This is a genomic window from Streptomyces sp. NBC_00727 (assembly GCF_045161745.1).
In the GTDB taxonomy this organism is placed as follows: Bacteria; Actinomycetota; Actinomycetes; order Streptomycetales; family Streptomycetaceae; genus Streptomyces.
Genome location: NZ_CP108981.1, coordinates 4,280,425 through 4,391,099, shown reverse-complemented (window position 1 = coordinate 4,391,099; position 110,675 = coordinate 4,280,425). Strand labels below are relative to the sequence as shown.

Annotated in this window: 121 protein-coding genes and 1 pseudogene (1 of these 122 running past the window's edge); 30 read left to right on the top strand and 92 right to left on the bottom strand. The window is 70.9% G+C overall.

Going from position 1 to position 110,675, the window contains the following annotated elements:
- A protein-coding gene (locus OG242_RS19965; RefSeq protein WP_405899449.1) for a hypothetical protein crosses the window boundary here: on the bottom strand, nt 1–270 show its 5' portion. It extends 84 nt beyond the left edge of the window; only the first 270 of its 354 coding nucleotides appear in the window; the start codon lies at nt 268–270; its stop codon lies off the left edge, out of view.
- A 310-nt stretch (nt 271–580) separates the two neighbouring features.
- On the opposite strand from OG242_RS19965, the gene OG242_RS19960 reads away from it, so the two are divergent.
- Nucleotides 581–1,627, top strand: a complete 1,047-nt coding sequence (locus OG242_RS19960; protein WP_405899448.1) for an NlpC/P60 family protein — start codon at nt 581–583, stop codon at nt 1,625–1,627.
- Between the two features lie 48 nt (nt 1,628–1,675).
- Nucleotides 1,676–2,443 carry a GNAT family N-acetyltransferase gene (locus OG242_RS19955; protein WP_405899447.1) on the top strand — a complete coding sequence of 256 codons (768 nt, stop codon included), beginning with the start codon at nt 1,676–1,678 and terminating at the stop codon, nt 2,441–2,443.
- Between the two features lie 197 nt (nt 2,444–2,640).
- On the opposite strand, the gene OG242_RS19950 is transcribed toward OG242_RS19955, so the two are convergent.
- Both OG242_RS19950 and OG242_RS19945 read right to left on the bottom strand, forming a co-directional pair.
- On the bottom strand, nt 2,641–3,345 hold the full coding sequence (locus OG242_RS19950) for a response regulator transcription factor (protein ID WP_093707014.1): 705 nt from the start codon (nt 3,343–3,345) through the stop codon (nt 2,641–2,643).
- Nucleotides 3,329–4,627 (bottom strand): PspC domain-containing protein, encoded by a 1,299-nt coding sequence (locus OG242_RS19945; protein ID WP_405899446.1) that lies wholly within the window; start codon nt 4,625–4,627, stop codon nt 3,329–3,331. The genes OG242_RS19950 and OG242_RS19945 overlap by 17 nt, the downstream gene beginning before the upstream one ends.
- 196 nt (nt 4,628–4,823) lie before the next feature.
- On the opposite strand from OG242_RS19945, the gene OG242_RS19940 reads away from it, so the two are divergent.
- The gene (locus tag OG242_RS19940) at nt 4,824–6,134 is read left to right on the top strand and encodes a PspC domain-containing protein (protein ID WP_405899445.1); all 1,311 of its coding nucleotides are present in this window, start codon (nt 4,824–4,826) and stop codon (nt 6,132–6,134) included.
- 156 nt (nt 6,135–6,290) lie between these two features.
- On the opposite strand, the gene OG242_RS19935 is transcribed toward OG242_RS19940, so the two are convergent.
- The 4 genes from OG242_RS19935 to guaA form a co-directional block, all read right to left on the bottom strand.
- Nucleotides 6,291–6,803 carry a DoxX family protein gene (locus tag OG242_RS19935; RefSeq protein ID WP_405899444.1) on the bottom strand — a complete coding sequence of 171 codons (513 nt, stop codon included), beginning with the start codon at nt 6,801–6,803 and terminating at the stop codon, nt 6,291–6,293.
- 319 nt (nt 6,804–7,122) lie between these two features.
- Entirely contained in the window at nt 7,123–8,388 is a 1,266-nt protein-coding gene (locus OG242_RS19930; protein WP_405899443.1) for a hypothetical protein, read from the bottom strand.
- Between the two features lie 166 nt (nt 8,389–8,554).
- The gene (locus OG242_RS19925; protein ID WP_405899442.1) at nt 8,555–9,310 is read right to left on the bottom strand and encodes an SAM-dependent methyltransferase; all 756 of its coding nucleotides are present in this window, start codon (nt 9,308–9,310) and stop codon (nt 8,555–8,557) included.
- Nucleotides 9,311–9,438: 128 nt separating this feature from the next.
- Complete coding sequence (gene guaA / locus OG242_RS19920) at nt 9,439–11,025, bottom strand: glutamine-hydrolyzing GMP synthase (protein WP_405899441.1); 1,587 nt, start codon at nt 11,023–11,025, stop codon at nt 9,439–9,441.
- A gap of 337 nt (nt 11,026–11,362) precedes the next feature.
- Here guaA and OG242_RS19915 point away from each other — a divergent pair, with 337 nt between their 5' ends.
- Nucleotides 11,363–11,653, top strand: a complete 291-nt coding sequence (locus OG242_RS19915; protein ID WP_405899440.1) for a chorismate mutase — start codon at nt 11,363–11,365, stop codon at nt 11,651–11,653.
- A gap of 311 nt (nt 11,654–11,964) precedes the next feature.
- Here the strand turns inward: OG242_RS19915 and OG242_RS19910 are convergent, their stop codons facing one another.
- From OG242_RS19910 to OG242_RS19890, 5 genes are all read right to left on the bottom strand, one after another.
- On the bottom strand, nt 11,965–13,662 hold the full coding sequence (locus OG242_RS19910) for a peptidase (RefSeq protein WP_405901665.1): 1,698 nt from the start codon (nt 13,660–13,662) through the stop codon (nt 11,965–11,967).
- Between the two features lie 318 nt (nt 13,663–13,980).
- Complete coding sequence (locus OG242_RS19905; protein WP_405899439.1) at nt 13,981–15,807, bottom strand: GMC oxidoreductase; 1,827 nt, start codon at nt 15,805–15,807, stop codon at nt 13,981–13,983.
- 50 nt (nt 15,808–15,857) lie between these two features.
- Entirely contained in the window at nt 15,858–17,483 is a 1,626-nt protein-coding gene (locus OG242_RS19900; protein ID WP_405899438.1) for a succinic semialdehyde dehydrogenase, read from the bottom strand.
- 171 nt (nt 17,484–17,654) lie between these two features.
- Nucleotides 17,655–19,307: a serine/threonine-protein kinase gene (locus tag OG242_RS19895; RefSeq protein WP_405899437.1), complete on the bottom strand. Its 1,653-nt coding sequence runs from the start codon at nt 19,305–19,307 to the stop codon at nt 17,655–17,657.
- A gap of 106 nt (nt 19,308–19,413) precedes the next feature.
- Nucleotides 19,414–22,548, bottom strand: coding sequence for a protein kinase (locus tag OG242_RS19890; RefSeq protein WP_405899436.1), 3,135 nt, complete (start codon nt 22,546–22,548; stop codon nt 19,414–19,416).
- Nucleotides 22,549–22,788: 240 nt separating this feature from the next.
- Between OG242_RS19890 and OG242_RS19885 the strand changes: the two genes are divergently transcribed.
- Together OG242_RS19885 and OG242_RS19880 are read left to right on the top strand one after the other, a co-directional pair.
- Nucleotides 22,789–23,262 (top strand): hypothetical protein, encoded by a 474-nt coding sequence (locus OG242_RS19885; RefSeq protein WP_405899435.1) that lies wholly within the window; start codon nt 22,789–22,791, stop codon nt 23,260–23,262.
- A 114-nt stretch (nt 23,263–23,376) separates the two neighbouring features.
- Nucleotides 23,377–24,321: a hypothetical protein gene (locus tag OG242_RS19880; protein WP_405899434.1), complete on the top strand. Its 945-nt coding sequence runs from the start codon at nt 23,377–23,379 to the stop codon at nt 24,319–24,321.
- Nucleotides 24,322–24,386: 65 nt separating this feature from the next.
- On the opposite strand, the gene OG242_RS19875 is transcribed toward OG242_RS19880, so the two are convergent.
- A complete protein-coding gene (locus tag OG242_RS19875) occupies nt 24,387–26,291 on the bottom strand; it encodes a protein kinase domain-containing protein (RefSeq protein ID WP_405899433.1) in 1,905 nt (634 codons plus the stop codon).
- A 135-nt stretch (nt 26,292–26,426) separates the two neighbouring features.
- Nucleotides 26,427–28,133 carry a glycerol-3-phosphate dehydrogenase/oxidase gene (locus OG242_RS19870; protein WP_405899432.1) on the bottom strand — a complete coding sequence of 569 codons (1,707 nt, stop codon included), beginning with the start codon at nt 28,131–28,133 and terminating at the stop codon, nt 26,427–26,429.
- 247 nt (nt 28,134–28,380) lie between these two features.
- Between OG242_RS19870 and OG242_RS19865 the strand changes: the two genes are divergently transcribed.
- Both OG242_RS19865 and OG242_RS19860 read left to right on the top strand, forming a co-directional pair.
- Nucleotides 28,381–29,643, top strand: coding sequence for a nucleotide sugar dehydrogenase (locus OG242_RS19865; protein ID WP_405899431.1), 1,263 nt, complete (start codon nt 28,381–28,383; stop codon nt 29,641–29,643).
- Nucleotides 29,644–29,765: 122 nt separating this feature from the next.
- Complete coding sequence (locus OG242_RS19860) at nt 29,766–30,296, top strand: hypothetical protein (RefSeq protein ID WP_405899430.1); 531 nt, start codon at nt 29,766–29,768, stop codon at nt 30,294–30,296.
- A gap of 82 nt (nt 30,297–30,378) precedes the next feature.
- Here the strand turns inward: OG242_RS19860 and OG242_RS19855 are convergent, their stop codons facing one another.
- The 4 genes from OG242_RS19855 to OG242_RS19840 all read right to left on the bottom strand — a co-directional run bounded on the left by OG242_RS19855 (nt 30,379) and on the right by OG242_RS19840 (nt 34,696).
- The gene (locus OG242_RS19855) at nt 30,379–31,503 is read right to left on the bottom strand and encodes a GuaB3 family IMP dehydrogenase-related protein (RefSeq protein WP_405899429.1); all 1,125 of its coding nucleotides are present in this window, start codon (nt 31,501–31,503) and stop codon (nt 30,379–30,381) included.
- 105 nt (nt 31,504–31,608) lie between these two features.
- Nucleotides 31,609–33,111, bottom strand: a complete 1,503-nt coding sequence (guaB, locus tag OG242_RS19850) for an IMP dehydrogenase (protein ID WP_405899428.1) — start codon at nt 33,109–33,111, stop codon at nt 31,609–31,611.
- A 150-nt stretch (nt 33,112–33,261) separates the two neighbouring features.
- Nucleotides 33,262–33,837: a sigma-70 family RNA polymerase sigma factor gene (locus tag OG242_RS19845; RefSeq protein WP_405899427.1), complete on the bottom strand. Its 576-nt coding sequence runs from the start codon at nt 33,835–33,837 to the stop codon at nt 33,262–33,264.
- Nucleotides 33,838–34,084: 247 nt separating this feature from the next.
- A complete protein-coding gene (locus tag OG242_RS19840) occupies nt 34,085–34,696 on the bottom strand; it encodes a response regulator transcription factor (RefSeq protein ID WP_003948568.1) in 612 nt (203 codons plus the stop codon).
- A 460-nt stretch (nt 34,697–35,156) separates the two neighbouring features.
- On the opposite strand from OG242_RS19840, the gene OG242_RS19835 reads away from it, so the two are divergent.
- On the top strand, nt 35,157–35,483 hold the full coding sequence (locus OG242_RS19835) for a WhiB family transcriptional regulator (protein ID WP_164402905.1): 327 nt from the start codon (nt 35,157–35,159) through the stop codon (nt 35,481–35,483).
- A gap of 124 nt (nt 35,484–35,607) precedes the next feature.
- On the opposite strand, the gene OG242_RS19830 is transcribed toward OG242_RS19835, so the two are convergent.
- On the bottom strand, nt 35,608–36,498 hold the full coding sequence (locus tag OG242_RS19830) for a LysR family transcriptional regulator (RefSeq protein ID WP_405899426.1): 891 nt from the start codon (nt 36,496–36,498) through the stop codon (nt 35,608–35,610).
- Between the two features lie 100 nt (nt 36,499–36,598).
- On the opposite strand from OG242_RS19830, the gene OG242_RS19825 reads away from it, so the two are divergent.
- Nucleotides 36,599–37,372 carry an SDR family NAD(P)-dependent oxidoreductase gene (locus OG242_RS19825; RefSeq protein ID WP_405899425.1) on the top strand — a complete coding sequence of 258 codons (774 nt, stop codon included), beginning with the start codon at nt 36,599–36,601 and terminating at the stop codon, nt 37,370–37,372.
- A 179-nt stretch (nt 37,373–37,551) separates the two neighbouring features.
- Complete coding sequence (locus OG242_RS19820) at nt 37,552–38,592, top strand: hydroxyacid dehydrogenase (protein WP_405899424.1); 1,041 nt, start codon at nt 37,552–37,554, stop codon at nt 38,590–38,592.
- Between the two features lie 28 nt (nt 38,593–38,620).
- Here the strand turns inward: OG242_RS19820 and OG242_RS19815 are convergent, their stop codons facing one another.
- The 5 genes from OG242_RS19815 to groES form a co-directional block, all read right to left on the bottom strand.
- A complete protein-coding gene (locus OG242_RS19815) occupies nt 38,621–39,100 on the bottom strand; it encodes a hypothetical protein (protein WP_405899423.1) in 480 nt (159 codons plus the stop codon).
- A gap of 12 nt (nt 39,101–39,112) precedes the next feature.
- Nucleotides 39,113–39,481, bottom strand: a complete 369-nt coding sequence (locus OG242_RS19810) for an ArsR/SmtB family transcription factor (protein ID WP_405899422.1) — start codon at nt 39,479–39,481, stop codon at nt 39,113–39,115.
- Nucleotides 39,478–39,924 (bottom strand): SRPBCC domain-containing protein, encoded by a 447-nt coding sequence (locus tag OG242_RS19805; protein ID WP_405899421.1) that lies wholly within the window; start codon nt 39,922–39,924, stop codon nt 39,478–39,480. Before OG242_RS19805 ends, OG242_RS19810 begins: the two co-directional genes overlap by 4 nt.
- Before the next feature lie 182 nt (nt 39,925–40,106).
- Complete coding sequence (groL, locus tag OG242_RS19800; protein ID WP_405899420.1) at nt 40,107–41,732, bottom strand: chaperonin GroEL; 1,626 nt, start codon at nt 41,730–41,732, stop codon at nt 40,107–40,109.
- Between the two features lie 103 nt (nt 41,733–41,835).
- The gene (gene groES / locus OG242_RS19795) at nt 41,836–42,144 is read right to left on the bottom strand and encodes a co-chaperone GroES (protein ID WP_018101172.1); all 309 of its coding nucleotides are present in this window, start codon (nt 42,142–42,144) and stop codon (nt 41,836–41,838) included.
- A gap of 301 nt (nt 42,145–42,445) precedes the next feature.
- On the opposite strand from groES, the gene OG242_RS19790 reads away from it, so the two are divergent.
- Entirely contained in the window at nt 42,446–42,862 is a 417-nt protein-coding gene (locus OG242_RS19790; protein ID WP_405899419.1) for a DUF6234 family protein, read from the top strand.
- Here OG242_RS19790 and OG242_RS19785 read toward each other — a convergent pair.
- The 7 genes from OG242_RS19785 to tsaB form a co-directional block, all read right to left on the bottom strand.
- Nucleotides 42,853–43,815 carry a polysaccharide deacetylase family protein gene (locus OG242_RS19785; protein WP_405901664.1) on the bottom strand — a complete coding sequence of 321 codons (963 nt, stop codon included), beginning with the start codon at nt 43,813–43,815 and terminating at the stop codon, nt 42,853–42,855. The genes OG242_RS19790 and OG242_RS19785 overlap by 10 nt on opposite strands.
- A gap of 169 nt (nt 43,816–43,984) precedes the next feature.
- Nucleotides 43,985–44,650: a hypothetical protein gene (locus OG242_RS19780; protein WP_405899418.1), complete on the bottom strand. Its 666-nt coding sequence runs from the start codon at nt 44,648–44,650 to the stop codon at nt 43,985–43,987.
- A gap of 46 nt (nt 44,651–44,696) precedes the next feature.
- Complete coding sequence (locus tag OG242_RS19775; RefSeq protein ID WP_405899417.1) at nt 44,697–45,167, bottom strand: VOC family protein; 471 nt, start codon at nt 45,165–45,167, stop codon at nt 44,697–44,699.
- Nucleotides 45,168–45,249: 82 nt separating this feature from the next.
- Nucleotides 45,250–45,522 carry a hypothetical protein gene (locus OG242_RS19770; RefSeq protein ID WP_405899416.1) on the bottom strand — a complete coding sequence of 91 codons (273 nt, stop codon included), beginning with the start codon at nt 45,520–45,522 and terminating at the stop codon, nt 45,250–45,252.
- Nucleotides 45,519–46,619, bottom strand: coding sequence for a tRNA (adenosine(37)-N6)-threonylcarbamoyltransferase complex transferase subunit TsaD (gene tsaD / locus OG242_RS19765; RefSeq protein WP_405899415.1), 1,101 nt, complete (start codon nt 46,617–46,619; stop codon nt 45,519–45,521). Before tsaD ends, OG242_RS19770 begins: the two co-directional genes overlap by 4 nt.
- Complete coding sequence (gene rimI / locus OG242_RS19760) at nt 46,619–47,122, bottom strand: ribosomal protein S18-alanine N-acetyltransferase (protein WP_018519258.1); 504 nt, start codon at nt 47,120–47,122, stop codon at nt 46,619–46,621. The genes tsaD and rimI overlap by 1 nt, the downstream gene beginning before the upstream one ends.
- Nucleotides 47,119–47,766: a tRNA (adenosine(37)-N6)-threonylcarbamoyltransferase complex dimerization subunit type 1 TsaB gene (gene tsaB, locus OG242_RS19755; RefSeq protein ID WP_405901663.1), complete on the bottom strand. Its 648-nt coding sequence runs from the start codon at nt 47,764–47,766 to the stop codon at nt 47,119–47,121. Before tsaB ends, rimI begins: the two co-directional genes overlap by 4 nt.
- A 206-nt stretch (nt 47,767–47,972) precedes the next feature.
- Between tsaB and OG242_RS19750 the strand changes: the two genes are divergently transcribed.
- The gene (locus OG242_RS19750) at nt 47,973–48,518 is read left to right on the top strand and encodes a hypothetical protein (RefSeq protein ID WP_405901662.1); all 546 of its coding nucleotides are present in this window, start codon (nt 47,973–47,975) and stop codon (nt 48,516–48,518) included.
- 537 nt (nt 48,519–49,055) lie between these two features.
- Here OG242_RS19750 and tsaE read toward each other — a convergent pair.
- The 8 genes from tsaE to OG242_RS19710 form a co-directional block, all read right to left on the bottom strand.
- Nucleotides 49,056–49,607 (bottom strand): tRNA (adenosine(37)-N6)-threonylcarbamoyltransferase complex ATPase subunit type 1 TsaE, encoded by a 552-nt coding sequence (gene tsaE / locus OG242_RS19745; protein WP_405899414.1) that lies wholly within the window; start codon nt 49,605–49,607, stop codon nt 49,056–49,058.
- Nucleotides 49,576–50,808 carry an alpha/beta fold hydrolase gene (locus OG242_RS19740; RefSeq protein WP_405899413.1) on the bottom strand — a complete coding sequence of 411 codons (1,233 nt, stop codon included), beginning with the start codon at nt 50,806–50,808 and terminating at the stop codon, nt 49,576–49,578. Before OG242_RS19740 ends, tsaE begins: the two co-directional genes overlap by 32 nt.
- Nucleotides 50,809–50,907: 99 nt before the next feature.
- Nucleotides 50,908–52,074, bottom strand: coding sequence for an alanine racemase (gene alr, locus OG242_RS19735; protein ID WP_405899412.1), 1,167 nt, complete (start codon nt 52,072–52,074; stop codon nt 50,908–50,910).
- Between the two features lie 52 nt (nt 52,075–52,126).
- Complete coding sequence (locus OG242_RS19730; protein WP_405899411.1) at nt 52,127–52,513, bottom strand: DUF488 domain-containing protein; 387 nt, start codon at nt 52,511–52,513, stop codon at nt 52,127–52,129.
- A gap of 43 nt (nt 52,514–52,556) precedes the next feature.
- A complete protein-coding gene (locus OG242_RS19725) occupies nt 52,557–54,023 on the bottom strand; it encodes an NAD(P)H-hydrate dehydratase (RefSeq protein WP_405899410.1) in 1,467 nt (488 codons plus the stop codon).
- Nucleotides 54,024–54,195: 172 nt separating this feature from the next.
- Nucleotides 54,196–54,564 carry a holo-ACP synthase gene (locus tag OG242_RS19720; protein WP_405899409.1) on the bottom strand — a complete coding sequence of 123 codons (369 nt, stop codon included), beginning with the start codon at nt 54,562–54,564 and terminating at the stop codon, nt 54,196–54,198.
- A 28-nt stretch (nt 54,565–54,592) separates the two neighbouring features.
- Nucleotides 54,593–56,440 carry a glutamine--fructose-6-phosphate transaminase (isomerizing) gene (gene glmS / locus OG242_RS19715; RefSeq protein WP_405899408.1) on the bottom strand — a complete coding sequence of 616 codons (1,848 nt, stop codon included), beginning with the start codon at nt 56,438–56,440 and terminating at the stop codon, nt 54,593–54,595.
- Nucleotides 56,441–56,533: 93 nt separating this feature from the next.
- On the bottom strand, nt 56,534–58,030 hold the full coding sequence (locus tag OG242_RS19710; protein ID WP_405899407.1) for an MFS transporter: 1,497 nt from the start codon (nt 58,028–58,030) through the stop codon (nt 56,534–56,536).
- A gap of 136 nt (nt 58,031–58,166) precedes the next feature.
- Here OG242_RS19710 and OG242_RS19705 point away from each other — a divergent pair, with 136 nt between their 5' ends.
- From OG242_RS19705 to argG, 4 genes are all read left to right on the top strand, one after another.
- Nucleotides 58,167–59,150 (top strand): Lrp/AsnC family transcriptional regulator, encoded by a 984-nt coding sequence (locus OG242_RS19705; protein ID WP_405899406.1) that lies wholly within the window; start codon nt 58,167–58,169, stop codon nt 59,148–59,150.
- Nucleotides 59,151–59,574: 424 nt separating this feature from the next.
- A complete protein-coding gene (locus OG242_RS19700; RefSeq protein WP_405899405.1) occupies nt 59,575–60,009 on the top strand; it encodes a zinc-binding dehydrogenase in 435 nt (144 codons plus the stop codon).
- A gap of 87 nt (nt 60,010–60,096) precedes the next feature.
- Entirely contained in the window at nt 60,097–60,741 is a 645-nt protein-coding gene (locus tag OG242_RS19695) for a dihydrofolate reductase family protein (RefSeq protein ID WP_405899404.1), read from the top strand.
- Between the two features lie 64 nt (nt 60,742–60,805).
- The gene (gene argG / locus OG242_RS19690; protein WP_405899403.1) at nt 60,806–62,251 is read left to right on the top strand and encodes an argininosuccinate synthase; all 1,446 of its coding nucleotides are present in this window, start codon (nt 60,806–60,808) and stop codon (nt 62,249–62,251) included.
- 132 nt (nt 62,252–62,383) lie between these two features.
- Here argG and OG242_RS19685 read toward each other — a convergent pair whose 3' ends face one another.
- On the bottom strand, nt 62,384–62,551 hold the full coding sequence (locus tag OG242_RS19685) for a hypothetical protein (protein ID WP_405899402.1): 168 nt from the start codon (nt 62,549–62,551) through the stop codon (nt 62,384–62,386).
- A gap of 132 nt (nt 62,552–62,683) precedes the next feature.
- Between OG242_RS19685 and OG242_RS19680 the strand changes: the two genes are divergently transcribed.
- Entirely contained in the window at nt 62,684–63,433 is a 750-nt protein-coding gene (locus tag OG242_RS19680) for a transposase family protein (protein ID WP_405899401.1), read from the top strand.
- A gap of 449 nt (nt 63,434–63,882) precedes the next feature.
- On the opposite strand, the gene OG242_RS19675 is transcribed toward OG242_RS19680, so the two are convergent.
- The 3 genes from OG242_RS19675 to OG242_RS19665 all read right to left on the bottom strand — a co-directional run bounded on the left by OG242_RS19675 (nt 63,883) and on the right by OG242_RS19665 (nt 66,065).
- A complete protein-coding gene (locus tag OG242_RS19675) occupies nt 63,883–64,629 on the bottom strand; it encodes a hypothetical protein (protein ID WP_405899400.1) in 747 nt (248 codons plus the stop codon).
- Between the two features lie 249 nt (nt 64,630–64,878).
- Nucleotides 64,879–65,763: an IS3 family transposase gene (locus tag OG242_RS19670; protein ID WP_405898614.1), complete on the bottom strand. Its 885-nt coding sequence runs from the start codon at nt 65,761–65,763 to the stop codon at nt 64,879–64,881.
- Complete coding sequence (locus OG242_RS19665) at nt 65,760–66,065, bottom strand: transposase (RefSeq protein ID WP_405898613.1); 306 nt, start codon at nt 66,063–66,065, stop codon at nt 65,760–65,762. The genes OG242_RS19670 and OG242_RS19665 overlap by 4 nt, the downstream gene beginning before the upstream one ends.
- 202 nt (nt 66,066–66,267) lie before the next feature.
- On the opposite strand from OG242_RS19665, the gene coaA reads away from it, so the two are divergent.
- Nucleotides 66,268–67,263: a type I pantothenate kinase gene (gene coaA, locus OG242_RS19660; protein WP_405899399.1), complete on the top strand. Its 996-nt coding sequence runs from the start codon at nt 66,268–66,270 to the stop codon at nt 67,261–67,263.
- 16 nt (nt 67,264–67,279) lie between these two features.
- Nucleotides 67,280–68,248 (top strand): DUF389 domain-containing protein, encoded by a 969-nt coding sequence (locus OG242_RS19655; RefSeq protein ID WP_405899398.1) that lies wholly within the window; start codon nt 67,280–67,282, stop codon nt 68,246–68,248.
- A gap of 22 nt (nt 68,249–68,270) precedes the next feature.
- On the opposite strand, the gene glmM is transcribed toward OG242_RS19655, so the two are convergent.
- The 4 genes from glmM to OG242_RS19635 all read right to left on the bottom strand — a co-directional run bounded on the left by glmM (nt 68,271) and on the right by OG242_RS19635 (nt 72,663).
- Complete coding sequence (glmM, locus tag OG242_RS19650; protein ID WP_405899397.1) at nt 68,271–69,629, bottom strand: phosphoglucosamine mutase; 1,359 nt, start codon at nt 69,627–69,629, stop codon at nt 68,271–68,273.
- A 164-nt stretch (nt 69,630–69,793) separates the two neighbouring features.
- The gene (gene rpsI / locus OG242_RS19645; protein WP_018519279.1) at nt 69,794–70,318 is read right to left on the bottom strand and encodes a 30S ribosomal protein S9; all 525 of its coding nucleotides are present in this window, start codon (nt 70,316–70,318) and stop codon (nt 69,794–69,796) included.
- A gap of 45 nt (nt 70,319–70,363) precedes the next feature.
- Complete coding sequence (gene rplM, locus OG242_RS19640; protein ID WP_405899396.1) at nt 70,364–70,807, bottom strand: 50S ribosomal protein L13; 444 nt, start codon at nt 70,805–70,807, stop codon at nt 70,364–70,366.
- 227 nt (nt 70,808–71,034) lie between these two features.
- The gene (locus tag OG242_RS19635; protein ID WP_405901661.1) at nt 71,035–72,663 is read right to left on the bottom strand and encodes an ABC-F family ATP-binding cassette domain-containing protein; all 1,629 of its coding nucleotides are present in this window, start codon (nt 72,661–72,663) and stop codon (nt 71,035–71,037) included.
- Between the two features lie 58 nt (nt 72,664–72,721).
- Here OG242_RS19635 and OG242_RS19630 point away from each other — a divergent pair, with 58 nt between their 5' ends.
- Nucleotides 72,722–73,585, top strand: coding sequence for a hypothetical protein (locus OG242_RS19630; protein WP_405899395.1), 864 nt, complete (start codon nt 72,722–72,724; stop codon nt 73,583–73,585).
- 3 nt (nt 73,586–73,588) lie between these two features.
- Here OG242_RS19630 and truA read toward each other — a convergent pair whose 3' ends face one another.
- The 32 genes from truA to OG242_RS19470 form a co-directional block, all read right to left on the bottom strand.
- Nucleotides 73,589–74,443 (bottom strand): tRNA pseudouridine(38-40) synthase TruA, encoded by an 855-nt coding sequence (gene truA, locus OG242_RS19625; RefSeq protein ID WP_405899394.1) that lies wholly within the window; start codon nt 74,441–74,443, stop codon nt 73,589–73,591.
- Nucleotides 74,444–74,531: 88 nt separating this feature from the next.
- Nucleotides 74,532–75,008 carry a 50S ribosomal protein L17 gene (gene rplQ, locus OG242_RS19620; protein WP_328901794.1) on the bottom strand — a complete coding sequence of 159 codons (477 nt, stop codon included), beginning with the start codon at nt 75,006–75,008 and terminating at the stop codon, nt 74,532–74,534.
- Nucleotides 75,009–75,322: 314 nt separating this feature from the next.
- Nucleotides 75,323–76,345: a DNA-directed RNA polymerase subunit alpha gene (locus OG242_RS19615; protein ID WP_003966937.1), complete on the bottom strand. Its 1,023-nt coding sequence runs from the start codon at nt 76,343–76,345 to the stop codon at nt 75,323–75,325.
- A gap of 137 nt (nt 76,346–76,482) precedes the next feature.
- Nucleotides 76,483–76,887, bottom strand: a complete 405-nt coding sequence (rpsK, locus tag OG242_RS19610) for a 30S ribosomal protein S11 (protein WP_003948617.1) — start codon at nt 76,885–76,887, stop codon at nt 76,483–76,485.
- 105 nt (nt 76,888–76,992) lie between these two features.
- Entirely contained in the window at nt 76,993–77,373 is a 381-nt protein-coding gene (gene rpsM, locus OG242_RS19605) for a 30S ribosomal protein S13 (RefSeq protein WP_018490826.1), read from the bottom strand.
- A gap of 194 nt (nt 77,374–77,567) precedes the next feature.
- Nucleotides 77,568–77,681, bottom strand: coding sequence for a 50S ribosomal protein L36 (gene rpmJ, locus OG242_RS19600; RefSeq protein ID WP_003956441.1), 114 nt, complete (start codon nt 77,679–77,681; stop codon nt 77,568–77,570).
- A 59-nt stretch (nt 77,682–77,740) separates the two neighbouring features.
- Complete coding sequence (gene infA / locus OG242_RS19595) at nt 77,741–77,962, bottom strand: translation initiation factor IF-1 (protein ID WP_014047798.1); 222 nt, start codon at nt 77,960–77,962, stop codon at nt 77,741–77,743.
- A gap of 290 nt (nt 77,963–78,252) precedes the next feature.
- The gene (map, locus tag OG242_RS19590) at nt 78,253–79,089 is read right to left on the bottom strand and encodes a type I methionyl aminopeptidase (RefSeq protein ID WP_164399962.1); all 837 of its coding nucleotides are present in this window, start codon (nt 79,087–79,089) and stop codon (nt 78,253–78,255) included.
- 133 nt (nt 79,090–79,222) lie between these two features.
- On the bottom strand, nt 79,223–79,882 hold the full coding sequence (locus OG242_RS19585) for an adenylate kinase (RefSeq protein WP_405899393.1): 660 nt from the start codon (nt 79,880–79,882) through the stop codon (nt 79,223–79,225).
- Nucleotides 79,882–81,204 (bottom strand): preprotein translocase subunit SecY, encoded by a 1,323-nt coding sequence (secY, locus tag OG242_RS19580; protein ID WP_405899392.1) that lies wholly within the window; start codon nt 81,202–81,204, stop codon nt 79,882–79,884. Before secY ends, OG242_RS19585 begins: the two co-directional genes overlap by 1 nt.
- A gap of 225 nt (nt 81,205–81,429) precedes the next feature.
- On the bottom strand, nt 81,430–81,885 hold the full coding sequence (rplO, locus tag OG242_RS19575) for a 50S ribosomal protein L15 (protein WP_018519290.1): 456 nt from the start codon (nt 81,883–81,885) through the stop codon (nt 81,430–81,432).
- 1 nt (nt 81,886) lies between these two features.
- Nucleotides 81,887–82,069: a 50S ribosomal protein L30 gene (rpmD, locus tag OG242_RS19570; protein WP_003966943.1), complete on the bottom strand. Its 183-nt coding sequence runs from the start codon at nt 82,067–82,069 to the stop codon at nt 81,887–81,889.
- Nucleotides 82,069–82,674, bottom strand: coding sequence for a 30S ribosomal protein S5 (gene rpsE, locus OG242_RS19565; RefSeq protein WP_405899391.1), 606 nt, complete (start codon nt 82,672–82,674; stop codon nt 82,069–82,071). The genes rpmD and rpsE overlap by 1 nt, the downstream gene beginning before the upstream one ends.
- A 46-nt stretch (nt 82,675–82,720) precedes the next feature.
- Nucleotides 82,721–83,104 carry a 50S ribosomal protein L18 gene (gene rplR / locus OG242_RS19560; protein ID WP_405899390.1) on the bottom strand — a complete coding sequence of 128 codons (384 nt, stop codon included), beginning with the start codon at nt 83,102–83,104 and terminating at the stop codon, nt 82,721–82,723.
- Nucleotides 83,105–83,106: 2 nt separating this feature from the next.
- Nucleotides 83,107–83,646, bottom strand: coding sequence for a 50S ribosomal protein L6 (gene rplF / locus OG242_RS19555; protein ID WP_018101218.1), 540 nt, complete (start codon nt 83,644–83,646; stop codon nt 83,107–83,109).
- A 21-nt stretch (nt 83,647–83,667) separates the two neighbouring features.
- Entirely contained in the window at nt 83,668–84,066 is a 399-nt protein-coding gene (gene rpsH, locus OG242_RS19550; protein ID WP_028439249.1) for a 30S ribosomal protein S8, read from the bottom strand.
- Nucleotides 84,067–84,290: 224 nt separating this feature from the next.
- Nucleotides 84,291–84,476, bottom strand: a complete 186-nt coding sequence (locus OG242_RS19545; RefSeq protein WP_003948630.1) for a type Z 30S ribosomal protein S14 — start codon at nt 84,474–84,476, stop codon at nt 84,291–84,293.
- 2 nt (nt 84,477–84,478) lie between these two features.
- On the bottom strand, nt 84,479–85,036 hold the full coding sequence (gene rplE / locus OG242_RS19540; protein ID WP_018101220.1) for a 50S ribosomal protein L5: 558 nt from the start codon (nt 85,034–85,036) through the stop codon (nt 84,479–84,481).
- Nucleotides 85,036–85,359 carry a 50S ribosomal protein L24 gene (gene rplX / locus OG242_RS19535; protein WP_018550616.1) on the bottom strand — a complete coding sequence of 108 codons (324 nt, stop codon included), beginning with the start codon at nt 85,357–85,359 and terminating at the stop codon, nt 85,036–85,038. The genes rplE and rplX overlap by 1 nt, the downstream gene beginning before the upstream one ends.
- 2 nt (nt 85,360–85,361) lie before the next feature.
- A complete protein-coding gene (gene rplN / locus OG242_RS19530; protein WP_003966950.1) occupies nt 85,362–85,730 on the bottom strand; it encodes a 50S ribosomal protein L14 in 369 nt (122 codons plus the stop codon).
- Nucleotides 85,731–85,830: 100 nt separating this feature from the next.
- Entirely contained in the window at nt 85,831–86,118 is a 288-nt protein-coding gene (gene rpsQ / locus OG242_RS19525) for a 30S ribosomal protein S17 (protein WP_405899389.1), read from the bottom strand.
- Entirely contained in the window at nt 86,118–86,342 is a 225-nt protein-coding gene (rpmC, locus tag OG242_RS19520) for a 50S ribosomal protein L29 (protein WP_014047786.1), read from the bottom strand. Before rpmC ends, rpsQ begins: the two co-directional genes overlap by 1 nt.
- Nucleotides 86,342–86,761 carry a 50S ribosomal protein L16 gene (gene rplP, locus OG242_RS19515; RefSeq protein WP_018101222.1) on the bottom strand — a complete coding sequence of 140 codons (420 nt, stop codon included), beginning with the start codon at nt 86,759–86,761 and terminating at the stop codon, nt 86,342–86,344. The genes rpmC and rplP overlap by 1 nt, the downstream gene beginning before the upstream one ends.
- Nucleotides 86,762–86,766: 5 nt before the next feature.
- Nucleotides 86,767–87,603: a 30S ribosomal protein S3 gene (rpsC, locus tag OG242_RS19510; RefSeq protein WP_018519293.1), complete on the bottom strand. Its 837-nt coding sequence runs from the start codon at nt 87,601–87,603 to the stop codon at nt 86,767–86,769.
- Nucleotides 87,603–87,950, bottom strand: coding sequence for a 50S ribosomal protein L22 (gene rplV / locus OG242_RS19505; protein ID WP_004571827.1), 348 nt, complete (start codon nt 87,948–87,950; stop codon nt 87,603–87,605). The genes rpsC and rplV overlap by 1 nt, the downstream gene beginning before the upstream one ends.
- 40 nt (nt 87,951–87,990) lie before the next feature.
- Complete coding sequence (gene rpsS / locus OG242_RS19500) at nt 87,991–88,272, bottom strand: 30S ribosomal protein S19 (RefSeq protein WP_405899388.1); 282 nt, start codon at nt 88,270–88,272, stop codon at nt 87,991–87,993.
- Nucleotides 88,273–88,284: 12 nt separating this feature from the next.
- The gene (gene rplB / locus OG242_RS19495; RefSeq protein WP_405899387.1) at nt 88,285–89,121 is read right to left on the bottom strand and encodes a 50S ribosomal protein L2; all 837 of its coding nucleotides are present in this window, start codon (nt 89,119–89,121) and stop codon (nt 88,285–88,287) included.
- 38 nt (nt 89,122–89,159) lie between these two features.
- Complete coding sequence (gene rplW, locus OG242_RS19490; RefSeq protein WP_018101226.1) at nt 89,160–89,483, bottom strand: 50S ribosomal protein L23; 324 nt, start codon at nt 89,481–89,483, stop codon at nt 89,160–89,162.
- Entirely contained in the window at nt 89,483–90,133 is a 651-nt protein-coding gene (rplD, locus tag OG242_RS19485; protein ID WP_405899386.1) for a 50S ribosomal protein L4, read from the bottom strand. The genes rplW and rplD overlap by 1 nt, the downstream gene beginning before the upstream one ends.
- 4 nt (nt 90,134–90,137) lie before the next feature.
- On the bottom strand, nt 90,138–90,782 hold the full coding sequence (rplC, locus tag OG242_RS19480) for a 50S ribosomal protein L3 (protein WP_405899385.1): 645 nt from the start codon (nt 90,780–90,782) through the stop codon (nt 90,138–90,140).
- A 13-nt stretch (nt 90,783–90,795) separates the two neighbouring features.
- On the bottom strand, nt 90,796–91,104 hold the full coding sequence (gene rpsJ / locus OG242_RS19475) for a 30S ribosomal protein S10 (RefSeq protein ID WP_003948644.1): 309 nt from the start codon (nt 91,102–91,104) through the stop codon (nt 90,796–90,798).
- A 424-nt stretch (nt 91,105–91,528) separates the two neighbouring features.
- Nucleotides 91,529–92,743, bottom strand: coding sequence for a hypothetical protein (locus OG242_RS19470; protein WP_405899384.1), 1,215 nt, complete (start codon nt 92,741–92,743; stop codon nt 91,529–91,531).
- Nucleotides 92,744–92,929: 186 nt separating this feature from the next.
- On the opposite strand from OG242_RS19470, the gene OG242_RS19465 reads away from it, so the two are divergent.
- Nucleotides 92,930–93,733 carry a hypothetical protein gene (locus tag OG242_RS19465; RefSeq protein ID WP_405899383.1) on the top strand — a complete coding sequence of 268 codons (804 nt, stop codon included), beginning with the start codon at nt 92,930–92,932 and terminating at the stop codon, nt 93,731–93,733.
- Between the two features lie 524 nt (nt 93,734–94,257).
- On the opposite strand, the gene OG242_RS19460 is transcribed toward OG242_RS19465, so the two are convergent.
- The 9 genes and pseudogenes from OG242_RS19460 to OG242_RS19420 form a co-directional block, all read right to left on the bottom strand.
- Complete coding sequence (locus tag OG242_RS19460) at nt 94,258–94,884, bottom strand: hypothetical protein (protein WP_405899382.1); 627 nt, start codon at nt 94,882–94,884, stop codon at nt 94,258–94,260.
- 55 nt (nt 94,885–94,939) lie between these two features.
- Nucleotides 94,940–95,455 (bottom strand): SMI1/KNR4 family protein, encoded by a 516-nt coding sequence (locus OG242_RS19455; RefSeq protein ID WP_405899381.1) that lies wholly within the window; start codon nt 95,453–95,455, stop codon nt 94,940–94,942.
- Between the two features lie 65 nt (nt 95,456–95,520).
- A complete protein-coding gene (locus OG242_RS19450) occupies nt 95,521–95,772 on the bottom strand; it encodes a DUF5959 family protein (protein ID WP_405899380.1) in 252 nt (83 codons plus the stop codon).
- A 25-nt stretch (nt 95,773–95,797) separates the two neighbouring features.
- Nucleotides 95,798–96,148 carry a hypothetical protein gene (locus tag OG242_RS19445; RefSeq protein WP_405899379.1) on the bottom strand — a complete coding sequence of 117 codons (351 nt, stop codon included), beginning with the start codon at nt 96,146–96,148 and terminating at the stop codon, nt 95,798–95,800.
- Nucleotides 96,149–96,285: 137 nt separating this feature from the next.
- The gene (locus OG242_RS19440) at nt 96,286–96,600 is read right to left on the bottom strand and encodes a hypothetical protein (protein ID WP_405899378.1); all 315 of its coding nucleotides are present in this window, start codon (nt 96,598–96,600) and stop codon (nt 96,286–96,288) included.
- A 200-nt stretch (nt 96,601–96,800) separates the two neighbouring features.
- Nucleotides 96,801–97,307 carry a hypothetical protein gene (locus tag OG242_RS19435; RefSeq protein ID WP_405899377.1) on the bottom strand — a complete coding sequence of 169 codons (507 nt, stop codon included), beginning with the start codon at nt 97,305–97,307 and terminating at the stop codon, nt 96,801–96,803.
- A gap of 461 nt (nt 97,308–97,768) precedes the next feature.
- Entirely contained in the window at nt 97,769–98,359 is a 591-nt protein-coding gene (locus tag OG242_RS19430; protein WP_405899376.1) for an SMI1/KNR4 family protein, read from the bottom strand.
- A 205-nt stretch (nt 98,360–98,564) separates the two neighbouring features.
- A pseudogene (locus tag OG242_RS19425) lies at nt 98,565–99,199 on the bottom strand (transposase family protein); the annotation flags it as partial.
- Nucleotides 99,196–99,648, bottom strand: a complete 453-nt coding sequence (locus OG242_RS19420; RefSeq protein ID WP_405899375.1) for a DUF5959 family protein — start codon at nt 99,646–99,648, stop codon at nt 99,196–99,198. The pseudogene OG242_RS19425 and the gene OG242_RS19420, both read right to left, overlap by 4 nt.
- Before the next feature lie 256 nt (nt 99,649–99,904).
- On the opposite strand from OG242_RS19420, the gene OG242_RS19415 reads away from it, so the two are divergent.
- The 3 genes from OG242_RS19415 to OG242_RS19405 all read left to right on the top strand — a co-directional run bounded on the left by OG242_RS19415 (nt 99,905) and on the right by OG242_RS19405 (nt 104,505).
- Nucleotides 99,905–100,339 (top strand): DUF5959 family protein, encoded by a 435-nt coding sequence (locus OG242_RS19415; protein WP_405899374.1) that lies wholly within the window; start codon nt 99,905–99,907, stop codon nt 100,337–100,339.
- Between the two features lie 360 nt (nt 100,340–100,699).
- Nucleotides 100,700–102,364 carry an RNA ligase family protein gene (locus OG242_RS19410; RefSeq protein WP_405899373.1) on the top strand — a complete coding sequence of 555 codons (1,665 nt, stop codon included), beginning with the start codon at nt 100,700–100,702 and terminating at the stop codon, nt 102,362–102,364.
- Nucleotides 102,364–104,505, top strand: a complete 2,142-nt coding sequence (locus OG242_RS19405) for an RNA repair domain-containing protein (protein ID WP_405899372.1) — start codon at nt 102,364–102,366, stop codon at nt 104,503–104,505. Before OG242_RS19410 ends, OG242_RS19405 begins: the two co-directional genes overlap by 1 nt.
- A gap of 34 nt (nt 104,506–104,539) precedes the next feature.
- Here OG242_RS19405 and OG242_RS19400 read toward each other — a convergent pair whose 3' ends face one another.
- From OG242_RS19400 to OG242_RS19390, 3 genes are read right to left on the bottom strand one after another with little or no spacing between them, the layout of a single operon-like run.
- Nucleotides 104,540–104,725, bottom strand: a complete 186-nt coding sequence (locus OG242_RS19400; protein ID WP_405899371.1) for a DUF397 domain-containing protein — start codon at nt 104,723–104,725, stop codon at nt 104,540–104,542.
- A 24-nt stretch (nt 104,726–104,749) separates the two neighbouring features.
- Entirely contained in the window at nt 104,750–104,959 is a 210-nt protein-coding gene (locus tag OG242_RS19395) for a DUF397 domain-containing protein (RefSeq protein WP_405899370.1), read from the bottom strand.
- The gene (locus OG242_RS19390; RefSeq protein ID WP_405899369.1) at nt 104,956–105,837 is read right to left on the bottom strand and encodes a helix-turn-helix domain-containing protein; all 882 of its coding nucleotides are present in this window, start codon (nt 105,835–105,837) and stop codon (nt 104,956–104,958) included. The genes OG242_RS19395 and OG242_RS19390 overlap by 4 nt, the downstream gene beginning before the upstream one ends.
- 163 nt (nt 105,838–106,000) lie before the next feature.
- Here OG242_RS19390 and OG242_RS19385 point away from each other — a divergent pair, with 163 nt between their 5' ends.
- From OG242_RS19385 to OG242_RS19365, 5 genes are all read left to right on the top strand, one after another.
- On the top strand, nt 106,001–106,426 hold the full coding sequence (locus tag OG242_RS19385) for an ATP-binding protein (RefSeq protein ID WP_405899368.1): 426 nt from the start codon (nt 106,001–106,003) through the stop codon (nt 106,424–106,426).
- Between the two features lie 284 nt (nt 106,427–106,710).
- Nucleotides 106,711–107,604 carry a helix-turn-helix domain-containing protein gene (locus OG242_RS19380; RefSeq protein ID WP_405899367.1) on the top strand — a complete coding sequence of 298 codons (894 nt, stop codon included), beginning with the start codon at nt 106,711–106,713 and terminating at the stop codon, nt 107,602–107,604.
- A 155-nt stretch (nt 107,605–107,759) separates the two neighbouring features.
- Nucleotides 107,760–108,344, top strand: a complete 585-nt coding sequence (locus tag OG242_RS19375) for a hypothetical protein (protein ID WP_405899366.1) — start codon at nt 107,760–107,762, stop codon at nt 108,342–108,344.
- A 111-nt stretch (nt 108,345–108,455) separates the two neighbouring features.
- Nucleotides 108,456–108,689, top strand: a complete 234-nt coding sequence (locus tag OG242_RS19370) for a hypothetical protein (protein ID WP_405899365.1) — start codon at nt 108,456–108,458, stop codon at nt 108,687–108,689.
- Between the two features lie 42 nt (nt 108,690–108,731).
- A complete protein-coding gene (locus tag OG242_RS19365; protein WP_405899364.1) occupies nt 108,732–109,079 on the top strand; it encodes a hypothetical protein in 348 nt (115 codons plus the stop codon).
- 40 nt (nt 109,080–109,119) lie between these two features.
- On the opposite strand, the gene OG242_RS19360 is transcribed toward OG242_RS19365, so the two are convergent.
- Nucleotides 109,120–110,526: a penicillin-binding transpeptidase domain-containing protein gene (locus OG242_RS19360; RefSeq protein WP_405899363.1), complete on the bottom strand. Its 1,407-nt coding sequence runs from the start codon at nt 110,524–110,526 to the stop codon at nt 109,120–109,122.
- Nucleotides 110,527–110,675 lie beyond the last annotated feature (149 nt).

Sequence of the window (110,675 nt, the reverse complement as noted above, 5' to 3'; positions counted from 1 at the left end):
GTCCCGCTTGACGTAGACGAGCCCGAGGATGACGACCAGGATCAGCAGCTTGATCCCGATCTTTACGTTGTTCACGGGGTGGTCGTCGGCCTGGTCGAGTCCCACGAGGGCGACTCCGGTGACCAGCATGGTCAGCGCGCCGTGCAGCATGCCGGGGACGAACCGGGCGGTGCCGGCCTTCATCGCCTTCATCTGGCCGAGGAAGCCGCCGAGCAGGGCGGCGATGCCGATGATGTGCAGGGCGACGACGAAATCGATGAGTACGCGCATGGTTCCGCACCCTAGCCCCGGGGGTTCCGGCCCCTCGTGGGCAGGGTGGCCCCCTACGGGCCGCTTGAATGATGAATGCACTCTTTGCCGGTATGTGCGGCAATTTTTCCTGTCACTCACGCCTCACACGCGGTCGTTCAGTGACAATGCCACGCCAAGAGCGGGCAATAACCGCCATAACGACACCTTTCCGTGACCTCGGATTAGCGTCCCTTCCCGGTGGCCGGCCCAGGCGCCGTCCTCTCCGGACCACCGAAGGAGCCCGCCGGTAGACCCCGCCGGGCAGTCGCACGGAAGGACGCCCGCCCTCGTGGCAGCGCATCGCAAACCCAGGCAGCGCCTCACCACCGGCTCCGCGGCCCGCACCGCGGCGACCCTCGCCTTCGCCGGGGCCGCGACCGCCGCCGTGCTGCCGGGAGCCGCGCACGCCGACCCCGCGCCGACCGCCGCGCAGGTCAAGGCCCAGGTGGACCGGCTGTACCGGGAGGCGGAGGCCGCCGGCGAGAAGTACAACGGCGCGAAGACCGAGGCGGCTGCCGCCGCCAAGTCGGTCGACGCCCTGCGCGACGAGGCCGCCCGCAGGACCGAGCGCCTCAACGCCGCCCGCGACGTGCTCGGCTCGTACGCCGCCGCGCAGTACCGTTCCGGCGGGCTCGACCCGTCCGTGCAGCTGGCGCTCTCCTCCGACCCCGACCAGTACCTGCGCCGCGCCACCTACGCGGAGCAGGCCGGTGAGCGCCGGGCCACCGAGGTGCGCGCGGTGCGGCGCCAGGTCGCGGAGATCGCCCAGGTACGCGCCGAGGCGTCCGGGAAGCTCACCGAGCTGGCCGCCCGGCAGGCCGCCCTGAAGGAGCACCGGGCGACCGTCCGGACCAAGCTCACCGAGGCCCGCCGCCTGCTCGCCCGCCTCACCCCGGCCGAGCGCGCCGCCTACGACGCCTCCGAGGACGGGCGCGGGGCCGGTCACGCCGACCGCGGCGCCCCGCGCTCCACCGTCGCCGCGCCGAACCCGCGCGCCGCCCAGGCCGTCGCCTTCGCGTACGGCGCGCTGGGCAAGCCGTACGTCTGGGGCGCCACCGGGCCCGACTCCTTCGACTGCTCCGGCCTCACGCAGGCCGCCTGGCGCTCCGCGGGCGTCTCCCTCCCCCGGACCACGTACACCCAGATCAACGCGGGCCAGCGGGTGCCCCGGTCCCAACTGGCTCCGGGCGACCTGGTGTTCTTCTACTCGGGCGTCAGCCATGTCGGCCTGTACATCGGGAACGGGAAGATGATCCACGCCCCGCGCCCCGGAGCCCCGGTCCGCGTCGCACCGATCGACGAAATGCCTTTCGCGGGGGCGACCCGGGTGGCATAGGCTCCGGCCTCCGAGCCATGGACCCGACCGCGAAGGACACACCCGCACATGCCGATGGACACCGACGTCCAGACCCATGCCCGTACGCTCACGCTGCGCTCCCCGGACCACGTCCGCGTCGGGCCGTTCGTGATCCGCTACAACCCGAACTGGTCGCTGAAGTACGCCAACTACGCGATCCCGGACCGGGACGCGGAGCCGACCCCCGGCGAACTCGACGCGCTCGTCGCCGCCTTCCGGGAGCGGGACCGGATGCCCCGCCTGGAGTTCCTGCCCGGCTGGGCGCCCGCCGTCGAACCGGCGCTGCTCGCCGCCGGGTTCACCGTGGAGAACCGCGCCCCGATCATGGCCTGCGCCCCCGGCGACCTGGCGGCCCCGGAACCGGTCGCGGACCTGGCCGTCGTGGAGCCTTCCACGGACGCGGAGTTCGCGGCCGCCGCGCTCGTCCAGCACCTCGGCTACGGCGGGGAGGGCGAGCCCGAGGACGGCACGGTCGAGTGGCTGCGGAACGCGGCGGCCGGCGGCGGGGTCGCCGCGCTCGCGACCGTCGGCGGAGCACCGGCGGGCGCGGGCGGCTGCTCGGTACCGGTCGACGGACTCAGCGAGCTCGCCGGTCTCGCGGTCGGCGCGGACTTCCGCCGCCGGGGCATCGGCGCCGCGCTCTCCGTCCACCTGACGCGCACCGCGTTCGAGCGGGGCTGCCGGGTGGTCTGGCTGGAGCCGGGCGACGCCGACGTGGAGCGGATCTACGCGTCGATCGGCTACCGCAGGATCGGCGAGAAGCTCAACATCTCGCTGGACCCGGACCGCGCCTAGGGCCTTTCGTTTGGATCAGGCCGGGTCAGGGAGCGGGCTTCGGTGCCGTGCATCGCAAGGCGGAGGATTGAACCAGATGGGGTCTCCCCAGTTCGAGCGGAGCCGAGAACCTGGGGAAGGAGCGTTGGTGCTGGACGACAACGCCGCGAGGTGCGGTGCCGGAGCCCGCGAGCCCGGCCTGATCCAAACGAAAGGCCCTAGACCAGCCGGCGGGCCGTCGCCCAGCGGGTCAGTTCGTGGCGGTTGGAGAGCTGGAGCTTGCGCAGCACCGCCGAGACGTGGGACTCGACCGTCTTCACCGAGATGAACAGCTGCTTGGCGATCTCCTTGTACGCGTAGCCCCGGGCGATCAGCCGCAGCACCTCGCGCTCGCGCTGGGTCAGCCGGTCGAGGTCCTCGTCGACCGGGGGCGCGTCCGTGGAGGCGAAGGCGTCGAGGACGAAGCCGGCCAGCCGGGGCGAGAACACCGCGTCGCCGTCCTGGACCCGGAAGACCGAGTCGACCAGGTCGGTGCCGGTGATCGTCTTGGTGACGTAGCCCCGGGCGCCGCCACGGATGACCCCGATGACGTCCTCCGCCGCGTCCGAGACGGACAGCGCGAGGAAGCGCACCGGGTTCTCCGCGGCGCCCATCAGGGACGCGCAGCGGCGGAGCACCTCGACACCGCCGCCGCCGGGGAGGTGGACGTCGAGGAGGACGACCTCGGGGCGGGTCGCCGTGATGACGGTGACCGCCTGGTCGACGTCGGCCGCCTCGCCGACGACCTCGACGCCGGTCTCCTCGGTGCGGCCGATCTCTGCCTGTACGCCGGTGCGGAACATCCGGTGGTCGTCGACGAGCACGACTCGTACCCGGCGCTCCGGGCCCTCGTGGCCCCCGGTCGCCTCACTGGTCCCGTTCATCGCTCGTCCTCTCCATCTCAAGCTCGACCTCGGTGCCCACGCCGGGCACCGAACGCAGCCGGGCCGTACCGCCGTTGCGCTGCATCCGACCGATGATCGATTCTCGTACGCCCATTCTGTCCCCCGGTACGGAGTCCAGGTCGAACCCCGGGCCCCGGTCGCGCACGGAGACGAAGACCGTGCGGCCCTCGACCTCCGCGTAGACCTGGACGGCGCCGCCCTCGCCACCGTACTTGGCGGCGTTGACCATCGCCTCGCGTGCGGCCTGCATCTGCGCGGCCAGCTTCTCGTCCAGCGGGCAGTCGCCGACGACGACGACCTCCAGCGGGACGCCGTGCTTGTCCTCGACCTCGGCCGCGGCCCGTTTGACGGCCTCGGCCAGGGTTTCCGGCTCGTCGTCCTCGTCCTTGCCGGTGCCCTCGGGGTTGTACAGCCAGTTGCGCAGCTCGCGCTCCTGGGCGCGGGCCAGCCGCCGGACCTCGCCGGCGTCGTCGGCGTTGCGCTGGATCAGGGTGAGGGTGTGCAGCACGGAGTCGTGGACGTGGGCGGCGACCTCGGCACGCTCCTGGGCCCGGATGCGCATGAGCCGTTCCTCGGAGAGGTCCTGGGTCATGCGGACGAGGTAGGGGCCGGCGAGGAGGGCGATGCCGGTGAGCACGGCGATGGCGGCGGTGATGACGTTGCCCAGCTGGGCGGCGGAGCCGCGTACGACCATGAAGACGGCGAGGCCGAGGCCGACGAGGGCCACTCCGGCGAGGGCCCGGGCCAGCTGCAGGACGCGGCGGCGGCGGCCGACCTCCATCCAGCGGGCGCGGCGGGCGTTGTCCGCCTGGCGCCAGACGAGGACGGAGCCGGCGCCGATGAGGAGGCTGGGCCAGATGTAGCGGTCGGCCTTGCTGCCCATGTCGACGTTGCCGACGAAGACGGCGGCGCCGAAGAGCAGCGCGATGAGGGCGAAGACCTGGCCCTTGTCGGGCTTGCGGAGCCTGCGGGTGCCGTCGGGGGCGGTCTCGAAGACGGACTTCGGCCCGTCCACGCCGCCGACGCCGAGCGGGACCACGATCCAGAACACCGCGTACAGCAGGGCGCCCAGGCCGTCCGCGAAGAACAGGCCGAGGAAGACGAACCGCACCCAGGCGACCGGCAGCCCGAGGTGCCCGGCGAGCCCGCGCGCCACTCCGCCCAGCAGCCGGCCGTCCGCGCTGCGGTACAGCTTGCGCAGTGGGGACTCCTCCGGGTCGGGGGCGTGAGAGCTTGCGGCTCGGGCGGTGGCGGCTGGCATGGACCGATCGTCACATGCCTGCCCGGGCGAGGGCATCAGGGTCGGCCCCCAGTTCGACCCTGAGACCCCCGGGGCGGTGTGGGGGCGGGAGGGCGGGACGGGCCACTCGTCCCTGAGTCCAGGGTCGGCCAATATCAGGGACCGGCCAGGGTCGGGGCGGGTGCCGGAGGGGCGCGGGGCCCGTCACCATGGAGCCATGACCGTTCCTCAGGACGCGCCGCCCGGCGCCACACCGCCCTCCGCCCCTGCTCCGCGCCTGCACCGCAGCCCGCGGCACAAGGTCGTGGCCGGGGTGTGCGGCGGTCTCGGCCGGTACTGCGAAGTCGATCCGGTGATCTTCCGGATCGTGCTCGGAGTCCTCTCCGTGACCGGTGGCTTCGGGCTGATCTTCTACGGCTTCGCCTGGCTGCTGATACCGGTGGAGGGCGAGGAGGAGAACGAGGCGCGCCGGCTGCTGTCGGGGCGCGTCGAGCTGGCGTCGCTGAGCGCGGTGCTGTGCGCGCTGATCGGCTGCGGTCTGTTCCTGTCGATGCTGGGCAACGGCGGCACGCTCGCCTTCTCCGCGATGTTGTCGGTCGCGGTCCTCGGCTTCCTCATGTGGACCCAGGCCCGCAGGAAGGCCGGTCCCGAGGACCCGCTGCACCAGGCGGCCGCGCAGGCCGCGTCGGAGGCGCCGCCCGAGGTCATGGCGCCGCCGACGCTGTCGTGGCCGTCCTGGTGGCGCGACCCGATCATCAAGGACGGGTCGACGGGCAAGGTGGCGATCGGCTATCTGTGGGGGCCGCCGGACGCGACGGTCGGCGGGGAGCCGCGCGGGGCGACGCCCGACGCGCCGTTCCGCCCGCCGCCGCCCCGGTCCCGGGAGGTGCGCGGCCCGCGGTCCATAGCCGGCCCGGCGTTCCTGGTGGCCCTGCTGGCGGGCGGCCTCGGGACGGGGCTGAGCTGGGACTCGCAGCCGCTGGGGACGAGCCTGGAGATCGGGCTCGCCGCCGCGCTGGCGGTGTTCGGCCTCGCGATGCTGGTCAGCGCGTTCGTCGGGCGGACCGGTTTCGGCACGCTGCTGATGGCGGTGATCACGGCGGGGCTGCTGGCGGGCGCCGCCGCGCTGCCCAAGGACATCAGCACGCACTGGGTGCGCGAGGAGTGGCGCCCGGCGTCCGTCGCCGCGGTCCAGCCGCGCTACGCGGTCGGCTCCGGGCAGGCCGAGCTGGACCTGACCCGGGTCACCGTGCCGAAGGGCGACACCGTGCGGACCCGGGTCGAGGCCCGGGCGGGCCGGGTGCTGGTGCACGTCCCGCCGGAGGTCACCGTCCGGGTGCACGCGCGGACCCGGGTGGGCGCGCTCGTGCTGGTGGACGGGCGCCACAAGGGGGACCTGGACATCCGCACCTCGCAGGACGAGCGCCGGACGCTGACGCCGACCGGGGACGGCGCCCCGGGCGGCACGATCGTGCTCGATCTGGAAGTGGACTACGGACAGGTGGAGGTCAACCGTGCCGCGTCATGAGTTCCGGCCCGGGCGGGCTGTGACGGGTCTGGTGATGCTGGCCCTGGCCGGCGGGTACGCGGCGGACGCGGGGGGCCTGTGGGACGCGCCGCCGCAGTTCTTCGTCGCGCTGTTCGCCGGCGGTCTGTGGACCGCCGCCTGGGTCACCTGGATCAGCTACCGGATCCGTCGCCGGCGCGCCGCGAGGAGCGCGTCGAGGGAGAGCGAGGCGCCGCCGCCCAGCAGCAGCGGGAGCCACGCCATGAGATAGATCAGGTCGTTGCCGAGGTAGTACGGGGAGACCTGCCAGCTGACGGTCAGCCACAGGCTCAGCGAGATCAGGGCACCGCCGAGCGCGGCGATCCGGGTCCACAGGCCGAGGAGGGTGCCGATGCCGACGGCCAACTCGCCGAGGGCGATGGCGTACCCGAAGCCGGACGGGCTGTTGAGCGCCAGGTCGACGAGGCCGGGGATCGCGGCGGAGTCGCGGACGGCGTGCATCTGCTCGCCGATCGATCCGGGTCCGGAGGTGTGGAAGAAGGCGCTGTCGGTGAGCTTGTCGAGTCCCGCGTAGAGGAAGGTGACGCCGAGGAAGACCCGCAGCGGCAGCAGGGCGTGCTCCCGCCCCAGGTCCCGCAGGCTCCTGGCCTCGCCGAGGCCCCGCCCGTTACCGCCGCCGTACCCGTACATGCTGCTCCCGCCTTCCGCGGCCGTGCCTCGCCGTGCCGTGTCTCGCCCTGCCGTGCCGTGCCTACCGTGCCGTGACACGCCGTGCTGAGCCGTGCCGTGACACGCCGTGCTGAGCCGTGCCGTGCCGTGCCGTGCCGTGCCGTCGTGCGGCCGCCCGGCCGCTGTCACCGGACCGTACGGCCCGTCACCCGACCTTACGTACGAACCCGGCGGAAGGGACCGGCGCGGTCGGGTTCACAGGGGGAGGAGGCACCCGCGCGGTCCGGGTTCGCGGGGGGAGGGGGACTCGACGTGGCCCGCCTGCGAAGGGCGCGCCCCGTCAGTCGGTGACGTCGATCTCGACGCGGTTGGACTCCGTGCCCGCGGCCGTCACGACCTGCACCTCGACCACGCCGGGCTCGACCTCCACCGGCACCGGCACGGTGAGCAGCGTGTCGGAGGGGTTCGCGAAGCCGCCGGTGACCGGCACCAGGGGCACGTGGACGTGGACGGAGCCGATCCGTACGACAACCCGGGCCAGCCGGTCCGGGGCCCCGGCGCCGGGCGGCACGAACCCGGCGCCCCGGATCTCGACGTCGTCGCCGGTGCGGATCGGCGCGTCCAGGTCGCCCGCCTCCCGGGACCGGACGACCGAGAGCACGACGGGCCGGCCGCCCTCGCCGTACTTGCCGGTGAAGTAGACGGCCGCGGACACGGCGACGAGGAGGGCGAGGCCCCAGGGCAGGTCGGGGAGCTGCTCGGGCCTGCGGGCCAGGCGGACCGCGGCGAACACCACGGCGACCGTGGACACCAGGACGTACTGCACATCGGTGAAGCCGCCGCGCCCGGAGTCGTCGGTGAGGAGGTCCGCCGCGCGCGGCCGGTCGGCCCGCAGCTTCTGGAGCCGCCCGGACAGCACCCGTACGCTCACCACCCGGCGTACGGCCACCGCGACGGCGCACACCAGCGCCAGTACGGACACCACGCCCGCGCCGCGCGCCAGGTCGAGGCCCTCGATCAGCTCGTCGCGCCGGGCGTGCCCGGAGGCGGCGGCCAGTTCGAGGGCGAGGACGAGGACGGAGAAGACGGCGAGCAGCACCCAGGACGCGGCGACGGCGCGTGAGGTGGAGAGCCGGTTGTCCTCGCCGATCAGTGGCGCGAGGAGGCCGCCGCGCGCCCGGTGGACATGGGCGGCGGCGGTCAGCAGCGCGGCGGTGACCAGGCCGGCGAGCAGTCCGGCGGTACGGGCGTGGGTCCAGCCCGCCCCGATCGCGGTGGCCGCCTCGGCGAGGGCCAGCACGGCGAGGCCGCCCCAGACGATCAGCAGGGTGCGCTGCCACACCCGGTACAGCCAGGCGTCCCCGGCCTCGCGGCCCCGGTCGGCCACCTCGCGGGCGGACTCGGTGAGTTCGTCGGAGACCCACTGCCGGGTCGCGGAGGCGGACTGCGCCACCCCGGCGGGCAGCCCCTGGCCCGCCGCGAACTCGTCCCGCTTGGCCAGGAAGGCGGCCACCGCGCGCCGGTGTCCCTGGCGCGCCCCGTGCGGGCAGTCGCCGCAGGTGCAACCACCGCCGTGCGCGCCCTGTCGTGCCTCGTCCAACGCCACGGAGAACGCCGCCCCTTCCCGCCCCTGTTGTTGCCGTCGCCCGGCCAACTCGTCCTCGAACGCAGCGAATTGTGCCGTACGGGGTCGGCGGTTGCCGCATCGGGGCGCACCGGAGGGGCATCTTCGCCAGCGCGTTCGAAATTCGCTCAGGCGCCGAGGGCTTCGCTCAGGCGCTGAGGACGAGGTAGGCGAGGCCGAAGGTGCCCCGGTAGCCGCCGTAGTAGTCGGTGCGGCGCTCGTCGACGGCGGCGACGACCCCGTCGCGCAGGGGGTGGTCCGGGTGGGCCAGCGCCCAGCGCTCGCCCCGGCCGATGTTGGCGTGCGACTCGAAGAGGTCCCATTCGCGCTGGTCGGCGGCGGTCACCTGGAGCGGCCGCAGTCCCGCCGTCTCGGCCTGCCGGATCAGGTCGAGCAGTGAGCCGAAGTCGCCGGGTCCGGCGCCGAGCCCGGCCAGCGCCGCCGCGTCCGGCTCCCGTTCCCAGAAGCCCTCGCCGAACAGCACCCGGCCCCCGGGCCGTACGGACGCCCGCAGCGCGGCGAGCGCCTCGGTGGTCCCGCCGGGCCAGGCGTGCGAGGCCCCGATGGACACGGCCAGGTCGTAGTCCTTCTCCGGCCACTCGGCGGCCGGCACCTCGTGGAACCGTACGCGCTCCGCGAGCCCCCGCTCCCCCGCGAGCGCCCGGCCGCGCGCGACGGCCTCCGCATCGGTCTCGACGCCGTCGCCCGTGCTGCTGGGCGCCGACTCCACGAGGCGCATCAGCAGCTCGCCCCAGCCGCTGCCGAGGTCCACGATCCGCGCGCCGGGCCTGGGGGCGCAGGCGGCGACGAGCCGGGCGGCGTGCTCGTCGGAGAGCGGGGTGTTCCAGGTCAGGCGGCCGTTGTGGGCTGCGGACATCAGGGCGCGGATCTCTGCGGACGACATGGGAGCGGAGCCTGCCACGGGCGACCGGCGCCCGCCACGCGTTTTCCGGCGGCCGCGAAGCCGGGGAAACGACGCTGCCGCCGCCCGGTACGCCGGGCGGCGGCAGCGGTCACTTAAAGCGGGAACGGTCACTCCCACTCGATGGTCCCCGGCGGCTTGCTCGTCACGTCGAGCACCACGCGGTTGACGTCGGCGACCTCGTTGGTGATGCGGGTGGAGATCTTGGCGAGGGTCTCGTAGGGCAGCCGCGACCAGTCGGCGGTCATGGCGTCCTCGGAGGAGACCGGGCGCAGCACGATCGGGTGGCCGTAGGTGCGGCCGTCGCCCTGGACGCCGACGCTGCGGACGTCCGCGAGCAGGACCACCGGGCACTGCCAGATGTCGCGGTCCAGGCCGGCGGCGGTCAGTTCCTCGCGGGCGATGGCGTCGGCCTCGCGCAGCAGGTCGAGCCGGTCCTTGGTGACCTCGCCGACGATGCGGATACCGAGGCCGGGGCCGGGGAAGGGCTGGCGCTGGACGATCTCGTCGGGCAGGCCGAGCTCCTGGCCGACCATCCGGACCTCGTCCTTGAACAGCTGGCGCAGCGGCTCGACGAGCTGGAACTCGATGTCCTCGGGGAGGCCGCCCACGTTGTGGTGGGACTTGATGTTGGCGGTGCCGGTGCCGCCGCCGGACTCCACGACGTCCGGGTAGAGCGTGCCCTGGACGAGGAAGGCGACCTCGGGGCCGTCCTCCTGGAGGATCTCCAGCTGGGCCTGCTCGAAGACGCGGATGAACTCGCGGCCGATGATCTTCCGCTTCTGCTCCGGGTCGGACACGCCGGCCAGGGCGTCGAGGAAGCGCTTCTCGGCGTCGACGACCTTCAGCTTCGCGCCGGTCGCGGCGACGAAGTCCTTCTCGACCTGCTCGGTCTCGCCCTGGCGCATCAGGCCGTGGTCGACGTACACGCAGGTGAGCTGGGAGCCGATGGCCTTCTGGACGAGGGCGGCGGCCACGGCGGAGTCCACGCCGCCGGAGAGCCCGCAGATGGCGCGCTTGTCGCCGACCTGGGCGCGGATCGCGGCGACCTGCTCCTCGATCACGTTGCCCGTGGTCCAGGTGGGCTCGATGCCCGCGCCCCTGTACAGGAAGTGCTCCAGGACCAGCTGGCCGTGCGTGGAGTGCATGACCTCGGGGTGGTACTGGACGCCGTAGAGCTTCTTCTCGTCGTTCTCGAAGGCGGCGACCGGGACGACATCCGTGGACGCGGTGACGGTGAAGCCCTCGGGGGCGGCGGAGCAGGCGTCGCCGTGCGACATCCACACCGACTGCTCGTCCGGGGTGCCCTCGAAGAGGGTGGAGCCGGACTTGGAGACGGTGAGCGGGGTGCGGCCGTACTCGCGGGCGCCGTTGTCGTCGACGGTGCCGCCCAGCGTGGTCGCCATCAGCTGGAAGCCGTAGCACATGCCGAAGACGGGGACCCCGGCCTCGAACAGTGCGCGGTCCAGCGAGGGCGCGCCCTCGGCGTAGACGGACGAGGGGCCGCCGGACAGGATGATCGCCCGGGGGTTCTTGGCCAGCATCTCGGCCACCGGCATCGTGGACGGCACGATCTCGCTGTAGACCCGGGCCTCACGGACGCGGCGGGCGATGAGCTGGGCGTACTGCGCGCCGAAGTCGACTACCAGGACCACGTCGGTGGTGGTGTCGGGGGCGGCGGGGGGTGCTGCTGGCACGGGAGCGGCCTTCCGGCGGTGGAGAGGGGTCGGTCCTCCAATTCTACCGGTGGCCGGAAGTGACCTGCCCCGGTCCGGGCGGCCACCGGCGGACGTGGGCCGTCTCACGATCCGGGCCCGTGGTGGGCCCGGGGCCGGGGTGGGGCCATACTGTCCCCATGCGTCAGCACACGACCTTCGTCTTTACCTATGGCATCCGGCCCGCCGGCTGCCATGGTCGTGCTGCTTGAGCAACTGACAAGCAACGTTCCAGGCGCCCCGGGCCGACAGGCCCGGGGCGTTCTGCGTTCCGGGCCCGTCCGGCCCCCGGGGTGCCGCATCTCACCGGGAGACCGTCATGAGCAGCACCACCAGCACCGAGACCACCGGCGCCCGCACCGACGAGGCCGCGTCCCTGATCGGTGACGCCCGCACCCGCATCGACACCCTCGACGACCGGATCATCGGTCTCGTCCAGGAGCGGATGGCCGTCTCCGCGGTGATCCAGGAGGCCCGGATGACCTCGGGCGGCCGCCGGGTCAACCTGTCCCGCGAGATGGAGATCCTGGGCCGCTACCGGGACGCGCTGGGCAAGCCGGGCACCTCGCTGGCGATGACGCTGCTGGAGCTGTGCCGCGGCCGGGTCTGAGTCCGGCGCTCCCCCGCCGTATCCCAGTTCGGGCGGAGTCTCACCCGTACGGCGCGTGACCGGGCCCGGCGCGGCTTCGTTGGTCCCGGTGTCCGTGCCAGCCAGGGGCGGGCTCTCGATGGGAACCACATGTGGCTCCGCCGGGGTGCGTGGCGTACCGCGTGGTACGCCGTGGGACCGCGCACCGGCGTGCGTGACCGGTCGGCAGGGGACAGCAGCCCGGTCACTCGGAGGGACCGTCCAACCGGTCGCTCCAGGAAACGGCCGGCTCCGGGGACGCCCGGGGCCGGCCGCTTCTGTGTGTACGGACCTCAGCGCGTCGCGCGCCGCCGCGACACCGTGAACAGCACGCCACCCGCGAGCAGCGCGACGAGCGCCGCGCCGGACGCCGCGAGCGCGACGGTCCCCGTCGAGGCCAGCGCGCCGCCGGAGCCGCCGGAACCGGAACCGGACCCCGTCGTACCGCTCGTGCCGGACGAGGAGGACGAGCCGCCCGAACCCGAGCCGGATCCGGTCGTGGCGCCGGTGGAGCCGGAACCGCCGGTGGACCCGCCGCCCGTGGCCGTGGAGCCGCCGGAGCCGGAGCCGCCCGTCGTGGTGTGCCCGTCCTCGGCGTTGAGCACCACGGACGCCTTGTTGTTGCCGGGCTCGGGGTCGAAGGGCAGCGACGGGGCCTGGAGGTGGGTGTTGCGGACGACGACGTCGCCGGTCGCCCCGGCCTCCGCCGTGACGATCTTCAGCCGGAACGGCAGGGCGAAGTCCGCGTCCTCGCGTACGGACATGGGCGTGGAGCAGAAGTAGCGCCGGGCCTTCTTCTGGTCCTCCAGGTAGTCGCCGTCCTCGGTCACACCCCGGCAGATGTCCGGCTTGCCGGCGACGGAGGTGCCGTCGGGAAGGGTGAAGTCGACGGTGGCGACGGACTCGCCGGAGCGGATGTAGCCGATCCAGGCGGGCCCCTTGTTGCGGAAGCCCAGGGTGACGTCGACGATGTCGCCCTCCTTGCCCTCGGCCCGGTCGCCGTAGGCCGCGAAGTCGGCGGTGTTCGTGGTCTGGAAGTCGGCTTCCTGCTGGTTGTCGGCCGGGTCGAGGTCGGCCGAGCGGACGGCCGGAGCCTTGCGCAGGGCCAGCTGCGCGCCCTTGCCGGGGCTGAAGCGGGCGCCGGCCCGCTGCGCGGCGCGGGCGTCGGTGCCGTCCTCGTTGATCCGGTAGATGAAGCTGTCGTAGAACGCGCGCTCGGTGGCCCGCAGGACGGGCGGCTCCGCCAGCGTGTACGTGGCGCCGGGCTCGTAGCTGCCGGGGAACGTGCAGAGCGCGGTGGTCCAGGCGCCGGGGCTGCCCATGCCCAGGTCGTCCTCGCTGTACTCGCAGTTCTGGTAGCGCTCGGTGAACTCCAGGCCGCGCGTGTTGAGCAGCGTGAGCAGGACGCCCCGGGCGGCCCGTGTGCCGTTGTTCGTGAAGGTGACGGGCACCGGCTGGCTGTCGCCGGGCTTCAGCTTCGTCTTCAGCGGCAGCCGCTTCATCGACAGGTCGGGACCGCCGACGGAGACGCGCGCGGTGAACGGCCGGAAGGTGGCGCCCTCCGCCTCCGCGGTGACCGCGATGGTGCCGGAGTCTCCGTCCTTGCTGCCCTTGGCGGCGCTGACCTCGAGCTCGGCCAGGGTGCTCAGGCCGGGCCAGATCCCGTAGTCGTGGCAGACGGCGGTGGTTCCGGTCCGCTCGCAGTCCAGGCTGCCGTCCTCGCCGAAGGCCACGTCCGCGACACCGGCCAGCTTCCCGAAGTCGAAGCGCACGGTGTACTCGCCCTGGTAGGCGCCGTTCTCCTCGTCCTCGGACGGGTTGGTGAGCGTGAGGTCGAGGCTCGCCTTCTGCGGGGAGCCCGCGGCCGGGTACGGGTGCAGGGCCGTCTCGGCGGGGCCGCCGATCGTGAACTCGGGGCCGGCGGCCTGGGCGGGGCCGGCCGTGGTGAGCGTTCCGGCGGCCAGCAGACCGGCCGAGGCCAGGACGCCCATCGCACGGCGGAACGGGATCGTGCTTCTCATCTCGGGGCCTTCGGGGTCGTCGGGAACTGTGTGACCGCTGGGGCGGCGACAGGGGGTACGACCAGGGGCGCCCGGGAAAAGTTGCCCGGAATCAGATCACGGATCGAGCACGACGGGTGAAGTGATCCAGCTCACATAAGGATTTCGTCAGTACGAGGACAACCATCGGGGCGTCCGGCAGGTCATGCATGCGGAACACCGGTTGTCGGTTGTTGTGCGACGGACCGGTTACAGCCTGAGGGGCTGCACTGGGAGGGGGGTGCAGCCCCTTCTGCTGTTCCCGGGCTGTTACGCCTTCTCCTTCGGCGGCACCGCCGGTATCCCCAGGAACGGCAGCCTCAGCGCGCCGAACGCCTCCTTCGGGACCGCCGGAGCCTGCGGTTCCACCGCCGCCAGCCGCTCGTACGCCTCACCCTGCGCCGGGCGCGGGTCCGGCTCGCCCTTGTTGGGCCAGAACGACATGGCCCGCTCCGCCTGGGCGGTGATCGTCAGAGACGGGTTGACGCCGAGGTTCGCGGAGACCGCCGAGCCGTCCACGACGGAGATGCCCGGGTGCCCGAACAGCCGGTGGTACGGGTCGATGACCCCCTCCTCCGCGTCGGCACCGATGGGGCAGCCGCCGAGGAAGTGGGCGGTGAGCGGGGTGCCCATCAGCTCGCCGATGTTGGACCCGGGGAAGCCGTTGATCTCGTCCGCGAGCAGCGAGGCGCTCTGGGTCGCCTCGGCTATCTGCGTCGGGTTGGGCGCGCCGTGGCCCTGGCGGGCGGTGAGCAGGCCCTTGCCGATGCCGCTCGGCTTGCGGTACGCGGTCAGGGAGTTGTCGAGCGACTGCATGACGAGCCCGATGATGGTCCGCTCCGACCAGCGCCGGTTGGAGAGCGAGCGGGCGGCGAGCGTGGGGTGCTTGGCCAGGTTCCCGAACCAGGCGAGGACCCGGTGGGTGCTGAAGGGCACCTGGAGAATCGTCATGCCGCCCATGGCGTTGGAGCCCTTGCCGTAGCGGACGGGCTCGATGTGGGTGTTCTCGTCGGGGTGGATCGACGAGGTGATGGCGACGCCCTTGGTGAAGTCGGGCTTCGTCCCGTGCTTCTTGCGGTAGCGCCGGTCGGACGTCTGCGCGCCGACGAGGCCCTCGGAGTTGGTACGGGTCAGCTCGCCGAGCCTCGTGGAGAGCCGGGGCAGCAGTCCCTTGTCCTTCATGGTGTGCAGCAGGGTCTGGGTGCCGTACGTGCCCGCCGCGACGACCACCTTGCGGGCGCGCAGCACCGTGGGCTTCGCCTTCCTCCGGCGGCCGGTGGGCACGGTGGCGACGCGGTGGCCGCCGTCGGGGTGCTCGGTGACACCGATGACGGAGGTCATGGGGTGGATGACCGCGCCGGCCTTCTCGGCGAGGTGGAGGTAGTTCTCGTTGAGGGTGTTCTTCGCGCCGTGGCGGCAGCCCGTCATGCACTCGCCGCACTCGGTGCACGCCTTGCGGGCCGGGCCCGCACCGCCGAAGTACGGGTCCGCCACCGTCCCGCCGGGCTCGGCGCGCGCCGTGCCGTCCGCGTCCTCGCCGTCGCCGAAGAAGACGCCGACCGGGGCGAGGTGGAAGGTGTCGCCGACGCCCATGGCCTCGGCGGTCGCCTTGAGGTGGACGTCGGACGGGGTCGTCGTGGGGTTGAGCCGGACCCCGAGCATCCGCTTGGCCTGGTCGTAGTACGGCTTCAGCTCGTCCTGCCAGTCCGTGATGTGCGCCCACTGGCGGTCCTCGAAGAACGGCGCGGGCGGCACGTACAGCGTGTTGGCGTAGTTCAGCGAGCCGCCGCCCACCCCGGCGCCGGCCAGCACCATCACCTTGCCGAGCAGGTGCACGCGCTGGATGCCGAAGAGGCCGAGGGCGGGCGCCCAGAGGTAGTTCTTCAGGTCCCAGGAGTTCTTCGGCAGGGTGCCCGGGGTGAAGCGGCGGCCCGCCTCCAGGACGCCGACCCGGTACCCCTTCTCGCTCAGCCGCAGCGCCGAGACCGCACCGCCGAAGCCGGAACCGACGACGATCACGTCGTAGTCGTACGCGGCGTCGTCGTCGGCCGCCCCGGCCGGCCGGTCCTGATTCTGGGCATGGCTGTCCTGGGACATGGCACTCCTCGGTACGGAAAGGACAGAAGTGGTGCGGGGGTGCGGGGGCGTCAGCGCAGGCGGAAGGCCTTCATCGCCTTCAGGCTGCGGCTCATGAACGCCGCGTACTTCTCGTCGTCCATCCCGAAGGACGGGGCGAGCGGGATCAGCCGCTGCTGGGCGACGGTCTGGGCCTCCGTGTACTTGAGGATGCCCTCCGAGCCGTGGCGGCGGCCGAGACCGGAGTCCTTCATGCCGCCCATCGGTGACTGCACGCTGCCGTACGCGGGGGCGTACCCCTCGTTGATGTTGACCGTGCCGGTGCGCAGCCGGGCGGCGACGCGGTGGCCGCGTTTGGAGTCCTTGGTCCAGACGCTGGAGTTCAGGCCGTACGGGGTCGCGTTGGCCAGCTCCACGACCTCGTCCTCGTCGCGGAAGCGGTAGAGGGAGACGACCGGGCCGAAGGTCTCCTCGGTGCAGACGGCCATGGGCGCCTCGACGCCGTCCAGGATCGTCGGCTCGTAGAAGAGCGGGCCGATGTCGGGGCGGGCGACCCCGCCGGCCACCAGCTTGGCGCCCTTCTCGACGGCCTCGGCGACATGGCGGCTGACGGTCTCCAGCTGGCGTTCGCCGACCAGTGAGCCCATGTCCGCGCCGTACGCGAGGGAGTTGCCGAGCCGCATCGCCTTCGTACGGGCGGCGAACCGCTCCACGAAGTCGTCGGCGACCGACTCGTGGACGTACAGCCGCTCGATGGAGATGCAGAGCTGGCCGGCCGAGGAGAAGCAGGCGCGGACGGCGCCGGCGGCGGCCTTCTCCACGTCGGCGTCCGCCAGCACCAGCATGGCGTTCTTGCCGCCGAGCTCCAGCGAGACGCCGACGAGCCGGGCCGCCGCGCCCTGGGCGACCTCGCGGCCGGTGCGGGTGGAGCCGGTGAACGAGACGTAGTCGGCGTGGCTGACGACCTCGGGGCCGACGACGGGTCCGTCACCGAGGACGACCTGGAAGACCTCCGGCGGCAGCCCCGCCTCGATCAGGAGGTCGCGGGCCCACAGGGCGGTCAGCGCGGTCTCGGTGTCGGGCTTCATCACCACGGCGTTGCCGGAGACGAAGGCGGGCAGCGCGTCGCCGACGGACAGCTCGAAGGGGTAGTTCCAGGGGGCGATCTGGCCGATGACACCGCGCGGCTGGCGCAGCTCGGTGACCTTGGTGAGGGTCGGTACGACACCGGTGTGCCGCTTCGGCTTCAGGTACGCGACCGCCTTGCGGCCGTAGTGCCGGGCGGCGACGGCGACCGCCTGGACCTCCTCGTGGGCGTGCAGCCTGGCCTTGCCGGTCTCCAGCTGGATGAGGTCGAGGACCTCGGACTGGCGGCCGATGACCAGGTCGTGGAAGCGCAGGAGCACGGCGGCCCTGGTCCGGACGGGCAGAGCGGCCCAGGCGGGCTGGGCGGCGCGGGCCCGCTCGAAGGCGGTGGCCACGTCCTCGGGCGTGGACTCGGGCAGGTCGGCCAGCTTCTCGCCGGTGAACGGCGTGTGGTTGGCGGTCCGGCCGGAGCCGACGACGCCGCGCGTCAGCTGGGCGATCACCTCGGGCGTCACGACATCGGCGGCCGTACGCACGCCCGCGGGGGCGGCGGCCACGGGGTTGGTGCCGACAGTGGCGGCGGGGGACGTGAGGGCCTGCGAGTCCGTCATGAGGGCGAGAGTACGTCGGCCGGAAGGCTTTGGGTACCCGTGGGTAACAGCTTTTCACCGTCTCTCCCGGAGTCCCGCCACCCGCCCGCCGACTCAGCCAGCGATCACTGGCGGCATAAGCCCTGATCAGGGGCGTTCGCTCGGCTCAGGGTCTACCGCTCGGCTCAGGGTCTACTGCTCGGCCGGGGGGCGCCAGCTGCGGAGGATCGCGTTGAACCGGTCGCGGGTCTCGTCCCAGTCGTCCGCCGGGCCCGTCATGTAGAGCGCGTACTCCGGGCCGCCGTCCTGCGCGAGGTACATCTGGTCGATCGCGTGCCGCGCCTCGCCGTTCTTCTCGGTCCAGGTGAACTCCCAGACGGACCCGACGTGGTCGCGGTAGACGTTGCTGTTCAGCTCCAACCGTCGGTAGTCCGGCAGCCGGGTGCTCAGCTGCTCCTCCAGCCCGATCATGTGGTCGTAGGGGTGGTCGTAGTCGGGGGCCGGGTCGGCGCTGATCCGGAGGTAGTGCACGCCGCCGTCGGGGGTGTAGTCGATGTTGTTCTCGTTGACCACGCGCTTCCAGCCCTCCGGCAGCAGCACGCTGAACCCGGACGGGTCCACGACGCGCCGCCAGCCGTCCGGCACGTCCTGCGTCGCGAGGTCCCCCGTGGGGCTCGGCGTGGGCGTCGGGGTCGGCGTCGGCGTCGACCTGGCCGGATCCGGGGTCCGGGTCCCGTGCGAGGCCGTGCCGCCGGTCGTGGAACCGGCCGCCTCCGTGCGGTGCGCGTACAGCATCGCGGCTGTCCCCGCGCCGCCGCCGAGCAGCGCGGCCAGGGCGATGACCAGGACGGTCGTACGCCACCGGCTGCGGCGGGCGGCCGGGGCCGGTGCCGGCGCGGGCGCGGGCAGTACGGCGGGGCCGGGCCGGGGCAGTACGGCGGTGCCCCCGCGCAGCATCTCCTCGGAGACCTGCTGCGTCGGGACGAACGCCTGGGCGGCCCGGGGTGCACGGCCCTCCATGGCCTCCAGGAGCATCCGCTCGGTCTCCGCCGCCGACGGGCGGTCCTCCGGCTCCTTGCGCAGCAGCGCGGTGATGACGGGGGCGAGCGCCCCGGCCCTGGTGGGCGGCGGAGGTTCCTCGGTGACGACGGCCTGCATCGTCGATATGGGGGACGTCCGGCGGAACGGCGAACGCCCCTCGACGGCCGTGTACAGCGTGGCGCCCAGCGACCAGAGGTCGGACGCGGGGCCCGGGTCGCCGCCGCGTACCCGCTCGGGCGCCAGGTAGTCGATGGAGCCGACGAGTTCACCGGTCCTGGTGATGGTGGAGTCGCCCTCGATCGCGGCGATCCCGAAGTCGGTGAGCAGGACCCGGCCGTCCCGGGCGAGCAGCACGTTGCCCGGCTTCACGTCGCGGTGCAGCACCCCGGCCCCGTGCGCGGCGCGCAGGGCGCCCAGCACGTGCAGCCCGATGCGGGCGGCCTCGCGCGCGTCGATCTCGCCGCCGGACTCCTTGGCCCGGTCGGCGAGCGACGGGCCGTCGACGTACTGCATGACGATCCACGGCCGGTTGTCGTACTCGACGACGTCGTGGACGGTGACGACGCCGGGGTGGGTGATCCGGGCCGCCGCGCGGGCTTCCTTCTGCGTCCGCTGGTGCAGCACGATCCGGTCCGACTCGGCCACGTACAGGCCGGCGGTCAGCTCCTTGACGGCCACCGTGCGGTGCAGCACCTCGTCGTGGGCACGCCACACCTTGCCCATACCGCCGCGTCCGAGTACGTCGCCCAGCCGGTACCTCCCGGCCAGCAACAGCCCCGCTTCCGTGCCCTGTGATCGATCCACCTGTGTCCCCGCCCCCGTTGCTCCGGAAGACAGGTTACGGAGGGGACGCGCGGCCACGGAACCTCGCATCGCCCACGAGACCGCACTGTGACGCAGATCCCGCGATTCAGCCCGTCACCCGGTAGGAAAGACTGGCCTGTTGGTAGATCTCGGTGATCCGGTCGCGCTCGTCCTCCGGGCCGATGACCTGGAGGACGTGGTAGCGCCCGCCGACGAGCATCACGAGGTTGCGCACGTACACCTCGCGGCCGTTGGCGTCCTGCCAGGTGAACTGACCCTCCGCCATGGCCTGTCGGCCCACGTCCGTACGGCGCAGCCCGCTCGCCGAGGACCAGCTGGAGTCCCGGAACGGCTTCAACTCCGGCTCCTTGTCCCGCTGGTAGTCGAGCGGATCGCTGCCGTTGGCCTTGGCGGTGTCGCGGCCGGGGACGATGAGCACGCTGAAGCCGTCGCTGCCGTAGCGGACCTGCTGCTCCGCGTTGGCCGGGCTGCGCTGCCAGCCCTTGGGCAGCCCGACCTCGAATCCCTCGGCGTCCTCGCGCAGTGTGTACCCGGGCGCGAGCGCGGCGGCGGACCGGCTGGTCTGCGGCTTCTGCGCCCCGGAGGACTTGGCGGGTGACGGCTTCTTCGACGCGCCGGTCGTGGGCTCGGGCGTCGCGGAGACCGGTGGTGCGGAGGCTGTACGGGAGGGGGTGGCGCCGGTCCCCTTGTCCTCGCCGTCCTCGCCGGACCTGGGCATGAACAGCACCGCGTACGCGATCGCCCCGACGAGCACCAGCAGGATCAGGACGAGCAGGGTCCGGCCGAGGCGGCGCGGCTGCTCGCCCTGCCGCAGCGCGCGGGGCTCGCGCGGCTCACGGGGCTCCCGGGGCCGGCGGGGCTCCTTCAGCCGTGGCTCGTGGTGCGTGACGGCGGTCCGGTCCACGGCGTCCCGGGTCTGCCGGTGCCGGGCGTGCGTCCCGCCGCCGCGACGGGCGCGCCGCTTGCGGACGAGCTCGCCGCGCCGGCGTACGACGGGCAGCCGTGTGGCGTCCTCGGCGGGCATCATCACGACGTCGAGCCCGGCCTCCGGTTCCGGCGCCGACCGTACGAGGGAGCGCAGCCAGCCGCTCAGCTCCTCCACGTCGGGCCGCTCGGTCGGGTCCTGGCGCAGCAGCGACTCGACGACCGGGCGCAGCGCCCCGCACTCCTCGGCGAAGGCGGGCGGCTCGCCGCAGACCATCTGGACCAGCTCGGCCGCGCTGTCCTCCGGGTAGGGCGCGTGCCCCTGCACGGCACGGAACAGCAGCGCGCCCAGGGCCCACAGATCGGTGGCGGGCCCGATGGGCGGCGCCAGCTGCCAGTTCCCGTGCACGGGCCCGGCCTGCTCGGGCGCCCAGCGCTCGGTGACGGCCCCGACCACGGCGATCCGCGCCTGCCGGGCCCGCTCGGCGGCGAGCGCGGTGGCGGGACCGTGGTACCCGGACCCGCCCGGGGCCTCGGAGTCGTCGTCCCACCGCGAGGAGGGGGCCTCGCGCCCTGCGGTGTCGGGGGCGTGGGCGTCGCGGCCGCGCGGCTCGGTGCCGTACGGATCGCGGCCGGCCGGCGGCAGTTCGGCGCGCCGGGCGTCCCCGCGACCGGCCGTCTGACGGCCGGAGGCGTCGCGGCCGTACGCGTCGCGGCCGGCCGGCGGCAGTTCGGCGCGCCCGCCGGGGGCCGCACCCCTGCGCGCCGCGTCGGCGCGCAGCGCGTCCTCGCGGGAGCCGCCCGCCGGGACGGGGCGCCCGGCAGCGGGGCCGTCGTCCCACGTACCGGTCAGGTGCAGCCGTCGCGGCGGGGGCCCGCCGTCGTCGTCCTCGTCGTCCTCGTCGTCGTAGGGGTCGGCGTCGTAGGGCGGCACTTGGCCGTAAGGCCCAGGCGCGTCGGGGTCCCGCACCCAGCCGCCGGGCAGCTGAGGCAGTTCGGGGCGGGGGTGCGGCGGGGTGCTCCGGGAGCGAGCCGGCTCCGACGCGTCGTCCCGCTCGTCGCCGTACTCGTCGTCCCGCGCCGGCGGAAGGGCACTCCAGGGCCCGGGGCCGGACGCCGCGTCCGGGTCGTCCCCGTCCTCGTCGTCCCGCGCCTGCGGGCCGTCCCACCACGGGCGGCCGGGGCCGTCCACGGCATCCGGGTCCTCGTCCCATTGCGGCGGGCCGACACTCCAGGCACCCGACGGCGCACCCGAGTCATCCCCGTACGCTTCGTCCGCCCCCTGCGAACCCGCACCCCAGGGCCCCACCCCAAAGGCCGAATCCGGACCGCCCCCATACGCCTCGTCCGCCCCCTGCGAACCCGCACCCCAGGGCCCCACCCCAAAGGCCGAATCCGGACCGTCCCCGTACGCCTCGTCCGCCCCCTGCGGACCCCCGCGCCCCGGCGCGCCCTCGCGCGTCCCCGGCGGCAGCGCCGCCCCCGCCGCGCGGGTGCCCGCGCGGTACGCGGCGATCGCGGCGGCCCGGGCGCGGGCCGCGCTGTCCGTGGCGGCGGCGGGCGCCGCCCCGCCGTACGGGCCCGACTCGATCGCGGCGGGGCCGCGCGACGCCGGCAGCCGGCCGGCGTCGGGGGCGGGCGGTACGTAGGGCCCGGTGGGGCCGGTCTCGACGGCGGGGCCGCCGTGGCCGTCCTCGTCCGGCTCCCCGTCCTCGGGGCGCGGCACCGGGCTGTAGCCGCACAGCGCCTCCTCGGCCGCCCCGGCGGCGAGGCCGGTGAGGACGACGCGGCCGTCGTCGCAGACGAGCACCGTGCGTACGGTGATGTTGCGGTGGGTCCAGCCGTGCGCGTGCAGCACGCGGAGCGCGGTGAGCACGTCGGAGCCGATCTCCGCGGCCCGGTACGGGTTGAGCGGGCGTTCCGCGAGCATGGCCGCCAGTGGGCGGGACGCGACGAGTTCGCTCACTATCCAGAGCGATCCCGCTTCCGCGAAGACGTCGAAGACCTGGTCGAGGCGCGGATGGTCGGGTACCTGGGCCGCCGCCTGGGCGGCCTCGATGGCGCGCCGCACGGCCGGGTCCGCGGGCCGCCGGACGGCGCTCGGCGCGGCGGACGCTCGCCCGTCGCCCTCGACGAACTCCGCGTCCACCACCTCGGGCAGCGGCACCTGGCGGACCAGGACTTCCTGCCCGCTGTACGTGTCGAAGGCTCGCGTCTCGACGAGGTCGTACGCGTCGGACGGGGGCAGCGGAAGGCGGTAGCGGTCGGCAAGCACCCGACCCGCGTAGTCGTCCACGCCACCTCCCCAGAGCGCGCTGTCCCCCGGTCACGAAGACCGGCATCCGATCACCCGTCACGTGCGCCCGAAATGCGGTGCCGGAACAGCGACCACACCGGCCCGCCTTCAGCGTACGTGCCTGTGCCGCTCCTCGCCGACCGGACAGTGCAACTGATGGACGGGACCGAGCGTTTGTCCCGGGGCGCCGTTACGATCTTCGGCGTATCGACCGACATGACGAATCGTCAAGGAGTGACCATGTCCGCAGCAAAACGCCTGACCGCCGTCGCCGGCGCCCTCTCCCTCGCGGCCGGAGCGGCCCTGATCGGTGCGGCTCCCGCATCCGCCGCCACCACGGGGACGTGCTACACCGACCGTCCGTGCCTGCTGCTCTTCTACAACAGCGAGAACAAGGGCACTAACTTCAAGATCTCGGCCAGCATCTCCAACCTGGCCGGGTACAGATACCCTTCCGGCTCCTCGGCGGGCAGCGGGCAGCTCGTCAAGAACAACGCCGCGTCGGCCCAGTTCCGAGCAGACAACAGCTTCTACCCGTCCTCCGGCACCGTGTACTACAACAGCGGTTACGCCGGCCCGTGCGACACCTTCCTCAGTAACGAACTGCAGTGGAAGATCGGCCCGAAGCTCATACGCACCTACAACGAGAACGCCTCGGTGAAGATGGTGGCGGGGCTGTGGGCAGATCATCCGTCCAACTGCTTCGAGTGGTGACGAGCACGCGCCCCCTGCCCGGGTGACCGGTGCCGGAGCCGCCCTGCGCCGTTCCGGCACCTCCGGCCGCCCGGCCACTTCGGCATGCGCGCCGGAACACAAGAGAGGAAAGTCTTGAGCCGTACGCTCACCGTCTCCGCCGCCGGCCTGGGGGTCCTCCTTGCGCTGACCGGCGTGAGTGCCTGCGACGACACGTCCACGGCCTCCCGCCCCGCCGACGACGGCCGCCCCTCGGCGTCCGCGCGCCCCGGGGAGCCCACAGGCACGAAGCCGGCCGACCTCGACATCGCCGCCTCGCTCCCCCTGGCGAAGTACTCGGTGACGGTCGAGGAGAAGGCCGTCCTGAACAAGGCGGAAAGCAAGGTGCGCAACTCCTGCCTCCAGGACTTCGGCGAGCCTCCGATGCCATCCCCCGGCGTCGCCCCTCCCAACGACCGCGACACCGGCGGCAATCGGCGCTACGGCCTTCTCGATCCTGTATCGGCCCAGAGGTACGGGTATCAGCTGCCGCCCGGGACGACGGCCGGTCCGGCCGGCCTCCCGCAGCCCAGCCCACGTCAGGCCGCCCTGCTCTCGGGCGTCGCCGCTGACGGAGAGAAGCTCACGGCCTACCGGGGGCGGCCCGTACCGCTGGGCGGCTGTTCCGCGGATGCCAGGCGCAGGATCTACGCCGAGCACCAGGCGAACGCGGGACGTGAAGCGGCTCAGAGCATCGACATGGAAAGCTACAAGAGCTCCCTGAAGGACCCAGGCGTCGTCGCGTCGTTCGCGGCGTGGTCCCGGTGCATGCACTCCCGGGGTTTCACCTACGCGTCACCACTCGCCGTGACCGACGACCCCCAATTCGCGGACGCCGAGGCAGACGCGGAGGAACGCGCGGTGGCAACAGCGGACGTGGAGTGCAAGCAGCGCGTCGGACTTACGGAAACGTGGCTGGCCGCCGAGTCCACCGTGCAGCGGAAAATGATCGAGGGCAAGAAGACAGAGCTCGCTTCGCTGCTGGCCAGCCGGCAGAAAATGCTTGCGGATGCCGCAGCCATACTCCGGAACGACAGCTGAGGCGGCTTCACCGGGTGGGGGCGGGCTTCCGTGCCCCCACCCGGTGCGACGTCACTGGGCGGGCGTCACTTCTTCGGCTGGAACGTACTGAAGAACGTGGCCAGCACCTGCCGCGTCTCCACCGAGTCCCAGTCCCCGTCGTTTGCCATGAACATGATTCCGTATCCCAACCGGGGGCCGACCACGAATCCGCGGTCCACGGCATGGCGAGCCACACCGTTCTCGGTGTACGTGAACTCCCAGTCCGCCGTTTTCCAGCCGCGGTAGTCGACCGCGTCGATCTTGACGCGATGGTAGTTGGACCGTCGCATCCCCCGCTCCTGCGCGGTCCAGTCCGCGACCGGCGAACCCTTGGGGGTCGAAGTCCAGCCGATCAGCAGCCGTTGCGAGTGCGGTCCGGTGAACCGGGCCCCCGCCCCGTCCGTGGACCGGTACTTCCACCCGCTCGGCAAGCCGATGGAAAAGCCCTGCTCGTGCTGGTACGGCGTGGACCGAGGACGCTTGTTCCCCGCCTTGTCGTCGCCGTCCTCGCCTTTCGTTCCGTCCTCGCCTTTCGTTCCGTCGTCGCCTTTCGTTCCGTCGTCGCCGGAACCCGACGCGGCCGGACTGTCACCGTCACCGGGCGCGTCGGACGCCTTGCCGCCCTCCTTCCCGTCGTGGGACGAAGCGGTCTTCCCGGTCGCTGGGGAAGCGGCGGAAGGCGTTCCACCCCGGGCCGCGTCGTCCTCACCCCCGCCGAGCGTGAGGGCCAGCACCGTGCCGAGGACGGCGAGCACGATGACGGCCGCGATGATCGCGAGGGTGCGGCGCGGCACCACGTCCGTGAGGGACGCCCGGGGCGCGGTGACCGGCGAGGAGGCCGGGCGCTGCGGCGGCACCGCCCCGGAGGGGGACGCGGCGCCGGGGGCCGGGGTCGGCCGGGCCGGTACGGGCGGCGCGGTGACGGGCGCGGCGGCCGCACCGGCGGCGGGCGTGGTCCGGGCGCTCCGCACGGAGCGCAGCGCCCCGCGCAGCCGGTCGCGGGTGCCCTCGCCCGCCTCCGCGCCGGCGACGCTTCTGGGCAGCGCCATCACCTGCGTGGCGTCGGCCGGGGGCGGGGCCGGGCGCTCCGGCTGCTCGAAGGAGCTGATGACGTCGTCGAGGAGGGCGCGTGCCCCCGCGTCGTCGAGTCGCTGCTCGGGGTCGCGGGTGAGCAGCCCGTAGATGACCTCCTCCAGCGGACCCGCGTTCTTCGGCGGGTCCAGCGGTTCGGTCATCACGGCGGTCAGGGTCGCGATGGCGGAGCCCTTGTCGTACGGCGGGGAGCCCTCGACGCTCGCGTACAGCAGGCCACCGAGCGACCAGAGGTCGGCGGGCGGTCCCGGCTTGTGCCCGCGCGCCCGCTCCGGCGAGATGTACGAGGGGGCGCCGACGAGCATGCCGGTGGAGGTGACCGACGGGTCGCCCTCGACCTGGGCGATGCCGAAGTCGGTCAGCACGACCCGGCCGTCCTCGGCGATCAGCACGTTGGACGGCTTCACGTCGCGGTGCAGGATGCCCTCGCGGTGCGCGGAGCGCAGCACGTCGAGGAGGGCGAGGCCGATCTCGGCGGCCCGCTTCGGCGTCAGGACACCGTCCTCGCGGACCGCCTCGGCCAGCGACTTGCCCTCGATGAGCTCCATGACGATCCACGGCCGGTCGTCCTCGTCGACCACGTCGTAGACCGTGACCGCGCCGTTGTTCCGGATGCGCGCGATCGCCTTGGCCTCGCGCAGCGTACGCGTGATGAGCCGGCGCTTCTCGTCCTCGTCGATGGCCGACGGGAATCGCAGTTCCTTGACCGCGACCGTGCGGCCCAGTGTCTCGTCGACGGCACGCCAGACCGTGCCCATACCGCCCCGGCCGAGCACCTCCCCCAGCCGGTACCGCCCCGCAAGGAGCCGTCCGTCCTTGTCCCGTTGGGGCTCCCGTGCCTGCTCCGCCTCCGACATGCGTCCCCTCTGCGATCAACCCGCCCTGGCAGAGCTGTCATTGTCCCTCACCCCGGGACCGGCCCCGGTGCCGGGTCCTGGGCTCGGCGATGGCGGGGCCCGGGACGCTGTCCGTTGAGCCCCGCTGAACGCCCGTCAGAGCGGCACGATGTCCGGCGCGCCCAGTCGCGCCGCGTCCGCCGTCAGGTCGTCCGGCTGGCGCTGCGACTCGCGTTCGGCCTCGACCCGCTTCTCGTAGTGCGCGACCTCGCGGTCGATCTGGCCGGCGTCCCAGCCGAGGACCGGCGCCATCAGCTCGGCGCAGACCCTGGCCGAGCGGGTGCCCCGGTCGAAGGTCTCGATGGAGATCCGGGTGCGCCGGGTCAGTACGTCGTCCAGGTGACGCGCTCCCTCGTGCGAGGCGGCGTACACGATCTCGGCCTTGAGATAGTCGTCGGCGGCCGGCAGCGGCTCGCCCAGGGCCGGGTCGGCGACGACCAGCTCCAGGATCTCCTCGGTCATCGAGCCGTACCGGTTGAGCAGATGCTCCACCCGGGCGACGTGCAGTCCGGTGCGGGCGGCGATCCTGGCGCGCGCGTTCCACAGCGCGCGGTAGCCCTCGGCGCCCATCAGCGGGACGTCCTCGGTGACGCAGTCCGCGACCCGCTGGTCCAGGCCGTGCACCGCCTCGTCGACGGCGTCCTTCGCCATCACCCGGTACGTCGTGTACTTGCCGCCCGCGACGACGACGAGTCCGGGCAGCGGGTGGGCCACGGTGTGCTCGCGGGAGAGCTTGCTGGTGGCGTCCGACTCACCGGCCAGCAGGGGCCGCAGGCCGGCGTAGACGCCCTCGACGTCGTCCCTGGTCAGGGGCGTCGACAGGACCGAGTTCACATGTTCCAGCAGGTAGTCGATGTCGGCGCTGGACGCGGCCGGGTGCGCCTTGTCCAGGTCCCAGTCGGTGTCCGTGGTGCCCACGATCCAGTGCCGGCCCCAGGGGATGACGAAGAGCACGGACTTCTCGGTGCGCAGGATCAGGCCGGTCGAGGAGTGGATGCGGTCCTTGGGGACGACCAGGTGGATGCCCTTGGAGGCGCGGACGTGGAACTGGCCGCGCTCCCCGATCAGCGACTGGGTGTCGTCCGTCCAGACCCCGGTCGCGTTGACCACCTGTTTGGCCCTGATCTCGTACGTGCCGCCCGCCTCGGCGTCCTCCACGCGGGCGCCGACGACGCGTTCGCCCTCCCGGAGGAAGCCGGTCACCCGCGCCCGGTTCGCCACCCGCGCGCCGTACGCGGCGGCGGTGCGCACCAGCGTGGCCACATAGCGGGCGTCGTCCATCTGGGCGTCGTAGTACTGCAGGGCCCCCACCAGGGCGTCCCGCTTCAGGGCCGGCGCGACGCGCAGGGCCCGGCGGCGGGAGAGATGGCGGTGCACCGGCAGGCCCCGGCCGTGCCCGGAGGAGACCGACATCGCGTCGTACAGCGCGACGCCGGAACCGGCGTACAGCCGCTCCCAGCCCTTGTGCTGCAAGGGGTAGAGGAAGGGCACCGGCTTCACCAGGTGCGGGGCCAGACGTTCGAGGAGCAGCCCGCGCTCCTTCAGTGCCTCCCGTACGAGGGCGAAGTCGAGCATCTCCAGATAGCGCAGGCCGCCGTGGATCAGCTTGCTCGACCTGCTCGACGTGCCGGACGCCCAGTCGCGCGCCTCGACCAGGCCGGTCGAGAGCCCTCTGGTGACCGCGTCCAGCGCGGTGCCGGCGCCGACCACGCCGGCCCCGACGACCAGCACGTCCAGTTCGCGCTCGGCCATGGCGGCGAGCGCCTCGGCGCGCTCCGCGGGTCCCAGTGTCGCTGTCCTCACTGCTGCCTCCCGGTGGATCGGGGTGGTCCGGCACGGAAAACGGCCCCGATCGTGCGTTCGGTGCCCGTGCCCACAGATCGATTCTGTCCGCGCTCGGCGACTTCAGCCACCGCCTGTGGACAACACCCGGACGACAACGCCCCGACAATGCGACATACAGGTCATATTTACGCCTAACCTGACATAGCGCTGTCCACAGCGGTTGCGCTTTCTGTCTCCTGGTCTTAAGGGAAGGACGGCCACCCACGTGCCTGCAGACCTCGCCGTCATCGGACTCGGTCACCTCGGCCTGCCCCTCGCCCAGGCCGCCGTCCACGCCGGAATCCAGACCATCGGCTACGACACCGACCCCCGCGCCTTCGCGGAGGTCGCGGCCGGCCGCACCCCGGTCGAGGGATCGCTCCCGGCGTCCGACATCCGCCGCATGCTGTCACTGGGCTTCCGGCCCACCACCGACCAGGCCGAGCTGGGCCGGGTCCGCACCGCCGTGATCTGCGCGCCGACCCCGCTCGGCCCCGACCGCACCCTCGACCTGAGCGCCGTCGCCGACGCGGCCCGCGCCCTGGCCGCACGGCTGCGCCCGCACACCACGGTCCTCCTGGAATCGTCCGTACCCCCGGGCACCACGGAGAACTTCCTGCTCCCGATCCTGGAGCAGGGCTCGGGGCTGCGCGGCGGGCGCGACTTCCACCTCGCGCACTCCCCCAGCCGGCTCGACCCCGGCAACCGCACCCACGTGTACACCAACACCCCCAAGGTCATCGGCGGCCTCACCCCCGCCTGCACCGAGTCGGCCGCCGCCTTCTACGGCCGGCTCACCGACAAGGTGGTCCGCGCCAAGGGGCCGCGCGAGGCCGAGATGACGAAGGTCCTGGAGACCAACTTCCGGCACGTCAACATCGCCCTGGTCAACGAGATGGCGGTGCTCTGCCACGACCTCGGCGTCGACCTCTGGGACGTCATCAGGTGCGCCGAGACCAAGCCGTTCGGCTTCCAGCCGTTCCGCCCGGGCCCCGGCGTCGGCGGCCACGGCGCCCCGGTCGACCCGGGCCACCTCCCGTACAACAGCCGCACCCCCGGACCGCCGCTGCGAATGGTCTCGCTGGCGCAGGAGATCAACGACCGGATGCCGCAGTACGTGATCCAGCGCTGCGCCACCCTCCTCAACGAACACGGGAAAGCGGTGCGCGGCGCGAAAATTCTTCTCCTCGGCGTCACCTACAAGCCCGACCTCGCCGACCAGGAGGCCTCCCCCGCCCGCGAGATCGCCACCCGGCTGATGGACATGGGCGCCCAGATCGGCTTCCACGACCCGCACGTCCTGGACTGGCGCGTCCGCCAACTCCCCGTCCCCCGCGCCGATTCGCTCTACGAGGCCGCCGCCGGCGCGGACCTCACGGTGCTGCTCCAGCACCACCGTACGTACGACCTCCAGGGCCTCGCCGTGAAGGCGCAACTCCTCCTCGACACGCGTGGCGCGACCCCCGCCGGAGCCGCCCACCGACTCTGATGACGGGTCCTCAGCCCAGCTCCCCCACGGATTTCGGTGGGCCGATGTCGGAACCGGCTGCTAGCCTGCGGCGTCACTCATCGCACAGCAGTGCGTAGACGTCCCCAGGGGGAGAACTCACCATGAGCCAGCCCGTACCACCGCCGAACCAGCCCTACGACGCCCAGCCCCAGGGCGGCAACCCGTTCGCCGGCCAGCAGCCCGGGGCGCCGTTCGGCGCCCCCGCCCCGTTCGTCCCGGCCCCGCCGGCGCGCAACAACGTCGCGCTCGGTGCCGTCGTCGCGCTCGTCGCGGCCCTCGTCGCGGCCGGGATCTACGGCGCGATCATCGGCGCCACGGAGCACGAGATCGGCTACGCGGCCGTGGGTGTCGGTGCCATCGTCGGCTTCGCGGCCGGCAAGCTCGGCGGCCGCAACCCCGCCCTGCCGGTCATCAGCGGCGCCTTCGCGCTGCTCGGTGTCTACCTCGGCCAGATGCTGGGCGCCGCGATCATGATCAACAAGCAGTTCGGGATGTCGGTCACGGAGGTCCTGTTCGACCACTTCGGCGACCTGAACACCGCGTGGAAGGAAGCTGCCGACGCCATGAGCTTCCTCTTCTTCGCGATCGCCGCCGTGGTGGCGTTCTCCACCGCCCGCAAGATGGCCGACTAGTCCCGGCCCGCCCAGCCGGAACACGCCGGAGGGCCCGGACCGCGACTGCGGTCCGGGCCCTCCGGCGTACGTACGAATGGACTCAGCGGCGGTGCTGCGAGTCCGCCACCGTCACCTCGACGCGCTGGAACTCCTTGAGGTCGGTGTAGCCCGTGGTGGCCATCGCGCGGCGCAGGGCGCCGAAGATGTTCATCGAGCCGTCCGGGGTGTGCGAGGGGCCCGTCAGGACCTCCTCCGTCGTCCCGACCGAGCCGAGGTCCACCAGCTTGCCGCGCGGCACGTCCTCGTGGACGGCCTCCATGCCCCAGTGCCGGCCGCGGCCCGGGGCGTCCGTCGCGCGGGCCAGCGGGGAGCCCATCATCACGGCGTCCGCGCCGCAGGCGATGGCCTTCGGCAGGTCGCCGGACCAGCCGACGCCGCCGTCCGCGATGACGTGCACGTACCGGCCGCCGGACTCGTCCATGTAGTCGCGGCGGGCACCGGCCACGTCGGCGACGGCGGTCGCCATCGGGACCTGGATGCCGAACACGTTGCGCGTGGTGTGCGCGGCGCCGCCGCCGAAGCCGACGAGGACACCGGCCGCGCCCGTACGCATCAGGTGCAGGGCCGCGGTGTACGTGGCGCAGCCGCCGACGATCACCGGGACGTCCAGCTCGTAGATGAACTGCTTCAGGTTCAGCGGCTCGGCCGCGCCGGAGACGTGCTCGGCGGAGACCGTGGTGCCGCGGATGACGAAGATGTCGACGCCCGCGTCGACGACCGCCTTGGAGAACTGGGCGGTGCGCTGCGGGGAGAGCGCGGCGGCGGTGACGACGCCGGAGTCGCGCACCTCCTTGATGCGCTGGCCGATCAGCTCCTCCTGGATGGGGGCGGAGTAGATCTCCTGGAGCCGGCGGGTCGCGGTCTCGACGGGCATCTCGGCGATCTCGTCGAGCAGCGGCTGCGGGTCGGCGTGCCGGGTCCACAGCCCTTCCAGGTTGAGGACGCCGAGGCCGCCGAGCTCGCCGATGCGGATGGCGTGCTGCGGGGACACCACGGAGTCCATGGGGGCGGCCAGGAACGGCAGCTCGAAGCGGTAGGCGTCGATCTGCCAGGCGATCGAGACCTCCTTCGGGTCGCGGGTCCGGCGGCTCGGGACGACGGCGATGTCGTCGAATGCGTATGCCCGGCGGCCGCGCTTGCCGCGCCCGATCTCGATCTCAGTCACGATGTTGTGGCCTTTCCCTCTGCGTCTGCGCTGTCCAGTATCCCCGACACATGGGTGAGGGGCGGTCCCGGGAACCCCGGTCCGCCCCTCACCTGCGTCGTCGCGTTACTTCCTGCTGTAGTTCGGTGCTTCGACCGTCATCTGGATGTCGTGCGGGTGGCTCTCCTTGAGGCCCGCCGAGGTGATCCGCACGAAGCGGCCCTTGCTCTCCATCTCGTCCACCGACGCGGCGCCCACGTAGCCCATCGTCTGGCGGAGGCCGCCGACGAGCTGGTGCAGCACGTTGGCGAGGGGGCCGCGGTAGGGGACCTGGCCCTCGATGCCCTCGGGGACGAGCTTGTCGTCCGAGGCGACCTCGGCCTGGAAGTACCGGTCCTTGGAGTAGGAGCGGCCCTGGCCGCGGGACTGCATCGCGCCCAGCGAGCCCATGCCGCGGTACGACTTGAACTGCTTGCCGTTGATGAAGAGGAGCTCGCCCGGCGACTCCTCGCAGCCCGCGAGGAGCGAGCCCAGCATCACGCTGTCGGCGCCGGCGGCGAGCGCCTTGCCGATGTCGCCCGAGTACTGCAGGCCGCCGTCGCCGATGACCGGGACGCCCGCCGCGCGGGCGGCCAGGGCGGCCTCGTAGATCGCGGTGACCTGCGGGACGCCGATGCCGGCGACGACACGGGTGGTACAGATGGAGCCGGGGCCGACGCCGACCTTGACGCCGTCCACGCCGGCGTCGATCAGGGCCTGGGCGCCGTCGCGGGTCGCGACGTTGCCGCCGATCACGTCGACGTTCACGGCCGACTTGATCTTGGACATCCAGTTGAGCGCGTTGCTGTTGTGGCCGTGCGAGGTGTCCACGATCAGGAAGTCCACGCCCGCCTCGGCCAGCGCCTGGGCGCGGTCCAGCGCCTCGGGGCTGGCGCCCACGGCGGCACCGACGAGCAGCCGGCCCTCGGCGTCCTTGGCCGCGTTCGGGTACTGCTCGGCCTTCTTGAAGTCCTTGACCGTGATGAGGCCCTTGAGGATGCCCGCCTCGTCCACCAGCGGCAGCTTCTCGATCTTGTGGCGGCGCAGCAGCTCCATGGCGTCCACGCCGGAGATGCCGACCTTGCCCGTGACCAGCGGCATCGGCGTCATGACCTCGCGCACCTGGCGCGAGCGGTCCGACTCGAAGGCCATGTCGCGGTTGGTGACGATGCCGAGCAGCTTGCCCGCCTGGTCGGTGACCGGGACACCGCTGATGCGGAACTTCGCGCAGAGCGCGTCGGCCTCCGCGAGCGTGGCGTCCGGGCCGACCGTGATCGGGTCGGTGACCATGCCGGACTCGGACCGCTTCACCAGGTCCACCTGGTTGACCTGGTCCTCGACCGAGAGGTTGCGGTGCAGCACGCCGACGCCGCCCTGCCGCGCCATGGCGATGGCCATGCGGGCCTCGGTCACCTTGTCCATGGCGGCGGACAGCAGCGGGATGTTGACGCGCACGTTGCGCGAGATGAGCGTCGAGGTGTCGACCGCGTTGGGCAGCACTTCGGATGCGCCCGGCAGCAGCAGCACGTCGTCGTATGTCAGCCCGAGCGTCGCGAATTTCTCGGGCACTCCGTCGACGTTTGCAGTCATGACACCTTCCCCAAATGGCCTTGATCGGTGCGGATGTCCATGCTAACGGCCTCGGAAGGCGTCTCATTCCACGAGCAAGATCACCCGCAGGTTCTGTAGCTTCCTACGGCAGTGGTGTACGGCTCCGAGGGGCCTGGCCCACCGCTCGGCTCACTGTTCCGCGAGGGCCCGCAGCCGGCTCAGCGCCCGGTGCTGGGCGACCCGGACGGCGCCCGGGGACATGCCCAGCATCTGCCCGGTCTCCTCGGCGGTCAGCCCGACGGCGACGCGCAGCACGAGCAGCTCGCGCTGGTTCTCCGGCAGGTTGGCCAGGAGCTTCTTGGCCCAGGCGGCATCGCTGCTGAGCAGCGCGCGCTCCTCGGGACCGAGCGAGTCGTCGGGCCGCTCCGGCATCTCGTCGGAGGGCACGGCGGTCGACCCCGGGTGCCGCATCGCGGCGCGCTGGAGATCGGCCACCTTGTGACCGGCGATGGCGAAGACGAAGGCTTCGAAGGGTCTGCCGGTGTCCTTGTAGCGCGGCAGCGCCATGAGCACCGCGACGCATACCTCCTGCGCCAGGTCCTCGACGAAGTGGCGCGCGTCACCGGGCAGCCGGTTCAGCCGGGACCTGCAGTAGCGCAGGGCCAGTGGGTGGACGTGGGCCAGCAGATCGTGGGTGGCCTGCGCGTCGCCCTCGACGGCGCGGTGCACCAGGGCACCGATCACCGTCGTTCCGTCGTCGCCCATCGAACCATGGTGCCCCGGTCCCACTTCATCCGCGGCACCGCGTCCGTAGTTGTGCACCGAAGCGTTATGAGCGGGTGCGCCGGAAGTCATGTCCTGCGCCCTCCCCTTCCGCTCGACCGAATCGTTCCCGAGGAACTCCACGTCTCAAGGATGCGGCATCGGCCGGGAAGCGTCACATACCGCCGGAGCGCGGGGCTCCGTCGGGCGGGGTACGGCTCGCGCCGCACCCCCCGCCGGGACCTGGGCCCTAGCGGACCAGGCCCCACCGGAAGCCGAGGGCCACCGCGTGCGCCCGGTCCGATGCGCCGAGCTTCTTGAACAGCCGCCGGGCGTGCGTCTTCACCGTGTCCTCGGAGAGGAACAGCTCACGGCCGATCTCCGCGTTGGAGCGGCCGTGGCTCATCCCTTCGAGGACCTGGATCTCGCGCGCCGTGAGCGTGGGCGCCGCACCCATCTCGGCCGACCGCAGCCGGCGCGGGGCGAGCCGCCACGTCGGGTCGGCCAGGGCCTGGGTGACGGTCGCCCGGAGCTCGGCCCGGGAGGCGTCCTTGTGCAGATAGCCGCGGGCGCCGGCGGCGACCGCGAGCGCGACGCCGTCCAGGTCCTCGGCGACGGTCAGCATGATGATCCGGGCGCCGGGATCGGCGGAGAGCAGCCGGCGGACCGTCTCCACCCCCCCGAGACCGGGCATGCGTACGTCCATGAGAATGAGATCCGAACGGTCGGCACCCCAGCGGCGGAGGACTTCCTCGCCGTTGGCGGCCGTCGTCACACGCTCGACGCCGGGCACGGTCGCGACCGCGCGACGGAGCGCTTCTCGGGCAAGCGGGGAGTCGTCGCAGACGAGGACGGATGTCATGACCGCCCTCCGCAGCTGATGCGCGTCACCTTGAGCCTCCAGGCTGTTACAAGTCGTCACCTGTGCGGTTGACGCTCTCGGACATCTGCCCGATCGCTCTTTCTGCCAACCGCCTCCGCACTCTCAACGATGGTCACTCGAAAGAGTTACGGGTTGGAAGACCGAGTTCGGCACTCTACGTGAGGAGTCGCTCACGGAGGAGAGCGCCACGGGTCGTCCAGCCGTCAACTGAAACTTTTGATGCACCCATGCCCCATTTAGCGGGATTTCTTCCCTTTTGCTGGTGTCTGTGGCTAGATTCGCAATCAGTCATATTTACATCTACTAACACCGTAGATGTACGGTCTTGTACACGGTCATCGACGAGCACCCACCCACGACGCACACGGTCACGACGAACACGGTCCACGACCAACGACGACGACGTTTCCGACCCAGCACGGTTTCGAGGGGACAAGCAATGGCCGATTTCTCCCGCCTTCCCGGACCCAACGCCGATCTGTGGGACTGGCAGCTGCTGGCAGCCTGCCGCGGGGTCGACAGCTCACTCTTCTTCCATCCCGAGGGGGAACGCGGAGCCGCCCGGAGCGCCCGCGAGACCTCCGCGAAGGAGGTGTGCATGCGCTGCCCCGTACGCGCCGAGTGCGCCGCCCACGCCCTGGCCGTCCGTGAGCCCTACGGCGTCTGGGGCGGTCTGACCGAGGACGAGCGCGAGGAGCTGATGGGGCGCGCCCGCAACCGGCTGATCACGGCGACGGCGCCGGCGTCCCCGCCGGGTCACGGCTGACCGTCGCCGCGCGCGTCAAAGGGAGAAACGTTTCTTCACCCCGCCCCGCCCCTTCCCGAAACCGGGGCTCCGCCCCGGACCCCGCTCCTCAAACGCCGGAGGGGCTGGGAATGCGGGACTGGGCTCAGCGGGAAGCGGCCCGGGCCAGCTCGTCCAGGGTGGCCGCCACGGCCGGGACCCGTGCCAGGTCGGGCAGGGTCAGCGCGACGATCTCACGCTCGATGGCCGGTTCCACCGTGACGGTCCTGGCCCCTCGCGGGCGTACCGACTCGATGGCCAGCGCCGGCAGCACGGCCACGCCCAGGCCCGCGCCGACCAGGCCGATCACCGCCGGGTAGTCGTCGGTGGCGAAGTCGATGCGCGGGGTGAAGCCGGACTCCTCGCACACCTCCACGAGCTGCCTGCGGCACCGGGGGCACCCGGCGATCCAGGACTCACCGGCGAGTTCCGCGATGCCCACCGCGTCCCGGTCCGCCAGCGCGTGGCCCTCGGGGACGAGCCCCGTGAGCCGGTCGGTGAGCAGCGGGCGCACCACCAGGTCGTCCCATTCGGCGCCCGGGTCCCCGTACCGGAAGGCGAGCGCGATGTCGCAGTCGCCGTCGCGCAGCATCTCCACGGACCGGGGCGGCTCGGCCTCCACGAGGGACACCTGCGTGCCCGGGTGGGCGGCGCGCAGTGCGGCGAGGGCGCCGGGGACCAGGGACGAGCTGCCGCTGGGGAACGAGACGAGGCGGACCCGGCCGGCCCGCAGCCCGGCGATCGCGGCGACCTCCTCCTCGGCGGCGGTGAGCCCGGCGAGGATGCCGGAGGCGTGCCGTACGAGCGCCTCGCCCGCCTGTGTCAGCCGCATCTCGCGGCCGGTCCGGATCAGCAGCGTGGTCCCCGCGGAGGACTCCAGGGCCTTCATCTGCTGGCTGACCGCGGGCTGGGTGCAGCCCAGTTCGCGGGCGGCGGCGGAGAAGGAGCCGGTGGCGGACACGGCGCGCAGGACGCGGAGGTGGCGGGCTTCGATCACCGGTCCAGCATAAGCGGGTCTTGGGGTGACGGCGAGTTCCCGCGTACGGACTTTGAGGGCAGGCCGTCCGGCTTCCCGGGCGTGGCACTACGGTGCGCGTATGACGACTGCACTGATCACGGGCGCGACGGCGGGCATCGGTGCCGCCTTCGCCCGGCGGCTCGCCGCCGACGGGTACGACCTGGTCCTGGTGGCCCGGGACACGGAGCGGCTGCGCGAGCAGGCGACCGAGCTGCACGACCGGCACGGCATCGAGGCCGAGGTGCTGAGGGCCGACCTGTCCGACGACAAGGGCATCCGCGCGGTCGAGGAGCGCCTCGGGGACGCCCGGCGGCCGGTCGACCTGCTGGTGAACAACGCGGGCTTCGGGAACAAGGGCCGTTATCTGGACGTCCCGATGGCCGACGAGCTGGCGATGCTGAAGGTGCACTGCGAGGCGGTGCTGCGGCTGACCTCGGCGGCGGCGGCCGGGATGAAGGAGCGCGGCCGGGGCGGCATCGTCAACGTGGCCTCGGTGGCGGCGTTCGTGCCGCGCGGCACGTACGGGGCGTCCAAGGCGTGGGTCGTGCAGTTCAGCCAGGGCGCGGCGAAGGACCTGGCCGGGTCCGGGGTGCGGCTGATGGCGCTGTGCCCCGGCTTCGTACGTACGGAGTTCCACCAGCGGGCCGGGATGGGCACGGGCAACATCCCGGGCTGGATGTGGCTCGACGCGGACAAGCTGGTGAGCGCCGCGCTCGCGGACCTGGCGCGCGGGAAGTCGGTGTCGGTCCCGGACCCGCGCTACAAGGTCCTGATGGGGGCGGTGAAACTGACGCCTCGCGGCCTGCTCGGCGGGCTGACCTCGCGGACGGGCCGCAAGTACGGGCCCCAGTAGGGGCTGGAGGAGGCGGGGACCACGAACGGTGCCGCCAACTCCCGTATGCCGCCCCACCGCCGCACCCCCAACCGGTTCACCACGTCACCCGGCACAACGAGCGACCCTCCACACGGCCACCCATTCGACTCCGGACCCCGCGTACCCCGCCCCCACCCACCGCGCGCTACAACTCGCTCATGCGCACTCAGCCCACACCGGTTCAGAACCCCCGGCCGTCGGTCCTGCTCGCGATGGGACCGGGCATCTACGAGCGCCTCTTCGAGCCACGCCACCGCGACCGGCTCGCCGCCCTCGCCCGTACGGACACGGCCCTCGTCGCCCACGACCTGGCCGGCCCGGACCCCCGCGTCGCCGCCGCCCTCGCCGAGGCCGAAGTCCTCCTCACCTGCTGGGGCGCGACCCCGCTCACCGACCGGGTCCTCGCCGCCGCGCCCCGCCTCAAGGCGGTCGTCCACGCGGCCGGTTCGGTCAAGCACCACATCACCGACGCCTGCTGGGAGCGCGGCCTCGCCGTCTCCTCGGCGGCCGGGGCCAACGCCCTGCCGGTGGCCGAATACACCCTGGCCACGATCCTGCTCGCCAACAAGCGCGTCCCGCACTCCGCCCACGTCTACCGCGAGGTCCGCGCCGACCACGACTGGCGCGCCGAGCTGGACGGGGCCGGCAACTACCACCGCACCGTCGGCATCGTAGGCGCCTCCCGCATCGGCCGCCGCGTCATCGAGCTGCTCCGCCCCTTCGACCTGCGGGTCCTGCTGTACGACCCGTTCGTCACCGCGGACGAAGCCGCACGGCTGGGCGTCGAACCGGTCGCCCTGGACGAGCTGTGCGCCCGCGCCGACGTCGTCTCCGTGCACGCCCCCCAGCTCCCCGGGACCCACCACATGATCGGCGCCCGCCAGCTGGCGCTGATGCGGACCGGGTCGACGCTGATCAACACGGCCCGGGGCTCCCTGATCGACGAGGCGGCCCTGCTGCGGGAGCTGGTCCCGGGCCGGCTGCACGCCGTACTCGATGTGACGGACCCCGAACTGCCGCCCGCGGGCTCGCCGTTGTACGAGCTGCCGAATGTCCTCCTGACCCCGCACGTGGCGGGCTCCCTCGGCAACGAGCTGCACCGGATGACCGATCACGCGCTGGACGAGCTGGAACGGTACGCGCAGGGGCGGCCGTTCGCGGAGCCGGTGCGTCCGGCGGCGCTGGACCGGTCGGCGTGACGTCCGGGCACGCGCGGAGGCCCTGCCTTCACGCGTGCCCGGGGGCGGCGCGAAGATCGAGGAGCTGTCGCGTATGCACGGGTACGTGGTCTTCGGCGAGGCCGTCCACGAGGTCCGCCAGCGACATCGGCCGGTCCAGCACGACCACGTCGTGGGAGAAGAAGAGCGTCGGCACCAGGACCGCGGCGGCTTCCTCGCTGAGCCGATCGGCGATGTCGCACAGGATGGTGGCCTGACTCCGGACATGGTCGATCAGGTCCGCCCGGCCCGAGTGCTCCGTGATGATCCGGTCGAGATTCCAGGTGTCGAGGGAGATCCGGTTGTCGAGGGTGGGCCGTGAGCCGGCGACGACTGCCAGAGCGACCGCCGCGATCGAGGCGTCGACGCCGATGAGATGGGCCAGGATCTCGTCGGCGTTCCATCCTCCGTCGTCCGCGTCACCGAGGCCGGGCAGGGCCGCCGCGTCGAGCAACCTGTCGTAGGCGCCGCGAAGTGCTGTCGTGTCCATAGCGTGCTTCCTTCATTCGGGGCGTGTCGAACTCGGATCCCGCTCCGCCGCCTCGGCGACGCGCTTGATGTTGGCCAACCGCCGGTCCCAGTAGGCCGCGAGCGAGGCCATCCACCGTGCCGTCGCGTCCAGCGCCGCGGGCCGCACCGCGTACCGCACCTCGCGTCCGACCCGGCCGCCGGAAACCAGTCCGGCGGCCTCCAGGACGGCGAGGTGTTTGACCACCGCCTGCCGCGAGACGGGAAGCCGTTCGGCGAGCGTCGTGGCAGTGGCCTCGCCCTGCGCGGCGAGCAGGTCGAGCAGTTGACGTCGCGTCGGGTCGGCCAGTGCACCGAGGACGCTGTCGACGGCCTCGGCGGCGCCCGGACCTTCTTCCGTCACTCGGCGGGCCGTTCGGCGCGCGTCTTGAGCGCGTCGAGCTCCAGGGGCCAGCCCGCGGAGTGGTCCTTCAGGTTCTGACCGCGCAGCTCCTCGGACCCGGCCAGCGCCGCGAACCCGCTCTCGACGACGCGCAGCCGCGTGTGCTCGCCCTCCGGGGTCAGCGTGAACTCCACGAGCGTGCTGTTGTCCTCGCGCAGCTCTTCTCCGGGGAACGCGCTGGTCCAGCGGTACGCCAGGTACGTGGGCGGCTCGACCTTCTCGACGCGCACCGGGAAGTCGCCGTGCTCGGCGTTCTTCGCCGTCATGGACTCACCTTCCTTGGCCACGGTGCCGGGCAGGCTCGCCTTGTCGGCCACCCAGAACCCGGGCTGGGCCACCAACGACCAGACCCGTTCCAGCGGCGCTGCGATCAAGGTCTCGCGTTCGATCCGGTCCTCGCTCATGTGGGACTCCTTCACCGTCACCATCGGATGCAACTCCAGGGTTGCACTTCGACGGTCCAGGCGCAACCCCGGGGTTGCGCCTGGACCGTCGTCGGCAAGGCCGGACGTGCCCCCGGACAAGCGAAAAGGCCCGGCTCCCCTCGCGGGGTGCCGGGCCTTCGTTCGCGCGGAGGCGCTACACGCTAGTGGGAGTGACCGTGGCCGTGGCCCGCGGCCTCCGGCTCCTCCTCGGCCGGCTTCTCGACGACCAGGGTCTCGGTCGTGAGCAGCAGCGACGCGATGGACGCGGCGTTCTCCAGGGCGGAGCGGGTGACCTTGACCGGGTCGATGACGCCGGCCTTCACCAGGTCGCCGTACTCGCCGGTGGCGGCGTTGAAGCCCTGGCCCTTGTCGAGCTCGGAGACCTTCGAGGTGATGACGTAGCCCTCGAGGCCGGCGTTCTCGGCGATCCAGCGCAGCGGCTCGACGGCGGCGCGGCGGACGACCGCGACACCGGTGGCCTCGTCGCCGGTCTTGCCGAGGTTGCCCTCCAGGACCTTGACGGCGTGGACCAGAGCGGAGCCGCCACCGGAGACGATGCCCTCCTCGACCGCGGCGCGGGTCGCGGAGATGGCGTCCTCCAGACGGTGCTTCTTCTCCTTGAGCTCGACCTCGGTGGCGGCACCGACGCGGATCACGCAGACACCGCCGGCCAGCTTCGCCAGGCGCTCCTGGAGCTTCTCGCGGTCCCAGTCGGAGTCCGTGGACTCGATCTCGGCCTTGATCTGGTTGACGCGGCCGGCGACCTCGTCGGACTTGCCGCCGCCGTCGACGATGGTGGTGTCGTCCTTGGAGACGGTCACGCGGCGGGCGGTGCCCAGCACGTCCAGACCGGCCTGGTCGAGCTTGAGGCCGACCTCCTCGGCGATGACGGTCGCACCGGTGAGGGTGGCGATGTCGCCGAGCATGGCCTTGCGGCGGTCACCGAAGCCGGGGGCCTTCACGGCGACGGCGTTGAACGTGCCGCGGATCTTGTTGACGACCAGGGTCGACAGGGCCTCGCCCTCGACGTCCTCGGCGATGATCAGCAGCGGCTTGGAGCCACCGGCCTGGATGACCTTCTCCAGGAGCGGCAGCAGCTCCTGGATCGAGCCGATCTTGCCCTGGTGGATCAGGATGTACGGGTCGTCGAGGACGGCCTCCATACGCTCCTGGTCGGTCACCATGTACGGGGACAGGTAGCCCTTGTCGAAGGCCATGCCCTCGGTGAAGTCGAGGTCCAGACCGAAGGTGTTGGACTCCTCGACGGTGATGACACCGTCCTTGCCGACCTTGTCCATCGCGTCCGCGATGAGCTCGCCGACCTGGGCGTCCTGCGCGGAGAGCGCGGCGACGGCGGCGATGTCGGACTTGTCCTCGATCGGGCGGGCGGTCGCCAGAAGCTCATCGGACACGGCCTTGACCGCGGCGTCGATGCCCTTCTTCAGAGCGGCCGGGGAGGCGCCGGCGGCGACGTTGCGCAGACCCTCGCGGACGAGCGCCTGGGCGAGGACGGTGGCGGTGGTCGTACCGTCACCGGCCACGTCGTTGGTCTTGGTCGCCACCTCCTTCACCAGCTGGGCGCCGAGGTTCTCGTACGGGTCGTCCAGCTCGACCTCGCGCGCGATGGTGACACCGTCGTTGGTGATGGTGGGGGCACCGAACTTCTTGTCGATGACGACGTTGCGGCCCTTGGGGCCGATCGTCACCTTCACCGTGTCTGCAAGCTTGTTGACGCCGCGCTCGAGGGCGCGACGGGCGTCCTCGTCGAACTTCAGGATCTTCGCCATGGAGCTGAACTTTTCCTCTCAAAAACAAGAACTGCGCCCCTGCCGCCCGGCTAGTTATGTCGCAGGGGGCCAGGGGCGCAGAACAGAAGCAAACGTGGGTGAATTACTTCTCGATGATCGCGAGCACGTCGCGGGCCGAGAGGACGAGGTACTCCTCGCCGTTGTACTTCACCTCGGTGCCGCCGTACTTGCTGTACAGCACGACATCGCCGGTCTTGACGTCGAGCGGCAGGCGCTCGCCGTTCTCGAAGCGGCCCGGGCCCACGGCCAGGACGACGCCCTCCTGGGGCTTCTCCTTTGCGGTGTCCGGGATAACCAGGCCGGAGGCCGTGGTCTGCTCGGCGTCGAGCGGCTGGACCACGATGCGGTCCTCGAGCGGCTTGATCGCAACCTTGGAGCTGGCGGTCGACACGATCCGGTCTCCCCCTTCGGAGATCTCACGGGGTTTAACAGTCTTTGGTGTGGCGACCAGGTGGGCCCGTCGTCGCGGGTGCCGGACCTGCTGGTCGCACAGTACTGCTGGCACTCTCCAGTGGGGAGTGCCAGCACTGAGACTATGACCGCGATTAGCACTCGGTCAAGCGGAGTGCCAATTCACGCCCCTCATGGCGTACGCGGGGCCCCCGGCCCGTACGGCTGCGACCGTGCAACGTTCCGGACACCGTAGGGACAACGCGGGGGCCGCCCGGTCCGTTCCGGTGGACGGTGACGGCATGCGCATACGATCCGCCGCCCCGGACCGCCCGGCCGCCTCGCGCCCCGGGCCGGTGATGACCGGCTGCCTCGACATGGTGCTCGGCCTGCTCCTCATCGCACTGGAGCTGGTGATCAGCGCGGTCTTCTTCTATTCGCACACGGCTTCCGCCCCGCGGCCGCCGGACCCGGACATGATGGAGGCCGGACCGCCCGGGATGGACTGGTCCGGCACTCTCGTCCTCGCCACCGTCACGGCGGTGGCGTGCCTGATCGGGGTGGTGCTGCTGCGCCACGGGCTGCCGATCGCGGGCGTCGTCCAGCTGATCGGCGTATGCCTGCTGCTGGTCCTCACGCTGACGGCCTGGCACGGCGCCTACGAGGACGCCCACCCGGACCCCGGGCCCGACCGCGCGTACGCCGCTCCCTACACGTAGTCCTCCAGGCGGGCCACGGCGTACCCCTGGTCCGTGATGACCTTCATGACGGACCGGATGAGGTCGGGCATGCTGCCCTTCCAGTCCTTCTTGCCGCGGAAGTGGGTGAGGATGATGTCGCCGGGGTGCAGTTCCTGGTCCTGCCCGCGCCACTCCATGTGGTCGGGGAACGCCTCGGCCTCCCACAGGGGCACGGCGGTGATGCCGCAGGACTTGGCGATCTTCAGGGTGTCGGTGTTGTAGTTGCCGTACGGCGGCCGGAAGAGCCGGGGCCGCTTGCCGAACTGCTGCTCGATGATGTCCTGCTGGTCGCAGATCTCGCGCTTCTGCTCCTCGTGGGACAGGCCCGGCATGTAGCGGTGGTTGAGCGTGTGGTTGTTGAGCGTGAGCCCGCGGGCCTGGGCGTCCTTGAAGAACGTGTAGTCGTCGCGCACCAGGTAGTCGGTGAGGAAGGCGCTGTACGGGATGTTCAGCTCCGACATCATCTTCAGCAGCTCGGGGTCCTTGTCGTCCCCGTCGTCCATGGTCAGGAAGACGACCTTGTCCGTGGTGGGGACCCGGGTGAAGACCGGCGGCAGCGAGTCGTTCTGGCCCTCGACCTCGAAGCCCTTGCGGGTCGTCAGGTGCGGCTTCTTCGCGGGCGGTACGGGGGCCGCGAGCGGCGTGCTCGCCAGGCCCCACTTCTTGGCGGCGACCGCGCGGGCGGCCTGCGCCAGCTTCGCCCGCTCCGCCCGTGCCGCGCGGGTGCCCAGCGCCCCGGCCGCCGGCTCCGCCGGCGCGCCCGCCTGACCGGCCTGGAGCTTCGCGCTCCGGGCGGCGGCGCCAGGATCGCCGTCCCCGGCCGCGCAGCCCGACGCGGCGGCGGCGACCAGGAGCGCGGCCAGCACCGCGTACCCCGGCCGGCGCCGCAGGTGGCCCCGCCCCCGCCGCGCCCGCTGCCGCCCGCCCGTCACCGCACCCGGTTCGCACCCATTCATGGCCAATTTGTCCTTTTGTCGTACTGGCTGCATGGCGCCGGATCCTGCCAGTACGACCGGGGACGGCGGGCCCGACACCGCCGCCGGGCCCGCGCGGTCCCCCGGGTGGCTCACACGGAGGCGGCCGAACAGGGCCGCCCCGGCCTCAGCGGTGGGCGCCGCCGCCCTGCTGGGCCAGCGGGACCGGAGCGGCCGTCCCGGTCAGCGTGCGCAGGATCCAGCGCCGGTGCCAGAACGCCTTGAAGACGCCGACGAGCCCGACGGTCCAGGCCAGGAACCCGAGCCCCATGATCAGCGCCATCAGCCCGTACGTGTCATGGCCCCGCACCGCGCCCGCGGGCACGACGACGCAGGCGTACAGCCCCAGCGCGCCCAGCACGAAAGAGGTCAGCAGCCACACCAGGCTGAGGCCGGGCAGCCGGAGACCGGCGTCGCGGGCCGGGTCGGGGTCCAGCTCGCCCCACTGCGTGAGCAGCCGCCGCACCGCCGCGTCCCGGCGCAACCCGACGACGAGGAGGACCACCGCCGGGATCAGGGCGGCGGCGCCCATCGCGAGCATCACCACGCCGGCGATCGCGCTGACGGCGTCGAACGACTCCTCGAAGGTGATGAACGCCGTCCCGATGAACGACCAGCCGACCGCGGCGACCACCCCCCACAGCCACAGGAGCCCGAGCCGGCCGGGTCCGATGTGCGCCTTCACCAGCCCGCCGAGCAGGAAGGACCGGTCGGCGAGCAGCGCGTCCCGGTCGGGCCAGGCGCGTATCTCCACGGGCGGCGGGGGCGGCGGCAGCACGGAGCGAGGGGACATGGGCAGACCTTATCGACCGCCCCTCGCCCCAAGTGCCGCCCGGGGATCAGGCGTTGCGGATGGCCTCGATGTCCAGGCGCCGCATGCCGAGCATGGCCTTCATCGCGCGGGCGGCCTTCTCCGGGTCCGGGTCGGTCAGGGCCTCACCGAGGCCCCGCGGGACGATCTGCCAGGAGACGCCGTACTTGTCCTTGAGCCAGCCGCACTGGCTCTCCTGCCCGCCGTCGGAGGTGAGCGTCTTCCACAGCCGGTCCGCCTCCTCCTGCGAGTCGCACTCCACGGAGAGCGAGACGGCCTCGGTGAAGGGGAACTCGGGCCCGCCGTCGAACGCGACGTACTCGGCACCGTCCAGCTGGAACCGTACGGTCATCGCCCTGCCCTCCTCGCCGGGGGCGGCGGCGGTCCAGCGGGTCACGTCGAGGACGCGCGAGTCACCGCCGATGACGGAGACGTAGTAGTCGGCCGCTTCCTCGATCTGATCCTTCTCGAACCAAAGGAACGTGGTGACCTTCTGCATGGTCCTCTCCTCACGTACAGGGGCGAAGTGCCGTGAAGGGTAGACCGCGGAAGCGTCCGGAACTCATCGACCTGCCGGGTGGCTAGGCCGGTCCCAGCGATTCGAAGCGCCAGCGGTGCACCGCCCGGGTGACCAGGGCGGCGTCCGGCTCGGGCAGCTCAGGCAGCTCGTCGGCGTGCCCGCCCCGCCACCAGGTGATGACGAGGACCCGGTCCTGCGGGGCGCGCAGCAGCTCGCTGCGCAGCGGGGTCCGGGGCAGCTCGGCGGCGCGGGCGCGGGCCCACTCCAGGAGCTCGCCGCCCCGGCCGTCGGCGGCGCGCGCCTCCCACATCAGGGCGGTGACGGGGTCGCTCATGAGTACAGGTTGTCCTTGCTGACCTCGTGCACGTGGTCGTGGCTGTGGCTGTGGGCGCCCGGGACGTGGGTCTCGGTGACGGGCAGCGAGGAGTCCGCGGACAGCTCCAGGTCGGAGGCGGGCCGGTTGCGGGCGACCATCTCGGCGCCGAGCGCGGCGACCATGGCCCCGTTATCGGTGCACAGCTTCGGGCGGGGTACGCGCAGCCGGATGCCGGCCCGTTCGCACCGCTCCTGGGCGAGCGCGCGCAGCCGGGAGTTGGCCGCGACGCCTCCGCCGATCATCAGGTGGTCGACGCCCTCGTCCTTGCAGGCGCGGACGGCCTTGCGGGTGAGCACGTCGACGACGGCCTCCTGGAAGGACGCGGCCACGTCCCGTACCGGCACCTCCTCACCGGCCGCCCGCTTGGCCTCGATCCAGCGGGCGACGGACGTCTTCAGGCCGGAGAACGAGAAGTCGTACGCGGGGTCGCGCGAGCCGGTCAGTCCGCGCGGGAAGGCGATGGCCGCCGGGTCGCCCTCCTTGGCGAGCCGGTCGATGACCGGGCCGCCGGGAAAGCCGAGGTCCAGCACCCGGGCGATCTTGTCGAACGCCTCGCCGGCCGCGTCGTCGATGGTCGCGCCCAGCGGCCGCACGTCGTTGGTGATGTCGGGCGCCAGCAGCAGCGAGGAGTGCCCGCCGCTGACCAGGAGCGCCATGGTGGGCTCGGGCAGCGGGCCGTGCTCCAGCTGGTCGACGCAGATGTGCGACGCCAGGTGGTTGACCCCGTACAGCGGCTTGTTCAGCGCGTACGCGTACGCCTTGGCGGCGGAGACGCCGACGAGCAGCGCGCCCGCGAGGCCGGGGCCCGCGGTGACGGCGATGCCGTCGAGGTCGCGGCCGCTGACGCCGGCCTCCTTCAGGGCCCGCTCGATGGTGGGGACCATCGCCTCCAGGTGGGCGCGGGAGGCGATCTCCGGGACGACGCCGCCGAAGCGGGCGTGCGTGTCGACGCTGGACGCGACGGCGTCCGCGAGGAGCGTCGTCCCCCGGACGATGCCGACCCCGGTCTCGTCGCAGGAGGTCTCGATACCGAGTACGAGAGGTTCGTCAGCCATCAGTCAGTCTCGTTTTCTTGTACGTCTTCGTGTACGTGGAGGCGCATGACGAGCGCGTCGATGTTGCCCGGCTGGTAGTAGCCGCGGCGGAAGCCGATCGGTTCGAAGCCGAAGCGTTCGTAGAGCTTCTGGGCGCGGGTGTTGTCGACGCGGACCTCAAGCAGCACCTCGGCGCACTCGAAGGCCGTGGCGTGCTTGAGCAGGTCGGTCAGCAGCTCGGAGCCGAGCCCGCCGCCCCAGTGGTCGCGGGCGACGGCGATCGTCTGCACGTCGGCGAGGTCACCGGCGGCGGCGAGGCCCGCGTACCCGACGATCCGGCCGGTGCCCCGCTCCTCGGCGACGACGTAGCGGCGGGTGGCCGCCGGGCCGCGCGCGTACGCCAGCTCGGACCAGAACATGCCGGCCGACCAGGCGTCCTCCGGGAACAGCTCGTGCTCCAGGGCGAGCACCGGGTCGATGTCCCACCAGCGCATCTCGCGCAGCACCGCGGTCGTGACGGTCACTTCGGGGTGACCACCTTGTAGTTCTTCGGGACCTGCGCGTCGGGCCTGCGGAGGTAGAGCGGCTGCGGCGGCAGCAACTCCTCGCCGGCCGCGAGGCGCTCGGCGGCGAGACCGGCGAGGGCGCCGGCCGCGAGGTGTTCGGGGCCGCGCGCGTCCGGGAACGCCTCGGGGTACAGCACCGCGCCCGCGCCGACGACGGGCAGGCCCGCGAGCCGCTCCGCGATGTCGGCGGGCCGGTCGACGGAAGGTCCTTCGGTCCGGGTGCGGGTGTCCTCGTACCGCGCCCAGTAGACCTCCTTGCGGCGGGCGTCCGTGGCGACGGCGAAGGGGCCCTCGATCCCGGCCCGCCCGGCGGCGTACGCGAGGCCGTCCAGGGTGCACAGCCCGTGCACGGGCACGGAGAGCGCCGAGCCGAACGTGGCGGCCGTCACCAGGCCGACGCGCAGTCCGGTGTACGGGCCGGGGCCGACGCCCACGACGACGTCCGTCACCGCGTCGAGTTTCAGCCCGGCATCGGCGAGGACCCGGTCGACGGCGGGCAGCAGCAGCTCCCCGTGCCTGCGGGCGTCGACCTGGGCGGACTCGGCGACGACGCGGGTCCCGTCGTGCAGGGCGACGGTGACGGCGGGGGTGGCGGTATCCATTGCGAGCAAGAGCACGCAAACAGCCTACGGCTCCGGCGCGGCCCGCCCCGCGCCCCGTACGGCATCCCGGTCGGGGCGGTCCCGGCTGCTACCGTCACCGGGTATACGCGGAGTACGTGTAAACGCTTGTACGACTTACGGTTCGCGCCTTACGGCACACGACAGCGAAAGAGGCACGCACGGTGGCAAGGGGCAGCTCGGGAATCGTGGCCGCGCTCACCGCGGCGGCCGTCGCGGCGGTCGGCTTCCTGGCCTACCAGGCCTCCGCCAACGTGCCGGACGACCTGGCGGCGAAGCCGAAGGCGTCCAGCAGCGCGTCGGCGCCGGCCGCGCCCGGCGGGCACGGCAAGGCCAAGCCGAAGAAGGACCCGCTCGCCGTCCCCGCCGGATCCGGCACGGGGATGCGGGTCGTGTACGCGCTGAAGGACCGCCGGGTGTGGCTGGTGGACGCGAGCGGCAAGGCGTCCCGGTCGTTCAAGGTGATGCCGAGCTCGGTGAGCGCCGTGCCGGGCAGCTACGCGGTGACCTCGCGGTCGGGCAGCGTGAAGGGGTCGGACGGGGTGCCGATCGAGCACGTCGTGCGGTTCGCCACGGTGAACGACGTGACGATCGGCTTCAGCGCCGCGCGGGACGGGTCGATGGAGGAGCCGGACCCGACGGTGAAGGCGGGGGGCGTGCGGATGTCTCGGGCCGACGGGGATGCGGTGTGGCGGTTCGCCACGGTGAGCGTGAAGGTGGTCGTGGTCCCGTAGGCCGCGCCGCGCCGCGCCACCCGTGGGCGGTGTCCTCAATCGCCGGACGGGCTGGAATTCGGCGGCCGTCGGCGGCCTCGCGTCACGGGTGTCCTCAATCGCCGGACGGGCTGGAATTCGCCGGCCGTCGTCGGTCCCGCGTCACAGATGTCCTCAATCGCCGGACGGGCTGGATTTGGCCGGGCGTCCGGATTTTGCCGCGTGTTCGGAAGTGGTCGGGCGTCCGGATTTTGTCGCGTGTTCGGAAGTGGTCGGGCGTCCGGAGGTGGCCGGGCGGCCGGGCTTCGCCGGGGGCGTCTGGGTTCGGGGCGGTGTCGACACCGCCGTCGCCGCTGCGTTCGCGGCCAGTAGGGCGGTCATCGATACCGTCGGCCGCGGCGACCGCGGTCCGCGCTCGGGTGTCGGCATGGACGCCTCCTGGGGCTCCGGTGGAAGGCGTGGTTAGGTAGACCTAACCCGCTCTCGTCCTCCATGTCACCACGCTTGCCCCGCCCCGCGCAACATTTTGCCGACACCACGTCGGAAACTCGGAAGAACTCAGCCCCAGGGCGCCCAGGACTCGTTCCGCAGCCCCGCCCAGCGCGCCCCGACGCCCACCAGCGTCACCGTGCGCCGCTCGTCGTCGGTGTCCCCGACCGCGCGGCCGATGAACACCTGGAGCCGGTCGTCCGACAGCTCCTCGACCTTGCCGTCGCCCCACTCGACGACCACCACGGACTCCGGCAGCGAGACGTCGAGGTCCAGGTCCTCCATCTCGTCGAGCCCGCCGCCCAGCCGGTAGGCGTCGACGTGGACCAGCGCGGGGCCCCCGGAGAGCGGGGGGTGGACGCGGGCGATCACGAAGGTGGGGGACGTCACCGCGCCGCGTACGCCCAGACCCTCGCCGAGCCCCCGGGTCAGGGTCGTCTTGCCGGCGCCCAGCTCGCCGGTGAGCATGACGAGGTCGCCGGGGCGCAGCGCGGAGGCGAGCCGGCGGCCCAGGGCCTGCATCTGTTCGGGGGAGTCGACGGCCAGCTTCACGGTGACGGCGCCGGGGACGTTCTCGTACGCGGTGGCCTCAGCGGCCGCCGGGCTGTTCTGCGGTTCCATGCCCGCCAACGTTAGAGGACTCCGGTACGGCTCCCGCCCGCACCAGCAGGTCCGCGAGCCGGTCGGTCACCGTCTCGGGATGTTCCAGCATCACCAGGTGCCCGGCGTCCGGGACGATGACGAGTTCGGCGTCCGGCAGCCGGTCCGCGATGGCCTCGCTGTGCGAGCTGGGCGTCACCAGGTCCTTGTCCCCGGCCAGGATGAGGACCGGCAGATCGCGGAAGAGGGGCAGGGTCGCGCTCTTGTCGTGTTCCGCGAAGGCCGGGTAGAACTCGGCGACCACGTCGATCGGGGTGGACTCGATGAGCCGTTCCGCGAACCGCGCGACCGCCGGGTCCACGTCCCGCGAGCCGAACGAGTACCGCTTGATCAGCCCGGCGAACAGGTCCGCGGTCGCCCGCCGCCCCCGCTCCACCAGCTCCGCCTGCGAGCCGAGCGCCCTCAGCACCCCGGGCAGCACCCGCCGCACCGCGTTGACGCCCATCACGGGCAGCCCGAAGCTGACCTCGTTCAGCCTGCCGCTCGATGTGCCGACGAGGGCGACGGCGGCGACCCGGTCGCGGATCAGCTCCGGGTACTGGTCGGCCAGCGCCATGATCGTCATGCCGCCCATCGAGTGGCCGACGAGGACGAGCGGGCCCTCGGGGGCGGCGGCGTCGATGACGGCCTTGAGGTCGCGGCCGAGCTGGTCGATGCCGACGGGCACCCCTCCCCCGGCCCGGGCCTGGGCGCGGCCCCGCTCGGAGCGGCCGTGGCTGCGCTGGTCCCAGTGGACGGTACGGACGATCCCGCGCAGGGCGGCGCGCTGGAAGTGCCAGGAGTCCTGGCCGAGGCAGTAGCCGTGGCTGAAGACGACGGTGACGGGGGCGGGGGCCTTGCGCCCGAAGAGCCGCCGCCTGCGGGAGCCCGAAGGGGCGGCGTCGTCGGGGGGATCGACCTCGTCGACCTCGTAGTACAGCTCGGTGCCGTCGTCGGCGGCGGCCCGGCCGGGCGTCCCGCGCAGCGAGCCGTACGGGCCGGTGGCGTCCAGGGCGAGCCGGGCGCGCTTGCGCATGCCCCGGCCGACCGTCAGCCGCTCCACCGCGACCCCGGCCGCCGCGCCCGCGGCGATCACGCCTATGGCGGCACCGGCGATGCCCGCCCGGCGCCAGCCGGCTCCCGAGGCGGCCGCCACCACGTCACCCGTACTGATCTCGCTCACCGTGCCGCGCTCCTCGTGGGTCGTGTCGGTCTGTCCCGGCCCGAGCGGAAGCCGCCTCGGGCATGTTCAGATCGTGCCTGGTCAGAAACGCTCTCCCGGTCAGGACCCGGCCGGGGCCCCGTCGGCCGTCGCGCCCAGGTGGACGCGCGGCACCCGGCCGCCGATCCGGGTGACGATCTCGTACGCGATCGTGCCGGCGGCCTCCGCCCAGTCCTCGGCGCTCGGCTCGCCCCGGTCGCCGGGGCCGAAGAGCACCGCCTCGCTGCCGGCCGCCGGCTCGTCGCCGTCGAGGTCGACGACGAACTGGTCCATGGCGACCCGGCCCGCGATCGTCCGGCGCACCCCGCCGACCAGGACCGGGCCCCGGCCGGACGCGTGGCGCGGGATGCCGTCGGCGTAACCGAGGGGCACCAGGCCGAGGGTGGTCTCGTGGGGCGTCGTGTAGTGGTGGCCGTAGCTGATGCCGTGGCCGGCCGGGACCTGCTTGACCAGGGCGACGGACGCGGCGAGCGTCATCACGGGCCGCAGCCCGAAGTCGGCGGAGGTGCCCAGCTCCGGGCTGGGCGAGATGCCGTACATGGCGATCCCGGTCCGCACCAGGTCGAAGTGGGACTCGGGGACGGTGAGGGTCGCCGGGGAGTTGGCGATGTGCCGCACCTCGGGCTCGACGCCGGCCTTCTCGGCGTACGCCACCATGTCGCGGAAGGTGTCCAGCTGGGCGGTGATCGAGGGGTGGCCCGGCTCGTCGGCGCAGGCGAAGTGGGACCACAGGCCGGTGACGCGGACGGTGCCCGCGCGCTCGGCGGTGCGGGCGGCGGCGACCAGCTCGGGCCAGTCGGCGGGCTGGCAGCCGGCCCGGCCGAGGCCGGTGTCGGCCTTGAGGTGGACGCGGGCGGGCCGGCCGGCCGCCGCGGCCGCCTCCGTGACCTCGCGCAGCGCCCACATGCCGCTGACCGACACGTCGATGCCGGCCTCGATCGCCTCGCGCCAGGGCCCGCCCGGCGTCCAGAGCCAGCACAGCATCCGCCCGTCGATCCCGGCCGCGCGCAGGCCCAGGGCCTCCTGGGGGGTCGCGGTGCCCAGCCAGGCGGCGCCCGCCTCCCGCGCGGCGCGCGCGCAGGGGACCGCGCCGTGCCCGTAGGCGTCGGCCTTCACCACGGCCATGAGCTGCGCCCCGGCCGCCCGGGCACGCAGGACGCGCACGTTGGCGCGGAGTGCGGCGAGGTCGATCTCGGCACGGGCTCGCAAGGACGCTGTCTCGTTCATATCGCGCCCAGTCTCTCAGAGCGGTCCGCGCGGACCTGTCCGGCGGGGCGCGTCAGCGGTGGCGCAGCTCGTGTTCCAGGTGGTCGGCGAGGACCGGCACGTGGCTGTGCCCGACGTCCTTGACTGCGGTGACGAGCGTGACCGGGCCGCCGTCGCGGACCAGCCCCACCAGCTCGTCGACGGCCGCCGCCTCGGCCGGTCCGGCCAGTTCGGCGCGGTAGCGCTCGACGAAGGCGTCGTAGCGGGTGGCCGAGCGGTCCTCGTGGTACCAGGAGCGCAGTTCGTCGGACGGGGTGAGGTCCTTGAGCCAGCGGTCGATCGCGGCCTTCTCCCTGGACACCCCGCGCGGCCACAGCCGGTCCACCAGGACGCGGGTGCCGTCGCCCTCCTCCACCCCGTCGTACACCCGGCGTACGCGCACGTCACCGCTACTGCTCACGGCCGGTCACCTCTCCTCGGACGGTCGTTCCCCTCAGCTTCGCTCAGGCCCGGACGTCCCGCCACGCCCCGGGGATCGCCTCGGCGACGTCCATCGCGGCGAGCGGGGAGCCGTCCGCGGCACGGCGGGCGGCGAGCCCGTGCAGATGGGCCCCGGCGGACGCGGCGTCGAGCGGGGCGAGTCCGGCGGCGAGCAGGGACCCGGTCAGCCCGGAGAGCACGTCACCGCTGCCGGCGGTGGCCAGCCACGGGGTGCCGGTCGGGTTGACCCGGACCGGGGTGTGCGGGGTGTCGGTGGCGATGAGGGTCGTCGAGCCCTTGAGGAGGACCGTGGCGCCGAACCGCCGGGCGAGCTCCCGTGCGGCGGCGAGCCGCCCCGCCTCGACCTCCTCGCGCGCCACGCCGAGCAGCGCGGCGGCCTCCCCGGCGTGCGGGGTGAGGACGGTGGGCGCGGTGCGGCCCCGGACCACGTCCGGGTCGAGGAGCCGCAGCCCGTCCGCGTCGACCAGCACCGGCACCTCGGTGGCCAGCACGTCGGAGACGGCCTCCACGGCCTCGGTGCCGTCGCCGAGCCCGGGGCCGACGACCCACGCCTGCACCCGCCCGGCCCCGGAGGGGCGGCCCGCGTGGACCAGGGTCTCCGGGTGCCGCGCGATGACCGCCTCGCCGCCGGGGCCCGCGTAGCGCACGGCCCCCGCCCCGCCGCGCAGCGCCCCGGAGACGGCGAGCACCGCCGCGCCCGGGTAGCGGGTCGATCCGGCGGCGATGCCGACGACACCGCGCCGGTACTTGTCGCTCTCGGCGGCCGGTACGGGCAGCAGCGCGGCGACGTCCGCGTACTGGAGCGCCTCCAGGTCGGGCACGGCGGGGAGTTCGGCGTCGAGCCCGATGTCGACGAGGCGCAGCGCACCGGCCCGTTCGGCGGCCGGGTCGACGAGCAGCGCGGGCTTGTAGGCCCCGAAGGTGACGGTGGCGTCCGCGCGCACCGCGTCCCCGGTCACCTCGCCGGTGTCCGCCTCGACCCCGCTGGGCAGGTCGACGGCGACGACGGGCGCGCGGTGCGCGGTGTACTTCCGGACCAGCTCGGCGGCTTCGGGGCGCAGTCCGCCGCGTCCGCCGATGCCGGTGATGGCGTCCACGACGAGGTCGATGCGCCCGGCCCAGTCCTCGTGGGCGGTGCTCTCCTCACCGTCCACCACGTGTCCGCCGGCGGCGCGCAGGGCCGCGGTGCCGCCCTCGTGGGACCTGCCGGGGCTGACCCGTACGGCGACGACGCCCGCGCCGCGCCGGGCGAGCCGGGCACCGGCGTACAGGGCGTCGCCGCCGTTGGCGCCGGTGCCGACGAGGAGGACGACCCGGGAGCCGTAGACCCGGCCGGCCCGGCGCAGCAGATCGGCGCAGGCGGCGGCGAGCCCGGCGGCGGCGCGCTGCATCAACGCCCCTTCGGGGAGCCGTGCCATGAGGGCCTGCTCGGCGGCCCGTACGGTCTCGACGCTGTAGGCGGTACGCATGCCTTCCAACGTACGCACGTCGAGCGCCCCGCGCAGGCTCCAACGGCGACCGGCCATTTCGAGCCCGTGCGGCGAGCAGTCACGACGGCGACCAGCCAAAATCAAGCCCGTCCGGCGATTGAGGACGGAACCGGCCCGCCGGACCCCCGAGGCCACCGGAGCCCGCACCCGGTCACCCCTCCGCGATCACCACCGCGGACGCGACCCCCGCATCGTGGCTGAGCGACACATGCCAGCTCCTGACCCCCAGTTCGGCGGCGCGAGCCGCCACCGTGCCGCGAACCCGTAGCCGGGGCTGCCCGCTGTCCTCCACGTACACCTCGGCGTCCGTCCACAGCAGCCCCCCGGGCGCTCCGAGCGCCTTGGCCAGGGCCTCCTTGGCGGCGAACCGGGCGGCCAGCGAGGCGATGCCACGCCGCTCGCCGCTCGGCAGCAGGAGCTCCCCGTCCACGAAGAGCCGCGCCGCGAGCTGCGGCGTACGCTCCAGCGCCGCGTCGAACCGCTCGATCTCCGCCACGTCGATCCCGACCCCGATGATCACGTACCCACCCTCACCAATCGTCCTCTGCTCACTCCACGGTGACGGACTTCGCCAGGTTGCGCGGCTGGTCCACCTCGTTGCCGCGGGCCGTCGCGAGTTCGCAGGCGAAGACCTGCAACGGCACGGTGGCGACAAGCGGCTGAAGCAGCGTAGGCGTTGCGGGGACGCGGATGAGGTGGTCGGCGTACGGGACGACCTCGTCGTCGCCCTCCTCGGCGATGACGACGGTGAGGGCGCCGCGGGCCCGGATCTCCTGGATGTTCGACACGATCTTGCCGTGCAGAACCGAGCGCCCGGCCGGGGACGGCACCACGACGACGACGGGGAGCCCGTCCTCGATGAGCGCGATCGGCCCGTGCTTCAGCTCACCGGCGGCGAACCCCTCGGCGTGCATGTACGCGAGTTCCTTCAGCTTCAGCGCCCCCTCCAGGGCGACCGGGTAGCCGACGTGGCGGCCGAGGAAGAGCACGGTGTCGTGGGAGGCCAGCGAACGGGCCAGCTCCCGGACGGGTTCCATGGTCTCCAGGACCCGGTCGACCGAGCCGGAGATCTCGGAGAGCTGCCGGATCACGGTCCGGACCTCGTCGCCCCACTTGGTGCCGCGCACCTGGCCCAGGTAGAGGGCGACGAGGTAGCAGGCGACGAGCTGGGTGAGGAACGCCTTGGTGGAGGCGACGGCGACCTCGGGCCCGGCGTGTGTGTAGAGCACGGCGTCGGACTCTCGCGGGATGGTCGAGCCGTTGGTGTTGCAGATGGCGAGCACCTTCGCGCCCTGCTCGCGGGCGTGCCGCAGCGCCATCAGCGTGTCCATGGTCTCCCCGGACTGGGAGATGGCGACGACCAGCGTGTGCGGGTCCAGGATCGGGTCGCGGTAGCGGAACTCGCTGGCCAGTTCGGTCTCGCAGGGGACGCGGGTCCAGTGCTCGATGGCGTACTTGGCGATCATCCCGGCGTGGAACGCGGTCCCGCAGGCGACGATCACCACCTTGTCGACCTCGCGCAGCTCGCCGCGCGTGATGCGGACCTCGTCGAGGTGGAGGGTGCCCTCGGGGTCGATACGCCCGAGGAGGGTGTCGGTGACGGCCTTCGGCTGCTCGGCGATCTCCTTGAGCATGAAGGAGGCGTAGCCGCACTTCTCGGCGGCCGACGCGTCCCAGTCCACGTGGTACTCGCGCACCACGGCGGGCTCCCCGTCGAACCCGGTGACCAGGACGCCGTCCCGGCGCAGCTCCACCACCTGGTCCTGGCCGAGCTCGATCGCGTCCCGGGTGTGCTCGATGAACGCGGCGACGTCGGAGGCGAGGAAGGACTCGCCCTCCCCCACCCCGACGACGAGCGGCGAGTTGCGCCTGGCCCCGACCACGACGTCCGGCGCGTCGGCGAAGACCGCGACGAGCGTGAACGCCCCTTCGAGGCGGCGGCACACCTGGCGCATGGCCTCGGCCGGCTCCCCGCTCTGGCTGTACGCCTCGGCGAGGAGGTGGGCGACGGTCTCGGTGTCGGTCTCGGAGAGCAGGTCGTGGCCGCGCTCGCCGAGCTCGGCGCGCAGGGCCGCGAAGTTCTCGATGATCCCGTTGTGGACGACGGCGACGCGGCCGGCGTTGTCCAGGTGCGGGTGGGCGTTGACGTCGGTGGGGCCGCCGTGGGTGGCCCAGCGGGTGTGCCCGATCCCGGCGGTGCCGGCGGGCAGCGGGCGCTCGCTCAGCGCCTTCTCCAGGTTGACGAGCTTCCCGGCCCTCTTGGCGGCGGCCAGCCCGCCGTCGGCGAGGACGGCGATCCCGGCGGAGTCGTACCCCCGGTACTCCAGCCGCTTGAGGCCCGCGACGACGACGTCCTGCGCCGACTGCCCACCGACGTAACCCACGATCCCGCACATAGTGGTCCTTTCCTGGTCACCAGCCCCCGTTCTTCGCATAATCGCAGAGAACCGGGCCCACCAGCCGATTGAGGACCACGCGCCGCCGCGCCCTCACCCCGCCCGTACGGCCTCCGGCACGGCACCGCTCCCGGCGGCCTCCGGCGCCCCCGGCACCGTCTTCCTGCCCTTGACCAGCAGCAGCACCGCCACCCCGGCGACGATCCCGACCGCACCGGCCACCACGGCCGCGGTGTTCAGTCCCGAGGCGAACGCCGTCCGCAGCGCGTGCTCCGGCACCCCGGCGGCCCGCAGGCCCGCCGCACCGCCGCCCGCCAGGGCGTGGGACTGTCCGTCGTCCAGGCTCTCCCCCATCCGGGCGGTCAGCACCGTCCCGAGCACGGCGACCCCGAAGGCGTATCCGAGCTGGCGGAAGGTGTTGACCGCGCCGCCCGCCATGCCGGCCCGCTCCGGCGGCACCGCGGCGAGCGCCGCGCCCGCGATGGCCGGGGAGACCAGGCCCGTACCGATGCCCGCGACCAGCAGGCCCGGGATCAGCACCGGCCACGAGGAGCCCTCGCCGAGCACCGCCTGGCCGAGGGTGCCGGCGCCGACGAGGACGAGCCCGACGCCGATGGTGAGGCGCGGCGGCGCCCCGTGCAGCAGCCGGCCGCCGAGGGCGGCCACCACGAACGAGGTCGCGGCCAGCGGCAGCACCGCCAGGCCGCCCTGGACGGGGCTGAGTCCGAGGACCGTCTGCAGCCAGATCGAGGTGTACGGCAGCACGCCGAACGCCGCCAGGTTGAAGGCGAGCGCCCCGGCCATCACCCCGGTGAACGCGGAGGTGCGGAACAGCGAGAGGTCGAGCAGCGGGTGCGCGACGCGCAGCTCCACGAGGACGAAGCAGACCAGGGCGAGCGCGGCGATCCCGAACGTGGCGAGCGTCTGCCCGGACGCCCAGCCGACGCTGCCCGCCCGGACCACGGCGTACGTCGCCGCCCCCGCGAACACCGCGAACGCGGCGGTCCCCGCCCAGTCGGTGCGCCGGTCCCGCGCCCCGTGCGACTCGGGCACGGTCCTGCCGGTCAGCCAGACGGCGGCCACGCTGACCGGCAGGTTCACGTAGAAGATCCACCGCCAGCCGGGCCCCTCGGTCAGCAGCCCGCCGACCACGGGCCCGATCGCGGCGGCGCCCCCGGCCACCGCGCCCCACAGCCCGAGCGCGACGGACCGGTCCTTGCCGGCGTACACCGAGGCGAGCAGCGGCAGCGTCGTCGCGAACATCGCGGCGGCCCCGACGCCCTGCACCCCGCGCGCCGCCACCAGCAGGCCCGGCGACGAGGCGAGCCCGCAGGCCAGCGAGGCGGCGGCGAAGAGCACGACGCCGACGACGTGGACCCGGCGCCGGCCGAGCCGGTCGGCCGCCGCTCCTATGCCGAGCAGCAGGGCGGCGAGCGCGAGGGCGTAGCCGTCGATGACCCATTGCAGATCGGAGAGCGAGGCGTCGAGCGCCCGCGCCATGTCGGGCAGTGCCACGATGACGATCGTGACGTCCAGCAGCAGCATGAACGTCCCCAGACAGACCGCGGTGAGCGGCCCCCACTTACGCATGTCCTTTGTCCTTCTTCCCGTACGGGTTCGGCGTGACCGGCGGCCACCCCCGTGCGTACGATCGGACGACCGCGTCCGGAATCCCCAGCCAGTGACACCCCGGCGCCGGAATCCGACACCGAGGGGGCCTTCCACAGTGGAATCACCCACCCGGGGCGACGCCCTGGATCTACGCCTCCTGCACGCGCTGGAGCTGGACGCCCGGGCGCCCTTCAGCCGGATCGCGTCCGTGCTCGGCGTCTCCGACCAGACGATCGCGCGCCGCTTCCGACGGCTGCGGGCCGAGGCGGGGCTGCGGGTGGTGGGGGTGCGGTGCGCGGCCTCGGAGGAGTCGTTCGAGCACTGGCTGCTGCGGGTGCGGTGCGCGCCGGAGGGCGCGATGCTCATCGCGGAGGCCCTGGCGAAGCGGCCGGACACGTCGTGGATCGGGCTGACGTCGGGCGGTACGGAGGTGACGTGCACGGTCAACGTCCGCAGCCGGGGCGACGCGGACGACCTGCTCATCGGCAAGCTGCCGCGTACCCCGCACATCGTCGACATCCGCGCCCACCAGTTGCTGCACCGCTTCTACGGCGGCCCCGCGGGCTGGCTGCACAAGAGCGGGGCGCTCACCCCTGAGGAGACCGCCGCCCTCACCCCGCCGCCCACCGCCGCCCCGCCCGGCCCCGCGGTCATCACCGCCGAGGACGAGCCCCTGGTCACCGCGCTGGAACGGGACGGCCGGGCCACCCACCCCGAACTCCAGCGCGCGACCGGCCTCTCCGAATCGGCGGTCCGCCGCCGCCTGGCCCGCCTGGTGGCCTCGGGGGCGCTGTACGTGGACGTCGAGTTCGACTCCGCCCACCTCGGCTACCGGAACGTGAGCATGCTGTGCGTCACCGCCGCGCCCCGCGCCCTGCACACGGTGGGCACGGCACTGGCCACGGACCGGGAGGTGGCGTACGCGGCGGCCACGACGGGCCCGTCCAACATCGTCGCGGTCGTGATCACCCGCGACTCCGCCCATTTCTACCGCTACCTCAGCGACCGCCTGGGCGGCCTGGACGGCGTCGAGCACGTGGAGTCGATGCCACTGCTGCGCCGCGTGAAGCAGCTGACGTACGGGCCGTTCCGCGGGTAGCGGGTCCGGCGGGCCATCCGTATACGGGGCTTGGGCTGCCCTATTTTTTTTCCCGGGGCGGCCCGCGGTCCCACCAGCCACGACACCCTCGGTTCGACCGGCCGCAGGACCGGCTTCTACGTCCCCGAGGCCGCCCACCCGACTGCGGTCTTCCGCTCGGCCGGTTACGAGATCGCGTACGTCTCCGTGCGGGGCGGCGCCGCCCCGCAGGACGGCGTCGACCTCAACGACACCGTCGTCGCCGAGTTCCTCCCCGCCGCCGAAGCGGGCGGCACGGTCCGCATCGGCGAGGCCCCCGAGCCCGTCCCCGCCGCCGACGAGGCCCTGGTCGCCGTCGAGGCGTACTCGGTCAACCGGGGCGAGCGGGGGCGTCGGCCACTACGTCACCGAGCTCGCGGCGTCCTCGGGCGCGGCGGTGACGGCGGTGAGCGCGACCCGGGAGCGCGGGGCGCGGCTGCCGGCGCTGGGGGCGTGCGCGGTGGTGACGTCACCGGGGGACGCCGAGGGCCCGTACGACGTGGTCCTGGAGTCGGTGGGCGGCGACTCGCTGCCGGCCGCGCTGGCCCGGCTGGCCCCGGGCGGCCTGCTGGTCTGGTTCGGCCAGGCGAGCCGCACCCCGGTCGCGCTGGACTTCTTCGACTTCTTCAAGGGCCCGGCCCGGGCCCGTATCGCCCACTTCGACTACACCCGCGCCGACACCACGTACGCCGACGATCTCGCCACCCTGGTACGGCTGGTGGCGGGCGGACGTCTGCACCCGGAGATCGGCTCGGTCCGGGACTGGTCCCGCACGGGGGACGTCGTCGCGGACCTCCGGGCGCGCCGGGTGCGGGGGAACGCGGTGCTTACGGTGGGATGAGGAACCGGGACGGTGTACGGCGATGAGTCCGGTCCTCCCGAGGAGTCACCCCTTGCGTTGTCACCCATTCACCGGGAGAAAGCACTCATGACTCAACTGCTGAAGGTCCAGAACTTCACCGTCTCCGCCGACGGCGTCGCCTGCGGGGAGAACCAGACGCTGGAGAAGCCCTTCGGCCATGTCGACCCGGGGCAGCTGTTCTCGTGGGCCGGGGCGACGGCGAGCTGGCCGGGCCGGACCGACCCGGGCGGGAGCCGGGGCCTGGACGACTACATGACGCGGGACTTCTCGCACAACATCGGCGCCGAGATCATGGGCCGCAACAAGTTCGGTCCTCAGCGCGGCCCGTGGGAGGACCACGAGTGGCAGGGCTGGTGGGGCGGCGAACCGCCGTTCCACACCCCGGTGTTCGTCCTGACCCACCACGAGCGCCCTTCGTTCACGCTCTCCGACACCACGTTCCACTTCGTGGACGGCGAGCCCGCCGAGGTCCTCGCCCGGGCCCGGGAGGCCGCGCAGGGCAAGGACGTGCGCCTCGGCGGCGGGGTGACGACCATCAGGGAGTTCCTGGACGCCGGCCTGGTCGACACCCTGCACGTGGCGGTGGCGCCGGTGAAGCTGGGGTCGGGCCTGCGCCTCTGGGACTCGCCGGACGACCTGCGCGACCGCTTCCACCTGGACGTCGTACCGAGCCCGAGCGGGATGACGCACCACCTGTTCTGGCGGAAGTGAGCGCCGGGCCGCAGTGGCAGCCAGAGGCTTTGCATGATCATGCGAGATGATGCATAATCTTCCTATGTCTAAGGTCCTCACCTCCCTGCCCACCGGCGAACGCGTCGGCATCGCCTTCTCGGGCGGCCTCGACACCTCGGTCGCGGTCGCGTGGATGCGCGACAAGGGTGCCGTCCCGTGCACCTACACCGCCGACATCGGCCAGTACGACGAGCCCGACATCGCCTCGGTGCCGGGCCGCGCCAAGGCGTACGGCGCCGAGCTCGCCCGCCTGGTCGACTGCCGCGCCGCGCTCGTCGAGGAGGGCCTGGCCGCGCTGACGTGCGGGGCGTTCCACATCCGCTCGGGCGGCAGGGCCTACTTCAACACCACGCCGCTGGGCCGCGCGGTCACCGGCACGCTCCTGGTCCGGGCGATGCTGGAGGACGACGTCCAGATCTGGGGCGACGGCTCCACGTTCAAGGGCAACGACATCGAGCGGTTCTACCGCTACGGCCTGCTGGCCAACCCGCACCTGCGCATCTACAAGCCCTGGCTGGACGCCGAGTTCGTGACGGAGCTCGGCGGCCGCAAGGAGATGTCGGAGTGGCTGGTCGCCCACGGCCTGCCCTACCGGGACAGCACGGAGAAGGCGTACTCCACCGACGCCAACATCTGGGGCGCCACCCACGAGGCGAAGACGCTGGAGCACCTGAACACCGGTGTGGAGACCGTCGAGCCGATCATGGGCGTGCGGTTCTGGGACCCGTCGGTCGAGATCGGGACCGAGGACGTCACGATCGGCTTCGACCAGGGCCGGCCGGTCACGATCAACGGCGAGAAGTTCGAGACCGCCGTCGACCTGGTCATGAAGGCGAACGCCATCGGCGGCCGCCACGGCATGGGCATGTCCGACCAGATCGAGAACCGGATCATCGAGGCCAAGAGCCGGGGCATCTACGAGGCCCCCGGCATGGCCCTGCTGCACGCCGCGTACGAGCGCCTGGTCAACGCGATCCACAACGAGGACACCCTCGCCCAGTACCACAACGAGGGCCGCCGCCTCGGCCGGCTGATGTACGAGGGCCGCTGGCTGGACCCGCAGGCGCTGATGGTCCGCGAGTCGATCCAGCGTTGGGTCGGTACGGCCGTCACCGGCGAGGTCACCCTGCGGCTGCGGCGCGGCGAGGACTACTCGATCCTCGACACCACGGGCCCGGCGTTCAGCTACCACCCGGACAAGCTGTCCATGGAGCGCACCGAGGACTCCGCGTTCGGCCCGGTCGACCGCATCGGCCAGCTCACCATGCGCAACCTCGACATCGCGGACTCCCGCGCCAAGCTGGAGCAGTACGCCGGCCTCGGCATGATCGGCAACGCCAACCCGGCCATCGGCGCGGCCCAGGCCGCCGCCACCGGCCTGATCGGTTCCCTCCCCGAGGGCGGCGCCGAGGCCATCGCCTCGCGCGGCGAGGTCTCGGACCAGGACGAGATGCTGGACCGCGCGGCGATGGAGTCCGGCACGGACTGAGGACGCACCCCCGATCCCGGCGATCGAACCCCCGAAGGCGGCGACCGAGCACAACTCGGCCGCCGCCTTCGGCCGTTCACACCGGCCGCGGTGTCCCCGCCCTTCCGAGCCCCTGCACGTGCTCTCGCCGCCCTACCGCTTGCGCACCGCGAGCCAGAAGTCCTTCTCGGTGCAGTACGGGTCGCTCTTCTCCAGGAGGGTGCGCACCTTCTCCCAGCCCTCCTTGTCCTCCTCGAACTCCGCGCGGCTGAAGAGCACGTGGCAACGCGTCACATCGAACTGCTCGGTCCAGTCGAACATTCGGGGCCTGACTCACTGAGCTTCTTCGAGTTGGCCACCGATCGGGTGACGTGCCGTGAAGCGCAACGAGCGAGGCTCCCGGGCGGTTGATTGAGATGTCTGACGTCTCAATCACCGTGCCCGGGAGCCTCGTTGGTCACACATCCTGCCGCACTCGACCTGCCACACGCACTCGTGGAGTGGGTCACCATGCTGATCGTCACCCGCGAGGGCGACCGGCGCTGCAAGCTCCGTCCGTCCCAGCGCGCGATGGTGGCACTGGTGTACCTACGCGAACACACCACTCTGGCGAAGATCGCCGCCGGGTTCGGGATCAGCGAGTCCACCGCCCACGCCTACACCAGCGCGGTCGTCGACCTCCTCGCGGAACGCGCACCGGGCCTGCTGAGAACACTGCGTGAGCACGAACCTGAGTTCGTCCTGCTCGACGGAACCCTCGCCGAGTGCGACCGGGTCGGCGACGGCCGGGCCGACTACTCCCACAAGCACCGGCGGCACGGCGTGAACGTGCAGCTCGTCACCGATCCCGACGGCCGGCTGCTGTGGCTCTCGCCCGCCTTGCCGGGCCGCACCCATGACCTGACCGCCGCCCGCACCCACCAGATCATCCGAATCTGCGAGCGCCAGGGCGTTCCGATCGTGGCCGACCTCGCCTACCAGGGCGCCGGCCCCTGGCTGACCACTGGCATCAAGCGGAAGCCCCTGCAGGAACTTACTCCCACCGAGAAGACCCGCAACCGTGCGCTCGCCGCAGCCCGCGCACCTGTCGAACGCGGCGTCGCCCGCCTGAAGACCTGGCGAATCTTCCGCAGATCCCGATGCAGCCCCAACCGCATGACGTCAATCGCCAAGGCCATCCTCACTCTGGAGCGGCAACGCTGAAGAAGCTCATTGAAGCCTCCAAGGTTATCTCCGTAGACCCAGATCCCCTGGATGCCCTGAACGCGGTCCCCGAAGTGGCCCATAACTTCGTCGATCATCGCCTTACCCCGCAGCGGCGAACCCTTGTCGGGATTGTTGTGCATCATCATGGTCAGAATGCCGTCACTATTACCGACTCACCTCCTATTGCGTGGGGCGCCATTCGGAATCGCCCACTTCGAGTAGCCGCCGGAGCCACCAGGATGCAGCAAATACTGCCACAGCAACCCAGGATCATACTGAGAGCGCGGCACGAGGTGCATCACACGCTGCCGCCCGCCAGCATTGGAGGCTGGCTCATGTCGCCAAGTCCAACCAGCGGGAGTTCGCCTGCCCGAATTGTCTGCTTCGAGATCAGCCGAACTGCAATTGCGAACGAGGACCGACCCCCGACCGACTTCGAAGATCCGCTAAAACGGCGGCTCGTCAACTGATCCCCGTTTTTCGTGCGAATGGCGCTCATCCTCCCGTCCGTCGGGGAGTGAATCGATAGGGGATTCCACCAACAGGCACCCTTCCCTCCAGGATGCCAACGCCTCGGAGGCCAAACTTCTATTCCGTTCGCTGGAGCTTTGCGCTAGAACGTTCTCCACCAAAGGAGTCAGCCCCTTGCGGTACATCGCCAGAGCCGGGGATTCCAGGAGCCGAATGGCCGCGACAACAGCCGCCTCAACCACTCTCGGATCAGAATCATCAAAGTAGGTGACGACGCCCGGAAAAGCTTCTGGGTAAATGCTCCTAATTTTCAGGAAGTCAGGAAATTGCTCGGTCGACGAATATTCCCCCCACTCTCGAATGCACTGCTCCCGCTCAGCACTGACATCGAAGGCCACCTCGGCCAACCAGGAGAGGAGCTTGCCTCGAAGCGGGAATTTCCCCTCATCCCATGCAGGAGTGAGTGCGGCTCGACTTTCGCGGTCGCCCAAGAGTGCGGCGACATACCTGAAAGCCGGTGCGGTCGCAGAGTAAACGACTCCGTCGTTGAGGAGAGCGTAGTACAGGTGATTGAGTGAACTCGTCACCTTGGAAAAGTCACCCGACGCCAAGTCGTGCAGCTTGGCCGGAGTATCCGGGAATGCCGACCCGTCGGCATTCCCGAGCTCAGCCCAGTCGGCGAGATCGATGATCGCGCATAGATTCAACTTATCGCCATTCATTTCTATACAGCCAGCATAGCGCCTGCAGGGAAGCGGCCAGGGCGCGGCAACTGGATCGCGCCCTGGCGAATGCGTCAGAAGGGTACCTCACTGAAGGCTTGCCCGAGCTGAGATCGAACCACTAGCGATGAGCTCCCCGGCAACATTCCTGCCACGTTTGGCGCGCAGAAACCGCATGGCCCACCAGGCTTTGAAACCATCAGCCGACCGGTCAAATGAAGTGACCCCTCAGGTCCCGACACTTCCGTTTTATGCCGCGAGGTCCAGCCGTTGATGGCAGCGGACCCTCGCCTGGTACGGCGTGATGTAGCCGATGGCCGAGTGGATCCGCTCCCGGTTGTAATGTTCCGCGATCCACCGGAAAACGTCCTGCCGAGCCTGCGCCCGGGTTTCCCAGGCGGTCGTACCGATCGCTGCTTTCAGGACGGCGAAGAAGCTCTCCGCGGCGGCGTTGTCGAAGCATGAGCCGGTGCGTCCGGCGCTCTGCCGAATGTCCAGCTCACCCAGCAGAGCGCGGAATTGATGGGACGTGTATTGCGACCCGCGATCCGAGTGAAAGATCGCGTTGCCTGCCGTGTGCCCGCCCGCATGGGCCATCCGGATGGCGTCCGCAACCAGCTCGGTGCGCATGTGGTCGGCCATCGACCAGTCCACGACCTCCCGCGTGCACAGATCGATCACCGTCGCCAGATACAGCCAGCCCTCCGCCGTCGGCAGGCAGGTGATGTCCCCGACGAATTTCAGGCCCGGCATCGGCGCGGTGAAGTCGCGCAGGATCAGGTCCGGTGCGGGCGGCGCCGTGTGGTCCTGCTTCGTCAGCGACCGCGACTTCCGTCGCGTTATCCCGGCGATCTCGCGCTCCCGCATGATCCGTGCGACGCGTTTGCGGTTCACCACGTGCCCCTGGTCCCGGAGTTTCCGGGTGATCCGCAGGGCCCCGTAGGCACCCCGGGAATCGGTGTGGATCTCCTGGATGCGGCGGGCCAGCCCCTCTTCCTCGTCGGCCTTCTCCTGCCGTGCCTCCTTGTTCTGGTGCCAGGTGTAGTAGCCGGAGCGGTCCCAGCCGAGAACATCACACATCCGCTTCACCCTGTGGGCGCCTCTGTGCTCGTCGACGAAACGGAAGCGGATCACCGTGTCGTCTCCCGCGCGAAATAGGCGGCGGCTTTCCGGAGGATCTCGTTGTCCTCCTTCAGCCGGGCGTTCTCCCGCCGCAAGCGCCTGAGCTCTTCTTTCGCGTCAGGGGTCATGCCGGCGTCACCCCCGCCGCCCGCTGCCTGGGCGCGGGTCCGGTCCTCCCGGACCCACTTGCGCAGGGTCTCCAGATGGATACCCAGGCCGTGGGCGATGTCGGTGAGGGAACGGTCTGGCGAGGAGCGCACCAGGTCCACCGCGTCCCGCTTGAACTCTTCGGGATAGTTCTTCCGCTTTGCCACCTTGGATCACTTCCCCTGGATGACGAAACATCCAGCGTCCAGGTGTCGGAATTTCGGGGGTCACTCCACCTTCGGCTGACACCCTCGCTGCCAACAGGCCGGCGGTCCGGCGCCGAGGCGCGCCCGGACCGCCGGTCCCACGTGACCGAGCCCACCCTTCGCCCCGTTCGTACTCCCGTCGAACTCCCGCAACAATGTTCCCGTGATCACTTCGCCGACCCGGAGCACGAACCGACGCGCCGAGCACGCCGCGACGCCGTACGTCGATCTGACCCGGGCGGAGTGGAGCGCGCTGCGCGACAGGACGCCGCTGCCGCTGACCGCCGAGGAGGTCGAGCGGCTGCGCGGGCTCGGGGACGTCATCGATCTCGACGAGGTGCGGGACGTCTACCTGCCGCTGTCGCGGCTGCTGAACCTGTACGTGCAGGCCACCTCCGGGCTGCGCGGCGCGCTGAACACCTTCCTCGGGGACGCGGGCAACGGGCAGGGCGCGCAGCGCGGCACGCCGTTCGTCATAGGGGTCGCGGGCAGTGTCGCCGTGGGCAAGTCCACCACCGCCCGTATCCTGCGGGCGCTGCTGGCCCGCTGGCCGGAGCACCCCCGGGTGGAGCTGGTGACCACGGACGGGTTCCTGCTGCCGATGAAGGAGCTCCACGCGCGCGGCCTGATGTCCCGCAAGGGATTCCCGGAGTCGTACGACCGGCGCGCCCTCACCCGTTTCGTCGCCGACATCAAGGCGGGCAAGGACGAGGTGACCGCGCCGGTCTACTCGCACCTGATCTACGACATCGTGCCCGGCGAGCGGCTCACCGTGCGGCGCCCGGACATCCTGATCGTCGAGGGGCTGAACGTCCTCCAGCCCGCCCTGCCCGGCAAGGACGGCCGCACCCGGGTCGGGCTCGCCGACTACTTCGACTTCAGCGTGTACGTGGACGCCAGGCCGGAGGACATCGAGACCTGGTACCTCAACCGCTTCCGGAAGCTGCGTGAGACGGCGTTCCAGGACCCGTCCTCGTACTTCCGCAAGTACACCCAGGTCTCCGAGGCCGAGGCGATGGAGTACGCGGCCACCATGTGGCGGACCGTCAACCGGCCGAACCTCGTGGAGAACGTGGCGCCGACCCGTGGACGTGCCACGCTGGTGCTGCGCAAGGGGCCCGACCACAAGGTCCAGCGGCTGTCACTGCGCAAGCTCTGATTCCGGAGGGGTCGCCGTGCTGCATCTGCGCCTGATCGTGCCCGCCGACCGCACGGACGAGGTGGTGAGCCTCCTGGAGCGGACGCCCGGCACCGCCCACCTCGCGGTGCTGCCGGGCGTCGCGCGCGACCCGGCCGGTGACGTGCTGCTGTGCGACGTGGCGCGCGAGGCTGGCGACGAGCTGATCGGGGCGCTGCGGCGGCTCGGGGTCGACCGGTTCGGGGCGATCACGGTGAACGGCCTGGACCTCACGCTCTCCGCGTGCGCCGAGAAGGCCGAGGAGGCCGCGCCCGGCGAGGGGGCGGACGCGGTGCTGTGGGAGGAGCTGTCCGAGGCGACCCACGAGGAGTCCACGTTCAGCGTCACCTACCTGGCGTTCCTCGCCGTCGCCACGATGCTCGCGGCCTGCGGTGTGATGCTCGACAACGCGATCCTCATCGTGGGCGCGATGGCGGTCGGGCCGGAGTTCGGGCCGCTGGCCGGGATCTCCACGGCCCTGGTGCAGCGCGCCCCGCGCCTGGTGTGGCGCTCGCTGTGGGCGCTGGTCGGCGGCTTCGCGGCGGCCATGGCGCTGACGGCCGGGTTCTCCTGGCTGATGGACCTCTTCGGGCTGTTCGACCAGGACATGATCGACGCCGAACGCCCCAACACCGCGTTCGTGTGGCAGCCGGACTGGCTGTCGTTCGTCGTGGCGTTCCTCGCCGGAATCGCGGGGACGCTCTCCCTGACCTCGGCGAAGTCCGGCGCGCTCATCGGGGTCGCCATCTCGGTGACGACCGTCCCGGCGGCCGCCAACGCGGCGGTGGCCTTCAGCTACGGCGACTACACCCAGATGTCCGGCTCCGCGCGCCAGCTCCTGGAGAACCTGGGCGGCATCGTCCTCGCGGGCACCCTGACGCTCATCGCGCAGAAGGCGCTGTGGCGCGCGGCCCAGCGCAGGCAGCGCGCCCAGGAGCCCCCGGCGGCGGCCGAAGGGGCGGGGTAGCGGGACCACCCCGCCCGACGACCTACCCCAGCGCCGACTTCACGACATCCGCCAGCCGGCCCGCCACCGCGCGCGCCTGCTCGATGTCCGCCGCCTCGACCATGACCCGTACCAGCGGCTCCGTGCCCGACGGGCGCAGCAGCACGCGGCCGGTGGCGCCCAGCTCGCGCTCGGCCTCCGTGACGGCGGCGGACACCTCCTGCGAGGTGTGCACGCGGGACTTGTCGACGTCCGGGACGTTGACGAGGACCTGCGGCAGGCGCTCCATGACCCCGGCCAGCTCCGCGAGCGAGCGGCCCGTCGCGGCGACCCGGGCCGCGAGCATCAGGCCGGTCAGCGTGCCGTCGCCGGTCGTGGCGTGGTCCAGGACGATGACGTGGCCGGACTGCTCGCCGCCCAGCGCGTAGCCCTCGGCCTTCATCGACTCCAGGACGTACCGGTCGCCGACGGCGGTCTGGACGAGCTGGATGCCCTCGCGCTCCATGGCGATCTTGAAGCCGAGGTTCGACATCACGGTGCCGACGACGGTGTCCCCGCGCAGCTGACCGGCCTCGCGCATGGCGAGGGCCAGTACGGCGAGGATCTGGTCGCCGTCGACCTCCTCGCCCGCCCCGTCCACGGCCAGGCAGCGGTCGGCGTCGCCGTCGTGCGCGATGCCCAGGTCCGCGCCGTGCTCGACGACGGCGGCGCGCAGGAGCGCCAGGTGCGTGGAGCCGCAGCCGTCGTTGATGTTCAGCCCGTCCGGCTCGGCGCCGATCGTGATGACCTCGGCCCCGGCGCGGGCGAACGCCTCGGGCGAGACGCGGGCGGCGGCGCCGTGGGCCTCGTCGAGGACGACCTTCAGGCCGTCGAGGCGGTTCGGCAGGACGCCGATGAGGTGGGCGACGTAGCGGTCGAAGCCCTCGGCGTAGTCGGTGACGCGGCCGACGCCGGCGCCGGTGGGGCGGGCCCACGGCTCTCCGGTGCGGTGCTGCTCGTACACCGTCTCGATGCGGTCCTCCAGCTCGTCGGCGAGCTTGTGGCCGCCGCGGGCGAAGAACTTGACACCGTTGTCCGGCATGGCGTTGTGGCTGGCCGAGAGCATGACCCCGATGTCGGCGCCCAGGGCGCCGGTGAGGTAGGCGACGGCCGGGGTCGGCAGCACGCCGACCCGCAGGACGTCGACGCCCGCGCTCGCGAGGCCGGCCACCACGGCGGCCTCCAGGAACTCTCCGGAGGCGCGCGGGTCGCGGCCCACCACGGCCGTCGGCCGATGGCCCTCGAAGGTGCCCGCCTCGGCCAGTACGTGCGCCGCGGCCACCGAGAGGCCGAGCGCGAGCTCGGCCGTCAGGTCCGCATTGGCGACGCCGCGCACGCCGTCCGTGCCGAAGAGTCGTCCCACTGGTGTCCTCCGAAAGTGCTCCGAAACGCAAAAGTCAGATCACGCAACCAACAAGCCTATGAACGCCTTATGCCGTTATATGCCCGAGGATGTCGATAAACGAACGCCCCGGCAGCACGAGGTGTGCCGCCGGGGCGAACGTGTAACGCGGATGAGCAGGCGGTTTAGCGCTTGCTGTACTGCGGGGCCTTGCGGGCCTTCTTGAGACCGGCCTTCTTGCGCTCGACCGCACGGTCGTCGCGGGAGAGGAAGCCGGCCTTCTTCAGCGTCGCGCGGTTGTTGTCCACGTCCGCCTCGTTCAGCGCGCGGGCCACGCCGAGGCGCAGGGCGCCGGCCTGACCCGAGACGCCGCCACCCGCGATGCGGGCGATGACGTCGTAACGGCCGTCGAGCTCGAGCACCTTGAAGGGCTCGTTGACTTCCTGCTGGTGCACCTTGTTCGGGAAGTAGCTCTCGAGGGTGCGCCCGTTGATCTTCCACTTGCCGGTGCCCGGAACGATCCGGACGCGGGCGATGGCGTTCTTGCGACGGCCAAGGCCGGCGGCGGGCTGCGGGTCGCCGAAGCGGCCGGCGAGCGACTCGGAGGTGTACTCACCCTCGACGGGGACCTCCGACTCGAAGGTGGTCACCTCGGCGTAGGTCTCCTCGCCCTCGGTGCCCTCGGCGGTCTCAACAGTGGTCTCGGCCACGATGCTCCTCAGATCTTTCTTTATGTCTTTGGGGGGAGGCCGGAACTACTGCGCGACCTGGGTGATCTCGTACGGGACCGGCTGCTGCGCAGCGTGCGGGTGCTGCTCGCCCGCGTAGACCTTCAGCTTCGAGATCATCTGGCGGCCCAGGGAGTTCTTGGGGATCATGCCCTTGATGGCCTTCTCGACGGCCTTCTCGGGGTTGTTCGCAAGGAGGTCGTCGTAGCGCACGGAGCGCAGACCGCCCGGGAACCCGGAGTGGCGGTAGGCCATCTTCTGGGTCCGCTTGTTGCCGGACAGGTGAACCTTGTCGGCGTTGATGATGATGACGAAGTCGCCCATGTCCATGTGGGGGGCGTAGATCGCCTTGTGCTTGCCTCGCAGGAGGTTCGCAGCCGTGGTGGCGAGACGGCCCAGGACGACGTCCCGTGCGTCAATGATGTGCCACTGGCGAGTCACATCGCCGGGCTTGGGGCTGTACGTACGCACTTCGTAGCCTTCGCTTCTTCAGTGGATGGGGTCCAGACACACGACACCTCTGAAGCGATCGTGCAGCTGGGGCGCACATTGCCGGGACGACGCCCGTATGCGAGCCACTGGTAACTGCTCCAGAGAACCTGCGCAAGGGCTCGGCGCGCCATGACGGCGCAGCCCAAACGCATAACAAACGTCGAGACTACCCGCCCGGTCCCGGGCGGGTCAAAACGCGCCCGCCGCTACCGCGCCCGCTCGACCCGCCGCTCGTCCCACACCGGCTCCGACGTCTCCCGTACGACCCCGTCCGAGCCGAAGACCAGGTACCGGTCGAAGCTCTTCGCGAACCACCGGTCGTGCGTCACCGCGAGCACCGTGCCCTCGTACGCCTCCAGACCGTCCTGCAGCGCCTCCGCCGACTCCAGGTCCAGGTTGTCCGTCGGCTCGTCGAGCAGCAGCGCGGTGGTGCCGGACAGCTCCAGGAGCAGGATCTGGAACCGGGCCTGCTGGCCGCCCGACAGCTTCTCGAACGCCTGGTCCCCCTGCCGCTCCAGCTCGTAACGGCGCAGCACGGACATCGCGCCGCCCCGGTCCTTCGCGTGCTCGGTCCACAGGATGTCGACGAGCGTGCGGCCCAGCAGCTCCGGGTGCGCGTGGGTCTGCGCGAAGTGGCCGGGGACGACCCGCGCACCGAGCTTCCACTCCCCCGTGTGCGCCACCGGCTCGCCGGCCAGCAGCCGCAGGAAGTGCGACTTGCCGGACCCGTTGGAGCCGAGGACCGCGACCCGTTCCCCGTAGAAGACCTCCAGGTCGAACGGTTTCATCAGGCCGGTCAGCTCCAGCCGTGCGCAGGTCACCGCCCGCACCCCGGTCCGGCCGCCGCGCAGCCGCATCCGGATGTCCTGCTCGCGCGGCGGCTCCGGCGGCGGGCCCGCCTCCTCGAACCTCCGGAACCGGGTCTGCATCGCGTGGTAGCGGCTCGCCATGTCGGGGCTGATCGCCGCCTGCTGGCGCAGCCGGTGCACGAGCGCCTTCAGCCGCTTGTACTCCTCCTCCCACCGGCGCAGCAGCTCCTCGAAGCGGGCGAACCGCTCCTTGCGGGCCTGGTGGTACGTGTCGAAGCCGCCACCGTGCACCCATACGTCGCTGCCGGCCGGGCCCGGCTCCACGCTGACGATCTTCTGCGCGGCCCGGGACAGCAGCTCCCGGTCGTGGGAGACGAAGAGAACCGTCTTACGGGTCTCCTTCAGCCGCTCCTCCAGCCACCGCTTGCCGGGGACGTCGAGGTAGTTGTCCGGCTCGTCGAGCAGCAGCACCTCGTCGGGACCGCGCAGCAGGGCCTCCAGGACCAGCCGCTTCTGCTCACCACCGGAGAGCGTGCGCACCTCGCGCCACTGCGCCTTCTCGTACGGGACGCCGAGCGCGGCCGTCGTGCACATGTCCCAGAGCGTCTCGGCCTCGTACCCCCGCGCCTCCGCCCAGTCGCTCAGCGCCTGCGCGTACGCCATCTGCGCGGCCTCGTCGTCCACGGTGAGGATGCGCTCCTCGGCCCGGTCGACGGCGCGCGCGGCCTCCTGGATGCGGGGCTGCGCCACGGAGACCAGCAGGTCGCGGACCGTGCGCTCGTCGCGCACCGAGCCGACGAACTGCCGCATCACGCCGAGCCCGCCGCTCACGGACACCGAGCCGCCGTGCGGCTGGAGCTCCCCGGCGAGCAGCCGCAGCAACGTGGTCTTGCCGGCGCCGTTCGCCCCGACGAGAGCGACCACGGCACCGTCGGCCACCCGGAACGAGGCATCGCCAAGCAGCACCCGCCCGTCCGGAAGGTAGTACTCAAGGTGGCCTGCTTCGAGATGTCCCATGCACAGCATTGTCACGGGCGGCGGAGGGTTGACCCAACCGGATTACGGTCCGTCTAGGATGCGCGGCATGAGCTTTGGGCAAGGGGGGCCTTCCTGGGGGCCCGAAGGACCGGGGAACGGCGGAACTCCCGACTGGGAGGCGATGGCCGAGGCGTCCGCGTCCCGCGCCAGGCGCAGGAAGTGGCTGATGATCGGCGGCGGCGCGCTCGCCACCGCGGCGGTCGCGGCGATCGTGGCGACGGCGGTGATCAGTGCCAACGGCCACGAATCCGACGCCACCGCCGGGAAGCACGCGAGCGAGCTGCCCACGGCGAATGACCTGCCCAGCGAGACCTCCGCGCCCGAGCCCTCCTTCTCCTCGGTGGCGCCGCCGCCCCCGCCGGACCCCAGGGACTACATAGCCGACGCCAAAAAGGACCGGCTGCCGGTCGGCGTCGAGGCGTTCTTCCCCGGCGACAAGCTGGTCTCGGGCGGCCACACGTACGCCAGGGGCGCGACCCACCGCACCACCGGCTGCGCCTCGGCCACCCAGGGCGCGCTGGGCTCCATCCTCACCGGCAACGGCTGCGACCAGGTCATCCGGGCCACCTACAGCCGGGACGGCGTGGCGGTCACCGTCGGCATCGCGGTCTTCGAGACCGAGGCCCAGGCCAAGAAGACCGCCCAGCAGGCCAGCGGCGGCCTCGCCTCGCTCAGCGGGTCCGGCGTCCCGGTCTTCTGCCGCGACGGCGCGATCTGCCGCCGCACCGCGAACTCGTACGGCCGGTACGCGTACTTCACGGTCGGCGGCTTCACGAACGGCAAGAACGTCACCAAGGCCGACAAGAACGTGTTCACCACCGGCGACGACCTCACGGACTACACGTTCCGCCAGATCCGCCACCGCGGCGAGGTCCAGGCATCGGCCGCCGCGAACCTCACCACCACGTAGCGCCTAGCAGCACCCCGTCCCCGGCAGCGACCGCACGTTCCGGGCCTCCACCGCACGCGCCGCCAGCAGGTCGTCCGCCGGGTACGCGACCTCCTCCAGCGTCAGCCCGTGCGGGCGCACCACGTGCACCCCGGGGTCGCGCACCCCGGCCGCCAGCACCTCGGCCGGCCACGGGTCGGGGCGCCGCCCGTCGCCGACGAACAGCATCGCGCCCACCAGGGCCCGCACCATGTTGTGGCAGAAGGCGTCCGCCTGCACGGTCCCGGTGATGATCCCGGTCGCCGCGTCGCGCACCCAGTGCAGCTTCTGGAGCGTCCGGATGGTCGTCGCGCCCTCGCGCTTCTTGCAGTACGCGGCGAAGTCGTGCTCCCCGGTCATCCGGGCCGCGGCGGCGTTCATCGCGGTCACGTCCAGCGGCCGGTCGTGCCAGAGCACGTGCCCCCGGACCAGGGGGTCGACGCCGCCCGGGCGGTCGGCGACGCGGTACGCGTACCGGCGCCACAGGGCGGAGAACCGGGCGTTGAACCCGGGCGGCGCCTCCTTGACCCGCCAGACCCGCACATCGGGCGCCATCCGCCCGGCCAGCCGCCGCAGCAGCTTCTCCTCGTGCTCGGCCCACACCTCGGCCGGCAGGTCGACATGGGCGACCTGGCCACGGGCGTGCACCCCGGCGTCGGTGCGCCCGGCCACCGTCAGGTCGTACGTGCGCGAGGAGCGGGTCACGGTCCGCAGCGCATCCTCGATCTCACCCTGGACCGTCCGCCGGGCGGTCTGCTTCGCCCAGCCCGAGAAGTCCTTGCCGTCATAGGCCAGGTCCAGCCGCACCCGTACGAAGCCGGGCTCCACCTCGTCACTCACCAGCGCATCCTCTCAAGATCCCGCACAGCCGAACGGGCCCGCACCTCCCCGGAGGGTGGTGCGGACCCGTTCAGTGGTTCCGGAACGCTCAGGCGTCCTGCGCGTCCTCGACGGACTCGACCGGGGTCTCGTCCTTCTTGGCCGCGTCTTCCTTGACCGCACGCTTGGTGGCGGCCTCGGCCTCACCGGTGGCCTGCTGCGCCACGGTCAGCGCCTCGACCAGCTCGATGACGGCCATCGGGGCGTTGTCGCCACGACGGTTGCCGATCTTGGTGATGCGGGTGTAACCACCGGGGCGGTTCTCGTACCGCGGGGCGATCTCGGTGAAGAGCGTGTGGACGATGCCCTTGTCCGTGATCGACTGCAGCACCAGGCGACGGTTGTGGATGTCGCCCTTCTTCGCCTTGGTGATGAAACGCTCCGCGACCGGACGCAGGCGGCGGGCCTTGGCCTCGGTCGTGGTGATGCGGCCGTGCTCGAACAGCGACTTCGCGAGGTTGTTGAGAAGAAGCTTCTCGTGCGCGGCGCTGCCGCCCAGACGGGCACCCTTGGCGGGCTTCGGCATGGGTTTTCTCCTTGTGTGCTGCACCGGCCGTATCAGGTACCGATGTCAGTTCCCACCCGGCGGCCGCCGGGCGGAAGTGTGTGTGCTGTCGCCGGACCGACTCTCGCAAGTCGGATCCGCACTCAAAATCCGGGCATCAGCCCGAAAATCAAGGGCGTCCGCACTGGACATCGGGCCTCAGCCCGAAATTCGAGCCCGTCCGGCGATTGAGGACAGCGCCTCAGCCGAAGCAGACCAAGCCCGTCCGGCGATTGAGGACAAAAGCCCTCGCCCGGACCGGGGCACCCACCCGGGCACCCCAGCCGGGAGGCGTACTAGTACTGCTCGGTCTCCACGAACCCGGCGTCCGCGTCGTCATCGGCGCCGAAGGCGTCGGCGGCGGCGGTCGGGTCGAAGCCGGGAGGCGAGTCCTTCAGCGCCAGGCCCATACCGGCCAGCTTCGCCTTGACCTCGTCGATCGACTTCGCACCGAAGTTGCGGATGTCGAGCAGGTCCGCCTCGGAGCGGGCCACCAGCTCGCCCACCGAGTGGATGCCCTCGCGCTTGAGGCAGTTGTACGAGCGGACCGTGAGCTCCAGCTCCTCGATCGGCAGCGCCAGGTCCGCCGCGAGCGCGGCGTCCGTCGGCGACGGGCCCATGTCGATGCCCTCGGCGTCGATGTTGAGCTCGCGCGCCAGACCGAACAGCTCGACCAGGGTCTTACCGGCCGACGCCATGGCGTCACGCGGACGCATGGCCTGCTTGGTCTCGACGTCGACGATCAGCTTGTCGAAGTCGGTGCGCTGCTCGACACGGGTCGCCTCGACCTTGTACGTGACCTTGAGCACCGGCGAGTAGATGGAGTCGACCGGGATACGGCCGATCTCCTGGCCCACCTGCTTGTTCTGGACGGCGGAGACGTAGCCGCGACCGCGCTCGACGGTCAGCTCCATCTCCAGCTTGCCCTTGCCGTTCAGCGTGGCGAGGACCAGGTCCGGGTTGTGCACCTCGACACCGGCCGGCGGGGCGATGTCCGCGGCGGTGACCAGGCCGGGGCCCTGCTTGCGCAGGTACATCACGACGGGCTCGTCGTGCTCCGAGGAGACGACCAGCTGCTTGATGTTGAGGATGAGGTCGGTCACGTCCTCCTTGACGCCCGGCACGGTGGTGAACTCGTGCAGGACACCGTCGATGCGGATGCTGGTGACAGCGGCACCCGGGATCGAGGAGAGGAGCGTGCGGCGCAGGGAGTTGCCGAGCGTGTAGCCGAAGCCGGGCTCCAGCGGCTCGATGACGAACCGGGAGCGGAACTCGTCGACGACCTCTTCGGTCAGCGACGGACGCTGAGCGATAAGCATGCTGTGGTCCTTCGGTCGTGGGCACCCACTATTTGATGCCCGACAGATGTAACAAGGGTACGGGCGGTACGCCTCGGAAGAGGTGTACCGCCCGGACCCGGCGCTACTGGCGCACGGCCGTCACCGGCCGTGACGGCTCAGACGCGGCGACGCTTCGGCGGACGGCAGCCGTTGTGCGGCGTCGGGGTGACGTCCTGGATCGAACCGACCTCGAGGCCCGTGGCCTGGAGGGAGCGGATCGCAGTCTCGCGGCCGGAGCCCGGACCCTTCACGAAGACGTCGACCTTGCGCATGCCGTGCTCCTGCGCGCGGCGGGCGGCCGACTCGGCGGCCATCTGCGCGGCGAAGGGGGTGGACTTGCGCGAGCCCTTGAAGCCGACGTGGCCGGCGGAGGCCCAGGAGATCACGTTGCCCGTGGGGTCCGTGATCGACACGATCGTGTTGTTGAACGTGCTCTTGATGTGCGCGTGGCCGTGAGCGACGTTCTTCTTTTCCTTGCGACGCACCTTCTTGGCTGCGCCCTGACGACCCTTGGGGGGCATGTCTTGACTCCAGATGGAGAGGGGAGGTGATCGGTCCTACAGCGAAGACCGCTGGTTTCCGCGAACGTCCGGTGGCCCGGACACCCGCAGTGCGTCCGCTGAGGACTACTTCTTGCCCGGCTTCTTCTTGCCGGCGATCGCGCGACGCGGACCCTTACGGGTACGGGCGTTGGTGCTGGTGCGCTGGCCGTGGACCGGCAGACCACGACGGTGGCGGATGCCCTGGTAGCAGCCGATCTCGACCTTGCGGCGGATGTCGGCCTGGATCTCGCGGCGGAGGTCACCCTCGGTGCGGAGGTTGGCGTCCACGTACTCGCGGATCTTGACCAGGTCCTCTTCGGCCAGGTCGCGAACGCGGGTGTTCGGGTTCACGCCGGTGGTGGCGAGGATCTCCTTGGACCGGGTGCGCCCGATACCGAAGACGTAGGTGAGGGCAACCTCCACGCGCTTTTCGCGCGGGATGTCAACACCTGAAACGCGTGCCATTCAATGGCTCCAGTTGTTAAGTCGGGGGTCTTCCGCAGAACCACTCCCGGCCGCCGACCCCTCGCTGGGAGGGGTGGTACGTCCGGGTCCCCGGCCCCCGCCGGAGGTGTCGTCAGCCGTGGCTTGGACGGGCTCTGCGTATGTACGTGTTACGTGCGTCGCGCGAAGAACTGCGAGATGCAGGGGGTCGTGCGTCAGCCCTGGCGCTGCTTGTGGCGCAGGTTGTCGCAGATGACCATGACCCGGCCGTGACGGCGGATCACCTTGCACTTGTCGCAGATCTTCTTGACGCTCGGCTTGACCTTCATGGGATGTCAGGTTCTCCGGGTCAGTGCCAACGCCACGCCGAGGCGGGCGGCGGCAAGATCTACTTGTAGCGGTAGACGATCCGGCCACGCGTCAGGTCGTACGGAGACAGCTCCACGACGACCCGGTCGTCCGGGAGGATTCGGATGTAGTGCATCCGCATCTTGCCGGAGATGTGCGCGAGGACCTTGTGACCGTTCTGGAGCTCCACCCTGAACATCGCGTTCGGGAGGGACTCGATCACGGTGCCCTCAATTTCGATGGCACCTTGCTTCTTGGCCACGCTTCGCCTTTCGAATCGGCTACCTTGATCGTCTCTCGCTCCGCCGCGTGCGGACACACGGATGCACGAGAGCCGACGAGTCAGTCTACGTCAGCGGACTCCCAAAGGCGAATCCGTCAAGTTTGCCCATCCCGGGAGATCCTTAGACCTCGGGGAGGCCGTCAATCATCCCAGGGGATCGGGCGCCGCCTCGACCCCGGCCCCACCTCCACGCAGCCCTCGCGGGCTCGGCGCCGGGGCGCCTCACAGGCTTCGGCCTGCTGCACCGGACTCCGTCCGGTGGTCGAGCATCACCCCAACGGGTCGGGCGCCGCCTCCACCCCGTACTGCGCCAGCTTCTCGCGGCCGCAGTCCGGAGCGGTGAGGACCAGCGGGCCCTGCTCCGTGAGGGCGATGGAGTGCTCCCAGTGCGAGGACCAGGTGCCGTCGGTGGTGATGACGGTCCACTCGTCCTCCAGCACCTCGGTGTGCGGAGTGCCCAGCGAGACCATCGGCTCGATGGCCAGGCAGAGGCCCGGGACCAGCTTGACGCCCTTGCCGCGCTTGCGGGAGACGTAGTTCAGCAGGTGCGGGTCCATGTGCATCTCGGTGCCGATGCCGTGCCCGCCGTAGTCCTCGATGATCCCGTACTTGCCGGTGGCGGGGCGGGGCTGGCGGCGGATGTAGGACTCGATGGCCTTGGAGATGTCGACGAGGCGGTTGTTGACCTTCATCGCGGCGATGCCGGCCCACATCGACTCCTCGGTCACCCGGGACAGCTCGATCAGCTCCGGAGCGTGCCCCGTACCGACGAAGGCGGTGTACGCGGCGTCGCCGTGCCAGCCGTCGACGATCGCGCCGGCGTCGATGGAGATGATGTCGCCGTCCTTGAGGACCGTTTTGTCGTCCGGGATGCCGTGGACGACGACCTCGTTGACCGAGGTGCAGATGGTCGCGGGGAAGCCGCCGTACCCGAGGAAGTTCGACTTCGCCCCGTGGTCCGCGATCACCTTGCGGGCGACCTGGTCCAGGTCGCGCGTGGTGGCGCCGGGCACCGCCGCCTCACGGGTGGCCGCGTGGATGGCAGCGACCACCAGCCCCGCCTCGCGCATCTTCGCGATCTGCTCGGGGGTCTTGATCTGCACCATGCTGCGGCGCCTTTCCGGTAGGGACGGTGACGGGGGCGGGGTGTTCCACGATACGCGGCCACAAGCAGTCGGCCGCGGCGTCCGAGGACGCCGCGGCCGGCTTGTACTGCGCGTACTACAGGGGTGGGGACGCTCAGCCCTCCGTGGGCTTCTTCAGCGCCTCCATGGCCCGGTCGGTCACGTCGGTGACCTTGCCGAGCGCGGAGATGGTGACCACCAGGTCCTGTGCCCGGTAGTAGTCGATGATCGGCTCGGTCTGCGTGTGGTAGACCTCCAGCCGGGTACGCACCGTCTCCTCGCTGTCGTCCTCGCGCTGGTACAGCTCGCCGCCGCAGGTGTCGCAGACACCCTCGGTCTTCGGCGGGTTGTACGTGGCGTGGAAGACGTGCGCGCTGTCGTTGCGGCAGATGCGGCGACCCGCGATCCGCTTCACGACCTCGTCCTCGGGGACCTCCAGGTCGAGCACGGCGTCCAGCTTCACGCCCTCGTCACTGAGCATCACGTCCAGGGCCTCGGCCTGACCCACGTTGCGCGGGAAGCCGTCGAGCAGGAAGCCGTTGACCGCGTCCGGCTGGGACATGCGGTCCTTGGCCATTCCGATCGTCACCTCGTCCGGCACCAGCTGCCCCGCGTCCATGAAGGCGCGGGCCTGCTTGCCAAGGTCAGTGCCCTGGCTGATGTTGGCGCGGAAGAGGTCGCCCGTGGAGATGTGCGGAATCGACAGGTTCTTGGCAAGGTACGCAGCCTGCGTTCCCTTGCCGGCACCCGGCGGGCCGACGAGGACGATTCGCATCAGCGGAGGAACCCTTCGTAATTGCGCTGCTGGAGCTGACTCTCGATCTGCTTCACGGTCTCCAGACCCACACCCACGATGATGAGGATGCTCGTCCCGCCGAACGGGAAGTTCTGGTTAACACCGCCACCGAAACCTGCCAACGCCATCGTCGGCACCAGAGCGATCAGACCCAGGTACAGCGAGCCCGGCCAAGTGATCCTGTTGAGCACGTAGCTCAGGTACTCGGCAGTAGGCCGACCAGCCCGGATACCCGGGATGAAGCCACCATACTTCTTCATGTTGTCGGCCACTTCCTCGGGGTTGAACGAAATCGCCACATAGAAGAAGGCGAAGAAGACGATCAGGAGGAAGTAGGCGGTGAGGTAGTACGGGTGGGTGCCCTTGACGAAGTGGTCCTGGACCCAGAGCGCCCAGCCGGACTTCGAGTTGGAGAACTGGACGATCAGGGCCGGGATGTAGAGCAGCGAAGAAGCGAAGATGACGGGGATCACACCCGCCTGGTTCACCTTCAGCGGGATGTAGGTGGACGTGCCACCGTACGAACGGCGTCCGATCATGCGCTTCGCGTACTGCACCGGGATACGGCGCTGGGCCTGCTCGACGAAGACGACGAGGCCCACCATCACGAAGCCGACCAGGATCACGGTGAAGAACTCGATCCAGCCGTCCGCGAGCTTGCCGCTGGTCTTGATGGCCCACAGGGCGCCGGGGAAGCTGGCGGCGATCGAGATGAACATCAGGATCGACATGCCGTTGCCGATGCCGCGGTCGGTGATGAGCTCACCGAGCCACATGACGGCGGCGGTGCCGGCGGTCATCGTGACGACCATGACGATGGTGGTGAACATCGACTGGTTCGGGACGATCTGGTCGGCGACCGGGCAGCCGCTGAACAGCGCACCGCTGCGGGCGGTGGCCACCAGGCCGGTGCCCTGGAGGATCGCGAGCGCGACCGTCAGATAACGCGTGTACTGCGTGATCTTGGCCTGCCCGGACGACCCCTCCTTCTTGAGCGCCTCGAGTCGGGGGATGACCACGGTCAGCAGCTGGAGAATGATGCTGGCCGTGATGTACGGCATGATGCCGAGCGCGAAGATCGTGATCTGCAGCAGCGCACCACCGCTGAACATGTTCACCAGGCCGAAGAGGCTGTTGTTGCCCTTGCTTGCCTGATCAACACAGGTCTGGACGTTCTCGTAGCTCACGCCCGGTACCGGGATGTGGGCCCCGAGCCGGTAGAGCACGATGATGCCGAGAGTGAAGAGCAGCTTCTTGCGCAGGTCGGGCGTCTTGAACGCCCGGGCGAAGCCGGTGAGCACGGTGCCTCCTGCGACCCCCGCGCAGAGCGTAGAGGTGACGGTCTTGAGGATCGACGGATACGTAACAGTCAAAGGGCCCCGGGACGCGTGCGCCCAGGGGATACCACAGCAACGGACGCCACCTTACCGGCGTACATGCCCCCCTAGGAACGACCAACCGGGGATGCCCCATATGAGAGGGCATCCCCGGTCGGATGTTCAGGTCACCGAAGTGTCCGAGTTGTCTCAGACGAGCTCGGTGACGGTACCGCCGGCGGCGGTGATCTTCTCCTTGGCGGAGCCGGAGACGGCGTCAACCGAAACCTGCAGCGCCACGGAGATCTCGCCCTGTCCGAGGACCTTGACGAGGTGGTTGTTGCGCACGGCACCCTTGGCGACCAGGTCGGCCACCGTGACCTCTCCACCCTCGGGGTAGAGCGTCGCGAGCTTGTCCAGGTTCACGACCTGGTACTCCGTGCGGAACGGGTTCTTGAAGCCCTTGAGCTTCGGGAGACGCATGTGGAGGGGCATCTGCCCGCCCTCGAAGCGCTCCGGAACCTGGTAGCGGGCCTTGGTGCCCTTGGTGCCACGACCAGCGGTCTTACCCTTGGACGCCTCACCACGACCCACACGGGTCTTGGCGGTCTTGGCGCCCGGGGCAGGCCGGAGGTCATGCGCCTTCAGCGGCTTGTTCTCCGCCATGTCAGTCGACCTCCTCAACCGTCACGAGGTGGCGGACGGTGTGCACCATGCCGCGGAACTCGGGGCGGTCCTCCTTGACAACCGAGTCGTTCAGGCGCTTGAGCCCGAGCGAACGCAGGGTGTCGCGGTGGTTCTGCTTGCTGCCGATGTACGACTTCGTCTGCGTGATCTTGAGGCGAGCCATTACGCACCCGCTCCCGCACGCGCACGAAGCAGGGCCGCGGGGGCGACGTCCTCGAGGGGCAGACCGCGGCGGGCCGCGATCTCCTCGGGACGCTGCAGGCCCTGGAGGGCCGCCACGGTCGCGTGCACGATGTTGATCGGGTTCGAGGACCCGAGCGACTTCGACAGGATGTCGTGGACGCCGGCGCACTCGAGAACGGCGCGCACCGGGCCACCGGCGATAACACCGGTACCGGGGGACGCCGGCTTGAGCAGGACGACGCCCGCAGCCTTCTCACCCTGGATCGGGTGAGGGATGGTGCCCTGGATACGCGGGACCTTGAAGAAGCTCTTCTTGGCCTCTTCCACGCCCTTGGCGATGGCCGCGGGAACTTCCTTGGCCTTGCCGTAACCGACACCGACGGTGCCGTCACCATCGCCCACCACGACCAGCGCGGTGAAGCTGAAGCGACGACCACCCTTCACGACCTTGGCGACTCGGTTGATCGCGACGACGCGCTCGACGTACGCGGTCTTCTCGGCGGCGGCATTGCCGCCGTCACGGCCCTTCCGGTCCCGCCGCTCGCCGCCACCGGCACCGCTTCCGCGGCGCTGGGGTCCAGCCATTGGATTTACCTCTCTCTGTTACGTCCGCTGTGCGTAGGAACCGGGGCTAGAACTTCAGCCCGGCTTCACGGGCGGCGTCAGCCAGAGCGGCAATCCGCCCGGCGTACTGGTTACCACCGCGGTCAAACACGACGGCCTCGACGCCTGCGGCCTTGGCACGCTCGGCGACCAGGGCGCCGACCTGCTTGGCCTGGTTGCTCTTGTCACCCTCGCCACCACGGATGGAGACGTCCAGGGTCGACGCCGACGCGAGCGTGTGGCCCGCGATGTCGTCGATGATCTGGGCGACCATGTGGCGGTTGGAGCGGGTCACGACCAGGCGCGGACGCTCCGGCGAACCGGAGATGTGCTTGCGGACGCGGATGTGGCGCCGCTTGCGAGCCGCGCGCTTGTACGCGTCGCCCTTGGCGATCTTCACGCCGTATGCCATGGCTACTTACCAGCCTTTCCGACCTTGCGGCGGATGACCTCGCCGGCGTACTTGACGCCCTTGGCCTTGTACGGGTCAGGCTTCCGCAGCTTGCGGATCTTGGCCGCGGTCTCGCCGACCTTCTGCTTGTCGATGCCCTCGACGGTGAACTTCGTGGGGGTCTCCACCTTGAAGGTGATGCCCTCCGGGGCCTCGATCAGGATCGGGTGGCTGTAGCCCAGGGCGAACTCCAGGTTGGAGCCCTTCGCCTGGACGCGGTAACCGACACCACTGATCTCGAGCGCCTTGATGTACCCCTGGGTCACACCGGTGATCATGTTCGCCACCAGCGTGCGGGACAGGCCGTGAAGGGCCTTGTTCTGACGCTCGTCGTTCGGGCGGACGACGTTCAGGACGCCGTCCTCACCCTTGGTGACCTCGATCGGCGACGCAACGGTGTGCGTGAGGGTGCCCTTGGGGCCCTTCACGTTGACCGTACGGCCATCGATGGTGACGTCCACACCGGCGGGAACCTGGATGGGGAGCTTGCCGATTCGCGACATGAGCTATTCCTCCGTTCCCGACTACCAGACGTAGGCGAGGACTTCCCCACCTACGCCCTTCTTGCTGGCCTGCTGGCCGGTCAGGAGACCGTGGGACGTGGAGATGATCGCCACGCCCAGGCCGCCGAGGACCTTCGGCAGGTTGGTGGACTTTGCGTAGACACGCAGACCCGGCTTCGAGATTCGCTTGATGCCGGCGATCGAGCGCTCGCGGTTCGGGCCGAACTTCAGCTCGAGGACGAGGTTCTTGCCGACCTCGGCGTCCTCGACCTTCCAGCCGGTGATGAAGCCCTCCTGCTGGAGGATCTCCGCGATGTGCGACTTGATCTTGCTGTGCGGCATCGCGACGTCGTCGTGATACGCCGAGTTCGCGTTGCGCAGACGCGTGAGCATGTCTGCGATGGGATCAGTCATGGTCATGAGTTGGCCTTCGGCCTCTCTCGCCGGGGTTTCCTGTATGCGCCATCCCTCTCCCCGCTCAGAGGCGGGACGGGTGCGGTGCGGGGACCTACGGCGTAGTAAGTCGGTCATGGGCGGCAGGCGCCCAACCCTGCAAGCCTACGGCATGCGGGGCCGGACTCCTGCCGACCAGATGCTTACCGAGAGTCTCCGGTAATTCCCAACGCCCAAAGGGCGAAGGAGAATTACCAGGAGCTCTTGGTCACGCCCGGCAGCTCGCCACGGTGAGCCATCTCACGAAGGCACACGCGGCACAGGCCGAACTTGCGGTAGACGGAGTGGGGCCGGCCGCAGCGCTGGCACCGGGTGTAACCCCGGACGCCGAACTTCGGCTTGCGGGCGGCCTTAGCGATCAGAGCCTTCTTCGCCACGGTCAGTTCTCCTTGAACGGGAAGCCGAGGTGACGAAGGAGGGCACGACCCTCGTCGTCATTGGTCGCCGTGGTGACCACGGTGATGTCCATGCCCCGGACCCGGTCGATCTTGTCCTGGTCGATCTCGTGGAACATGACCTGCTCCGTGAGACCGAAGGTGTAGTTGCCACGGCCGTCGAACTGCTTGGGCGACAGGCCGCGGAAGTCACGGATACGCGGCAGCGCGAGCGACAGCGTACGGTCCAGGAACTCCCACATGCGGTCACCGCGGAGGGTGACGTGGCAGCCGATCGGCTGCCCCTCGCGCAGCTTGAACTGCGCGATCGACTTGCGGGCCTTGGTGACGGCCGGCTTCTGACCGGTGATCGTGGTGAGGTCCTTGACGGCACCGTCGATCAGCTTGGAGTCGCGGGCGGCGTCGCCCACACCCATGTTGACCACGATCTTGACCAGACCGGGGATCTGCATGACGTTCTCGTAGGAGAACTCCTCACGCAGCTTGCCGGCGATTTCCTCGCGGTAGCGCGTCTTGAGACGCGGCGCGGTGGTGGTAGTCATCAGATGTCCTCACCGGTGCGCTTGGCAACACGGATCTTGTTGCCCTCGTCGTCAAAGCGGTAGCCGACGCGAGTAACGACCTTGTTGCCGTCCTTCTCAACAACCAGCTGCACGTTGCTGACGTGGACCGGGGCCTCGGTCGTCACAATGCCACCGGTCTGCGAACCGCGAGCGGTCTGGCCGGCCTTGGTGTGCTTCTTGACCCGGTTGACACCCTCGACGAGGACGCGGTCCTGAGCGGGGTAGGCCACGATGACCTTGCCCTGCTTGCCCTTGTCCTTACCGGTGATGACCTGAACCAGGTCGCCCTTCTTGATCTTCATGCTTACAGCACCTCCGGCGCGAGCGAGATGATCTTCATGAACTTCTTCTCGCGCAGCTCACGGCCCACCGGGCCGAAGATACGGGTGCCGCGGGGGTCGCCGTCGTTCTTCAGAATGACGGCGGCGTTCTCGTCGAAGCGGATGTACGAGCCATCCTGGCGACGACGCTCCTTGACGGTGCGAACGATGACCGCCTTGACGACGTCACCCTTCTTCACGTTGCCACCGGGGATCGCGTCCTTGACGGTGGCGACGATGACGTCACCGATGCCCGCGTAGCGGCGACCCGAGCCACCGAGAACACGGATGGTGAGAATTTCCTTCGCACCCGTGTTGTCGGCGACACGCAGTCGCGACTCCTGCTGGATCACGTCTATCTCCTGATCGTCTGCCGGTTCCCGGCAGGGGCTCCGTTGCGGGAGCCCCTGCCGAGCCTGGCGGAACTGACCTGAGGGGAAGTCCCCTCAGGAATTACTTGGCCTTCTCGAGGATCTCGACGACGCGCCACCGCTTCGTGGCGGACAGCGGCCGGGTCTCCATCAGGAGGACGCGGTCGCCGACGCCGGCGGCGTTCTGCTCGTCGTGGGCCTTGAGCTTGTTCGTACGGCGGATGACCTTGCCGTACAGCGCGTGCTTCACGCGGTCCTCGACGGCGACGACGACGGTCTTGTCCATCTTGTCGCCGACGACGAGACCCTCGCGGGTCTTGCGGAAGCCGCGCTCGGCGGTCTTGCTCTCAGTCACAGTGTTCTCGCTCATCAGACGCTCTCCACCGTCTCGATACCGAGCTCGCGCTCGCGCATCAGGGTGTAGATCCGGGCGATGTCCTTACGGACGGACTTGAGCCGACCGTGGTTCTCGAGCTGGCCCGTCGCCGCCTGGAAGCGGAGATTGAACAGCTCTTCCTTGGCCTCGCGGAGCTTGTTGAGAAGCTCCTCGTTGCCCAGCTCGCGCAGCTCGGACGCCTTGGTACCGGCCGACATCACGCTTCACCTGCCTCGCGCTTGACGATCCGGCACTTCATCGGCAGCTTGTGGGCCGCACGAGTCAGCGCCTCACGGGCGATCTTCTCGTTGGGGTACGACAGCTCGAACATGACGCGTCCGGGCTTGACGTTGGCGATCCACCACTCCGGCGAACCCTTACCGGAACCCATGCGGGTCTCGGCAGGCTTCTTGGTGAGGGGACGGTCCGGGTAGATGTTGATCCAGACCTTGCCGCCACGCTTGATGTGACGGGTCATCGCGATACGAGCGGACTCGATCTGACGGTTCGTCACGTACGCCGGGGTCAGCGCCTGGATGCCGTACTCGCCGAACGCAACCTGCGTGCCACCCTTGGACATGCCGCTGCGCTTCGGGTGGTGCTGCTTGCGGTGCTTGACCCTACGGGGGATCAGCATTTCGGTCAGGCCTCCGTTCCGGTGCTCTCAGCAGCCGGAGCAGCGGCGGGCGCCTCGGCCTTGGGGGCCTCGGCGGCCGGAGCCGACTGCTGCGGCTTGCGGCCGCGGCCGCCACGCTCGCCACCGCGGCCACCGCGGCCGGCCGGGCGGTCAGCGCCGCCACGGGCCGGGCGGTTGCCCGCACGGGCAGCAGCGTTCTCGGCGCGGACCTCGGCGATGTTCTTGACGTCGCCCTTGTAGATCCAGACCTTCACGCCGATGCGGCCGAAGGTCGTCTTGGCCTCGAAGAAGCCGTAGTCGACGTTCGCGCGGAGGGTGTGCAGGGGCACACGGCCCTCGCGGTAGAACTCCGAGCGGGACATCTCGGCGCCGCCGAGGCGACCGCCGCACTGGACCTTGATGCCCTTGGCGCCGGCCTTCATCGTGCTCTGCATGCTCTTGCGCATGGCACGACGGAAGGAGACGCGGGAGGAGAGCTGCTCGGCGACGGCCTGGGCCACCAGCTGAGCATCCACCTCGGGGTTCTTGACCTCGAGGATGTTCAGCTGGACCTGCTTGCCGGTCAGCTTCTCCAGCTCGCCGCGGATGCGGTCGGCCTCGGCGCCGCGGCGGCCGATGACGATGCCCGGGCGAGCGGTGTGGATGTCGACGCGGACGCGGTCGCGGGTGCGCTCGATCTCAACCTTCGAGATGCCGGCGCGCTCCATGCCCTTCGTCATCATGCGACGAATGGCGACGTCTTCCTTGACGTAGTCCTTGTACAGCTTGTCGGCGTACCAGCGGGACTTGAAGTCCGTGGTGATGCCGAGCCGGAACCCGTGCGGGTTTACCTTCTGGCCCATTACCGGGTTCCTTCCTTGCTGCTGACGACCACGGTGATGTGGCTGGTCCGCTTACGGATCCGGTAGGCACGGCCCTGGGCACGCGGACGGAACCGCTTCAGGGTCGGACCCTCGTCCACGTACGCCTCGCTGATGACCAGCGAAGAGGCGTCGGTGTGGTCGTAGTTGTGTGCGGCGTTGGCAATGGCGCTGTCCAGCACCTTGCCGACCGGCACGCTCGCGGCCTGCGGGGCGAAACGCAGGACCGCCTGAGCCTCCGTGGCATCCATGCCACGGATGAGGTCCACCACGCGGCGGGCCTTCATGGGCGTGACGCGGATGTACCGCGCCTGGGCCCTGGCTTCCATGGTTGTCCCTTCGGTGTAAGTCATAGTCAGTCACCCCGCCTTAGCGGCGCTTCGACTTCCGGTCGTCCTTGACGTGGCCGCGGAAGGTGCGAGTCGGCGAGAACTCGCCGAGCTTGTGGCCGACCATCGACTCGGTGACGAACACCGGGACGTGGATCTTGCCGTTGTGCACCGCGATGGTGTGACCCAGCATGGCCGGGACGATCATCGAGCGACGGGACCAGGTCTTGATGACGTTCTTGGTGCCTGCGTCGTTCTGTACGTCCACCTTCTTGGCGAGGTGGCCGTCGACGAAGGGCCCCTTCTTGAGACTGCGCGGCATCTAAACCCGCTCCTAGCGCTTCTTGTTCGTCTTGCGGCGGCGGACGATGTACTTGTTCGACGCCTTCTTGGGCGAACGAGTACGACCTTCCTTCTTACCCCACGGCGAGACCGGGTGACGACCACCGGAGGTCTTGCCCTCACCACCACCGTGCGGGTGGTCGACCGGGTTCATCACGACACCACGGACGGTCGGGCGGACGCCCTTCCACCGCATGCGGCCGGCCTTGCCCCAGTTGATGTTCGACTGCTCGGCGTTGCCGACCTCGCCGATGGTGGCGCGGCAGCGGGCGTCGACCAGGCGGATCTCACCCGACGGCATACGAAGGTGGGCCATGGTGCCCTCCTTCGCCAGCAGCTGCACGGAGGCACCCGCGGAGCGGGCGAACTTCGCGCCGCCGCCGGGCCGCAGCTCGATGGCGTGGATGGTCGTACCGACCGGGATGTTGCGCAGCGCCAGGTTGTTGCCGGGCTTGATGTCGGCGGCCGGGCCGTTCTCGACACGGTCGCCCTGCGTCAGGCCACGCGGCGCGATGATGTAGCGCTTCTCGCCGTCCGCGTAGTGCAGGAGCGCGATGCGCGCGGTGCGGTTGGGGTCGTACTCGATGTGCGCGACCTTGGCCGGCACGCCGTCCTTGTCGTGACGACGGAAGTCGATCACGCGGTAGGCGCGCTTGTGGCCACCACCCTGGTGGCGAACGGTCACACGACCGGTGTTGTTACGGCCGCCCTTGCTGTGCAGCGGGCGGACCAGCGACTTCTCCGGCGTGGACCGCGTGATCTCGACAAAGTCGGCGACGCTGGAGCCACGACGGCCCGGGGTCGTCGGCTTGTACTTGCGGATACCCATTTCTCAGTCCTCGTCCGATTCCGGACGACTCGGCCTCACTAGGAGGTCGGGCCGCCGAAGATGTCGATACGGTCGCCCTCAGCGAGGGTCACGATGGCGCGCTTGGTGTCAGCGCGCTTGCCGAAACCGCTCTTGGTGCGCTTGCGCTTGCCCTGGCGGTTGATCGTGTTGACCCCGGTGACCTTGACCGAGAAGACCGCTTCCACGGCCTGCTTGATCTGGGTCTTGTTGGAGCCCGGCGCGACGATGAACGTGTACTTGTTCTCGTCGAGCAGCGCGTAGCTCTTCTCCGAGACAACCGGCTTGACGAGAACGTCGCGCGGGTCGTCGTAGGTCTTGCTGGTAACGGTCGCCTCGCTCATCAGGCGTCGCTCCCTTCGGTCTCAGCGGTCTGGGGGCCAGACACGAAGGACTCGAAGGCGGCCTGGGTGAAGACCACGTCGTCAGAGACGATCACGTCGTACGTGTTCAGCTGGCCCGGCTCCAGGATGTGCACCTGGGGCAGGTTGCGTGCGGAGAGCCACGCGGCCTCGTCGGCGCGGTCGACGACCAGGAGCAGGTTCTTGCGCTCCGAGATCTTGCCGAACAGCGTCTTGGCGGCCTTGGTGGAGATCCCACCCTCGACCACGCCGGTGACGACGTGGATGCGGGAGTGACGCGCCCGGTCGGAGAGGGCACCGCGGAGGGCGGCGGCCTTCATCTTCTTCGGGGTGCGCTGCGAGTAGTCACGCGGCTGCGGGCCGTGGACGACGCCACCGCCGACGAACTGCGGCGCGCGGGTCGAGCCCTGGCGCGCGCGGCCGGTGCCCTTCTGGCGGTACGGCTTGCGCCCACCACCGCGGACCTCGCCACGGGTCTTGGTCTTGTGCGTGCCCTGACGGGCAGCTGCCAGCTGTGCGACGACGACCTGGTGGATCAGCGGAACGCTGGTCTTCGCGTCGAAGATCTCCGAGGGGAGCTCGACGGTACCGGCCTTGTCGCCTGCCGGCGAAAGGATGTCAATGGTGCTCATTACCTCAAGCCCCCTTGGCCGCGGTACGGACCAGGACGAGGCCGCCGTTCGGACCGGGGACCGCGCCCTTGATGAGCAGCAGACCCTTCTCCGCGTCAACCGCGTGGATGGTCAGGTTCTGGGTGGTGACGCGCTCGTTACCCATGCGACCGGCCATGCGCATGCCCTTGAAGACACGCCCAGGGGTGGCGCAGCCACCGATCGAACCGGGGGAGCGGTGCTTGCGCTGGACGCCGTGACCGGCACCGAGGCCCTTGAAGTTGTGACGCTTCATGACACCGGCGAAGCCCTTGCCCTTGCTCTTGCCCGTGACGTCGACCTTGACGCCGGACTCGAACACCTCGGCGGTGATCTCCTGGCCGAGCGTGTACTCGCTGGCGTCAGGGGTACGGAGCTCCACCAGGTGGCGGCGCGGGGTCACGTCGGCCTTGGCGAAGTGGCCCTTGAGGGGCTTGTTCACCTTGCGCGGGTCGATCTCGCCGAAGGCGATCTGGACCGACTCGTAGCCGTCGCTGTCGTTGGTGCGGACCTGGGTGACGACGCAGGGCCCGGCCTTGACGACGGTGACCGGGACAACCCGGTTGTTCTCGTCCCAGACCTGGGTCATGCCGAGCTTCTCGCCCAGGACGCCCTTAATGTTCTTAGCCATCTCGCGCGTCACCTCAGAGCTTGATCTCGATGTCGACGCCCGCCGGCAGGTCGAGACGCATCAGCGAGTCAACCGTCTTCGGCGTGGGGTCGAGGATGTCGATGAGGCGCTTGTGCGTGCGCATCTCGAAGTGCTCGCGCGAGTCCTTGTACTTGTGCGGCGACTTGATGACGCAGTACACGTTCTTCTCAGTGGGCAGCGGCACCGGGCCCGCGACCGACGCACCAGTGCGGGTCACCGTCTCGACGATCTTCTTCGCCGAGGAGTCGATGACCTCGTGGTCGTAGGCCTTGAGCCGGATGCGGATCTTCTGTCCCGCCATGGCTACTAGTAGTCCTGTCTCTCGTTTAACGCTCTGGAACCCGGGGTTCGGTAACTCCGCCTCCGACCCACGCGGTCGGGCGTGTCGCATCCCCTCTACGTAGAAATCCCGAAGGATTTCCCAACCAAGGGGGTGCGGGCCGAATACCACGCTGCCGGGGGTGAAACCCCACCGGGCGCCTGGCCGGTGCCCCACTTACGCTTCCCGAAAGATTCCCGTACGTCCGGCCCGCATGGGGCCGACGAGTACTGTGGGACTCGCTTCCGGTCCTCCCGGCGGGAGGCGCGCAGCATTGACACTCAACCGAGCAACCTGGCTAGTGTGCCATACGGGTCATGAGCCTGGCCAATCGGGCCGGGAATCTTACCCCGGCCGAGTGGATGCTCAAACGCGGGCACGTTTCGGGGTGCCTGCCTCGGACCCCTCAGGTACGGGTGACGGTCCAGCAGCTGCGGTTCTTGTCCTCGTACAGCGACCGGTGCCGGTCGTACGGGTCCCTGGCGGGACCGCTGGGGGCAGCGCCGGTCGGCATACGGTCCGCGAAGGCCGGGTGATAGTACCCGTCATGGACGTCGCACGCGCTGTTGCCGGCCTCGCTGGTGTACTGGTACAGGCCGAGCTTGCCGCGGGTCGCCTGCCACCTGGCCGGGTCCATCAGGGAGGTCGTCAGGTCCCGGCGGACGACCGTGCGGGTCACACCACCGTCCCCGTCCGCCCGGACCAGCGGGTAGACGAACGTGTAGTCCGCGTGCACCCGCACCTGGCCCCGCTCCCCCGCGGCGAACGTCATACGCCCCCGCACCTTCACCACGTCACCGGCCGGAGCCACGTCCGCCGGGTCGAAGCGGGTCACCAGCTCCACCGGGTCGTGCTTCTCGTCCGGGTTGCGCAGGGCGCGCCGCAGGTCGGGCAGCGTGCCCGGCTCCTTCGGGTCGAGCAGGGCCATCGCGGCGGTGGGCTGCCCGCCGCGCAGGACGGCCGGGTCCAGGTTGGTGCCGACCAGGAACTCCTTCGTCAGGCGCAGCGCGAGCGCCACGTCCGCCTTGCTCATCCCGCCCACCGCCTTCGCCTCCGGCAGCTCGATGGCATCGGCCCCGGAGGCCCACCGCTCGGCCGGCGAGCCGCGGAACGGGTGCGCGCGGTCGGGCAGACCCGCCTGGCCCACGGGGGCGACGGACGGCCGCACCGTCTCGGCGGGCAGCGGCGAGGCATCGGCCGCGGCGGCCGCGGCGTGGTGCCCGGGGAGCCGGTCCAGCAGCAGCGACGGCCGTATGACGACCAGGGTCACCCCCGCGACCAGCGCCAGCACGAGCACCGAGCGCACGGTCCGCAACCGGCCGCGCCGCCCGTTCATCTCCTGCCAGGCGGGCCCGGTGCGCCAGCCAGGCGGGAGCGCCGGCTCCGGCGTCCGCTTCCGCCGCTGCCACCACCGCCTGCGGCCGGCCGCCGCCTCGTCCTGCTCACGCAGCCTGCGCGTCACCATCCGCGCCCGCGCCGACGGCTCCTCCGGCGCCTTCCCGCCGCCGCGCTCGGCGGCCTCCCGCTGGAACGCCTCCCACTGTTCGTCGGAGATGGAGGACGGCTCCCGGCCCTCGCCGGGCCTTTCGTCGGGGTGCTCGGGGGGCGGGACGGTGCTCACGGGTTCGCTCTTTCACGGTGAGTACGGGACGGCACGGGGCCGCACAAGATCACCGGACATTGTCGTCACCGCTCCCGCTGTGTCCGTATCCGCATCGAACTCGTGATCCAACCGGTGCACGGCCGAGTCCGGGAGCCGTTCACTCCGCGCACGGTCATTGTCGGAGGGGCGGGCTACTCTCCGGCCATGGATCTGCCGTACAACACAAGGCCCTCCACGGAGGAAATTGTCGCCGCTGTGCCCGGACTCGCACCGTACGCACGGCCGGCGGTGGTACTGGCCCCCGAACCGGGGGAGCCGACGGTTCACCAGAGTTCTGTGGGCGGACCGTTGCTCTGGCCTGCCGATGAGCCCTGGCCGCACTGCGACATCCCGGACGAGAAGTCCGGTTCCGGGGCGCCGGCGACGGCCATGGTGGCGGTGGTGCAGGTGTATCGGCGGGACGCACCGGGTGACTGGTGGCCCGAGGGCAAGGATGTGTTTCAGCTTCTGTGGTGTCCCAACGTGCACTGGGATCCGCCCGCTCCGCATGCCGATGTCAGCCCGGTCGCCGAGATCCGCTGGCGTAGCAGCGCCGACGTCACGTGCGTACTCGGGTCGCCCCCGCTGCCAGTACGGCAGGAGGAACCGGATTACGGGTACACCCCGGTACGGTGCGCGCTCACTGCGGTGCCTCTCGTCGACTTCCCCTACCCACAGGCCCTGCCGGACGGGGAACTCGTCAAGTCTGTCGAGGAGTACGTTGAGGCGACTGGGGGTGGAAGCGATGTCATCACCCGGGTGGCCGGGGTCAAGTTCGGCGGATGGCCCACCTGGCACCTCACAGACCCTTACGAAGTCCCGTGCCATACCTGCGGCGCCCCGTGCCGTCTGCTCTTCACCGTGGCCAGTGACGACACCACTGGGATCACGGTGGGCAGGTGGGGCGACTTCCGGGTCTTCACCTGCCCAGGCAATAACGGGCACGGCTACGTCTTCGACCAGCACTGAGCCTTTTCAGCGTTGACGCTCCAAGGTGAGGATGGGCGCGGCCGGGCAGCGTGGGCGAGATCCACAGCAGTTTGCCCGTCGGATCGGCGACAACTGCACCCGTGGCGGCGAGTGGGCAAGCGACCGCAGCAGCAGGCGAGCCGCGGCGGTTGCGCCACCCGGCCATCTCCTGCCGCGCGGGCCCGGGACAGCCACCGTCACTCGGCCGGAAAGAAGACTGCGTACGGCCGAAGGCATCGGCCACCGCCCCCCCCTGCCAGGAACCGTCGTCGGGCCAGAACTCCAGCGGAGGAGTGTGTCGCGGCTCGGGCAGGGCCTCGACCTCGACCGTCCCCCGGATGGCGGAGTGCAGGAACTCCGCGAATCCGCCGTCGAAGTACTGCGGCTCCCAGTACCTGGTGCGTGCCGCCACTTTCCAGCGGTCCGGGTCGCGCCCCTCGGTCACCCAGAAGACAGCACAGCGTCGACAACGAAACGCCGGGGCGCTTCGAGGCCGACGTCACGAGCCAGGTCTTCGATACTCACTACTGACATCCCTGGCCCGATCCACCGCCGCCGAAGCGGCCGTAAGCCTCCAGGCGCGTGCCCGCGCCGCCCTCCAGCCACGCTCCGGTGCCCGGTTGGAACGGAACCGGGACGTCACCCTCGGCCTCGGGGATGAACGGCATCTCCACGGTGTCCTGGACGAAGGTGTGCAGGAACGCGGTGAAGCCCCCGTCGAAGAAGGCGAGGTCCGATCCGCGGCCCGGGCGGCCCGCGATGGTCCAGCGATCGGGGGCTTCCTCGGACGTGACCCAATACAGGCTGTCACTGCCCGTGGTGAAACCCCAGGGCAGCCATCCGCCCGGTTCCGGGAACAACGGCACACGAGGCGCCGCACCGGTGAGCTGAGCACGTACTCGGGCACCCTCGTGCGCCGCAGCAAGGCGCGCGGCCAATTCCGTGTTGCTGTTCTCGACGCCAGGCACGCAGACGATCAGATAGTCGTCGAAGCCGCCGGGGCCGAACCAGTACACATACTCCTTGTAGTCCGCCGGAAGTGGCGTCCCCACGGCCGCTTCGGCGCGGTCCCAGTCCACCTGGTAGCGACGGGGAGCGGTCAGCTCGGCGGCACGGGCCAATGACTCGATACTCACGGTCTGCTTCCACATGTCCAGTCAAATCAGTCGAAATCCGAGCAGCAAAAATCACACGGTGGATCGAGTATCAGCGCACAGGTTCATAGAACGGCCCATCCGGAGCGAAATTGCGCGAACAGACCGTCACGTCTTGGCCTTCCAGATAGGCAAGCATCCACTCATCGAACGACATCAGGTATTCGTAATACTCACCCTCGTCGCTCTCGTAAACGCCGACCGACCAGCGCTCGCCGTCTCTCTCGGGAACCCTGAAGAAGACGGTCTCACCCGATGCGGCCGAGGCCCATGGCAACAACTCGCCCGGAGCGGCACCCACTGGGTAGGGGACTTCTCCGTCCGGCGCACCTTGCCACGCTCCCACGGTCGTTCTGATGTCGTATCCGAGATTTCCTCGCTCGGTTCCGGGATGACCGACACCGAGTTGATTGTTGATTTTTATCGGTCCGTAGGAGTCTGAGAAGCGACGGAAGTCCTCCGGGAACCTGACACCGATTTCCTCTTCCAACTGACGCCAGCAAGAGTCGTCACTCCAGTTGAAGCGCGGGGGCCCAAGCAGTTGCAGAATCTCATCAAACGCCGCCATGGCTCCTCGCACTCAACTCGATGTCAGCAAGTTGTTCCATATCTGGATACCTGGTCTCACACGCCTCAGCGCTTACGGTTGGGGTTCCACTCATAGGCGCCGGGGGCCGTCTCCATGTTCAGGCCACGGTCTCCGCCGATTCTGGCGGTCCGGCCCGGTACCAGGCCGGACAGCTGCTGCCCCCAGAAGCCCAGGTCGTCGCGGAAGAGGTGGAGATCGAGCCAGGCGTCCACGAAGCTCGTGGATACGGGCACATCCGCACGCAGGATGTCGTGGCCGGTCGGCTCTCCCAGCCGGAGGCAACAGCCCTCAGCCATGCCGCGGACGCCACTGTTGCTCCGGTCACTCTGCAAGGAAGTGCGCAATTCTCGATTTCTGAAATTCAATTGCTTCGCTACACTGAGGACTGCTCAGCTCGGCACCCAACCCCACCCCAAACTGCTCTTCGAATCTTTCGCGCACTGCCTCGTAGCAAAAACCAAGAACCCCGTACAGCACTTCACCCGAGAGCCCCTCAGGCACGTCCGCACACCCGAGAATGGCAGACATGAAGTGAGTCGCACCAGGCTCATCCGCCTGGTCATCAACGTCATTCCACGAGTCAAGAGTTTCATCGGAGAGCGCCAACTCTTCAGCTCCCGAGCGAACACACTCATGAGCAGCACGCATGCTCACACCGATGTAATCCCTCACCACTCCAGGCTGCATTGGGCCCATCTTTTCCAGAGCCCAATCCATCACGGAGACAGCGATGACCAACCTTTCAGCGGGGGGGATACTCTGCAACCGCCCCTGGTATGAACGCATCTCTTGAGTCCACAGATACATATTCAACCTTTTGACTTCACGGGCCGGTTCCAACGCCCCAGCGGCCAACTACTCGAACGTTCTTGTACTTCTGACTGCCGAGCATGCCAGCACAGTCTTGGCGCTTTGGCCCACATGGTACGCGCGACACCGTTCCAGAACTCGCCGCGCAGCTTTCCGTCGGTGCCGACGTAGATGGCGGGGGTGTTCTTGCCTGGGGTGGCCTCTTCGAGGGTGTGGTCCTGGTAGCTGAGCAGGACGCCGCTGCCGGTGGTGCGGAACCACAGTTCGGCGGTGAGGTACGGGGTGTCGGAGATCAGCTGGTCCGGCAGCTGCACGTAGGACGTGGTGCCGTTGGACGGTGAATCCCCGGGAAAGCCCGGGGAAGCCCGTCCGGCGCCTCCGTACCGGACACCAGACCCGCCAGGTACTGCGTCAGAGTTCCCGGGTATTCGCACCAGTCGTCGCTGTGCCCACTGCCGAGAGTCGTCCAGGCGTCCGGACGCCCCCGACCGTGCGCCAGTAAAACGTGTCGCCGTCACACGAGTCGCCCCAGGGGCCCTGAAATGAGGGCCCGTTGTGCGTCGATCACTTGAACGCAATTTTCGTTGGTCCGTTCCGCCTCAGGTGTGACCCTCCCGATGCGTTCGCTGTTGAGTACCGCCTCATAGGATGCGGACAGAACCTCGAGAGTGCAGTCCGCCGAGAATTTCTCCTCTTCCAGACCACCCACATACGTGGAGATAGCCATGACGAGGGAGGCAAGCCCAAGAGCGCTGTCATGGTCCACGAGGGAGTGCAATTCATCGAAGAAGCCTTCCGTGCCGATCGGCTCGGGAGGCGCCTGCCTGATTTCCGCATCGCACCGGTTCAATGCGGTTCTGACGCATGCAACCGTGGCGGTGCCGAACATCTCCTCGAAGGGTGGGCGAAACGCATCAACAGCCATGGCCATACTGCTGAGCGCAACCCTCTTCCGATGGAGGGCACTCATCCCGGACAGAGCCGTTTCCCACCCCTCCGACTCTTCATCCCACAGCAGCACGGTCAGGTCCCTTCAGCGATCCCAGGGAGCGATTCTCGGCTGATCAAAAAGCTGCGCACCGGCAGCCGGCCCAGCAGCACCGGCCGTACGACGACTCGCCCTCGTCGCTCTCGTACACGCCGACCGACCAGCGCTCGCCGTCTCCCTCGGGAATCCTGAAGAAGAGTCGGCCCTCCAGTCTTCCCGGGGCCGGGTCCCCAGACCAGTCCAGAGACGGTCCTGGTCGGTGACCTGGACCGGCAGTTCACCGTCCTCGTGTACGTGAATGTCAAGGTTCAGGCCACGGTCTCCACCGACTCCGGCGGTCCGGCCCGGCCCCGGACCGGACCGGACCGCTGCCAGGAGTCCAGGTCCGGAAGAGACAGAGGTCGTAGCAATGAACCGCATCATCATGTGTCCTGGGGGAAGGTGCGCAAGAGGCCGGGATCCCCGTCAGGAAGTCGCCCTCGGGAGAGCCACTGTCACTCGGTGGGAAGGAAGGACCCGTACGCCTCCAGACGCCGTCCCCCGCCACCCCGCCATAAACCGTCGTTGGGGCGGAACTGCAGCGGCGGCTCGTCGTCGTACGCCGGGATGGCTTCGAGCTCGACGGTGTCCCAGAGAGCCTCGCGGAGGAACTCGGTGAAGCCGCCCTCGAAGCGCTGCACATCCCACAGCCTCGTACGACTACCAATCTTCCAGCTGTCCGGATCGTCACCGTCCGTGATCCAGAAGACCGCGCATCCCTCCGTGGTGAACAGGAACGGCAGCCGGCCGCCCGGATCGGAGAAGAACGGCACGGACACGGGAGGCCGCTGGTTCCCGGCGTTCCAGGAACGATAGTCCTCGGCCTCCTTGCGCAGATTGGCCATGAACTCGACGTTGGAGTTCTCGACGCCAGGTACGCACACGACAAAGTAGTCGCTGGAGTTTCCCGGGCCGAACCAGTAGACGTACTCCTTGTAGTCGGCCGGCAGGCGGGTGCCGAGTTCGGCCTCGACGCGCGCCCAGTCGACGACATACCGGCGGGGCTCCGCCAGGCCGGCGGCACGTGCCAGGTCGGTCATGCTCATGAGCAGCCAGGGTCCAGTCCGCCCCCGCCCGCCGGGGGACCGTTCGATGTGTTGTACACAGTGCAGCGCCCAACGTACCCCTGGTCACCCAGGGTCACCAGTTCCACGGTCTCGGGCACCGTCTGCCCAGGTTTTCCGTAGGTGGGTATCGATGTGCAGTAAATGGTCTCGCCCGCATCCAGCCTGGACCTGACATATCGCCCTTGGCGCGTTCGGCGACGGCGTGGACGCCCCGGATCACGGCGTTGAACGCCTTGTCGCAGCCGGCGAGTTCCACCGCCCTTGGGCTTCTTGATGCCCAGCGTGACGGCGAGCCGGTTCAGGGCCTCGACCAGGCCGTGGGCGCGGGCGCAGGTGGTGTCGTGCTCGCGGCCCGGGCGGATCGGGGAGACCCAGATCGGCCAGCCGTCCGGGCTGCGGTGACCTGCGCGTTCCCGCCGTGGGGCCTGCGCTTGCCGGACCACCACAGGTCCGCGCCGTTGGAGCCGGCGGCGGCCACGCGGTCGGTGCGGATGACCGTGCCGTCCAGGTTGAGGTGGGTGTATCCGGCCGCCGCCGCACGTTCCAGCGTGGTGGACAGGTCGGGCGCATGGTCGGCCAGACGGTCAGGCCCTCGTGAAGATAGCGGTAGGCGGTCGGGACCGAGATGCCGTTGTCCCGGGCGAGTTGAGCCAGCCGGCTGCCGCCGACGAACCAGCGCAGCACGAGCACAGCCTGCCTGAAGACGCCCAGTGCGCGGGTGTCCTTGCGGGTGCCGAGCCGCTCGCGGTGCCCGCGCAGCAGCTTCGCGAGGTGCTCGGCGGTCGCCCATATCCGGATACCCGGTCTCGCACGAATCAGCGCTTGCGGTTGGGGTTCCACTCATAGGCGCCGGGGGCCGTCTCGATGACTTCGCGGGGCCAGGTCTGCCGGACGTGTTCCAGACTCTTGCGATGCTCCGCCCTCCAGTCTTCCCGGGGCCGAGTGCCCAGAACAGTCCAGAGGCGGTCCGGGTCGGTGACCTGGATCGACAGTTCGCCGTCCTCGTGTACGTGAATTTCCAGGTTCAGGCCACGGTCTCCACCGATTCCGGCAGTCCTGCCCGGTCCCAGGTCGGACAGCTGCTGCTCCCAGGAGTCCAGGTCGTCATGGAAAAGGTGGAGATGGAGCCGGGCGTCCACGAAACTCGTGGAGACGAGCACATCCGCACGCAAGATGTCGTGGCCGGTCAGCACGCCCGGCTGGTACCGCCCCGTGACGCGCACGATGCAGTGGTCCCCGTCCGGATCGGCGACGTGAATCAGGTCCACCGGGGCAGGTTCCGTCACGCTGTCCTCGCTTTCGTGCGCTGATGCAGCCCGTATCGTCCCCTGTCGCCGGACGAACGACGTAGTCGGCACCCGTGTCATGGCGGAGTCACCTGCCCTGGGCCGAACCGGTACCGGCAGAACGGCCGTCGACCGCGTCCGGCCGTACCGGAGCGGCGTCTTGAGGCGATGTTTTCACCACGGGCTTCTTTGTCTGAGACGGCGGCGCGGACACCACGCAGAAGGAGGCAGGACCGTCGTGCCCGATTCCAGCCCGGTCGAGCTGATGTCCCTCACGGACGGCGAGCAGGGCGTCTCCGTGCGCGTCGTCGAGGGAATGAGTTTCTCCGGCACCGCCCGGTACGACACCCTCCGCGCCGAGATCGTGGTCGACACCGCATTCGTCAGTGGCCGTGTCGAGCTGTATCTCAACGCGTACGACCTCGACGGTTGGGCCGAGGTCCTGGAGTCTGTCGCGGCCGGAGAAAAGGCCACCTGGCTGGAGAGCGGACGCTCCCCGCGGATCATGATCGACCCCACGGACGAGAACGAGAGCGGGTGCACGGAGGTGAGCGTCTACGACGTCACCGGCTCACAGGTCGTCGTCACCGTGCCCCTCATGGACCGCCCCGACTGGGACGCACACCGTCAGATGCTCACTCTGGTGAGAAACCGCTTCGAGCTGGAGCGGTGAGAGGACCGGGGTTCAAGGCCGCCCTCTGCGAGTCCGATGACGGCCCCGCCCGCTCAGGACTCCGCTCCCGGGACCTTCTCGGCACGGTCCCGGTCCAACCGGTAGCGGGGAGGAGCGGTCAGCCCGCGTCACGGGCCAGTTGCTCGATTCTCACCACCCGACTCCAGGGGCCCGGCGCGCCGAAGCACGTCCGCGGATCGTAGCCGGTGGAGTCGGTGAGGAGCGGCCCTGCCGCGCTGACCCGGCCCGCGTGAGCGGCCCTGCCGCGCTGCCGCGCCCGCGTAAAATTCGGTCGTACGCGTCGGCCTCCGCCTCTAAGGTTTCCGGCCGGGCACGACGACGGTACGGGGGCCGAAGACCATGCGGACGCACTATCCACGCACCCGTCATCTGCCCTGGTCGCCCGGCGCCACCTCCGACGACGTGCGGATGACCGACCTCGCCGCGCTGGCCGGGACCGAGGTCGTCGTGACCGAGAAGCTGGACGGCGAGAACACGACGTTGTACGCGGACGGGCTGCACGCCCGTTCGCTGGATTCGGCGCATCATCCGTCCCGGACCTGGGTGAAGGCTCTCCAGGCCCGCGTCGGGGCACGCATTCCGCAGGGGTGGCGGATCTGCGGGGAGAACATGTTCGCCCGGCACTCCCTCGCGTACGAGGCGCTGGAGAGCCACTTCTACGGGTTCTCCGTGTGGGACGGCGACCGCTGCCTGGGCTGGGACCGGACCGTGGAGTTCCTGCGCTCCCTGGGCATCCCGGCGCCGCCGGTGCTGTGGCGCGGGGTGTTCGACGCGAGGGCGCTGCGCGCGCTGAAGCCGGATACGGGGCGGCAGGAGGGGTACGTCGTGCGGCCGGCGGCGGGCTTCCCGGCGGCGCTGTTCGGGAGCGTCGTCGGCAAGTGGGTGCGGCCGGGCCATGTGGTGACCGATACGCACTGGATGCACGCGGAAGTCGTGGAGAACGGGCTCGGTGCGGGGGCGGCGCTGTGGGCGGTACGGTCCGGAGCACCCGTCGACCCCACAGCGCTGGCGGCGGCGGTGGGTGCCGATCCGGAAGACGGGCCGGGGCACGCCCTCGCCGCCGCCGATGCCCTCGACGCCCTCGGCCGCACCGGCGACGACCGGCTCGCCGGTGTCCTCGCCGCCCTGCTGCACGGCACCCGCCGCACCGCCGTCGCCCCGGCCCTCGCGGGCCGCATCGGCATGCCGCTCGCCCGCCGCGTCGCGGACCTCGTAGGGCTCGCCCCCGGGCTGCACCGCCCCTACCCCGACGAGGAGCGGCGCGCCGGGCTGGCCCGGATGGCGCTCGCCGCCGACCTGTCCGTCCTGCACGCGGTGTCCGGGGTGCTGGCGGACACCGCCGAGGCGCGGGAGCAGGTCGAGTGGTCGGCCCTGCACGCCGAGGACGTGAGGGAGCCGGACGGGCTCGCCGGGGCGTTCGCCGGTCTCGCGCCGGAGGCCGCCGACCGCTGCCTGGCGCAGGCCCGCGAGGCGTACGCGGACGGTCGCATCGCCACCGCCGATGAGGCGGTCGCCGCGACCTGGCGGTGGCGGTCCGGGGACTTCCCGCGCCTGGTCCAGCTGGCCGGGCCCTCGGGCAGCGGCAAGAGCACCTTCGGCCGGGCCCTGCCGGGCGTCGCCACGTACATCTCGCTGGACGACCTGCGCCTGGCCCGGGGCTCGCGCGCGGACCAGAGCGCCAACGGGGACGTGCTGCGCGAGGGCCTGGACCGGCTGGACGCGGCCCTCGTCCCCGGCGCGACGGTGGTCTGGGACGCGACCTCGCTCAACCCGCACCAGCGTTCCCTGGTCCACGCGGTCGCCCGCCGCCGCGACGCCCTGGTCACGCACGCCGTGGCCTGGGTCGGCGAGGCGGAGCTGGCCGCGCGCAACGGGCGCCGGGAGCACCCAGTGCCGCCGCAGGTGCTGGCCTCGCAGCTGCACCGCTTCGTCCCGCCCTACCCCGGCCAGGCGCACCGCACCTGGTACATCGGCACCAGTGGAACCGTGGAGGACCGGGCCTGATGCGTACGAGCGAGGAGATCTACCACCGGGTCCGCTGGGACGCCCGCTTCGACCCGGCGCGCTTCGTGCTGGGCGTGGCGCAGCGCGGCCGGGAGCCGAAGCGGGTGCCGCTGGACCGGTTCACACCCGGCGGGGACATCCCCTGGCACCGGGTCCTCTTCTTCGAGGCGGACGGCGAGGTGGTCTGGGACCGGGCGACGGGCACGGACCGCATCGACGCGACGGACGCCGGCCGGATACGGGAGGCGCGCCGCCTGCCGTCCCCCTACTTCACGGCCCGTGTCCCGCACGCGTACGCCCCGGCGACGGGCACCTGGGAACCGGCGTCGACCGGGGCGCCGGGCCCCTCCGCGCCGCTGACGGTCCTCACCTGGAACACCCTCTGGGACCGCTACGACAGCGACCGCATCGACACGGCCCGGCGCCGCCCGCTCCTGGCCGAGGCCCTGCGCGCGGCGGACGCGGACGTGATCGCGCTCCAGGAGGTGGAGTCCGCGCTGCTCACGCTGCTGCTGGGCTGCGACTGGGTGCGTGCCCACTACACACTCGCGGCCGACCCTGCCGGGCACGACGTGCCGGACACCGGTCTGCTGCTGCTCAGCCGCCTGCCGGTGACCGAGGCGGCGGTGCACGTGCTGGGCCCGCACAAGGCGGTCGCGGCGGTGGCCGTCGAGACGGCGGATGGCCCGGTCACGGTGGCGGTCACGCACCTCAGCAGCGACCACTCCTCGGGGGGCGCGGTCCGTCGCGACACTGAACTGGCGGAGCTGGCAACGGGGTTGGCGGCGGTGGCGGGCGAACTCGTACTCGTCGGCGACTTCAACGACGGCGGCGACCGCCCGCAGACCCGCCTGGCGATGGCGGACGCCTGGCCGGAGGTCCACGGCCCCGCCGACGACACGCCGACCTTCGATCCGTCGGCGAACCCCCTCGCCGCGATCTCGTCCCTCTCGGGCCGCGTCTCGCGCCTGGACCGGGTACTGCTGCGTACGGACCGGCTGCGGGCGCGCGCGGCGACCCTGACGGGTGACGCCCCGGACCCCGGGGGGCTGTACGTCTCCGACCACTACGGGGTACGGGTGGAACTCGCCGCACCCTCCGCGCGGGCCGACGAGGTCGCCGACCGGGTCGCGGCGGCGCTTCCCGGGGCGCGCGTGCACGTCGTGGGCTCCCGGCGCATGGGCTGCGCACGCCCCGGCGCGGACCTGGACCTGGTGGCGGCGCTGCCCGACGCCGCTGGTGTACGGGACCGGCTGGCCGCCGCCTTCCCGGAGGCGCGGGACCTGCGGGAGGTCACGGGCGCCCGGGTGCCGGGGCTGCGGTGGTACGTGGACGGCCTGCGGGTGGACCTGGTCACCGTGGCGACGGGGACCGTGCCGCCGGCCGAAGCGGTCGCGCGCCGGACGGAGTTGGGCGAGGCGGCGGCGGTCGCGCTGAGCGCGGTGAGCGACGCGGAGGCGTTCCCGCATCGGGAGGCGTTCACCGCACTGGCCCGGGACGTGAAGGAGTGGGCGGCGGCGAGGGGCCTGGACTCCGCGCCGTGCGGCGGCCTCCCGGGCATCGCGTGGGCGCTGCTCGCGGCCCGCACGGCACACGCGGGCGGCGGCCTGCGGGACTTCTTCGCGACGTGGGCGGCGTGGGACTGGCGCGTCCCGGTGGGCGGGGGCCCGGCGACCACCGCCCCGGTCACGGTGTACACACCGACGCCCCCGGTCCGCTCCTGCACGACACAGGTCTCCCCCGCAGGCCGCGACCTGCTCACGGCGGAACTGTTCCGGGCCTGGGAACTCCTGGACACGGAGCCGGACGCGCTCTGCGCCCCGCCCGCGCTCACCGAGCACACCGCCTGGGCCCTCGCGACAGCCGCCCCGCCCGAGGAGGGCCGCCTACGCGGACGCCTCCTGGCCCTGACCGCCGCCCTGGCCGAGGCGGGCACCCCGGACTGCCGCGTCTGGCCCCGCCCGGTCACGGTGCCCGGCGGCACGGGGTACGCGATCGGCCTGGGCGCGACCCCGCCGGACGGCGCCCGGCTGGCGGAGATCGGGGCGGAGGTGCTGCGCGGGATCACGGGGGCGTCGCTGATGCCGCTGCACCCCGGACCGGGGCGCGGGGTTCCGTCCTCAAACGCCGGACGGGCTTGAATGGGCCCTCCGCGAAGGGCCCGTCACTGCCGGGTCACCGACCCGCAGCGTACGAAACGAAGCCCGTCCACGCGGTCTCGCCGAAGGCGAGCTCCGGCACGGACAGGTCCTTGGAGTCACGGACATGCACCGCGCCGGGCACGGCCGCGACCTCAACACAGTCGTGGCCGTCGCTGCTGTCGCTGTAGCTGCTCTTGAACCACTCGATCTCGCGGATCATGTCCCTCTCCCAGCGCGTGAAGGATCAGCGGTCGGCTGCGTACGAAACGAAACCCGCCCACGCGCTCTCGCCGAAGGCGAGCTGCGGCACGGACAGGTCCTTTGAGTCACGGACATGCACGGCGCCGGACGCCGCCGCGACCTCGACGCACTCGTTACTGTCGCTGCTGTCGCTGTAGCTGCTCTTGAACCACTCCAGCCGAGGAGCGTCGGCGCCAGAGTTCTTGCTGCTCATGTCTCTCCCAGTACTTGCTCGATGAAGGCCCGCGACTCCCGAGGCGTGAGAGCCTGAGCCCGCATGATCCCAGTGCGCAGCTCGATGATCCGCAGGTGCCTCGGATCAGCGACCGGACGGCTGCCGAACTCACCTTCGGAACGCCCCACCGCTGAACCGTCCTTGAACTTCAGCACCTGCATAAGGCCACCCATTCCCGCATGATCCTCGCGGTTGGTCGGCATCACCTGGATCTCAACGTTCCGCAGCTTCCCCACCTCCAGGAGGTGTTCGAGCTGACGTCGCAGCACCATTCTGCCCCCAAGAGGGCGCCGCAGCGTCGCCTCTTCCTGCACAAAGCTCAGCTCCGGCGCAGGTGAGCGGCTGAAGATGGTCTTTCGAGCCATTCGAGCAGCGACCAACCGCTCCACCTCGTCCGACGAGAAGGCGGGCCGACGCATCCCGAACAGCGCCCGCGCGTACTCCTCCGTCTGCAACAGACCGTGGAGGTTGTGGCTTCCGTAGGCCGAGAGTTCGGCGGCCTGCGCCTCCAGCTTCGCCAGCTCACGAATCTTCTTCGGGTACCGGACGGTTGCCAGGTCCTGCTTCATCGCGGCGATCTTCCCGCCCGCCCCGCACACGTCGTCCGCCATGTCCAGGAACTCCGGGCGGGGAATCCGGCGGCCGCCCTCCACCTTGTAGACCAGGTTCTCCCCGTACCCCATCGCCGCACCGAACTCCGCAGCCGTCAGCCCTGCCGCCTCCCGCCACGCCCTGAGCTGCCGCCCCACCGCAGCGACCACCGCGACGCCCGACTCGTCGTCCGGGTCGACGTCCCAGCCCGGCTCGTCCGCCCCGGCGTCCGCCTGCCACTGCGTACCGATCTCGTCCACACTCATCCGTGCCCCGCTTCCCGCGCGCGTGCCGTTCTTCCTCAACCGTGTACGTCCCCCGGGCGTCACCCCGTACAGCGGGGACAGCGCTGGACAAGCTGGGGACAATGACCGTACGTAAGCGCCGAGTCACTGTTCACGGTAGGCGCCCATGGCCACCCTGAGTGACGTGAACCGAGAAATCACCCGAACCGAACGTTCCGCTCCCGCCCGGCAGTTCGCCGTACTGCTCTCCCCCACGCGCCGGGGAGCACGCCTTGCGCGGCTGCTCACCACGGCGCACCTGGGCGACTGGGGGCTCCCCACCGAGGCCGCCGCGCACATCGTCGCCGAGCTGGCCGCCAACGCCGCCGTGCACGGACGCGTGCCGGGCCGGGACTTCCGGCTGTCGCTCGCCGTGGACGACGCCTCGCGCCTGCGGATCGAGCTCACCGACACCCGGAGTGACCGCCTCCCCGTCGCCGACTCGCCCGGCCCGGACGCCGAGAGCGGGCGCGGCCTGCTCATCGTCGCGGCGCTGGCGGACCGTTGGGGCGTCGTGGAGGGACCGGTGCCCCGTAAGACGGTGTGGGCGGAGCTCGACCTCGCGCCGTGACCAAGCCCACCGCGTCGCGGCCGGCCGCGTCCCGGGCCACCGGGTCGCGGTCCTCCACGACGTCATAAAGGCCTTTAAAGAACCCGGGAAAGAACCAGACCCAACCCCACCCCACCCCGTTCTGACCTGCATCACTCGCGCGAGTGAACTAGGCCAACTGGGCTGGATTCGGGACGGGTTGCCTGGCATATGCTCGCCGCGACAACACCACACAACGTGACGGCCCCCGGCGAGACGCCAATCTCCACCGAGGGCCTGACCAACACGGAAGAGACCACTTCCTGATGGCTACCCCGCAGGTTATCGCGCACCCCCGCACCCCGTCCGGCTCCCCCGGGCCCCACCCCGACGTCACGCCGACCTCCGGCGTCATCCACGTCAACGTGCGCCACCTCTCCGGCTTCACGGTCATCGGCAACCACCTCGCCCAGCACGCGAAGCTCTCGCTCACCGCGATCGGGCTCGCCGCGCACATCCAGTCGCTGCCCGCCGGGGCCACGGTCGGCATCAAGGCGCTCGTGGCCCGCTTCCCGGAGAGCGAGGCCCGCATCGCCTCCGCACTGCGCGAGCTGGAGGCCGCCGGTTACCTCCACCGCAGCCGCCTGCGCCTCCCGGACGGCCGGGTCGTCACCCGTACGACCTCGTATAACCACCCCGGCACCGCCGCCCCCGCGACCACGCCCGCACGGCAGACGCCCACCCCGCGCCCCGCCCAGGACCCCCCGCCGCCCGCCGCACCGGCCCCGGCCCCGACTGACCCGCCCCCGCCGCTCCCCGACCCGCACACCCCGGCGGCGCAACGGCACCAGGCGGCGACGGCACTCCTCGCCGGTCTCCGCCGTCACGCGCCGCAACTCGTGCTCTCGGAGAAGGCCATCCGTGAGCTCGCCCCCACAGTCGCCACCTGGCTCGAACGCGACGTGCGCCCCGCCGCCATCCAGCGCGCCCTGACCGACGACCTCCCGCCCGCCCTCACGCACCCGGCCGGGTTCGTGCGCACCCGGCTGACCGCCCTCCTGCCACCCCCGCTCCCCGCAGCACCGGCACCGGCCCCCGCGGCCATCCCCCTCCAGGACTGCGACGGCTGCGACCGCGTCTTCCGCGCCCCGGAACCGGGCCGCTGCCGCGACTGCCGCACCGATGAATCCGCCCACAGCCAGCAAGCCCAGAGGTGCTGAGAGCGGCGGGATCGATTCGTCCACAAAGACGGCTTGTCCGTCGATTCTGTTTCCGACCAGATACGGAGCCGAGACCCCATGCTGCGTAAGTTCGGCGTCTCACCCCTCCGCGTGGGATACCGTCCAGTAGCCTCGGCTTTTGAACAGGTGCGACTGTGAGCGAGAGCAGCTGGCGCCGGCGCATGCGTGCGGCCCACGCCCAAGACCCGGACGTCACCGCACGACTGCTGGACGAGTTGGGTACGGAAGACCGGGACGCCGCCGAGATCGAAGCGGACCATCGCATGAGCCGTCTCGAAGCCATGCGGGAGTACCAGCCGGGCGCCACTCTCCAGGAAGAGCTTTGCCTCCGTCTCAGCGGACCGGAGGCCGAGCGCGGAGCATTGCGCTTCCAGTGGGGGAACGCGCTCCTGGACCCCGTCGAGAGGGCGGTTTCCAAGGCCGCGGGCACACCTGTCGAGCTCGAGGTCACCGGCCTGTCGCGGGGCAGCACTGTCGTCCATGCCCGCCCGGTCGTGTCGGTGGCGCCTGATCCGGAAGCGCTCGGAGGCCCCGTGCCCACAGCTGCGGACAAGGGGGTACGCACATTCGCCCGGCTCCTCACCGCCCTGGAGGAGGAGAACGACGTACGGGAATGGGCCCAGCTCTTCGATTCGGTGGACGCCTTGTCCAAAGCGCTGGATCGCCTCCAGCTGAATCTCGGTCTGACCTGGTACGCCGCGGACGGAGGAGTACGGTAGGCAGACCTGACGCAGCGAGGGGTTCAATACGCCAAACGGCTCCAGGCCACACGGGACGATGATCAGGAGTTCACGATCTCCGGCCGTGTAACCGAGCTACGCAGCAGCGGTGTGGTCAAAGTGAAGTCCGGGCTGGCGCAGAACGCTGCCGCGTATGACGTACGCGTCGAACCGGAACAGCTCTACCGCATGCGCTTGGCTTTGGGGGACAACGTGCATTTCCGGGTGCGCTACAGGCGCAAACTCGATGCCGTCGGCCGTACCAGGGTGTCGGAGTACCACTTCCTCGACATGGCGGCAGAGGAGCTCACTCTCGACGCCGCCAACGACCCGCCAACCGCCTGACCAGGCGAAACCGCCGGGGCCCGGCCGAGCGTCTCTCCGTGCATGGAAACCGAACAGACGTCCCGGCGCGAAGCCCTCACCGCCGCCGCAGGGCTCCTCACCGCGCTGCTCGGCGCCCTCGCGGGCCTCGCCCTCTGGCTCCCGTACGGCCGCAGGGGACTCTTCGGCGCCTTCGAGGGCGAGCGGAACACCGACGTACTCCTCCTGGGCCTGCCGGTCCTGCTCGTCGGCGGGACCGTCGCCGCGCTGGCCGTCTTCGCCCTCCTCCGGGGGCGGCGGCGCACCGCGCTCGGGCTGGCGGTGGCCGTGGCCGGGCTCGCCGCCGCCGGGTTCGGGTTCGACGTGCTGGCCGGGCCGCAGGCCGTGAGCGACTGCGGTTCGCCCTGCTGAGCACTGCCGTGACCTGAGGGTCCTCGGCGCGTCCCGCCAGTCACCGCAACGCGGCGGCTGCCTCGCGCATTCGTCCCGCGACACGCTCGATCGATGCCACATCATCGGCGCGGTCACTCGACGCTCGGGGATTGGAGATGTACACCGCGATGGCCATCGGGCCCTCGTCCCCCGAGCGAGCAAGGGAGACAGACCAGGAGACCGATTCTCCGCCGCTGTCCACGTCCCACTTCTGCACCCACCCGGTCACGCCGTCGGCCGAGGTCCGCAAGGCCGACTGCAACTGTTCAGCGGTCCGTTGCCCCACTACCCGGCGTCCATCGTCTTGGGCGAGATACTCCGGCGATTCCACGCTGCCGTCGGCCCTGACCACCTTCGTGACCAGTTGCGGATGCACCTGCTTGCCGCCGCCCGCGATGACGGCCATCACCCGTGCCATCTGGACGGGCGTCGCGGTGACGCCTCCGGACCCATTGGCAGCGGCGGCCAGGTCCGCCGCGCTCCGTCCACGTGGGTAGTTGCTCGGATTGAGGATCACCGGAATGCGCACCTCGTCGTCGTTGAAGCCGAACGACTCTGCCGTCGCGGCGAGTTGCGCCTCCCCTACGTCGACCGCCAAGCGCGCGAAGACGTTTCCGCACGCATAGTGCAGCGCGGTGCGTATGGAAGCGTTCCCGCAATGGGCGGGGTCACCGGTCAGCGCCTTGCTGCTGCCGGGAGGGGTGTAGGACGCCGGAGTGTCCGTCGCCTCGTCCACCGAGGAGTAGAGCCCCTTCTCCAGAGCCGCTGCCGCGACGACGAGATGAAAGGTCTCACCCGGCGGCGTCGATTGCTTCCTGGTCCGGTTCAGCAACGGCTTGTGCCTGTCGCCGATCAGTTCGTCCCAGCCGCGGCCGTCTTCCATCGTATTGCCGCTGAAAGTGGCCGGGTCGTACGACGGAGTGCTGACCAGTGCACGGATGTGCCCGGTCCGCACGTCTACAGCGACCGCGGCACCCTCCCGGCCGTCCAGCGCATCCATGGCGGCGCGCTGGACGGCCGGCGAAATGGCCGTCACCACGTTGCCCGGCCGACTGCCGAGGGAGGACGCGCCGGGGTTCAGGACGTCGTCGTACGCCGATTCCAGCTCATTGCGCCCGAATGCCATTGACCTATACCCCGTAACGGCTGAGTACAGCTCGCCGTCCGTATAGGTGCGCCGGTAGGGGACCTTGCGAACCCTGGACGGCCGGGAACCGGTGATCGCCCGGCCCTCGACGATGATGTTGCCCAGACCGGTCTTCGGGGGCGTTGGCATCGACTGCTCGTCACGCGGCTTGTCACCCGACGCACCGGCGCGCTTCCCCGTTCCGGTATCGCCGTTCCCTGCTGTCCCGCAACCCGCCAAGGGGACAAGCAGGGTGAGCAGCGTGGCCAACGAAGCCCATGGGCGCTTTGTCGTAGGCATGCGGTCATCCTAGGGCCCGCCCCGTAGGCACACCCCTCGCCCTGCTGACCGCTTGGTGGTGCAACTGCACGGTCAGGGCACGGCGTTGGTACGCCGTGGTCGGCGGCACTGTCGAGGAGGGCGGAGGCGCCGCGTCTCCGGGGGACGCG

Excerpts from the sequence above, each read along its gene's own strand:
- OG242_RS19955 (WP_405899447.1), top strand. The coding sequence starts at position 1,676 with ATGCCGATGGACACCGACGTCCAGACCCATGCCCGTACGCTCACGCTG.
- OG242_RS19950 (WP_093707014.1), bottom strand. The coding sequence starts at position 3,345 with ATGAACGGGACCAGTGAGGCGACCGGGGGCCACGAGGGCCCGGAGCGC.
- OG242_RS19945 (WP_405899446.1), bottom strand. The coding sequence starts at position 4,627 with ATGCCAGCCGCCACCGCCCGAGCCGCAAGCTCTCACGCCCCCGACCCG.
- OG242_RS19940 (WP_405899445.1), top strand. The coding sequence starts at position 4,824 with ATGACCGTTCCTCAGGACGCGCCGCCCGGCGCCACACCGCCCTCCGCC.
- OG242_RS19935 (WP_405899444.1), bottom strand. The coding sequence starts at position 6,803 with ATGTACGGGTACGGCGGCGGTAACGGGCGGGGCCTCGGCGAGGCCAGG.
- OG242_RS19925 (WP_405899442.1), bottom strand. The coding sequence starts at position 9,310 with ATGTCGTCCGCAGAGATCCGCGCCCTGATGTCCGCAGCCCACAACGGC.
- OG242_RS19915 (WP_405899440.1), top strand. The coding sequence starts at position 11,363 with ATGAGCAGCACCACCAGCACCGAGACCACCGGCGCCCGCACCGACGAG.
- OG242_RS19910 (WP_405901665.1), bottom strand. The coding sequence starts at position 13,662 with ATGGGCGTCCTGGCCTCGGCCGGTCTGCTGGCCGCCGGAACGCTCACC.
- OG242_RS19905 (WP_405899439.1), bottom strand. The coding sequence starts at position 15,807 with ATGTCCCAGGACAGCCATGCCCAGAATCAGGACCGGCCGGCCGGGGCG.
- OG242_RS19900 (WP_405899438.1), bottom strand. The coding sequence starts at position 17,483 with ATGACGGACTCGCAGGCCCTCACGTCCCCCGCCGCCACTGTCGGCACC.
- OG242_RS19885 (WP_405899435.1), top strand. The coding sequence starts at position 22,789 with ATGTCCGCAGCAAAACGCCTGACCGCCGTCGCCGGCGCCCTCTCCCTC.
- OG242_RS19875 (WP_405899433.1), bottom strand. The coding sequence starts at position 26,291 with ATGTCGGAGGCGGAGCAGGCACGGGAGCCCCAACGGGACAAGGACGGA.
- OG242_RS19860 (WP_405899430.1), top strand. The coding sequence starts at position 29,766 with ATGAGCCAGCCCGTACCACCGCCGAACCAGCCCTACGACGCCCAGCCC.
- guaB (WP_405899428.1), bottom strand. The coding sequence starts at position 33,111 with ATGACTGCAAACGTCGACGGAGTGCCCGAGAAATTCGCGACGCTCGGG.
- OG242_RS19845 (WP_405899427.1), bottom strand. The coding sequence starts at position 33,837 with ATGGGCGACGACGGAACGACGGTGATCGGTGCCCTGGTGCACCGCGCC.
- OG242_RS19840 (WP_003948568.1), bottom strand. The coding sequence starts at position 34,696 with ATGACATCCGTCCTCGTCTGCGACGACTCCCCGCTTGCCCGAGAAGCG.
- OG242_RS19835 (WP_164402905.1), top strand. The coding sequence starts at position 35,157 with ATGGCCGATTTCTCCCGCCTTCCCGGACCCAACGCCGATCTGTGGGAC.
- OG242_RS19825 (WP_405899425.1), top strand. The coding sequence starts at position 36,599 with ATGACGACTGCACTGATCACGGGCGCGACGGCGGGCATCGGTGCCGCC.
- OG242_RS19820 (WP_405899424.1), top strand. The coding sequence starts at position 37,552 with ATGCGCACTCAGCCCACACCGGTTCAGAACCCCCGGCCGTCGGTCCTG.
- OG242_RS19815 (WP_405899423.1), bottom strand. The coding sequence starts at position 39,100 with ATGGACACGACAGCACTTCGCGGCGCCTACGACAGGTTGCTCGACGCG.
- OG242_RS19805 (WP_405899421.1), bottom strand. The coding sequence starts at position 39,924 with ATGAGCGAGGACCGGATCGAACGCGAGACCTTGATCGCAGCGCCGCTG.
- groL (WP_405899420.1), bottom strand. The coding sequence starts at position 41,732 with ATGGCGAAGATCCTGAAGTTCGACGAGGACGCCCGTCGCGCCCTCGAG.
- OG242_RS19790 (WP_405899419.1), top strand. The coding sequence starts at position 42,446 with ATGCGCATACGATCCGCCGCCCCGGACCGCCCGGCCGCCTCGCGCCCC.
- OG242_RS19780 (WP_405899418.1), bottom strand. The coding sequence starts at position 44,650 with ATGTCCCCTCGCTCCGTGCTGCCGCCGCCCCCGCCGCCCGTGGAGATA.
- OG242_RS19775 (WP_405899417.1), bottom strand. The coding sequence starts at position 45,167 with ATGCAGAAGGTCACCACGTTCCTTTGGTTCGAGAAGGATCAGATCGAG.
- OG242_RS19770 (WP_405899416.1), bottom strand. The coding sequence starts at position 45,522 with ATGAGCGACCCCGTCACCGCCCTGATGTGGGAGGCGCGCGCCGCCGAC.
- tsaD (WP_405899415.1), bottom strand. The coding sequence starts at position 46,619 with ATGGCTGACGAACCTCTCGTACTCGGTATCGAGACCTCCTGCGACGAG.
- tsaB (WP_405901663.1), bottom strand. The coding sequence starts at position 47,766 with ATGGATACCGCCACCCCCGCCGTCACCGTCGCCCTGCACGACGGGACC.
- tsaE (WP_405899414.1), bottom strand. The coding sequence starts at position 49,607 with ATGGAACCGCAGAACAGCCCGGCGGCCGCTGAGGCCACCGCGTACGAG.
- alr (WP_405899412.1), bottom strand. The coding sequence starts at position 52,074 with ATGAACGAGACAGCGTCCTTGCGAGCCCGTGCCGAGATCGACCTCGCC.
- OG242_RS19725 (WP_405899410.1), bottom strand. The coding sequence starts at position 54,023 with ATGCGTACCGCCTACAGCGTCGAGACCGTACGGGCCGCCGAGCAGGCC.
- glmS (WP_405899408.1), bottom strand. The coding sequence starts at position 56,440 with ATGTGCGGGATCGTGGGTTACGTCGGTGGGCAGTCGGCGCAGGACGTC.
- OG242_RS19710 (WP_405899407.1), bottom strand. The coding sequence starts at position 58,030 with ATGCGTAAGTGGGGGCCGCTCACCGCGGTCTGTCTGGGGACGTTCATG.
- OG242_RS19695 (WP_405899404.1), top strand. The coding sequence starts at position 60,097 with ATGACTCAACTGCTGAAGGTCCAGAACTTCACCGTCTCCGCCGACGGC.
- argG (WP_405899403.1), top strand. The coding sequence starts at position 60,806 with ATGTCTAAGGTCCTCACCTCCCTGCCCACCGGCGAACGCGTCGGCATC.
- OG242_RS19685 (WP_405899402.1), bottom strand. The coding sequence starts at position 62,551 with ATGTTCGACTGGACCGAGCAGTTCGATGTGACGCGTTGCCACGTGCTC.
- OG242_RS19675 (WP_405899400.1), bottom strand. The coding sequence starts at position 64,629 with ATGAATGGCGATAAGTTGAATCTATGCGCGATCATCGATCTCGCCGAC.
- OG242_RS19635 (WP_405901661.1), bottom strand. The coding sequence starts at position 72,663 with ATGCTGTGCATGGGACATCTCGAAGCAGGCCACCTTGAGTACTACCTT.
- OG242_RS19630 (WP_405899395.1), top strand. The coding sequence starts at position 72,722 with ATGAGCTTTGGGCAAGGGGGGCCTTCCTGGGGGCCCGAAGGACCGGGG.
- rplQ (WP_328901794.1), bottom strand. The coding sequence starts at position 75,008 with ATGCCGAAGCCCGCCAAGGGTGCCCGTCTGGGCGGCAGCGCCGCGCAC.
- OG242_RS19615 (WP_003966937.1), bottom strand. The coding sequence starts at position 76,345 with ATGCTTATCGCTCAGCGTCCGTCGCTGACCGAAGAGGTCGTCGACGAG.
- rpsK (WP_003948617.1), bottom strand. The coding sequence starts at position 76,887 with ATGCCCCCCAAGGGTCGTCAGGGCGCAGCCAAGAAGGTGCGTCGCAAG.
- rpsM (WP_018490826.1), bottom strand. The coding sequence starts at position 77,373 with ATGGCACGCGTTTCAGGTGTTGACATCCCGCGCGAAAAGCGCGTGGAG.
- rpmJ (WP_003956441.1), bottom strand. The coding sequence starts at position 77,681 with ATGAAGGTCAAGCCGAGCGTCAAGAAGATCTGCGACAAGTGCAAGGTG.
- map (WP_164399962.1), bottom strand. The coding sequence starts at position 79,089 with ATGGTGCAGATCAAGACCCCCGAGCAGATCGCGAAGATGCGCGAGGCG.
- OG242_RS19585 (WP_405899393.1), bottom strand. The coding sequence starts at position 79,882 with ATGCGAATCGTCCTCGTCGGCCCGCCGGGTGCCGGCAAGGGAACGCAG.
- rplO (WP_018519290.1), bottom strand. The coding sequence starts at position 81,885 with ATGGCGGAGAACAAGCCGCTGAAGGCGCATGACCTCCGGCCTGCCCCG.
- rpmD (WP_003966943.1), bottom strand. The coding sequence starts at position 82,069 with ATGGCTCGCCTCAAGATCACGCAGACGAAGTCGTACATCGGCAGCAAG.
- rpsE (WP_405899391.1), bottom strand. The coding sequence starts at position 82,674 with ATGGCTGGACCCCAGCGCCGCGGAAGCGGTGCCGGTGGCGGCGAGCGG.
- rplR (WP_405899390.1), bottom strand. The coding sequence starts at position 83,104 with ATGGCATACGGCGTGAAGATCGCCAAGGGCGACGCGTACAAGCGCGCG.
- rplF (WP_018101218.1), bottom strand. The coding sequence starts at position 83,646 with ATGTCGCGAATCGGCAAGCTCCCCATCCAGGTTCCCGCCGGTGTGGAC.
- rpsH (WP_028439249.1), bottom strand. The coding sequence starts at position 84,066 with ATGACCATGACTGATCCCATCGCAGACATGCTCACGCGTCTGCGCAAC.
- rplE (WP_018101220.1), bottom strand. The coding sequence starts at position 85,036 with ATGACTACCACCACCGCGCCGCGTCTCAAGACGCGCTACCGCGAGGAA.
- rplX (WP_018550616.1), bottom strand. The coding sequence starts at position 85,359 with ATGAAGATCAAGAAGGGCGACCTGGTTCAGGTCATCACCGGTAAGGAC.
- rpsQ (WP_405899389.1), bottom strand. The coding sequence starts at position 86,118 with ATGAGCGAGAACACTGTGACTGAGAGCAAGACCGCCGAGCGCGGCTTC.
- rpmC (WP_014047786.1), bottom strand. The coding sequence starts at position 86,342 with ATGTCGGCCGGTACCAAGGCGTCCGAGCTGCGCGAGCTGGGCAACGAG.
- rplP (WP_018101222.1), bottom strand. The coding sequence starts at position 86,761 with ATGCTGATCCCCCGTAGGGTCAAGCACCGCAAGCAGCACCACCCGAAG.
- rpsC (WP_018519293.1), bottom strand. The coding sequence starts at position 87,603 with ATGGGCCAGAAGGTAAACCCGCACGGGTTCCGGCTCGGCATCACCACG.
- rplV (WP_004571827.1), bottom strand. The coding sequence starts at position 87,950 with ATGGAAGCCAGGGCCCAGGCGCGGTACATCCGCGTCACGCCCATGAAG.
- rpsS (WP_405899388.1), bottom strand. The coding sequence starts at position 88,272 with ATGCCGCGCAGTCTCAAGAAGGGGCCCTTCGTCGACGGCCACCTCGCC.
- rplB (WP_405899387.1), bottom strand. The coding sequence starts at position 89,121 with ATGGGTATCCGCAAGTACAAGCCGACGACCCCGGGCCGTCGTGGCTCC.
- rplW (WP_018101226.1), bottom strand. The coding sequence starts at position 89,483 with ATGAGCGAGGCGACCGTTACCAGCAAGACCTACGACGACCCGCGCGAC.
- rplD (WP_405899386.1), bottom strand. The coding sequence starts at position 90,133 with ATGAGCACCATTGACATCCTTTCGCCGGCAGGCGACAAGGCCGGTACC.
- rplC (WP_405899385.1), bottom strand. The coding sequence starts at position 90,782 with ATGGCTAAGAACATTAAGGGCGTCCTGGGCGAGAAGCTCGGCATGACC.
- rpsJ (WP_003948644.1), bottom strand. The coding sequence starts at position 91,104 with ATGGCGGGACAGAAGATCCGCATCCGGCTCAAGGCCTACGACCACGAG.
- OG242_RS19465 (WP_405899383.1), top strand. The coding sequence starts at position 92,930 with ATGGATCTGCCGTACAACACAAGGCCCTCCACGGAGGAAATTGTCGCC.
- OG242_RS19460 (WP_405899382.1), bottom strand. The coding sequence starts at position 94,884 with ATGTGGAAGCAGACCGTGAGTATCGAGTCATTGGCCCGTGCCGCCGAG.
- OG242_RS19455 (WP_405899381.1), bottom strand. The coding sequence starts at position 95,455 with ATGGCGGCGTTTGATGAGATTCTGCAACTGCTTGGGCCCCCGCGCTTC.
- OG242_RS19450 (WP_405899380.1), bottom strand. The coding sequence starts at position 95,772 with ATGGCTGAGGGCTGTTGCCTCCGGCTGGGAGAGCCGACCGGCCACGAC.
- OG242_RS19430 (WP_405899376.1), bottom strand. The coding sequence starts at position 98,359 with ATGAGCATGACCGACCTGGCACGTGCCGCCGGCCTGGCGGAGCCCCGC.
- OG242_RS19410 (WP_405899373.1), top strand. The coding sequence starts at position 100,700 with ATGCGGACGCACTATCCACGCACCCGTCATCTGCCCTGGTCGCCCGGC.
- OG242_RS19405 (WP_405899372.1), top strand. The coding sequence starts at position 102,364 with ATGCGTACGAGCGAGGAGATCTACCACCGGGTCCGCTGGGACGCCCGC.
- OG242_RS19400 (WP_405899371.1), bottom strand. The coding sequence starts at position 104,725 with ATGATCCGCGAGATCGAGTGGTTCAAGAGCAGCTACAGCGACAGCAGC.
- OG242_RS19395 (WP_405899370.1), bottom strand. The coding sequence starts at position 104,959 with ATGAGCAGCAAGAACTCTGGCGCCGACGCTCCTCGGCTGGAGTGGTTC.
- OG242_RS19390 (WP_405899369.1), bottom strand. The coding sequence starts at position 105,837 with ATGAGTGTGGACGAGATCGGTACGCAGTGGCAGGCGGACGCCGGGGCG.
- OG242_RS19380 (WP_405899367.1), top strand. The coding sequence starts at position 106,711 with ATGGCTACCCCGCAGGTTATCGCGCACCCCCGCACCCCGTCCGGCTCC.
- OG242_RS19365 (WP_405899364.1), top strand. The coding sequence starts at position 108,732 with ATGGAAACCGAACAGACGTCCCGGCGCGAAGCCCTCACCGCCGCCGCA.
- OG242_RS19360 (WP_405899363.1), bottom strand. The coding sequence starts at position 110,526 with ATGCCTACGACAAAGCGCCCATGGGCTTCGTTGGCCACGCTGCTCACC.